General features: G+C 71.4%; 97 protein-coding genes (1 of these 97 running past the window's edge). 45 read left to right on the top strand and 52 right to left on the bottom strand.

The features are described from left to right. The 5 genes from ACYVIP_RS23995 to ACYVIP_RS23975 form a co-directional block, all read left to right on the top strand. Positions 1 to 228, top strand: the end of a protein-coding gene (locus ACYVIP_RS23995) for an AfsR/SARP family transcriptional regulator (RefSeq protein WP_460400042.1). The gene continues 2760 nt to the left of window position 1, outside the view; the window shows 228 of its 2988 coding nt (coding positions 2761-2988); its start codon lies beyond the left edge, outside the window; it ends in the stop codon at positions 226 to 228. 99 nt (positions 229 to 327) lie between these two features. Further along, entirely contained in the window at positions 328 to 969 is a 642-nt protein-coding gene (locus ACYVIP_RS23990; protein ID WP_460400040.1) for a hypothetical protein, read from the top strand. 33 nt (positions 970 to 1002) lie between these two features. Beyond that, positions 1003 to 1848, top strand: a complete 846-nt coding sequence (locus tag ACYVIP_RS23985; RefSeq protein WP_460400038.1) for a TIGR04222 domain-containing membrane protein — start codon at positions 1003 to 1005, stop codon at positions 1846 to 1848. 94 nt (positions 1849 to 1942) lie between these two features. Further along, the gene (locus tag ACYVIP_RS23980) at positions 1943 to 3544 is read left to right on the top strand and encodes a M48 family metallopeptidase (protein ID WP_460400036.1); all 1602 of its coding nucleotides are present in this window, start codon (positions 1943 to 1945) and stop codon (positions 3542 to 3544) included. Then, positions 3435 to 4574 (top strand): hypothetical protein, encoded by a 1140-nt coding sequence (locus ACYVIP_RS23975; protein WP_460400034.1) that lies wholly within the window; start codon positions 3435 to 3437, stop codon positions 4572 to 4574. The genes ACYVIP_RS23980 and ACYVIP_RS23975 overlap by 110 nt, the downstream gene beginning before the upstream one ends. A gap of 7 nt (positions 4575 to 4581) precedes the next feature. On the opposite strand, the gene ACYVIP_RS23970 is transcribed toward ACYVIP_RS23975, so the two are convergent. From ACYVIP_RS23970 to ACYVIP_RS23915, 12 genes are all read right to left on the bottom strand, one after another. Next, positions 4582 to 5583: a ketopantoate reductase family protein gene (locus tag ACYVIP_RS23970; protein WP_460400032.1), complete on the bottom strand. Its 1002-nt coding sequence runs from the start codon at positions 5581 to 5583 to the stop codon at positions 4582 to 4584. Next, positions 5580 to 6296, bottom strand: coding sequence for an alpha/beta hydrolase (locus tag ACYVIP_RS23965; protein WP_460400030.1), 717 nt, complete (start codon positions 6294 to 6296; stop codon positions 5580 to 5582). The genes ACYVIP_RS23970 and ACYVIP_RS23965 overlap by 4 nt, the downstream gene beginning before the upstream one ends. After that, positions 6293 to 7279, bottom strand: a complete 987-nt coding sequence (locus tag ACYVIP_RS23960) for an NHL repeat-containing protein (RefSeq protein WP_460400028.1) — start codon at positions 7277 to 7279, stop codon at positions 6293 to 6295. The genes ACYVIP_RS23965 and ACYVIP_RS23960 overlap by 4 nt, the downstream gene beginning before the upstream one ends. Before the next feature lie 13 nt (positions 7280 to 7292). Beyond that, positions 7293 to 8876, bottom strand: coding sequence for a dipeptide ABC transporter ATP-binding protein (locus ACYVIP_RS23955; protein ID WP_460400026.1), 1584 nt, complete (start codon positions 8874 to 8876; stop codon positions 7293 to 7295). Further along, on the bottom strand, positions 8869 to 9696 hold the full coding sequence (locus ACYVIP_RS23950) for an ABC transporter permease (protein WP_460400024.1): 828 nt from the start codon (positions 9694 to 9696) through the stop codon (positions 8869 to 8871). Before ACYVIP_RS23950 ends, ACYVIP_RS23955 begins: the two co-directional genes overlap by 8 nt. Continuing rightward, the gene (locus ACYVIP_RS23945; RefSeq protein WP_460400022.1) at positions 9693 to 10649 is read right to left on the bottom strand and encodes an ABC transporter permease; all 957 of its coding nucleotides are present in this window, start codon (positions 10647 to 10649) and stop codon (positions 9693 to 9695) included. The genes ACYVIP_RS23950 and ACYVIP_RS23945 overlap by 4 nt, the downstream gene beginning before the upstream one ends. Position 10650: 1 nt before the next feature. Beyond that, the gene (locus tag ACYVIP_RS23940; RefSeq protein WP_460400020.1) at positions 10651 to 12243 is read right to left on the bottom strand and encodes an ABC transporter substrate-binding protein; all 1593 of its coding nucleotides are present in this window, start codon (positions 12241 to 12243) and stop codon (positions 10651 to 10653) included. Between the two features lie 17 nt (positions 12244 to 12260). Next, positions 12261 to 13562: an NtaA/DmoA family FMN-dependent monooxygenase gene (locus tag ACYVIP_RS23935; protein ID WP_460400018.1), complete on the bottom strand. Its 1302-nt coding sequence runs from the start codon at positions 13560 to 13562 to the stop codon at positions 12261 to 12263. Continuing rightward, positions 13559 to 14662 (bottom strand): LLM class flavin-dependent oxidoreductase, encoded by a 1104-nt coding sequence (locus ACYVIP_RS23930; protein WP_460400016.1) that lies wholly within the window; start codon positions 14660 to 14662, stop codon positions 13559 to 13561. The genes ACYVIP_RS23935 and ACYVIP_RS23930 overlap by 4 nt, the downstream gene beginning before the upstream one ends. An 80-nt stretch (positions 14663 to 14742) precedes the next feature. Continuing rightward, on the bottom strand, positions 14743 to 16083 hold the full coding sequence (locus ACYVIP_RS23925; RefSeq protein ID WP_460400014.1) for an FAD-binding oxidoreductase: 1341 nt from the start codon (positions 16081 to 16083) through the stop codon (positions 14743 to 14745). Then, positions 16080 to 16895, bottom strand: a complete 816-nt coding sequence (locus ACYVIP_RS23920; RefSeq protein ID WP_460400012.1) for a sulfurtransferase — start codon at positions 16893 to 16895, stop codon at positions 16080 to 16082. The genes ACYVIP_RS23925 and ACYVIP_RS23920 overlap by 4 nt, the downstream gene beginning before the upstream one ends. A 75-nt stretch (positions 16896 to 16970) precedes the next feature. Next, positions 16971 to 17861 carry a LysR family transcriptional regulator gene (locus tag ACYVIP_RS23915; protein WP_460400010.1) on the bottom strand — a complete coding sequence of 297 codons (891 nt, stop codon included), beginning with the start codon at positions 17859 to 17861 and terminating at the stop codon, positions 16971 to 16973. 157 nt (positions 17862 to 18018) lie between these two features. On the opposite strand from ACYVIP_RS23915, the gene ssuE reads away from it, so the two are divergent. Then, complete coding sequence (ssuE, locus tag ACYVIP_RS23910; protein ID WP_460400008.1) at positions 18019 to 18576, top strand: NADPH-dependent FMN reductase; 558 nt, start codon at positions 18019 to 18021, stop codon at positions 18574 to 18576. A 58-nt stretch (positions 18577 to 18634) separates the two neighbouring features. Here ssuE and ACYVIP_RS23905 read toward each other — a convergent pair whose 3' ends face one another. Beyond that, on the bottom strand, positions 18635 to 19456 hold the full coding sequence (locus ACYVIP_RS23905; protein WP_460400006.1) for a DUF1684 domain-containing protein: 822 nt from the start codon (positions 19454 to 19456) through the stop codon (positions 18635 to 18637). A 78-nt stretch (positions 19457 to 19534) separates the two neighbouring features. Beyond that, complete coding sequence (locus tag ACYVIP_RS23900) at positions 19535 to 19972, bottom strand: MarR family winged helix-turn-helix transcriptional regulator (RefSeq protein ID WP_460400004.1); 438 nt, start codon at positions 19970 to 19972, stop codon at positions 19535 to 19537. Positions 19973 to 20042: 70 nt separating this feature from the next. Between ACYVIP_RS23900 and ACYVIP_RS23895 the strand changes: the two genes are divergently transcribed. After that, a complete protein-coding gene (locus ACYVIP_RS23895; RefSeq protein WP_460400002.1) occupies positions 20043 to 20990 on the top strand; it encodes an NAD-dependent epimerase/dehydratase family protein in 948 nt (315 codons plus the stop codon). Between the two features lie 70 nt (positions 20991 to 21060). Here the strand turns inward: ACYVIP_RS23895 and ACYVIP_RS23890 are convergent, their stop codons facing one another. Both ACYVIP_RS23890 and ACYVIP_RS23885 read right to left on the bottom strand, forming a co-directional pair. Next, on the bottom strand, positions 21061 to 22875 hold the full coding sequence (locus tag ACYVIP_RS23890; protein WP_460400000.1) for a hypothetical protein: 1815 nt from the start codon (positions 22873 to 22875) through the stop codon (positions 21061 to 21063). A gap of 88 nt (positions 22876 to 22963) precedes the next feature. Further along, a complete protein-coding gene (locus ACYVIP_RS23885; RefSeq protein WP_460399998.1) occupies positions 22964 to 23860 on the bottom strand; it encodes a hypothetical protein in 897 nt (298 codons plus the stop codon). Between the two features lie 308 nt (positions 23861 to 24168). Between ACYVIP_RS23885 and ACYVIP_RS23880 the strand changes: the two genes are divergently transcribed. The 3 genes from ACYVIP_RS23880 to ACYVIP_RS23870 all read left to right on the top strand — a co-directional run bounded on the left by ACYVIP_RS23880 (position 24169) and on the right by ACYVIP_RS23870 (position 27131). Further along, entirely contained in the window at positions 24169 to 24690 is a 522-nt protein-coding gene (locus ACYVIP_RS23880; protein ID WP_460399996.1) for an EF-hand domain-containing protein, read from the top strand. Positions 24691 to 24741: 51 nt separating this feature from the next. Then, a complete protein-coding gene (gene rox, locus ACYVIP_RS23875) occupies positions 24742 to 26166 on the top strand; it encodes a rifampin monooxygenase (protein ID WP_460399994.1) in 1425 nt (474 codons plus the stop codon). Positions 26167 to 26249: 83 nt separating this feature from the next. Then, positions 26250 to 27131, top strand: a complete 882-nt coding sequence (locus ACYVIP_RS23870; RefSeq protein WP_460399992.1) for a bile acid:sodium symporter family protein — start codon at positions 26250 to 26252, stop codon at positions 27129 to 27131. 38 nt (positions 27132 to 27169) lie between these two features. Here the strand turns inward: ACYVIP_RS23870 and ACYVIP_RS23865 are convergent, their stop codons facing one another. The 3 genes from ACYVIP_RS23865 to ACYVIP_RS23855 all read right to left on the bottom strand — a co-directional run bounded on the left by ACYVIP_RS23865 (position 27170) and on the right by ACYVIP_RS23855 (position 32476). Next, positions 27170 to 31030, bottom strand: a complete 3861-nt coding sequence (locus ACYVIP_RS23865; RefSeq protein WP_460399989.1) for a S8 family peptidase — start codon at positions 31028 to 31030, stop codon at positions 27170 to 27172. A 133-nt stretch (positions 31031 to 31163) separates the two neighbouring features. After that, entirely contained in the window at positions 31164 to 32141 is a 978-nt protein-coding gene (locus ACYVIP_RS23860) for a hypothetical protein (RefSeq protein ID WP_460399987.1), read from the bottom strand. Continuing rightward, the gene (locus ACYVIP_RS23855; RefSeq protein WP_460399985.1) at positions 32138 to 32476 is read right to left on the bottom strand and encodes a PadR family transcriptional regulator; all 339 of its coding nucleotides are present in this window, start codon (positions 32474 to 32476) and stop codon (positions 32138 to 32140) included. Before ACYVIP_RS23855 ends, ACYVIP_RS23860 begins: the two co-directional genes overlap by 4 nt. A gap of 117 nt (positions 32477 to 32593) precedes the next feature. On the opposite strand from ACYVIP_RS23855, the gene ACYVIP_RS23850 reads away from it, so the two are divergent. Then, positions 32594 to 33466 (top strand): GNAT family N-acetyltransferase, encoded by an 873-nt coding sequence (locus tag ACYVIP_RS23850; RefSeq protein ID WP_460399983.1) that lies wholly within the window; start codon positions 32594 to 32596, stop codon positions 33464 to 33466. 34 nt (positions 33467 to 33500) lie between these two features. Further along, positions 33501 to 34511: an aldo/keto reductase gene (locus tag ACYVIP_RS23845; RefSeq protein WP_460399981.1), complete on the top strand. Its 1011-nt coding sequence runs from the start codon at positions 33501 to 33503 to the stop codon at positions 34509 to 34511. Positions 34512 to 34638: 127 nt separating this feature from the next. Here the strand turns inward: ACYVIP_RS23845 and ACYVIP_RS23840 are convergent, their stop codons facing one another. The 5 genes from ACYVIP_RS23840 to ACYVIP_RS23820 all read right to left on the bottom strand — a co-directional run bounded on the left by ACYVIP_RS23840 (position 34639) and on the right by ACYVIP_RS23820 (position 39872). Then, the gene (locus ACYVIP_RS23840; RefSeq protein WP_460399979.1) at positions 34639 to 35832 is read right to left on the bottom strand and encodes a metal-dependent hydrolase family protein; all 1194 of its coding nucleotides are present in this window, start codon (positions 35830 to 35832) and stop codon (positions 34639 to 34641) included. 80 nt (positions 35833 to 35912) lie between these two features. After that, positions 35913 to 37163 (bottom strand): alpha/beta hydrolase family protein, encoded by a 1251-nt coding sequence (locus ACYVIP_RS23835; RefSeq protein ID WP_460399977.1) that lies wholly within the window; start codon positions 37161 to 37163, stop codon positions 35913 to 35915. Between the two features lie 68 nt (positions 37164 to 37231). Further along, positions 37232 to 37891: a response regulator transcription factor gene (locus ACYVIP_RS23830; RefSeq protein ID WP_460399975.1), complete on the bottom strand. Its 660-nt coding sequence runs from the start codon at positions 37889 to 37891 to the stop codon at positions 37232 to 37234. A 10-nt stretch (positions 37892 to 37901) separates the two neighbouring features. Next, positions 37902 to 39488 carry a sensor histidine kinase gene (locus ACYVIP_RS23825; RefSeq protein WP_460399974.1) on the bottom strand — a complete coding sequence of 529 codons (1587 nt, stop codon included), beginning with the start codon at positions 39486 to 39488 and terminating at the stop codon, positions 37902 to 37904. A gap of 18 nt (positions 39489 to 39506) precedes the next feature. Further along, positions 39507 to 39872, bottom strand: coding sequence for an SgcJ/EcaC family oxidoreductase (locus tag ACYVIP_RS23820; protein ID WP_460399972.1), 366 nt, complete (start codon positions 39870 to 39872; stop codon positions 39507 to 39509). A gap of 90 nt (positions 39873 to 39962) precedes the next feature. Between ACYVIP_RS23820 and ACYVIP_RS23815 the strand changes: the two genes are divergently transcribed. Next, positions 39963 to 40601, top strand: a complete 639-nt coding sequence (locus tag ACYVIP_RS23815; protein ID WP_460399970.1) for a TetR/AcrR family transcriptional regulator — start codon at positions 39963 to 39965, stop codon at positions 40599 to 40601. A 6-nt stretch (positions 40602 to 40607) separates the two neighbouring features. Here ACYVIP_RS23815 and ACYVIP_RS23810 read toward each other — a convergent pair whose 3' ends face one another. Further along, the gene (locus ACYVIP_RS23810; protein WP_460399968.1) at positions 40608 to 41420 is read right to left on the bottom strand and encodes a hypothetical protein; all 813 of its coding nucleotides are present in this window, start codon (positions 41418 to 41420) and stop codon (positions 40608 to 40610) included. A gap of 190 nt (positions 41421 to 41610) precedes the next feature. Between ACYVIP_RS23810 and ACYVIP_RS23805 the strand changes: the two genes are divergently transcribed. From ACYVIP_RS23805 to ACYVIP_RS23785, 5 genes are read left to right on the top strand one after another with little or no spacing between them, the layout of a single operon-like run. After that, on the top strand, positions 41611 to 42576 hold the full coding sequence (locus ACYVIP_RS23805; protein ID WP_460399966.1) for a GlxA family transcriptional regulator: 966 nt from the start codon (positions 41611 to 41613) through the stop codon (positions 42574 to 42576). Then, entirely contained in the window at positions 42576 to 43223 is a 648-nt protein-coding gene (locus tag ACYVIP_RS23800) for an HD domain-containing protein (protein WP_460399964.1), read from the top strand. The genes ACYVIP_RS23805 and ACYVIP_RS23800 overlap by 1 nt, the downstream gene beginning before the upstream one ends. 41 nt (positions 43224 to 43264) lie before the next feature. Then, complete coding sequence (locus tag ACYVIP_RS23795) at positions 43265 to 43747, top strand: hypothetical protein (protein ID WP_460399962.1); 483 nt, start codon at positions 43265 to 43267, stop codon at positions 43745 to 43747. Next, positions 43744 to 44049 carry a DUF3817 domain-containing protein gene (locus ACYVIP_RS23790; RefSeq protein ID WP_460399960.1) on the top strand — a complete coding sequence of 102 codons (306 nt, stop codon included), beginning with the start codon at positions 43744 to 43746 and terminating at the stop codon, positions 44047 to 44049. The genes ACYVIP_RS23795 and ACYVIP_RS23790 overlap by 4 nt, the downstream gene beginning before the upstream one ends. A gap of 47 nt (positions 44050 to 44096) precedes the next feature. Further along, positions 44097 to 44867, top strand: a complete 771-nt coding sequence (locus tag ACYVIP_RS23785; protein WP_460399958.1) for a GNAT family N-acetyltransferase — start codon at positions 44097 to 44099, stop codon at positions 44865 to 44867. 6 nt (positions 44868 to 44873) lie between these two features. Here the strand turns inward: ACYVIP_RS23785 and ACYVIP_RS23780 are convergent, their stop codons facing one another. Beyond that, on the bottom strand, positions 44874 to 45617 hold the full coding sequence (locus ACYVIP_RS23780) for an SDR family NAD(P)-dependent oxidoreductase (protein WP_460399956.1): 744 nt from the start codon (positions 45615 to 45617) through the stop codon (positions 44874 to 44876). A 119-nt stretch (positions 45618 to 45736) separates the two neighbouring features. Next, positions 45737 to 48073, bottom strand: coding sequence for a glycosyl hydrolase (locus ACYVIP_RS23775; RefSeq protein WP_460399954.1), 2337 nt, complete (start codon positions 48071 to 48073; stop codon positions 45737 to 45739). Between the two features lie 224 nt (positions 48074 to 48297). On the opposite strand from ACYVIP_RS23775, the gene ACYVIP_RS23770 reads away from it, so the two are divergent. Together ACYVIP_RS23770 and ACYVIP_RS23765 are read left to right on the top strand one after the other, a co-directional pair. Continuing rightward, the gene (locus ACYVIP_RS23770) at positions 48298 to 49056 is read left to right on the top strand and encodes an ion transporter (RefSeq protein ID WP_460399952.1); all 759 of its coding nucleotides are present in this window, start codon (positions 48298 to 48300) and stop codon (positions 49054 to 49056) included. 215 nt (positions 49057 to 49271) lie between these two features. After that, entirely contained in the window at positions 49272 to 50747 is a 1476-nt protein-coding gene (locus ACYVIP_RS23765; RefSeq protein WP_460399950.1) for a GMC oxidoreductase, read from the top strand. On the opposite strand, the gene ACYVIP_RS23760 is transcribed toward ACYVIP_RS23765, so the two are convergent. Together ACYVIP_RS23760 and ACYVIP_RS23755 are read right to left on the bottom strand one after the other, a co-directional pair. Next, the gene (locus ACYVIP_RS23760; RefSeq protein ID WP_460399948.1) at positions 50728 to 51219 is read right to left on the bottom strand and encodes a carboxymuconolactone decarboxylase family protein; all 492 of its coding nucleotides are present in this window, start codon (positions 51217 to 51219) and stop codon (positions 50728 to 50730) included. The genes ACYVIP_RS23765 and ACYVIP_RS23760 overlap by 20 nt on opposite strands. Continuing rightward, positions 51219 to 52292 (bottom strand): NAD(P)H-dependent amine dehydrogenase family protein, encoded by a 1074-nt coding sequence (locus ACYVIP_RS23755; protein ID WP_460399946.1) that lies wholly within the window; start codon positions 52290 to 52292, stop codon positions 51219 to 51221. Before ACYVIP_RS23755 ends, ACYVIP_RS23760 begins: the two co-directional genes overlap by 1 nt. A gap of 252 nt (positions 52293 to 52544) precedes the next feature. Here ACYVIP_RS23755 and ACYVIP_RS23750 point away from each other — a divergent pair, with 252 nt between their 5' ends. The 3 genes from ACYVIP_RS23750 to ACYVIP_RS23740 all read left to right on the top strand — a co-directional run bounded on the left by ACYVIP_RS23750 (position 52545) and on the right by ACYVIP_RS23740 (position 55107). Beyond that, positions 52545 to 53735, top strand: a complete 1191-nt coding sequence (locus ACYVIP_RS23750; protein WP_460399944.1) for a helix-turn-helix domain-containing protein — start codon at positions 52545 to 52547, stop codon at positions 53733 to 53735. Between the two features lie 249 nt (positions 53736 to 53984). Next, positions 53985 to 54536, top strand: a complete 552-nt coding sequence (locus tag ACYVIP_RS23745) for a GNAT family N-acetyltransferase (protein WP_460399942.1) — start codon at positions 53985 to 53987, stop codon at positions 54534 to 54536. A gap of 16 nt (positions 54537 to 54552) precedes the next feature. Further along, positions 54553 to 55107 carry a sugar O-acetyltransferase gene (locus ACYVIP_RS23740; RefSeq protein ID WP_460399940.1) on the top strand — a complete coding sequence of 185 codons (555 nt, stop codon included), beginning with the start codon at positions 54553 to 54555 and terminating at the stop codon, positions 55105 to 55107. A gap of 9 nt (positions 55108 to 55116) precedes the next feature. Here the strand turns inward: ACYVIP_RS23740 and ACYVIP_RS23735 are convergent, their stop codons facing one another. Together ACYVIP_RS23735 and ACYVIP_RS23730 are read right to left on the bottom strand one after the other, a co-directional pair. After that, positions 55117 to 58086: a CHAT domain-containing protein gene (locus ACYVIP_RS23735; RefSeq protein ID WP_460399938.1), complete on the bottom strand. Its 2970-nt coding sequence runs from the start codon at positions 58084 to 58086 to the stop codon at positions 55117 to 55119. Positions 58087 to 58116: 30 nt separating this feature from the next. After that, a complete protein-coding gene (locus tag ACYVIP_RS23730; RefSeq protein WP_460399937.1) occupies positions 58117 to 58947 on the bottom strand; it encodes an alpha/beta fold hydrolase in 831 nt (276 codons plus the stop codon). Between the two features lie 100 nt (positions 58948 to 59047). Between ACYVIP_RS23730 and ACYVIP_RS23725 the strand changes: the two genes are divergently transcribed. Beyond that, positions 59048 to 59482 (top strand): winged helix-turn-helix transcriptional regulator, encoded by a 435-nt coding sequence (locus ACYVIP_RS23725; protein WP_460399935.1) that lies wholly within the window; start codon positions 59048 to 59050, stop codon positions 59480 to 59482. On the opposite strand, the gene ACYVIP_RS23720 is transcribed toward ACYVIP_RS23725, so the two are convergent. Then, positions 59433 to 60023, bottom strand: coding sequence for a TetR/AcrR family transcriptional regulator (locus tag ACYVIP_RS23720; RefSeq protein WP_460399933.1), 591 nt, complete (start codon positions 60021 to 60023; stop codon positions 59433 to 59435). The two genes, ACYVIP_RS23725 and ACYVIP_RS23720, sit on opposite strands and share 50 nt — an antisense overlap. A gap of 3 nt (positions 60024 to 60026) precedes the next feature. Continuing rightward, a complete protein-coding gene (locus ACYVIP_RS23715) occupies positions 60027 to 60455 on the bottom strand; it encodes a nuclear transport factor 2 family protein (RefSeq protein WP_460399930.1) in 429 nt (142 codons plus the stop codon). A 166-nt stretch (positions 60456 to 60621) separates the two neighbouring features. On the opposite strand from ACYVIP_RS23715, the gene ACYVIP_RS23710 reads away from it, so the two are divergent. Both ACYVIP_RS23710 and ACYVIP_RS23705 read left to right on the top strand, forming a co-directional pair. After that, the gene (locus ACYVIP_RS23710; RefSeq protein ID WP_460399928.1) at positions 60622 to 61266 is read left to right on the top strand and encodes a hypothetical protein; all 645 of its coding nucleotides are present in this window, start codon (positions 60622 to 60624) and stop codon (positions 61264 to 61266) included. A gap of 17 nt (positions 61267 to 61283) precedes the next feature. Beyond that, positions 61284 to 61925 (top strand): peptidoglycan-binding domain-containing protein, encoded by a 642-nt coding sequence (locus ACYVIP_RS23705; protein WP_460399926.1) that lies wholly within the window; start codon positions 61284 to 61286, stop codon positions 61923 to 61925. A gap of 120 nt (positions 61926 to 62045) precedes the next feature. Here ACYVIP_RS23705 and ACYVIP_RS23700 read toward each other — a convergent pair whose 3' ends face one another. Further along, positions 62046 to 62183 carry a hypothetical protein gene (locus ACYVIP_RS23700; RefSeq protein ID WP_460399924.1) on the bottom strand — a complete coding sequence of 46 codons (138 nt, stop codon included), beginning with the start codon at positions 62181 to 62183 and terminating at the stop codon, positions 62046 to 62048. On the opposite strand from ACYVIP_RS23700, the gene ACYVIP_RS23695 reads away from it, so the two are divergent. The 3 genes from ACYVIP_RS23695 (at position 62167) to ACYVIP_RS23685 (ending at position 68208) form a co-directional block, all read left to right on the top strand. Then, positions 62167 to 62757: a lytic polysaccharide monooxygenase auxiliary activity family 9 protein gene (locus ACYVIP_RS23695; RefSeq protein WP_460399922.1), complete on the top strand. Its 591-nt coding sequence runs from the start codon at positions 62167 to 62169 to the stop codon at positions 62755 to 62757. The genes ACYVIP_RS23700 and ACYVIP_RS23695 overlap by 17 nt on opposite strands. A gap of 196 nt (positions 62758 to 62953) precedes the next feature. Next, positions 62954 to 67198, top strand: coding sequence for a S8 family serine peptidase (locus ACYVIP_RS23690; RefSeq protein WP_460399920.1), 4245 nt, complete (start codon positions 62954 to 62956; stop codon positions 67196 to 67198). 62 nt (positions 67199 to 67260) lie between these two features. After that, positions 67261 to 68208, top strand: a complete 948-nt coding sequence (locus ACYVIP_RS23685) for a helix-turn-helix domain-containing protein (protein ID WP_460399918.1) — start codon at positions 67261 to 67263, stop codon at positions 68206 to 68208. Position 68209: 1 nt separating this feature from the next. Here the strand turns inward: ACYVIP_RS23685 and ACYVIP_RS23680 are convergent, their stop codons facing one another. Then, positions 68210 to 72340: a S8 family serine peptidase gene (locus ACYVIP_RS23680; protein WP_460399916.1), complete on the bottom strand. Its 4131-nt coding sequence runs from the start codon at positions 72338 to 72340 to the stop codon at positions 68210 to 68212. Between the two features lie 378 nt (positions 72341 to 72718). Between ACYVIP_RS23680 and ACYVIP_RS23675 the strand changes: the two genes are divergently transcribed. The 5 genes from ACYVIP_RS23675 to ACYVIP_RS23655 all read left to right on the top strand — a co-directional run bounded on the left by ACYVIP_RS23675 (position 72719) and on the right by ACYVIP_RS23655 (position 85407). Next, positions 72719 to 74815, top strand: coding sequence for a sialate O-acetylesterase (locus ACYVIP_RS23675; protein ID WP_460399914.1), 2097 nt, complete (start codon positions 72719 to 72721; stop codon positions 74813 to 74815). Between the two features lie 67 nt (positions 74816 to 74882). Further along, positions 74883 to 75995 carry a hypothetical protein gene (locus ACYVIP_RS23670; protein ID WP_460399912.1) on the top strand — a complete coding sequence of 371 codons (1113 nt, stop codon included), beginning with the start codon at positions 74883 to 74885 and terminating at the stop codon, positions 75993 to 75995. A gap of 112 nt (positions 75996 to 76107) precedes the next feature. Further along, positions 76108 to 79644: a BTAD domain-containing putative transcriptional regulator gene (locus ACYVIP_RS23665; RefSeq protein ID WP_460399910.1), complete on the top strand. Its 3537-nt coding sequence runs from the start codon at positions 76108 to 76110 to the stop codon at positions 79642 to 79644. A 5-nt stretch (positions 79645 to 79649) separates the two neighbouring features. Then, positions 79650 to 83138 (top strand): BTAD domain-containing putative transcriptional regulator, encoded by a 3489-nt coding sequence (locus tag ACYVIP_RS23660; RefSeq protein ID WP_460399908.1) that lies wholly within the window; start codon positions 79650 to 79652, stop codon positions 83136 to 83138. A 25-nt stretch (positions 83139 to 83163) separates the two neighbouring features. Continuing rightward, positions 83164 to 85407, top strand: coding sequence for an ATP-binding protein (locus ACYVIP_RS23655; protein ID WP_460399906.1), 2244 nt, complete (start codon positions 83164 to 83166; stop codon positions 85405 to 85407). Here ACYVIP_RS23655 and ACYVIP_RS23650 read toward each other — a convergent pair. Together ACYVIP_RS23650 and ACYVIP_RS23645 are read right to left on the bottom strand one after the other, a co-directional pair. Further along, entirely contained in the window at positions 85380 to 85913 is a 534-nt protein-coding gene (locus tag ACYVIP_RS23650) for a hypothetical protein (protein ID WP_460399904.1), read from the bottom strand. The genes ACYVIP_RS23655 and ACYVIP_RS23650 overlap by 28 nt on opposite strands. 55 nt (positions 85914 to 85968) lie before the next feature. Beyond that, positions 85969 to 88194: an NB-ARC domain-containing protein gene (locus ACYVIP_RS23645; protein ID WP_460399902.1), complete on the bottom strand. Its 2226-nt coding sequence runs from the start codon at positions 88192 to 88194 to the stop codon at positions 85969 to 85971. A 104-nt stretch (positions 88195 to 88298) separates the two neighbouring features. Between ACYVIP_RS23645 and ACYVIP_RS23640 the strand changes: the two genes are divergently transcribed. Beyond that, the gene (locus ACYVIP_RS23640) at positions 88299 to 88931 is read left to right on the top strand and encodes a response regulator transcription factor (RefSeq protein ID WP_460399900.1); all 633 of its coding nucleotides are present in this window, start codon (positions 88299 to 88301) and stop codon (positions 88929 to 88931) included. On the opposite strand, the gene ACYVIP_RS23635 is transcribed toward ACYVIP_RS23640, so the two are convergent. Next, positions 88871 to 89422: an ESX secretion-associated protein EspG gene (locus ACYVIP_RS23635; protein WP_460399898.1), complete on the bottom strand. Its 552-nt coding sequence runs from the start codon at positions 89420 to 89422 to the stop codon at positions 88871 to 88873. The genes ACYVIP_RS23640 and ACYVIP_RS23635 overlap by 61 nt on opposite strands. 182 nt (positions 89423 to 89604) lie before the next feature. Here ACYVIP_RS23635 and ACYVIP_RS23630 point away from each other — a divergent pair, with 182 nt between their 5' ends. Beyond that, the gene (locus ACYVIP_RS23630) at positions 89605 to 90258 is read left to right on the top strand and encodes a helix-turn-helix transcriptional regulator (RefSeq protein ID WP_460399896.1); all 654 of its coding nucleotides are present in this window, start codon (positions 89605 to 89607) and stop codon (positions 90256 to 90258) included. A 91-nt stretch (positions 90259 to 90349) separates the two neighbouring features. Beyond that, the gene (locus tag ACYVIP_RS23625) at positions 90350 to 90736 is read left to right on the top strand and encodes a cold-shock protein (protein ID WP_460399894.1); all 387 of its coding nucleotides are present in this window, start codon (positions 90350 to 90352) and stop codon (positions 90734 to 90736) included. Positions 90737 to 90745: 9 nt separating this feature from the next. Here ACYVIP_RS23625 and ACYVIP_RS23620 read toward each other — a convergent pair whose 3' ends face one another. From ACYVIP_RS23620 to ACYVIP_RS23610, 3 genes are read right to left on the bottom strand one after another with little or no spacing between them, the layout of a single operon-like run. Continuing rightward, positions 90746 to 91051 (bottom strand): transcriptional regulator, encoded by a 306-nt coding sequence (locus ACYVIP_RS23620; RefSeq protein ID WP_460399892.1) that lies wholly within the window; start codon positions 91049 to 91051, stop codon positions 90746 to 90748. After that, positions 91048 to 91611: a hypothetical protein gene (locus ACYVIP_RS23615; protein WP_460399890.1), complete on the bottom strand. Its 564-nt coding sequence runs from the start codon at positions 91609 to 91611 to the stop codon at positions 91048 to 91050. Before ACYVIP_RS23615 ends, ACYVIP_RS23620 begins: the two co-directional genes overlap by 4 nt. Continuing rightward, positions 91608 to 92510 (bottom strand): hypothetical protein, encoded by a 903-nt coding sequence (locus ACYVIP_RS23610; protein ID WP_460399888.1) that lies wholly within the window; start codon positions 92508 to 92510, stop codon positions 91608 to 91610. The genes ACYVIP_RS23615 and ACYVIP_RS23610 overlap by 4 nt, the downstream gene beginning before the upstream one ends. Positions 92511 to 92664: 154 nt before the next feature. On the opposite strand from ACYVIP_RS23610, the gene ACYVIP_RS23605 reads away from it, so the two are divergent. Then, positions 92665 to 94206, top strand: a complete 1542-nt coding sequence (locus tag ACYVIP_RS23605; RefSeq protein WP_460399886.1) for a glycerophosphodiester phosphodiesterase family protein — start codon at positions 92665 to 92667, stop codon at positions 94204 to 94206. A 41-nt stretch (positions 94207 to 94247) separates the two neighbouring features. On the opposite strand, the gene ACYVIP_RS23600 is transcribed toward ACYVIP_RS23605, so the two are convergent. From ACYVIP_RS23600 to ACYVIP_RS23585, 4 genes are read right to left on the bottom strand one after another with little or no spacing between them, the layout of a single operon-like run. Next, a complete protein-coding gene (locus tag ACYVIP_RS23600) occupies positions 94248 to 95117 on the bottom strand; it encodes a carbohydrate ABC transporter permease (RefSeq protein ID WP_460399884.1) in 870 nt (289 codons plus the stop codon). Further along, positions 95114 to 96082: an ABC transporter permease gene (locus ACYVIP_RS23595; protein ID WP_460399882.1), complete on the bottom strand. Its 969-nt coding sequence runs from the start codon at positions 96080 to 96082 to the stop codon at positions 95114 to 95116. The genes ACYVIP_RS23600 and ACYVIP_RS23595 overlap by 4 nt, the downstream gene beginning before the upstream one ends. A gap of 12 nt (positions 96083 to 96094) precedes the next feature. Then, on the bottom strand, positions 96095 to 97696 hold the full coding sequence (locus ACYVIP_RS23590) for an FAD-dependent oxidoreductase (RefSeq protein ID WP_460399880.1): 1602 nt from the start codon (positions 97694 to 97696) through the stop codon (positions 96095 to 96097). Then, positions 97696 to 98775: a LacI family DNA-binding transcriptional regulator gene (locus tag ACYVIP_RS23585; protein WP_460399878.1), complete on the bottom strand. Its 1080-nt coding sequence runs from the start codon at positions 98773 to 98775 to the stop codon at positions 97696 to 97698. Before ACYVIP_RS23585 ends, ACYVIP_RS23590 begins: the two co-directional genes overlap by 1 nt. Positions 98776 to 98997: 222 nt before the next feature. Between ACYVIP_RS23585 and ACYVIP_RS23580 the strand changes: the two genes are divergently transcribed. The 3 genes from ACYVIP_RS23580 to ACYVIP_RS23570 all read left to right on the top strand — a co-directional run bounded on the left by ACYVIP_RS23580 (position 98998) and on the right by ACYVIP_RS23570 (position 103706). Then, a complete protein-coding gene (locus ACYVIP_RS23580; RefSeq protein WP_460399876.1) occupies positions 98998 to 100614 on the top strand; it encodes an extracellular solute-binding protein in 1617 nt (538 codons plus the stop codon). A 37-nt stretch (positions 100615 to 100651) separates the two neighbouring features. Further along, positions 100652 to 101458, top strand: coding sequence for a glycoside hydrolase family 16 protein (locus ACYVIP_RS23575; RefSeq protein ID WP_460399874.1), 807 nt, complete (start codon positions 100652 to 100654; stop codon positions 101456 to 101458). A gap of 64 nt (positions 101459 to 101522) precedes the next feature. Then, positions 101523 to 103706 (top strand): glycoside hydrolase family 3 N-terminal domain-containing protein, encoded by a 2184-nt coding sequence (locus ACYVIP_RS23570; protein ID WP_460399872.1) that lies wholly within the window; start codon positions 101523 to 101525, stop codon positions 103704 to 103706. Here ACYVIP_RS23570 and ACYVIP_RS23565 read toward each other — a convergent pair. Continuing rightward, on the bottom strand, positions 103693 to 104475 hold the full coding sequence (locus ACYVIP_RS23565) for an SDR family NAD(P)-dependent oxidoreductase (RefSeq protein ID WP_460399870.1): 783 nt from the start codon (positions 104473 to 104475) through the stop codon (positions 103693 to 103695). The genes ACYVIP_RS23570 and ACYVIP_RS23565 overlap by 14 nt on opposite strands. 105 nt (positions 104476 to 104580) lie before the next feature. Here ACYVIP_RS23565 and ACYVIP_RS23560 point away from each other — a divergent pair, with 105 nt between their 5' ends. Then, complete coding sequence (locus tag ACYVIP_RS23560) at positions 104581 to 105156, top strand: TetR/AcrR family transcriptional regulator (protein ID WP_460399868.1); 576 nt, start codon at positions 104581 to 104583, stop codon at positions 105154 to 105156. A gap of 184 nt (positions 105157 to 105340) precedes the next feature. On the opposite strand, the gene ACYVIP_RS23555 is transcribed toward ACYVIP_RS23560, so the two are convergent. From ACYVIP_RS23555 to fxlM, 5 genes are all read right to left on the bottom strand, one after another. After that, positions 105341 to 106324, bottom strand: a complete 984-nt coding sequence (locus ACYVIP_RS23555) for a thiopeptide-type bacteriocin biosynthesis protein (protein ID WP_460399866.1) — start codon at positions 106322 to 106324, stop codon at positions 105341 to 105343. Further along, entirely contained in the window at positions 106306 to 107508 is a 1203-nt protein-coding gene (locus tag ACYVIP_RS23550) for a lanthionine synthetase C family protein (RefSeq protein WP_460399864.1), read from the bottom strand. The genes ACYVIP_RS23555 and ACYVIP_RS23550 overlap by 19 nt, the downstream gene beginning before the upstream one ends. Continuing rightward, positions 107505 to 110579 (bottom strand): lantibiotic dehydratase, encoded by a 3075-nt coding sequence (locus ACYVIP_RS23545; RefSeq protein WP_460399862.1) that lies wholly within the window; start codon positions 110577 to 110579, stop codon positions 107505 to 107507. The genes ACYVIP_RS23550 and ACYVIP_RS23545 overlap by 4 nt, the downstream gene beginning before the upstream one ends. An 80-nt stretch (positions 110580 to 110659) precedes the next feature. Next, a complete protein-coding gene (locus tag ACYVIP_RS23540) occupies positions 110660 to 110830 on the bottom strand; it encodes an FxLD family lanthipeptide (RefSeq protein ID WP_460399860.1) in 171 nt (56 codons plus the stop codon). A gap of 5 nt (positions 110831 to 110835) precedes the next feature. Beyond that, positions 110836 to 112092 carry a methyltransferase, FxLD system gene (gene fxlM / locus ACYVIP_RS23535; RefSeq protein ID WP_460400124.1) on the bottom strand — a complete coding sequence of 419 codons (1257 nt, stop codon included), beginning with the start codon at positions 112090 to 112092 and terminating at the stop codon, positions 110836 to 110838. 319 nt (positions 112093 to 112411) lie between these two features. Here fxlM and ACYVIP_RS23530 point away from each other — a divergent pair, with 319 nt between their 5' ends. Both ACYVIP_RS23530 and ACYVIP_RS23525 read left to right on the top strand, forming a co-directional pair. After that, positions 112412 to 113272 (top strand): helix-turn-helix domain-containing protein, encoded by an 861-nt coding sequence (locus tag ACYVIP_RS23530; RefSeq protein ID WP_460399858.1) that lies wholly within the window; start codon positions 112412 to 112414, stop codon positions 113270 to 113272. Then, the gene (locus ACYVIP_RS23525; protein WP_460399856.1) at positions 113269 to 113472 is read left to right on the top strand and encodes a DUF397 domain-containing protein; all 204 of its coding nucleotides are present in this window, start codon (positions 113269 to 113271) and stop codon (positions 113470 to 113472) included. The genes ACYVIP_RS23530 and ACYVIP_RS23525 overlap by 4 nt, the downstream gene beginning before the upstream one ends. Positions 113473 to 113564: 92 nt before the next feature. Here ACYVIP_RS23525 and ACYVIP_RS23520 read toward each other — a convergent pair whose 3' ends face one another. Continuing rightward, positions 113565 to 114593: an NAD-dependent epimerase/dehydratase family protein gene (locus ACYVIP_RS23520; RefSeq protein ID WP_460399854.1), complete on the bottom strand. Its 1029-nt coding sequence runs from the start codon at positions 114591 to 114593 to the stop codon at positions 113565 to 113567. Positions 114594 to 114678: 85 nt separating this feature from the next. Between ACYVIP_RS23520 and ACYVIP_RS23515 the strand changes: the two genes are divergently transcribed. Then, complete coding sequence (locus tag ACYVIP_RS23515; protein WP_460399852.1) at positions 114679 to 115284, top strand: TetR/AcrR family transcriptional regulator; 606 nt, start codon at positions 114679 to 114681, stop codon at positions 115282 to 115284. The last annotated feature ends 59 nt before the right edge of the window (positions 115285 to 115343 follow it).

Here is a 115343-nt window from a genome sequence, read left to right as displayed (position 1 = left end):
CGGGTGCTCGTCGACCTGCTCGATCCCGCGCTGTACGACCGCGCCGAGTTGCCGGCGGCGATCAGCCAGGGTGAGCAGGCGGTCGAGGTGGCCCGCGGCATCGACTACCCGTACCTGCTGGCCGGTGTGCTGGACAAGCTGGCTCGGCTGCACGCCGCCGATGGCGACGAGGACGCGGCCGATCGCCTGGCGGGCGAGGCGGCCGACGTGCGCGCCAAGATCAGCTGATTCGTCCTTTGTGGTCTCATATTCCGGGTATGTGCCAGGCGTGTACCGGGGTATGCCACGCTGTGTCCAGTACCAGCCATTTCCCTAATGAGGTTGAACGTGCACAAAGGACGAATGATGTTCGCGGCCGGACTGGCCGTCATCGGGCTCGGGCTCTCGGCCTGTGGCGGCGAGGAGGATGGCTCCGCGTCGGCGCCGGACACGCCGTCGACACCGGCCTCGGCCGAGTCCGAGACCGAGTCCAGCGAGGAGAGCACGCCCGCCGGCGACGACGCCGGACAGGCCGATGGCGAGGCCACCGCGCCCGGCACGGAGCTCAAGGTCGGCGACCGGGCGGTGCTGCCGTTCGAGTACACGAGCGAGAAGAAGGGCACCGTCGCCGTGACGGTCACCGCGATCGAGGCGGGCACCGAGGCCGACATGGCCGCCTTCGGCGAGAAGGCCGCGGGGATGACGCCCTACTTCATCAAGATGACGGTGGAGAACGTCGGCGGCACCGACATGTCCTACGCGTCGCTGACCCTGCGCGGTGCGCTCGAGGACGGCTCCAGCACGGGCGTGTCGCTGATCGGGGACATCCCCGGCAAGTGTGACAACGAGGCCGCGCCGGCCGAGTTCACCACGGCGGGTGCGTCCTACGAGACCTGCTCGCTCAGTGCCTCGACCAGCACCCCCGTCACGGGCGCGACGTTCGACGAGGGCGACGAGTACAGCGACGAACCGGTCGTCTGGACCAACTGAGACGGTCCGAGGCGCCGCGGGTGAGGAGTGCGGGTGCAGCCGTGGGGCATCTCCGGTCCGGCGTTCCTGTTGTGCTACGTGCTCGCCGTGCTCATCGGTCTCGGCGTCGCGGACCACGCGCGCCGGTGGAGCAACCGGACCACGCTGACCGAACTGCCATCCACTGTGGACTTCGCGGAAGCGGCCTTCGTCGCCGGCGGCACCGACCGGGTGGTCGACACGGCCGTCGCCCGGCTCGTCCACAGTGAACAGTTCAGGGTGACCCGCAAGGGCGTGCTGTCCGCGCCGGGCGACCCGGTGGCCGACCACCCGATCGACCGCGACGTCCACCAGGCACTCGGCCATCGGTCGATGAAGGTTTACGCGCTGCGCAAGCGAGTCAGGGCGATGCCCGAGGTCCAGGCACTCGCCGCGCGGATCACCGGCGGCCGCCGCGCGCGGTCACCGCGCGCGCGGGCGCTGGCCAAGTACGCCTCGCTGGCCCTGCTGTGCCTGGTGGTCGCGGTCGGTGTGGCCCGGCTGGTGAACGGCTTCGCCAACGGCCTGCCGGTCGGCTTCCTGTTCCTCCTGCTGGTGGTCAGCATGGCGGTCATCCCCGCCTACTACCTCGTGGTCTGGCCGCTGGCCACCGGCAGGCCGGCACGCGGCGACCCGGTGCTGGCGCTGGCCCGCGACCAGCTCGCCGGCGTCGACCTGGTCGCGGTGTCCGGGCTGGCCGCCTACCCGGACGAGGGCCTGCGCGCGACGCTGCGCACGTCGGCCACCCCGCCCAAGCGCAAGGGCGCCCAACAGCACGAGGCCCAGTACAGCTACGGCCCACCGGCGTCCAGTAGCGACGGTGGGAGCGGCGGCGGCTGTGGCGGCGGGAACCCGAACTGAGGTCGTCCTCGCCCACGTATTCCCACTGTGTACCAGCCATGTACCTGGTCCGCCTACGCTTCCTGACGCACGCTGACCGGTGTTCTCCGAACGGGTGACCCCACTGAAACTGTTGTCGCGCACCGTGTCCTGGGTGCTACTGATCAGCATCGTCCCGGTGATGATGCTCCTCGTCATGGCCGGCCTGATCCTGTTCAACGTCTACGCGTTCACCGAGTCCCCCGGCTCCGCGGTGAAGATCGCGATCGGTGTCGTGCCGACCGTGCTTGTCCTTGGCCGCGGACTGTGGGTGCTGGTCAAGAAGATCGACAATCCGGTGCGGGGCGTGCCGGTGCGCGAACACGAGCAGCCGGAGTTGTGGGCGCTGGTCCGCCGGCTCGCCGAGGTCGCGCACACTGCGCCACCGGACGACATCCACCTGATCGCGGACGCGAACGCCATGGTGATGGAGGACACCCGGCTGCTCGGGCTGATCTCCGTCCGGCGGCACATGTTCATCGGCGCGCCGCTGGTCGCCGAGCTCGGCTCGGCCCAGTTCGCGGCGGTGCTCACCCACGAGCTCGCGCACTACAGCAACCGGGACACCCGCTTCGCCGGCATCGCCTACCGCAGCAGGCGTGCCTACGTGCACACACTGACCACAATGAACCGAGACGACTATCTCCAGCGGGCGCTGCACTTCCTGCTGCGGATCTGCGGCTCCGGCGCGCTGCGCGCGTCCACGAAGCTGAGCAGGCGGCAGGAGAGCGCGGCAGACGAGGCGGCGGCCAACGCCGTCGGTTCGGCGGCCACCGTCGCCGCGTTCCGCGAGCTGGCGCCGATCGCCGAGTCGTGGGACGTGTTCCTGAACAACCACCTGGTCATGGGTTGGTCCGCGGGCTACCTGCCGGCCGACGCGTTCAGCGGGTACCGCAGGCTGTGTGCCGCGCTGCACGACGAGCTGGCCGAACTGCGCGCCAACCCGCCGGCCGACGCGAACCCGTACGACACCCACCCGCCGTTGCGTGAGCGGGTCGCGGCCATCGACGCGCTGCGCGCCGTCGGTACGGTGCGGGTCCCGGCCGGGAACGCCCTTGGCCTGCTGCGTAATCCGGTGCCACTGCTGGACGCGGCGCTGCTGGACGGGCTGGTGGCCGAGGCACGCACCAAGCGGCGGGTGGACTGGCCGACGCTGATCCGCATCGGCGGTATCGCGTCGATGACCGAGAACACCGACCAGGTGCTGGCCACCGCCGCCCGGCTGACCGGCCGGCCGCCGTCACTGCGCACGCTGCTCGACGCGCTGGACGCCGGCCGGTTGCCCGAGTTCGGCACGGACCCCACCGACGGCCCACGGGTCCGGTACGAACGCGCCAGACTCATCGTCCACAAAGGTCTGCTGGGTGCGGTCGTCCGGCTGCTCACCGAGGCGGGCGCGATCCACTGGCGGGAGTCGTGGCCGTCGGCGGGCGCCATGCGGCTGGACGAGCGATACCAGGTCTCGCTCCCGGAGCTGATCGACGCGGCGGTGGCCGAACGCCCGAACACCACCGGACTGCGCGCGCTCCTCGACGCGGTAACCCAACCACACGGAAGGCAACAACAACGTGGCACTGCTGATCGGCACGAAGACCCGCGTCCTGATGGCCATGCGCAAGGAAGCCAAGAGCCGCGGCCAGTCGGTGAAGGCCTATATCGAGACGGCCTCCCACGATGAGCTGATCTCGGTGATCCACCAGGTGGATCCCACCGTCAACCCGTCCGAGATCGTGCCGGGGCTACCCGATCTGCCGCCCGTCGACGTAACCAGGTTCGGCCTGCCGCCCAAGCAGCTGCTGAGCACCGACCTGAGCAGGCCGGTCCCGGTGATCGCCGCGGCGGTGGCCGCGGCGCGGGCCGGTGACTGGCGCCCGGCCGCGGATCTGCTCAACCGCAGCTACGGGGACTGGGCGATGCGCATGGCCGCGGTGCACGCGCTCGGCGAGGCCGCCGCGGACGACGGTGCCTGGCTGGCGGCGTGGCGGGCCAACGCCGCCCCCGACGACCGCCACCTCGCGGTCCTGGACGCGCACGGACTCTTCTGGCTGGCCTGGAAACTGCGCGGCAACAAGCCACCGGAGTACACCGAGGCCCAACAGCACGAGGCGTTCTACCAGATGGTGCTGCGGTCCGAGGCCGCGGCCAAGCGGGCGACCGAGCTGGCGCCGCAGGACCCGACTCCGTGGTGCACGCTGGTCATCCTCTCCAGTGCCCGCGGGTACGACAACGCCACGTTCGGCATGATCCTGCGGGAGCTCCAGGCCCGCGACCCGTTGCACCGCACCGGACACGAGTTCGCGCTGATGCATCTGGCCCCCGACGAGCCCGGTCCGTTCGACGCGGCGTTCGCCTTCGCCGAGCGGGCCGCCGCCGCGTCCCCGTCGCTCGGCTTCCTGGTCGTCCAGGCCGCCTACCACTACGAGGACGTCAACGAGAAGATCTGGCAGGATCCCAAGATCCACCACGCGCTCAACGCGCTGCTCGGGTGGCTCGGGACGCCCGCCGGCGGCGGTGGGGTCTACGCGAACAGCGACCGGCGCTGGGCGGCCTATGGTCTGGTGAGCGCCGGCCGAGCCGCCGAGGCGGTGCCGCTGTTCGCGCAGTTGGGCACCGACGCGTCCGGCAGGCCGTGGGAGGACTTCGGGGACAACGCGATGGACGCGTTCGACAGCTTCCGCAGGCGCGCCTGCGCGGCCGTGAACTCCTGACCATCGGTCACTGTGGACGGTCGGCCGCCGGCAGGGTGGCCAGCAGGTCGTCGTCGGTGAGCGAGCGGGCCGGGGTTCGGTCGACGACCGCGCGGGCGATGCGGGCCTGGACCGCCGCGTTGGCGGGGGCGTCGCGGCCGTGCAGGCGGGCCAGCAGGACGATCTCGCCGTTGAGGAACTCCGACTCGACCGACACGCCTCGGGTCAGGCTCTGCCAGGTGGACGCGCCCTGGCGTTCGTGGCCCGGGATCGGGTGTTTGACGAAGCCCGACCGGTCCTGAGTGCTCTCCCTGGCCACGTCCGCGACGCGGATACCGGCCACCGCGAGCACCTCCCTGGCCTCCACGCGCAACAACTCGCCAGCCCGATCGCGTACCGGGCTCGGTGGGTACAGCGCGTCCAGCGCGTTCGGCAGGATGGCCACCAGCTTGCCCGCCTTGAACGGGACGATGTCGGGCACGACCTCCAAGGCCAGGTGTGCCGCGGTGAAGTCGGCCGCCAGGTCGTGCAGGCGGGGGTCGGTGCCCGCCGGGTAGCGACCGGCCCAGAACACGCCCGCGGTCGGCGCCGCCGGGCAGATCACCTCGCCGGGCACCAGGTGGCTGGCCGGGGACCAGGCGACCGCGCCGAACACGGTCGCGAACCGGCGCAACGCGCTGCGTTCGCTGTCGAGTCCGTTCTGGACGGTCAGCACCGGCAGTTCGGTCGCGGCGACGCCGTCGCCGACCGGTTGCCACGCCCACGCCGCCAGCGCCGCGTCCGCGTCCTGGGTCTTGGTCGCCAGCACGAGCACGTCGTCGGGGCGCAGCTTGAGTTCGTCGGGGTCGCCGACGACCGGCAGCCGCACGGTCAGGGTGGTCTCCGGCCGGACGTAGCGCAGACCGGTCTCCCGCAACGCGGCCAGGTGCGCACCGCGGGCGGCGAGCACGACCTCCCGGCCGGCCAGGTGCAGTTGCGCGGCCGTGGTGGCGCCGACCGCGCCGGCACCGATCACCACGTAGCGGGTCACGCCACCTCCACCTGTTCGATGGCCGGCAGGTCAGCGCCAAGCCGCAGGCGTTCCAGGAACCGGACCACGATCGAGGCGGCCGTGCGGTGGGTCTGGTTGTTCAGCGCGTCATGGCCGGTGCCCGCCAGGCTCATCAGGTGACCTCGCGGCAGGCGGGTGAACCAGGAACGCACCTCCTCCACTGTGGACACGGTGTCGGCCGCGCCGTGCACGCCGACCACCGGCACCGGCACCGCCTCCGGGTTCGCCCTGGCCTCCCAGTCCGGCGGCGGTGGGGTCCACAGCGCGCCGCGCCGGAAGCTCGCGTCCTCGGTGAGCCGGGCCCGGTGTGTCGGGCAGGTCGTCCGGACGTCCAGTTCCGCCTCCCAGTCCCTGGTGGCGACCGGCCGCGTGCCGGCGGGGAGTCCACTGAGGACCAGTCCGTCGACGGTGACCGCGCCCTCGGCGACCAGCAGCGCCGCGAACAGCGCGCCGGTGTCCGAGCCGAGGAGCACGTGTGGGCCGGGGGCGTCCTCGGTGAGCAGCTCCTTCACCGCCGCGGTGGCCGCGGCCGGGTCGGGCACCGGGTCGTCGAGCACGCGGACGCGGTAGGCGTCGAAGCTCAACCGCAGACCGAGCCGCTCGTACACGGTGGCGTTCTCGCCGCGGCCGGGCACCACCACGACGGTGGCGCGGGCGGCGAGGTGGGGCGGGTTGTCATAGGCGACGGTCATGCGGGGACTCCGTTGTCGGCTGGCAGGGCACGCAGGACGACGCCGGCCGCGAGGTCGGCGACGTACACGGTGCCATCGGGCGCCAGGGAGATCGAGTGCGGGCCCGCGAACGCCGGCCCGCCGGGGAAGGACGTGCCGTAGTACAGCAGGTTTCCGCTGCCGTCGACGACCCGGACGGCGGCGGGTTCGGCGGCCGGGACCACGCCGCGGCGGGCGGTGTCCTCACCGGCTGCCCGGCCGAGCTCGGTCACCAGGACGCGGCCGTGAGGGTCCTCGACGACGGCGGTCGGCCGACGCGGCTGGGCCCACACGTCGAGGAAGTCGCCGTCGGCGGAGAACACCTGTAGCCGGTCGCCCTCCCGGTCCGCGGCGAGTACTCGGCCGTCGGCCAGCGCGGTCACCGAGTGCACGTTGTTGAACTGGCCGAGCCCGATGCCCGGCTCACCCCACGAGGCGACCAGCCGGTGGTCGGCGGTGAACCGGTGCACCCGCGCGTTGGCGTAGCCGTCGGCGACCAGCACCCCACCATCCAGTGTGGACGCGACCTTGGCCGGCCGGTTGAACGGCGGCGCGCCCCGGCGGACGCTGCGCCACTGGAAGTTGATCTCGAGGTCGTAGTCGGCGCCGCTGGCCGACGGTTGGTGCGCTGACCCGATGACCGCCACCTGCTCGCCGTCCACGGTGAACACCCGGACCACGTGGTGCGGTGAGTCCGCGACGTAGAGCAGCCCGTCGCGGCCGAACGTGAGACCGTGCGGCCGAGGGCTGAGCACGCCCTCGCCGAAGCTCGTCACGTGCGTCCCGGTCTTCGCGTCGAACGCCCGGATGGCGCCCGGCTCGCGGGTCAGCAGGTAGACCAGCCCGTTGTTCCCCGCGGTGGCGTCCGGGGTCTGCGCCCACGGATGGTCCTCGGTCCGCACCGTCCACTCGGGATCGAACCGGAACGGCAGCGGTCGGACCGCGCCCTCGGCCAACACTGACATGGTTCTCCTTCGGTCAGACGGCTGTGGTGAGGCCGCGTCCGGGTATCGCGTCGATGAGCGCGCGGGTGTACGGGTCGGCCGGCTGGGTGAACACCCGCTCGGTCGGCCCGCTCTCCACGACCCGACCGGCGCGCATCACCACCACCTCGTCGCTGATGCCGCGCACCACGCCGAGGTCATGGGAGATGAGCACATAGGCGGTGCCCAGCTCGGCCTGCGACCTGGCGAGCAGCCGCAGGATCTGGGCCTGCACGGTGACATCCAGCGCGGACACCGGTTCGTCGAGCACGACCAGCTTCGGTTCGAGCACCAGCGCGCGAGCGATCGCCACCCGTTGCCGCTGCCCGCCGGACAGCTCGCGCGGTGTGCGGCCGTGCAGCGCGGCGGGCAGCTCCACCTGGTCCAGCGCGCTGGTCACCCTGGCCCGGTCGAACCGGCCGAACGCCCGCAGCGGCTCGGCGACGATCTCCCACAGCCGCAGCTTCGGGTTCAGCGACGCGAACGGGTTCTGGTAGACGATCTGCACATCCTGCCGCCACTGGCGTAACTCCCTGCCACGCAGGGACTCCACCCGCCGGCCGGCCACCGTGATGCTGCCGTCGTCGACATCCGCCAGGCGCAGCAGCGATCTGGCCAATGTGGACTTCCCGGAGCCGGACTGGCCGACGACCCCGAGGGTGCGCCCGACGAACGCCTCGAGGTCCACGCCGTCGAGCGCGCGCACCTCGCCACCGCCGGGCAACGGGAACGTCTTGCGCAGACCGGTCGCCACGAGCACCGGCTCGGCGCGGGGCGTGTCCGGCCGGTCGGCGGGGGCGTTCGCCGGGGAGTCCGCGACCAGATGGCGTACGTACGGGTGGGTGGACGCGCCGAACACGGCGGCCGGGGTACCCTGGTCGACCACCGTGCCGCCGGCGAGCACCGCGACTCGGTGTGCCCGATCGGCCGCGACCCCGAGGTCGTGGGTGACGAGCAGGATCGACACGCCGGTGCGCTCGTTCAACTCGGCGACCCAGTCGAGGATCTCGCGCTGCACGGTGACGTCCAGCGCGCTGGTCGGCTCGTCGGCGACGATCAGGTCCGGCTCGGTGGCGAACGCTGTGGCGATCAGCACGCGCTGGCGCATGCCGCCGGACAGCTCGTGCGGGAACTGTCCCGCCCGCTCCGCTGGCCGGTCGAGGCGGGCCAGGCGCAGCGCGTCGAGTACCCGCTCCCGCAGCGCGTCCCGCCGCAGCGCCGGTTCGCGTGCCCGGATCGCGGCCGCCACCTGGGCGCCGATCCGGCGGGTCGGGTTGAGCGAGACCGTAGGATCCTGTGGCACGTAACCGATCCGCGCGGCCCGCACGGCCCGCAGCCGCCGGGGTGACCCGTGCACGAGCGACCGCCCGTCGAACCGGGCGTCGCCGGCGACGACCCGGCCGGTGCGCGGCAGCAGCCCGAGCACCGCGTGCAGCAGGGTCGTCTTGCCCGCGCCGGACTCCCCCACCAGCGCGACGATCTCGCCGCGGGCCAGGGAAAGGTCGAGGCCATCCAGCACCCGGGTGGTGCGATACTCGACGGTCAGCCCGGTGACGTCGAGGATCGGGGTGTCAGTCATCGTCGCCGCCGATGCTCGTGGAGATCCGGTTGAAGGACACGACAATCACCGCCACGACCAGGCCGGGCAACGTGGTCATCCACCACGCCACCGCCATGAAGTCGCGGCCCTGGGAGACCAGCGCACCCCACTCCGGCGCGGGTGGCTGGGCGCCGAACCCGAGGAAGCTCAGCGCCGAGATCGACAGTACCGCGCTGCCGAACTCCAGCGCGGTCAACGCGAGCACCGGACCGTAGGCGTTGCGCAGCACGTGCCGGTGCAGCACCGTCCACCAGGTGGCACCCGAAGCCCGACCAGCCTCCACATAGGACTGAGTACGTACCCGCAACGTCTCCGCCCGCATCACCCGCGCGAAGCTCGCGATCGACCCGACCCCGACCGCGATGGCGACGTTGACCGTGCCGAACCCGAGCGCGGTGACGATCGCGAGCGACAGCAGCAGGCCGGGGATGGCGAGCAGCACGTCCACGAACCGCATGATCGCGTCGTCGAGCCGGCGTGGTCCGAACCCGGCGGTGAGACCGAGCACCACCCCGCCCGCGAGGCCGACGAGCACCGCGACCAGCGTGGCCCGCAACGTGAGCGAGGCGCCGTGGACGACGCGGGTGTAGATGTCCCGGCCAAGCTCGTCGGTGCCGAACCAGTGCCCTGTGCTCGGCCCCTGCAGCCGGTCGGCGGTCTGCCCGATGATCGGGTCCTGACCGGTGAACAGCTGCGGCACGAACGCCCAGCCGAGCACCAGCAGCACGACCACCCACGCCAACACGAGCCCCGGCCGAACAGAGACCGAGATCGGCCTGCTCAACAATATGGTGCTCATGAGACCCGGTCCCGGGTGAACCTGATCCGGGGATCGAGCCGGGGGTACAACAGGTCCACGAGCAGGCTCACCACGACGAAGATCGTCGCCGCGACCACGACCACCCCCAGCACGACCGGGATGTCCTGTGCCTTCACCGCTTCGTAGGTGATCCGGCCCAGTCCGTCGCGGGAGAACACGGTCTCCACGACCACCGACCCGGCGAGCAGGTTGCCCACGATCATGCCGAGCATGGTCAGCACCGGCAGGCTCGCGTTCTTCGCCGCGTCCCGCAGCAGCACCACTCCCGGATGGGTGCCGCGAGCGCGCGCGATGTCCACATAGGGCTCGCGGAGCACGGTACGCAGGCTGTCGGCGAACAGCTGGGCCATGAACGCCGAGGAGGGCACGGCGAGGGTCACCGCGGGCAGCACGATCCCCTCGGCGGACTTCCCGCTGATCGCCGGCAGCCAGCCGAGCTGGAAGGCGAACACCTGGATCAGCAGCAGCCCCACCCAGAACGACGGCACCGCGACCCCGGCGGACGGGGCCGCCCGCAGCACCGAGGCGAGCACCCGGTTGCGGGTCAGCACCGCCCCGACAGCGAGCGCGAACCCGGCCAGCACGGCGAGCACGAGCGCGAGCCCGGCCAGTGCCGCGGTGCGCACCAGGCCGGCGCCGATCATCGCGAACACCGGCGCGCCCTTCTGGATGGACCGGCCGAGATCGAGCGTCACGACGTCGCCGAGGGTGGACAGGTAGTGGCGCCACGGCGGCTGGTCGAACCCGTACTCGGCGCGGATGGCCGCCACGCTCGCCGCGTCGACGCCAGCCACGTCCTCCCCGCCGCCGAACAGCATGATCTTCACCGGGTCGCCCGGCAGGACGTAGAGCACCAGGAACGCGACGGTCACCGCGGCCCACAGCACCAGCACGCCCTGCCCGAGCCGGACGAGCACCTGACGACCGGTCACCTCAGCCCGCCAGCCAGGCGTCGTAGAGCGGCAGTTGCGCGCCGGCGTCGTACTTCAGCCCGTGCACGGTGTTCGCGGCCGCCTGGGTGACGTGGATCTCCACCTTCGGGATCGTGATCGCGTGCTCCAGGATGTACCTGGTCGCCTGGTCGACGTACTCCTGGCGCCGCTCGGGGTCCGGTGTGGACGCCTGCCTGCGCAGCAGATCCTCCAGCGGGCCGTCGGTCAGCTTGCTCCAGTTTCCCCGGCTGACGGAGAAGAAGTGCCGAAGTGAGTCCGCGTCCGCTCTGGTCAGTCCATAGGGGACGAAGTCGTAGGAGCCGTCCTCCAGCGCCGCGATCATCTCACCCCGGGACACGTTCTTGATCAGCAGCTCGACGCCGATGCGCTTGAGCTGCTGGGCGATCAGCTCGTGCTCGGCGGTCGAGCCGGACTGGCCGTTGACGATGGTCACCGACGCGCGCAGCCCGTCCCGCACCCGGATACCGTCCTGGCCGGGCACCCAGCCCGCGTCGTCGAGCAGCTGCCTTGATCGGTCCTGGTCGGTGCGGATCAGGTCGCCGAAGTCCTTGTACCCCGGGGTGCCCGACTTGAGGACGTGGGTGGCCGGCTTGTCGTCCTCGGTGAACAGCGTGCGGCGGATCTCCTCGCGGTCGATGCCGTAGAAGATCGCCCGGCGCACGGCCTCGTCCTTCAGCACCGGCGAGCTGTTGTTCGTGAGATACACGCTCACCACGCCCGGGTTGACCACCTTCAGCAGCTGGAAACCGCTTGCCTCGAGAGTGGCCTCGTTCTGCGTCGGGATCGAGTTCGCGCCGTTCAGCTCACCGGACTGCACGCTGCCGACCCGCACCCCCGCCTCGGGCACCACCCGGTAGGTGATCCTGTCGAGGTAGGCCTCTCCCTGGTGCTCCCGGGTTTCCGGCGCCCAGTCGTAGCCCTTCCGTTTGGTCAGCACGACCTGCGAGTTCGGCTCGTAGGAGTCGAGGACGAACGGGCCGGTGCCGACCAGCTCGCCGAGGCAGCGGTCCTCGGCCGAGCGCTGGTAGGTCGAGGGCGCGAGGATCGCGAGGTTCACTGTGGACACCGCCTGCAGGAACGACACGTTGCCCTGGTCGAAGGACACCGCGACCTTGTTCGGCGCGAGCACCTCGGTGCCGAGGTAGCCGTCGAGGTAGTTGGTGCCCACGATCGCCTTCGCGCCGAGGTCGCGCACCCCGTCGAACGCGGTCTTGACGGCCGTGGCGTCGAACTTCTCACCGTTGGCGAACGTCACGTCCCCGCGCAGGGTGAAGGTGAACTCCGTCGCGTCCTCGTTGACCGCCCACTCGGTGGCCAGCCACGGCTTCAGCTCGCCGGACACCGGGACGGCGTCGAGCAGCGAGTCGGCGAACTGGCGGCCGACGTCCCGGCTGGACTGCAGGTCGGTCTGGTTCGGGTCGAGGCACACCGGGTCGGACACGTGTGCCCAGATCAGCTCCCCGCCCGGCTGTGGTTCGCCGCCGGCCGACGCGGGGTCGGCGGGGGACGCCGAACACCCCGCGGCCGCCACCACGGCGATGAGCCACAGGGACAGTGTCGGGCGTCGTGTCATCGGTGTGTCCTCTTCCGCTAGGCGAGCAGGTTCGCGCGGTAGGTACCGCCCGAGTAGTCGTTGGTGAACAGTCCCCTGTCCCGCAGCAGCGGCAGCAGCTCCTCGAACACCACCCGGTAGCCACCGAGGTGCTGGGGCGCGATGACGACCCCGTCGAGTGCCTCGCGCAGGAAGCGGTCCTCGATCTCGGCCGCGACCTCCTCGGCCGAGCCGACCGGGCCCCAGTGGCCGCTGCCGGACTTCCCGTTGCGCAGCACCAGTTCCCGCAGCGTGTGCTCGCCGCGCAGCACCAGCCTGCGGTACAGCTCGTAGCGGGAACGCCTGCCCTGCACCGTTTCCGGGTCCGGCAGCTCGTGGGCCGGGATCGGCTGGTCCGGGTCGAGATGCGACAGGTCCTTGCCGCCGAAGCCCGCCGTCTCGAACGCCTTGCGCTTGCGCGCGAAGTCGCTCGTCGCGTCGAACCGGTCCAGCTCGGCGGCCACCTCCCTGGCGCGCTCGGTGCTGGACTCGATGACGCCGTAGAGGCCGGGCAGGATCTTCAGCTCGTCGGGCTTGCGGCCGGCGGCGGCCACCCGTGCCTTGAGGTCGGCGTAGAACTCGCGGCCGTCGTCGAGGTCGGGCTGGGCGGTGAACACGGCGTCGGCGTGCCGGGCGGCGAACGCCTTGCCGTCGGTGGACGACCCGGCCTGGAACAGCACCGGGCGCCCTTGCGGCGACCGGCTGATGTTGAGCGGGCCCTCCACCGCGTGCCGCTCGGTGCGCGCGTCGGTGCGCCGGACGCTTCCCTTGCGGTACTTGACACCGCCCTCCCGGTCGAACACCGGCGCGTCGGCGTCCCAGCTCTCCCACAGCGCGGACACGACCTGGATGTACTCCTCGGCGAACCGGTACCGGTCGTCGTGGGATGGCAGCGGCTCGTCGCCGTAGTTGCGCTCACCCCAGGCCGAGGTCACGATGTTCCACCCGGCGCGGCCGCCGGACAGGTGGTCGAGGGAGGCGAACTGGCGGGCGAGGGTGAACGGCGGCGTGAACGTGGTGGACACGGTCGCGGTCAGTCCGATGTGGCGGGTGCGGGCGGCGAGCGCGGACAGCGCGGTGATCGGCTCCAGGATCGAGCTGGGGTCGGCGACACCGGTGGTGACGCCGTCGGAGAAGAACAGCCCGTGCGCGCCGGCGGCCTCGGCCTGTTCGGCCAGCGAGCCGTAGAGGTCGACGTGCAGCGACTCCTCGATCCGGCTGTCGGGCAGCCGCCACGCCTCCCGGTTGGACCCGACACCGAGCAACTGGACCACCACCACGAGATTCCGCCGGGTACTCATCGGGCACCCGACCCGGTCAGCGCCCTGCGGGTCGCGAGTTCCTGGTGTACCAGGGGAAGCAGGTGGCGGCCGTAGTCGACGGCGTCGTCGTAGTAGTCGTAGCCGCGGATGGAGATGAGACTCACCCCGAGGTCGACGTAGTCGAGCAACGCGGCGGCCACCGTCTCCGGGGTGCCGACCAGCGCGGTGGACGCGCCGCGCGCGCCGGTCGCGGTCGCCACCGGGGTCCACAGTGCACGGTCGTGCCGCTCGCCCTGTTTCGCGATGTCCAGCAGCCGTTGGGAACCGGCGTTCGGCGCGGACTCCCGGGGCGCGGCGCCGCCGTTGGCCGCGTTGCGGTTCAGCGCGGCCAGCGTGCGGTGTGCCTTGTCCCAGGCCAGTTCCTCGGTGCGGTCGATGATCGGCCGGAACGTGGCCCAGATACGGGGCGGCTCGGCGCGGCCGGCGGCGGTCGCCTCGGCGGTGATGGCCGCGATCTGTTCCCGGGTCCGGTCCAGCGGCTCACCCCAGAGTCCGAAGATGTCGCCGTGCGCGCCGCCGACCCGATAGGCCTCCGGCGACGACCCGCCGACGGAGATGGGGATCGTGCCGCGCGTCGGCCGGACCTGGCTGGCGAAGTCCTCGAAGGAGTAGTACTCGCCGGCGTGGTCGATCGGCCCGTCGGCTGTCCACACGCGACGGAGGAGCTGGATGAACTCCGCGGACCGCGCGTACCGCCGCGCCTTGTCGAGCCGGTCGCCCTCGCGGCGCTGCTCGTGGTCGTCGCCGCCGCTGATGATGTGCACCGCCGCCCGGCCGCCGCCGAGCTGGTCGATGGTGGCCAGCGCCTTGGCCGCCCAGGTCGGCTGCACGAGGTTGGGGCGCAGCGCGACGATCGGGGTCAGCCGCTCGGTGGTCGCCGCGACCGCGGCCGCCAGGGTGATCGGGTCGTGCCTGGCCGAGCCGTAGGGCAGCAGCACGTAGTCGAAGCCGTACTCGTCAAGGGTCCGGACGTAGCGGGCGAAGAACGTGCGGTCCAGCGCCTTGTCCGCACCTGGCCGAATCTCGTTGCCGGAATTGACGTAGGCCTGGCTGATGAACTCCACGGAACGCTCGCTCATGCCCCAAAACTATGGTGACGGTATTCGTGGGGTCCAATGATGTTTTCCGATGTCCAACCATCGGGAATCGTCATCGATGACTAGACGGCCTTACCGGGGTTCAGTACGCCGGCGGGGTCGAACACCGCCTTGACCCGCCGCTGTAGGTCCAGCACCGGCTCGCCGAGCTCGGCGGCCAGCCACGGCCGCTTGAGCGTGCCGATCCCGTGCTCGCCGGTGAGCGTGCCGCCGACGGCCATGGCGTGCTCGAAGATCGCCGCGACCGCCTGGTCGACCTGGTCGGGCGGCGCGCTGTCGGCCAGCACGATCGGGTGCAGGTTCCCGTCCCCGACATGCGCGAACACGAAGATCCGCACGCCGGTTCGGCGGCCGATCGCGGCCACCTCGGCGACCGTCTCGGCCAGCCGCGACCGGGGCACGGCGATGTCCTCGATCAGCACCCGGCCGTGCCGTTCGATCGCCGGCAGCGCCGCACGTCGGGTGGCCACCAACCGGTCGGCCACGGCCGGGTCGGTGGTGGTCTCCAGCGCGGTGGCCAGCGGCGCCAGCACCCGTTCGGCCTCGGCCAGCTCGGCCTCCGCGCCGTAGCCGTCGGTCTGCAGCAACAGCAGGACCTCGCCACGGGTGTGCAGGTCAGAGCCCTGCGCCTGGTCGATGGCGACGAGCGTGGCCTGGTCGAGCAGCTCGGCGGTGGACGGCCGCAGCCCGCGTCGCTGCACGGCGCTCACCGCGGCCACCGCGTCCCGCGCGGTGGCGAAGAACGCGCTGGCGGTGGCCGTCGTGACCGGCCGCGGCGAGAGCCGCAGGGTGGCGCCGACGATCACCCCGAGGGTGCCCTCCGAGCCGACGAGCAGCCCGGTGAGGTCGTAGCCGGCGACCCCCTTGAGGGTGCGGCGACCGGTGCTGACCAGCGTGCCGTCGCCGAGCACGGCGTCGACGGCGAGCACGGCGTCGCGGGTCACGCCGTACTTCACACACCGCAGCCCGCCGGCGTTGGTGGCGATGTTGCCGCCGATCGTGGACAGCGCCGCGCTGGCCGGGTCGGGCGCGTAGCGCAGTCCGTGCGCGGCCGCGGCGGCGTCGAGGTCGGCGGTGATCACCCCTGGCTCGACCACCGCGATCGCCTCGTCCTGGTGCAGCGCCACGATCCGGTCGAGGCCGGACACGTCGAGCACGATCGACCCGGCGCCCGCGACCGCGCCACCGGCCACCCCCGACCCCGCGCCCCTCGGCACGACCGGCACGCCGTGTGCGGCGGCGTAGGCGACGGTGTGCCGGACGTCGTCGACGCTCGTGGCGAAGACGACCAGGTCGGGCAGCCCGTCCGGGACGACGCCGGAGCGGTCGACCGACGCCGTGGTCAACTCGGCCGGCTCGGCCGACCACGAGGCCAGCGCCGAGGTCAGCGCCCGGTGGCTCATATCGCGACCGGCCGGTCCGGGTGGCTGGACCACTGGGACCACGAACCGGGGTAGAGCGCGGCGTCGATGCCCGCGATCCGCAGCGCGGCGATCGTGTGCGTGGCGGTGACACCGGAGCCGCAGTACACCGCGACCTGGTCCCCCGGCCGCACGCCGAGCCCGGCGAACCGCCGGCGCAGCGCGTCGGCCGGCAGGAACGTGCCGTTCTCGGACAGGTTCTCGCCGGTGGGCGCGCTGACCGCGCCCGGGATGTGCCCGGCGCGGGGGTCGATCGGCTCGACCTCGCCGCGGTACCGCTCGCCGGCGCGCGCGTCGAGCAGCACGCCGTGCGCCGGCCACGCGGCCGCGGCGTCGATGTCGATGGTCGGCAGTTCGCCCTGGGTGAGGGTCACGGTGCCGGGATCCGGGGTCACCTCACCGGTCTCCAGGGGCAGGCCGGCCGAGATCCACGCGGCGAGTCCGCCGTCGAGCAGCCGCACGTCGGGCAGGCCGGCGGCGCGCAGCAACCACCACGCGCGGGCCGCCGCGAGGTTCCCGCTCACGTCGTAGGCCACGACCGGGTCGCCGTCGTGCACGCCCCACGCCCGGACCGCCGCCTGCAGCGCGGCCGGGTCGGGCAGCGGGTGGCGGCCGTCGCCCGGTTCGGGGTGCGCGGCCAGGGTGGCCTCGAGATCGACGTAGACCGCGCCGGGAATGTGCCCGGCGGCGTGCGCCGGCCGGCCGTCGGGGGTGCCGAGTTGCCAGCGAACGTCCAGCAGGCGGATTTCGTCGATCCGGGCGTTCAGCTCCGGTACGGAAATGGTGACGGTCACGCCGGAATGCTATGCCGGAAATACCGTGACCCACCGTTTCGAATTCCCGATGACCACCCATCGGAAATCGTGATGTCACACCGCGAGCCGGCGCACGTTGTCCGCAGGCCGCGCCCGGTCGGCGAAGAAGTCCCGCAGCGCGCCCAGGGCCGCGGCGACGACATCGTGTTCCAGTCCCCGGCGGGTCGCCAGATGCACGCCGATCTCGCCGAGGTCTGGCAGGTGCGCGCACTCGGTGAGCCAGTCCGGGGACGCGCCCGCGCTGGGCAGCACCGCCACGCCGAGCCCGGCCCGCGCCGCGGCGATCACCCCTTCCAGGCTCGCGGACTCGACGGTCACCTCCACCGGATGACCGAGGTCGCCGAGGCGTTGCAGGGCTCGCCGGCGCATGCCGCACGGCTCCCGGTAGGCCACCACCGGCAGTGGCTGACCCGACGATGGCCACACCATGTCGACCGACGCGTACCAGCGCAACGGCAGTGAGCCGACGAGCTCGCCGTGCGTGTCGCCGGAAAACCCAAGCAGGATCGCGAGATCGACCACCCCCCGGTGCACGAGATCGGTCATCTGGGTCGATCTGTCCAACTGGAACTGCACCGACCAGCCGGGATAGGCCTTGCGCAGCAGGGAAAGCAGGCGCGGCAGCACCTGCTCGGCGGCGGTCTCGGTGGACCCGATGACCACCGACTGCCGCCGTTGGGTGGTGAGCCGGTCGAGTGCCTCGTCGTGTACCGCGATGATCCGGCGCGCCTCGACCAACAGCCGCTCCCCCACCGCGGTGAACCGGGCGTACCGGCCGTCCTTGCGCACCAACTGTTCCCCGAGCCGTTTCTCGAGCAGCCGCACATGCTGGCTGACCGTGGGTTGGCTCAGGTGCAGTGCGCCGGCAGCACGCCCGAACCCGCCGTATTCGGCGATCGCCACGAAAGTGCGCAGCTGCACCAGATCGAGCACGTCGTTGGTCATACGCCCTGCTCACGCCAGTAGGAGAACGGACACCACCAACACTACGTAGCCGGGAAATCGCCGGGCAACGGCCGACGCGGTGGCTCCCACATCGCGGAACCGCTTCCCACGTGTGCCTACGATCGACCCAGACCGCGTGTCACCCGAGGAGGTTCGGTTGTCCTCGATCGTTGTGTTGTCCGGCAGTCCGTCCGTCACGTCCCGTACCGCCGCTCTCGCCGACCATCTCGCCGTCCGGCTGGGCGGGGACGGTCACACCGTCGACTCCGTCCGCGTCCGCGACCTGCCGGCCGAACCGTTGACCACCGCCGACACCGCGCACCCGGCCATCGCGAAGGTCGTGGCCACCATCGCCGGGGCGCACGGTGTCGTGGTGGCCTCGCCGGTGTTCAAGGCCGCCTACAGTGGACTGCTCAAGCTCCTGCTCGACCTGTTGCCCCAGTTCGCGTTGGCGGACAAGGTGGTGCTGCCGGTCGTCACCGGCGGCAGTCGCGCCCACGTGCTCGCCATCGACTACGCACTGCGGCCGGTGCTGTCCTCGCTCGGCTCCGACCACATCGTGCCCGGCTGGTTCGTGCTGGACCAGCACATCGAACGCCTGCCCGGCGGTATCCGCCTCGACCAGGAGACCGCGGCCACGCTCTACCCGCTCGTGGACGGGTTCTCCGCAGCGGTCCGGGCCAGGGCGTCCCGATTACTGGAAGAGGTGTCCTGACGGCTGGGCACGCTCCGCGAGGTGGGCGTGTCCATAATGGACGCCAGGGTGACCTCGGTCACGGCTCGCGCCGCTGTTCGTGGGGCAGGAGTTCGCCCGCGGTGACCGCGAACGGCAGGTGGTTGCCGGCGGGCGGCAGCGGGCAGGTGGCGAAGTCGGTGAACGCGCACGGCAGGTTCTTCGCCCGGTTGAAGTCCAGCAGCACCGTGCCGTCCTCCGCGCGGTCCACCTCCAGTGCCCGGTTCGCGGCGTAGGTGGTGACGCCGCTGGTGGCGTCGGTGAACAGGATGCTCAACCCGTCGCCGCGGCGGCCGTTGAAGGCGGTGAGCGTGTGGGTCACCCCGTCGTGGGCGAACCGCACGACCCCGGGCGAGGTGTAGACGTGGCGGAGGCCCTCGACCACCGCGCCGACGGTCACCGCGCGCGGTGAGTCGAACGCCTCGAACCGCCCCGGCAGCACCCACGCCGGGTCCGGGTCGTAGGCCGGCACGCCCGCGAACGCGGCCAGCGTCGGCGCGCTCGGGTCGTGCACCCGGATGAGGTAGCCGGACCGGCGGGCGACCTCGATCTCCACCTCACCGGTCGCCACCCGGACGCCCGCACCGCTGTTCACCAGCTCGAACCGGTGCACGCCGGTCACCGGTTCGCCGTCGACGGTCAGCGCCGCACCGTCCGGGTCGACGTAGGCCGCGTCCTGGTCCTGCCACCACCTGCCCGGCGCGCCCGGATAGGCCTGTGGCCGGTCGGCCAGCCAGTCGAGCGACACCAGCGCCAGCCAGCCGTACGGGTGGGCCAGTTCCCGCTCCCTGGCCACCTTCCACTGCTGCCACTGGTGCACGAAACGCGTGGAGTCCGCGTACTGCGTCCTGTTCGTGCTCATCGTTCCTCCGCTCCTCACTGCGAGCATGCGGCCACCCTCGGCCGGCGGGCAACGCCGATCGCATCGTGGGACGGGGAATTACGGCTTGTCGTCCGGCTGGGTCACCAGCGTCCGCAACGAGTTCCGCAGGGACCGCACCGCCTGGGGGGTGAGCGGCCCGAGAAACGCGCGCTCGGCGGCGCCGCTGGCCTCGGTGGCCAGCCGGAGGGTGTCCTGTCCGGACTCGGTGAGCTCGACCACGTTGCGGCGCCGGTCCTCGGCGTCCGGGTGGCGGGAGACCAGGCCCTTGGCCTCGAGGGTGTCCAGCATCGCGACCATCGTCGTGCGGTCGATGCCCAGCCGGTGGGCCGCCTGCTGCTGGGAGGTCGGCTGGTGACCGGCGACGGCGAGCAGCACCCCCAGCTCACGCCCGTCGATGCCGTGGGGCGCCAACGCCTCGGTGGTCAGCTCGGCCATCCGCAGCTGGGCGTGCTTGAGCAGGTAGACCAGATTCTCGGTCAGCTCTGTCCTGGACACCCGCCGACTCTATCGCTAACCTGATCGTCAGTAGAACTGACAATCAGTGAACCGACAGATTGGTAGTGCGATGATCTTGGTTACCGGGGGTCTTGGGTTCATCGGCTCGCACACCGTCCGGGCGTTGCTCGACCTCGGCGAGGGTTGTGTGCTGGTCCAGCGCCGCGCGGCCGAGGTGCCGGCCGAGCTCGCCGACGAGCAGGTGGCGGTGGAGCGGGCCGACATCACCGACCTCGACGCGTTGCTCGATGTCGGGACTCGACACAAGATCACCGGCATCGTGCATCTCGCGGGCTCGATGCCGTGGCCGCCCAGTGCCGACCAACCCGTGGAGGACACCCGGCGGGCGTTGGGCGGGCTGCTCAACATCGTGCGGGCGGCACAGACCTGGGGCGTGTCACGCGTCGGCGTGGCGAGCACGATCGGTGTCTACAGTGGCCTGACCGACGATGGCCCGCTGCGCGAGGACCTGCCGTTGCCGATGGCCTCACCCCACCTGATCCCGGCGTTCAAGAAGATCGGCGAGTTGCTCACCGACCATCTCGCTGGCGCGACCGGCATCGAGATCGTCAACTACCGCATCGCCGGCATCTGGGGCCCGCGCGAGCCGCATGGCGCGTTGTTCTTCCCCGCCCCCGAGCTCGTGCACGCCGCGGCCAAGGGGATCACGCCGGACCTGTCGGCGCTCGCCGGTCCCGCGTACGCGGAGGACGCGATCGACCTGTGCTACGTGAAGGACTGCGCCACGGCCATCGCGCTGCTGCAGCTCACCGACCGGCTCAACCACCGCACCTACAACGTCGGCTCCGGTCGCGCGACGTCCAACGCCGAGATCATCGCCGCGCTCCGCGCGGTCGTCCCCGACGCCGAGGTCGACCTGCCGACCGGCGGGACCGGGCACCGGAGCTACCTCGACATCACCCGGCTGCGGCAGGACACCGGCTACCAGCCCGCCTACGACACCGAACGCGCGACCGCCGACTACGTCGCCTGGCTGCGCGCGGGCAACGAACGCTGAGCACGCGGTGCACCCGCACAGCACTGTGGGGCACCGATCACGTCGGTGCCCCACAGTGTGATCGAGATTTCTAGACAGCCAGGCCGGACCACGCGTGGTTCCACGCGGTCGCGACGGCGTGCGCGACGCCACCGTTGCCAGCGTCACCGGAGTCGCCCCCGGTGGTGTGGCTGGCGTTGGCGGCGTGGCCGGAGTCACCGGTCATGCCGGTGTCGCCGGAGTCGCCGGACCCAACCACCACAGTGGACTGGTCACCGTTGTCGTGGTGGCCCTTCCAGTGGTGGCCGTTGCCCTTACCGGAACCGTTGCCGGCACCGGTGACCGCCGTGTTGCCGCCAGTGGCCCCGGAGTCGCCGGAGTCACCGGTGTTGCCCGACACCGCGACGTTGTCGCTGCTGGCGTTGCCGCCAGCACCGGTGTCGCCGCCGTTGCCGGCGGTGGCCGTCGCGGAGGTGTCACCGTCGGCGGTCGCGTCACCGGTCTCGCTGGTGCCGTTGCCGCCCTTGTGGTGCCACCCCTTGCGGTGCTGCTCGGTCATCGCGTCACCCGAGTGCGCGGAGTTGGACCCCGTCGCCATCGCGTGTGCCATGCCGCCGTTGCCAGCATCACCGGAGTTGCCGCCGGTGGTGTGGCTCCAGTTCGCGGCGTCGCCACTGTCGCCAGTGGAGCCGGTGTCACCCGAGTCGCCGGAACCGACCACCGTGCTGGACTCCTGGTCACCGTTGTGGTGGCCGCCCTTGCGGTGGTGGTCCCAGTTGTTCGACTCGCTGCCGAGGTTCAGCACGAACGCGGTGTTGCCACCGGTCGAGCCGCTGTCCCCGGAGTTGCCGGAGTCACCGGACACCGCACCATTGCTGCTGCTGGCGTCGCCGCCAGCACCGGAGTCGCCGCCGTTGCCGGCGGTCGCCGCCGCGGAGGTGTCACCGTCAGCGGTCGCGTCACCGGTCTCGCTGGTGCCGTTGCCACCCTTGTGGTGCCACCCCTTGCGGTGCTGCTCGGTCATCGCGTCACCCGAGTGCGCGGAGTTCGACCCCGTCGCCACCGCGTGCGCCATGCCACCATCACCAGCATCACCGGAGTTACCCCCGGTGGTGTGGCTCCAGTTCGCGGCGTCGCCACTGTCGCCAGTGGACCCGGTGTCACCCGAGTCGCCTGAGGACACCGTGGTGTTGCATTCAGCCAGCACGCACAGCCCGAGGGCCGAGTTCCCACCGGTCGACCCGGAGTTACCCGAGTTACCGGTGTTGCCCGACACCGCACTGTTGTTGCTGTCAGCACTGCCACCAGCACCGGAGGTTCCACCGTTACCGGCGGTCGCGTCCGACGAGGTGTCGCCACCAGCGACCGCGTCACCGGAGTTGGTGTCGTGGTCGCCCCGGGCGCCGTGCCCACCGGTCGTGGCGTCGCCGGAGTGCGCCGAGTTGGCACCCTCCGCGACCCCGTGCGCGTCGCCACCGTTGCCGGCATCACCGGAGTCGCCTCCGTTGGTGTTGCTGACGTTCGTGGCGTCGCCACTGTCCCCTGTGGACCCGGTGTCACCCGAGTCGCCTGAGGACACCGTGGTGTTGCACTCCGCCAACACGCACAGCCCAAGAGCCGAGTTCCCACCGGTCGACCCGGAGTTACCCGAGTTACCCGTGTTGCCCGACACCGCACTGTTGTTGCTGTCGGCACTACCACCAGCACCGGAGCTCCCACCGTTACCGGCGGTCGCGTCCGACGAGGTGTCGCCACCGGAGGTGGCGTCACCGGACAGGGTTGAGCTGACCGAGGTGACCACCCCGTTCAGGCCCAGTGGATCCGAGCCGGTGTCCGCACTCGCCACCGCGCAGCCCAGCAGGACGAACCCGCCGGACATCGCCGCGACGGTGAGTCCGCGTCGCACTATCCTATGCATTGCGTTCCTTCTCTCATCCCTTACAGAAATCGACCGTCGAACCGACGATCGCTACCGCTGTGGTTGACGAGAAGCGCTAGCTGGGACAGGCTGGCCGGTCGTAACCGAACCACGGATGCCCGGCGATCGTGTCGGGCGGACTTCGACCACTGCCGTCGTCGTCCGCCAACGAGGAACCTGGCGATGACACCACCACGTCCCCGCCGTGCGAACCACCGGAGCCACCGACCGAACCACTGCCACCTGGGGCGGCGTTGATCGGAACGACGGGAACTCCCGGCGTGTCAACGGGGTTGGCCGGCCCGAGGTGCCACGTCAGGTCGGCGGCACTCGCGTGCCCACCGTCCCCATGCGACGCTTCGGGTGCGTCCGACCAGCGGATCACCTCGGGTACCACCTTCGGCGAAACGGTCACGGCCCGTATGGGAGCCGGTTCCGGCCGCGGTTGCGCCCTTTCTGGCGACACCGTGCTTTCCGACCCGGTGTCGGTGATCTCCGACACCACGTCCGTCGTACCCGTGGCCTCGGAAATCGGCTCCACCACGGGATCCGCGGCGTTCAACAGCGGCCCGACCACTGGCTCGGTCACCGGAGCGACCGTGTCCAGTACCGGTGTCACGGTGGAGACCACCGGCTGCAGGATCGGCTCGACGATCGGCTTGACCATCGGCTCGACCATGCCGGCAACCGGTTTCACCACCGGCGCGAGCGCCTCGCTGCCGGCGTGTACCACCGGCGACAACCGCTCGAGTACCGGCTCGACCGCGTCGGTCACCGGTGACAACACCTCCGCCACCGAATCGACCACACCCGGCACCGGCCGTTCCCGGTCCGGCCGCTGGTCATCCGCGCTCGCGTTGCCGGCCATGACCAGCGCCAACAACCCGAACCCGAACAGGAAACCCACGCTCGTGCCGACCCGTCGCAACAGGACAGCCAGACCGCTGATGGAACTCTCTGTGTAGACCTTCATCCACTCACCCCCTTCCAGACTCCGGTCTTACCCAGTACCTGTTCTTCGTTCCCGCGGGCGGTGGAGTTGGGTCGCGAACAGATCTTTCTGGGGGACGCCAGGTCAGGACGGTCAAACGGGCTGGATGAAGGTCGGCGCCGTATCCGCCGGACGGTCCAGTGGGCAGCGCGCACTGCACCGAGGTGACGTGTCGCAAGTGGATCGGTTCAGCGCTCTACCGACCGTAGCTCCGGTTTCACCCGCTGGTGCCTGGACATGCCCCGGCTGGCGCATTGCCCTTCTCGCGTTGCTGGACCAGTTTTGCCTGCATGGCAAGCAACTTGCAGCAACGGAAGACCGCCATCGTGTTCACCGCGATGGACGTGAACGGCGACGGTTACCTGGAACGCGCGGACTTCGACGCGCTGGCCGACCGCTGGGTGAGCATTCGGGGCAAGACCAGGGCCGACCGGCTACGCGAGATCATGGTTGGCTGGTGGACGGTGCTGCACGCGGCGTCCGACCAGAACCGCGACGAGAAGGTCACGCTGGGCGAGGTGCTCGCCACCGTTGAGAACCTGGGCACCATGCTGGACCTCGTGGCCGCCACCGCCACCTCGATGTTCGAGGCGGTCGACCAGGACGGCGACGGGCAGGTCTCGGCCGAGGAGTACGGCCGCATGATCCACGCCTGGACCGGTGACGACGCACCGACCGAGGCCGGCTTCGCCCGCCTCGACCTGGACGGCGACGGCGTGCTCTCGAAGGCCGAGTTCATCCGCCACTGGGTGGAGTTCTGGGCGGGCGACGACCAGAACGCCCCCGGCACCTACATGTTCGGCGACCTCTAGCGGCACTGTATATCGCTTGCGGCACACCCCCGGGACGCCAGACTGTGGTGCATGTTCGATGTGATCATCGCCGGGTGTGGGCCGACCGGCGCACTGCTGGCCGCCGAACTGCGGCTGCACGACGTGCGGGTACTGGTCCTGGAGAAGGAGACCGCGCCCGCGTCGTTCGTGCGCATCGTCGGCCTGCACATCCGCAGCATCGAGCTGCTGGCCATGCGCGGCCTGCTCGAACGCGTTCGAGCACACGGAAGACAGCGTCCGGCCGCCGGTTTCTTCGCTGGCATCGCCAAACCCGTGCCGGCGGGCCTGGACTCCGCGCACGCCTACCTGCTCGGCATCCCGCAGCCGGTCATCGTTCGCCTGCTCGAGGAACACGCGATCGAACTGGGTGCGCTGGTCCGGCGCGGCGGCGCGGTGACCGGGTTCACGCAGGACGACGACGCGGTGACCGTCGAGCTGGCCGACGGCGAACGGCTGCGGACGCGTTACCTCGTCGGCTGTGACGGTGCGCGCAGCACGGTGCGCACACTGCTCGGCGTCGGCTTCCCCGGCGAGCCATCGCGCAACGACACGCTGATGGGCGAGCTGGCGGTAAGCGCGCCGCAGGAGGAGATCGCCGCCACGGTGACCAGGATTCGCGAGACCCAGCAACGGTTCTGGCTCCGGCCGGCAGGCGATGGCGTCTACAGCGTCGTGGTCCCCGCCGAGGACGTCCGCGACCACACGGAGCCGCCCACCCTCGAGGAGTTCAGCCAGCGGCTGCGCGCCATCGCCGGAACCGACTTCGGCGTGCACTCCCCGCGCTGGCTGTCCCGCTTCGGCGATGCCACCCGGTTAACCGAGCGATACCGGGTCGGGCGGGTGCTGCTGGCCGGCGACGCGGCCCACATCCACCCGCCCACCGGCGGCCAGGGCCTGAACCTGGGCATCCAGGACGCGATGAACCTCGGCTGGAAACTGGCCGCCCAGATCCGCGGCTGGGCGCCGGAAACCCTGCTGGACACCTACCACACCGAACGTCATCCGGTCGCCGAGGACGTGCTGGACAACACCCGTGCCCAGATGGAGCTGTCGTCCACCGAACCGGGCCCGCGGGCCGTGCGCAGGCTGCTCACCGAGTTGATGGACTTCAACGAGGTGAACCGCCAGCTGATCGAGAAGATCACCGCGATCGACCTCCGCTACGACTTCGGCGCCGGCCCCGACCTGCTCGGCCGCCGCCTGCGCGACCTCGACCTGAAGCAGGGCCGCCTCTACGACCACCTCCATCGGGGCCGGGGCCTGGTGCTCGACCGCACCGAACGGCTGACCGTCCAGCGCTGGTCGGACCGCGTCGACCTGATCGCCGATCCCACCGCGGCGCTGGCGGCCCCGGCCGTCCTGCTCCGCCCCGACGGCCACCTCGCCTGGATCGGCGAGGACCAGCAGGGCCTCGACGACCACCTCGCCCGCTGGTTCGGCACGCCCGCCAACTAGACAACCAGGGCAATGCGCAGGAAGCGGGCATCGGCCCCCTTGGCGGACACTGGGAGCGCACCTGTCACGAAGGGCGACTCGACATGGGACCGATCCTCACCGTGCTGCTGCCGGCCACGCTCGCGGTGGTCATGCTCGGCCTCGGCCTGACGCTGACCACCGCCGACTTCACCCGGGTGCTCACCGCGCCCAAAGCCGTGCTCGTCTCGCTCGGCTGCCAGCTCGTCGTCCTTCCCCTGCTGTGCTTCGGCATGATCGAACTGGTCGGCCTGTCACCGGTGTTCGCGGTCGGCATGATGATCCTGGTCGCCTCGCCCGGTGGGACGACGGCGAACCTGTTCAGCCATCTGGCCCGTGGCGACGTCGCGCTGAACGTCACGCTGACCGCCATCAACTCGGTGGTCGCGGTGGTCACCCTGCCGCTGATCGTCGGCCTGTCGATGGACCACTTCCTCGCCGACGACGCGAACATCGGCCTGCAGCCGGACAAGCTGATCCAGGTGTTCGCCGTGGTGCTGGTGCCGGTCGTGGTCGGGATGTGGCTCAACCGCGCCTATCCCCGGTTCTCCGCCCGGATGCGCGGGCCGGTGAAGAAGATCTCGGTGGTCGTGCTGGTGATCATGTTGGTCGGGACCGTGGTGCAGAACCGGGAGACCATCTTCTCCAATGTGGACACCATCGGCGGGGTCGCGCTCGCGCTGACCGTGCTCAGCTTCACCATCGGCTACTGGGCGCCGAAACTGGCCGGGGTGAGTCGCGAACAGTCGATCGCCTCGGCCATGGAGATCGGCGTGCACAACGCGGTGCTGGCGATGGCCGTGGCCGCGTCGGTGTTCGACAGCCTGGAGATGGTCATCCCGGCGGCGGTGTACGGCACGCTGATGTTCCTCCCGGCCGGGCTCGCCGCCCTGTACTTCGCCCGCAAAGATACCGGCGTGGCGCGAAAAGAGCCGGTCGCGCCGTGAGGTGGCGGGCGCGCCGCCCGCCACCCCACCAACCGTCCCTAGTGGAGCCGGTAGGCCCGCTGCACGGTCTGCTTCACCGTGTTTCCCTTGGTGTCACTCGCTTCCGTGCGGAGCCAGACATAGCCGCTGGTCCACGGATGCCACAGCAGCGCGGTGTACGTGCCGTTGCCAAGCGGGAAGGTGAGCGCGGCCTGCCAGGTCTTGCCCTCGTCGGTCGAGTACCTGACCGACATCCGGTTCACCTTTCCGCCGCCGAGCGACCCGTACGCCGGTGCGGCCGACACCGTGATCTGGTGCGGCACCCCGGCGCGCGCCCGGTTCTCCAGGTCGAGGCCGAGCGCGTACCTGGTCTGCAACAACGGTTCCACCCGGCAGAGCAGCGTCGCCGGGCGGACGCAGTCGGTGTCGTCGACCGATCCGGAGGTGAAGGTCCACTCGTTGTCCACCCTCGGCGACATCGTGCGCACCAGCTTGCTCGGACCCTGCCAGTCGGTCTCCGGCAACACGAAGGTGCTCGTCAGCCGGTAGCCGACCGGCTCGTCCGGCAGGAAGAACGACGGCACCTGGCTGCCGTTGGACGGAATCTCGGTCTCGCCGCCAGGGCCCGTCCGGTACAGCCGGTGGGTCATCGGGTAGGCACCCCAGTCCACCGCTCCATAGTGGCCGGTGGTGGAGTCGGTGAGGTAGGGCGTGGTGTACAGCTCACCCGCGCCGCTGCGCTGGAAACCCGCGTACCCGTCGATGCTCTCCGGTGACGTGGCGGCGATCGGACCGGCGAACCAGTCCTCGACCGGCCCGTGGTAGGCGTGCTCGGTCTCCTGGGTGAAGTTGCCGTCGCCGCCGTCGGCCGCGCGCAGCGAGGTGTCCCGGCTCCACTTCTGGTTCGCCACGACCGGGCCGACGTAGGTCTCGATCTCGGCCGGCGCCTGCAGGTACAGGTAGGGGTTGGTGCTGGACGATCCTCGGTCGCCGGTGCGGTGGCCCCACCACCACTGGAACATAGCCAGTCCGTCGACGTCGGCGTGGAAGCGGCTCCTGCTGCGCTTCAACGACGCCTTGTCCACCTGCCGGGTCACGTCGGCCTGGATGCCCGCGGTGGTCGCGTAGTTCAGCACGTACATGGACTTCGGATTGCGCTGTACCTGAAGGTCCAGCCTGCCCTTGCGGTTGGCCACCGCCCGCAGCCGCTCGCCGTCGGCGTTGGTGACCGACAGCACCGGGATCGGCACATTCGTGCCAGGGCCACGCGAGTAGGGCGCGTCCGTGGCCAGACCACCGGCCAGATCCAGGTACGGCACCACGACGCGGGCGCCGGCGGCCGCGGCGTTGCGGGCGGCCAGCAGCGCGAGCTCGCGGGCCTGGTTGACCCCTCCCCTGCCGATCGCGTCCGGTGTGGACAGTCGGACCAGCGCGGCCTTTCCGTTGACGTCGACCGCGTCGAAGTCCGCCGCGCTCCCCTCCCCCGCGTACACCAACGGCAGCTTGTGTTTGCCGGCCAGGTCGCGGGTGACCAGATAGGGGTCGAACTGCGGGGTCACCGGCACGCCGCCGGCCGCCATGGTCACGAACTCCGTGCCGAGCACATAGTGCTGCTGGTACAGCAACACGCCCCGCTTCGGCGCCGCCACCGGCGTCACGAACACCTCGGCGTCCTCCATCGGGGACAGCACGGTGGAGCTGAAGATGCCGGAGATGTTGTCGCCGTCGCGCGCGTAGATCTCCATCTGCCGGCTGTAGGCGTAGGTCCGTTCCCTGGTCCGCGCGTCCGACGACACGGCCTCGCGGGCGTCCAGCGTGATGGTCAGCTCCTCGGACACCGCGAGGTTCGTCTTCGCCAGCATCGTCATCCGGTGCTTGTCATGGCGGATGTCGGCCAGCGTGTGCAGCACCGAGTAGTCGCCAGCCGGCAGGTCGAACTCCCAGTCCCCCGCCGCCGTCGCCGTGCCCCGGAACAGGGTCGACGGGTCCTGGAACGGGTCGTTGGGGGTGTGCTCGGTGGCCGCGGTGTCCCGCAGCGCGTACAGCGGGGCGGTGGAGAACTCGGGCGTGACCTGGTCGCCGTCGCTGTTGACGACCCGCGCGGTCACCTTCACCGTCGTGGCGTTCGGATACGGCGTGTACCAGCTCACCGGGGTGCGCAGGGCGACACCGGCCGCGGTGGCGGTGAGGACTCCGCCGTAGACGCCGGGCTCCCCGACGGCCGGGTCCACGGTGAGCAGCGCGTCGGCCGTGCCGTTGGCCGGGATGGTCAGCGTGCTGTCGGCGAGGGTGGCCGCGCCGTCCCGGCCGTCCCAGCCGGTGGCGGTGTGGGCGAGGTCGACGGTGACGTCGGTGTCGGTGGCGTTGGTGTAGGTCAACGTGGTCTGCCGGGGGCCGTCCGCCCGCGCCACAGTGCCGATGCTGACCGGAGACGGTCCGCTCACGCCGGTGAGTCCGGCGACGGCCGCCGGCACCTCCAGCCGGCCCGCACCCTGCGCGAACACCGTGCCGCCGACGCCGACCGCGGTGGAGGTGAGCGCGTTCTTCAACTCGGCCGGGGTCGCCGTCGGCCGCGCCTGGCTGAGGATGGCCGCGGCACCGGCGACGTGCGGCGAGGCCATCGAGGTTCCTTGCAGACCAACGTACTTGGCCTCCGGCGGCACCTCGGGGAAGCCGTCGGTGGCCCGCGCCGCGACGATGCCCACCCCCGGCGCGGTGATCTCCGGCTTGACGCCGCCGTCGGCCAGTCGGGGTCCCCGGCTGGAGAAGACGGCCTGCGCGTCGGACTTGTCGACGGCGCCGACGGTCAGCGCGGACCGCGCCGCGGCCGGCGAGCCGATCGCCACGTCACGACCCGCGTTGCCGGCGGCGACCACGAACAACGCGCCGGTCTCCTCGGTGAGCGCGTCGACGGTCGCGGACATGACGTCGGTGCCGTCGGAGGGCAGGTCGCTGCCCAGGCTCATGTTGATCACCGAGGCGCCGCCGCGCGCGGCCCAGGCCATGCCCTCCAGGATCCAGGAGGTCACGCACGCGCCGTACTTGTTGCACACCTTGGCGTTCACCACGTCCGCGCCCGGCGCGACGCCCTTGTTCCTGCCTCCGGACGCGGCGCCGGTGCCGGCGATCGTGGACGCCACGTGCGTGCCGTGGCCGGCGAAGTCGTTGGCGTCCGTCTCATCCGGCACGAAGCTCCTGGACGCCGTGACCTGGTCCTTCAGGTCCGGGTGGGTCGCGTCGACGCCCGAGTCCACGACGGCCACGGTGGCGCCGGTGCCGTCGTGGCCGTTCGCCCACGCCTCGGGGGCCCCGACCTGCGGCACGCTCTCGGCCAGGTTCAGGCGCAACACCCGGTCCAGGTGGATCGAGGCCACGCCCCGGTCCAGGTGGGCGCCCGGGGCGTCGATCCCGTGCCAGAACTGCTCGGTCCTGGTGTGCGGCACCGTCAGCGCGGCGCCGTTGAGCGCGGTGAGCGGGCGGGCCGGGCCGGCGGCCGGCAACGCGGCGGCCCGCACCCCCTCGCGGTAGACCACGATCAGCGGCAGCGCGTCGGTCCGCGCGTTGGTGAGGCCCTGCTCGATGAGTCCGGTGACGTTGAACAGTTCCCGGTCCACCGTGCCGGCCTCGAGGTAGGGGCGGACGTCGGTGGGGATCACGTACCGGGACTCGCCGACCCGTTCGGTGACGAAGTCGGCGGTCATGGCGTCCGGCCTGCCGACCGCCTGGATGGTGATCTCCGGTTCGGCGCCCGCGCGTTCGGTGTAGGTGACCACGTCACCGGTGACCAGGGTGATCTCCCGCGCGGAGGCGGCGGCCAACCCCTCGGCCGGGAATGGGTTCTCGACCGTGGGTGGGGACGGCTGCGCGGCCGCCGTGGTTGCCGTGGCCGTGGGCAGGACGACGAGCGCACTCGCCGCCACAGCGAGTGCTCGCCACCGATGTGCGAGGCGCATTGGCGAAGACCTCCGGGGAGGGGAACGTTGCTGCGCCAATCATGTGGTCCGGGACGGGGACACAGAAGCCCTCGCCGTGGCGTGAACTGGACATTGACCGCTATCCGCCAGACCGGCCGGGCACCCGGCGCGGCAACCCGCCGAGGCCGAGGAGCACCGCGACGGGCACGGTGTAGCAGACCGCCGCCACCACCAGCAGATGCGCGTCCCGTGGCAGCAACAGCGTGAGCACGCTGACCAGGACCGGCACGCAGAGCACCAACGCAGCCCGGCGGCCGGTCCGCGTCCGCCCGCCCGCGGCCGCCACCGCACCGGTGACCAGCACCGCCAGCGCCACGGTCCAGATCATCAGCTCGCCGGCCCCACGCGCCGCGATGACCTGGGTGATCGGGAGGTCCACCAGGCCGTAGGTGTCGAAGGTCTTCATCACCAGCAGCGCGCTGGCCCCGACCGCCATGGCGAGCAGCACGATCCGGGGGCCGTCCACCAGTTCCCAGCCGCGGGCCGGGCCGGGCGACCAGGTCAGCGCGGCGGCGACCACCGCGCCCAGCAGCAGCCAGCCGGCGTCGGCGACCACCGAGTCCCAGTAGACGAGGTACCCGGGCACGGGGGCGAGCAGGAAGCCGGCGGTGGCCAGCCACGCGCCGACCGCGGCGGCGCGGCGCAGCCGCGCCAGGCTCAACACCGCCACCACGATCCAGGTCCCCCACACCAGCGCGTGCGGGATGTCGATGATCACCCTGTCCCACGACCACGGCGAGCCCGACCGCAGGTAGCCGGCCAGCCAGTCCGCCACCGGGACGGCCCCGGCCAGCAGTGCGACCGGACCGAGCAGGCTCACGATCGCGAGCACGTCCCGGTGGTCGATCCCGCCGTCCGCGCCGACCACGCGTCGCAGGTGCAGGCGCAGCGCGCCGCGGAGCAGGTCCGCGGTCTCGGCTCGGCTGGGCCGGGTGCGCTCCCCGGCGCCGGCCAGCAGGACGTCGAGCATCTCCGTGCCGTGGCGCTCCCGGTGGTCGCGCGGGTACCAGGACAGCAGGCGCTGGTAGCGCTTGGCCAACTCCGTCGATTCCGTCACGCTGTTCCTCCCGAGAATCGTGCGCGCAGCCGTCGCTGGGCCGCGCGGGTGTGTGCCCGCAGTTTCGCCACCTCGGCGGCCAGCCGGTCGGCGCCCGGCTCGGTCAGCCGGTAGTAGCGCCGGAGCCGGCCGTCCACGACCTCTTCCCGGTCGACCGCCACCCAGCCGTCGACGCTGAGCCGGTCCAGCGCGGCGTACAGCGTGCCTGCCTGCAGGGTCACCCGGCCTTCGGAGATCTCCTCGACGTCGCGCAGGATGCCGTAGCCGTGCTGGGCGCGCGCGGCCAACGCGGTGAGGATCAGGAAGGTCGGCTCCCGCAACGGAGCGTTTGTCATGATCGTCTTTATATACCGATCAGTTGACTATGGCAAGCTAGCTCCTCGGCGGCTTCGTCGCGCCCCGTGCCTAATTCGGTTGGCCAACCGAATCCAGGCGCTGGATAGTTCGCGGGCATGGCGACGGTGTTGGGCAATCCGGGAATCGACGAGCTGCCATCGGCGGTGCACGCGCTGCGGGACTGGCAGCACGACGGGGCGCCGGCGCAACTGCATCCGGGGGATCTCGGCTGGTTCTGGCGGTTCGGCGCGGCGGCGACGGCCGCGGCGGTGCGGACCTGGAGCCGGGACGGGCGGCTGCTGGCCGTCGGCCTGCTCGACGGACCCGACCTGTTGCGGCTGACGATCGCGCCGGCCGCGCTGCGCGACGAGGAGCTGGCGCGGCGGCTGGTCGAGGACCTGGCCGAGCCCGCGCGCGGCGTGCTGCCGGCCGGCAAGGTCGCCATCGAGGCGCCGAGGGGCGCGCTGGTCAAGGACCTGCTGTTCGAGCACGGCTGGCCGGCCACCGACGAGCCGTGGACGCCGCTGCGCCGTGATCTCTCGACACCGGTGCCGGCTCCCGGCGTGCGGGTCGAGGTGGTCGGGCCGGCGCGGGCGGCGGAGTGCGCGGCCGTGCTGCGGGCCTCGTTCGACGGGTCGACGTTCACCGCCGAGCGCTGGCACGCGATGGCGACCGGACTGCCCTACCCCGACGCCCGATGTCTGGTCGCCTACGACGATCGGGACAACGCGGTGGCGACGGTGACGGTGTGGTCGGCCGGTGCGGGACGGCCCGGGTTGCTCGAGCCGATGGGCGTGCACCGCGACCATCGCCACCGCGGTCACGGCCGGGCGATCACCCTGGCCGCGGCGGCCGCACTCCGGGAGCTCGGCTCGTCGAGCGCGTTCGTGTGCACCCCGAGCGCCAACGTCGGCGCGGTCCGCACCTACCTGTCGGCCGGATTCCAGCCCCTCCCCGAGGTCCGGGACCAGTACCGCGATCACGCTTGACCTGGAGCGCGCTTCGGGTCGCAGACTCGTCGCCATGGAAACCACGACCCTCGGCCAGTTCACCGTCAGTCGCCTGTGCCTCGGCGCGATGCTCATGGGGGCGGAGACCCCCACGCCCGAGGCGCACCGGATCCTGGACCGGTTCCTCGACGCCGGCGGCACCTTCATCGACACCGCGGACACCTACGGCGACGGAACCTCCGAGCGTGTCCTCGCGCCGTGGCTCGCCCGCCACCGCGACGACGTGGTGCTCGCGACCAAGGTCCGGTTCTCGGTGAGCGACCCCGGCGGCCAGGGCCTGTCGCCCGAGCGGATCCGCGCCGCCTGTGACGCCAGCCTGCGCCGGCTCGGCGTGGACACCATCGACCTCTACCAGGTGCACGGCCCGGACCCGGCGGTGCCGATCGAGGACACCCTGGCCGCGCTCGACGAGCTGGTGCGCGCCGGCAAGGTCCGCGCGCTCGGCGCGTCCAACTTCCCGGCGTGGCTGCTGGCCTGGTCGGTGGCCGCGCAGGATCGCGAGGGCTGGGCGCCGTTCGTCAGCCTGCAGCCGCAGTACTCCCTGGTGGAGCGGTCAGCCGAGCTGGAGCTGCTGCCGTTCTGCCGCGCGGCCGGGCTGGGCGTGCTGCCGTGGGGGCCGCTCGGCGCCGGTTTTCTCACCGGCCGCTACCAGCGGGACGCGATGCCCGACGGCCGGATCACCCGTGCCCCCGCCGACCTGGAGGAGGCCGCCCACCGGCGGGCGACCGAGCGCAACTTCCTGGTCCTCGACGAGCTGACCGCGTTCGCCGCCAAGCACGACCGGCCGGTGGCGCAGCTCGCGCTGGCCTGGCTGCTCGCGGTGCCGGGGGTGACCGCCCCGATCGTCGGCCCGCGCACCCTCGACCAGCTGAACGACCTGGTTGGCGCCACCGAGATCGAGCTGGACGACGACGATCACGCCCGGATCGCGGCGCCCGCGCCGCCGCCAGCGGTCGCGCCGCACCGGATGCTGCGCGAGCAGCTCGACCTGGCGGACGTCCCCACGGTCCGCCGGCGCACCTGACGCCTCCCCAGCGCCGGTCCCGCGAGTCCGCAGCGTTGGACTCGCGGGGCGGGAGCGTTGGACTCGCGGGGTTTGTGGGGTGGCGAGTCAGCGACCAGGCGGCTCGCCGGCGGCCCCAGCCAGGTCCTCATGCGCACTCGGCCACCGGCTCCCCGGCCTGGATGACCGTGCGCTCCTCGCCCCACAGCAGCGCCGGGTTCGCGAGCGGGTCGCCGTCGATGACCAGCAGGTCGGCCGCGCAGCCGACGCGCACGCGACCGAGGTCGGGCCGGCCGATCAGGTCGGCGTTCACCGACGTCGCCGAGCGCAGCGCGGTCACCGGGTCGTCCACCTCGACCTGCAGGCGCAGGCCCTGCAGCTGCTCGTTCTGCAGCGCGCCCATCAGGTCGGTGCCGAAGCCGACGCGAACCCCGGCCGCGCGGGCCAGCGCCACGGCCCTCGCGCCGGCCTCGAGCACCTCGATGTTCTTCTTCGCCGAGACCGGCGCCAGCCCGACCTCCGCGCCGCGCCGGTTGAGGGCGTCGTAGGTGGCCAGGGTCGGCACGAGGAACGCGCCGTGCTCGGCCATCAGCGCCGCGGTCGCCTCGTCCATAAGGTTGCCGTGCTCGATCGAGCGCACGCCGTTGCGCACCGAGTGCCGGATGGCCTCCGGCGAGTACGCGTGCGCGGCGACGTAGCTGCCCCGCCGGCCGGCCTCGTCGGTGGCCACCCGGATCTCCTCGGCCGAGTACTGCGGCACGCGGATCGGGTCCGACAGCGACATCACCCCGCCGGAGGCCATCATCTTGATGGCGTGCGCCCCGTGCCGGAACCGCTCGCGGACCGCGACCCGCACCGCGTCCACGCCGTCGACGACCTCGGTCATGTGCGCCTGGCAGCCGCACACGTCCATGTCCACGCCGCGCGGGTCGCCGTGCCCGCCGGTCTGGCTCAGCGCCGCGCCGGTGAACAGGTACCTCGGTGACGGGATGAGGCCCTCGTCGATCGCCTTGGCCAGTCCGGCGTCGCCGCCCGCGACGTCGCGCACGGTGGTGAACCCCCGGCGCAGCGCGGCGCCGAGCCTGCGGGCGCCGACCAGCGTGACGTAGCTCAGCGGCCGGCCCTCGATGGCGAGCATGTCCAGGGAGATGCCGTAGGCGTGGAAGTGCGCGTCGATCAGTCCGGGAAGGACGGTGCCGCCACGGGCGTCGATCACCCGCTCGGCCGCGAAACTCCCGCCGATGTCGACGATCCGGCCGTCCTCGACGTGCACCGGCCCGTCGACCAGCTCGGCGGACTCACCGTCGAACACCGCCGCGTTGATCACCGACAGGCTGCTCATGCGCACACTCTCCTTTTCGGACCGGGTACCCCCGAACCTAGCCGTCTCCGTGATCGCACCTCAGGAGAACGTGACGCAACTCAGCCACAAGTACGTGCCCGGTCAACACAGTGAGGCGCGGGGACCAGGTGGGCGTCGGGGTGGGCCGGGGAGTCGGCGTCGAACAGTGTGGTCTGCTGTCCGCGCAGGTGCAGGCCGAAGAACGCGGCGAGGTAGGCCCGCTGCGCGGCCAGGCTCCGCCCCGGGTCCACGGTGCCGATCGCGGCGGCCAGCCGGTCGGCGGGCAACGGGTGCCGGCGGTCGATCTGGGGCAGCAGCACCTGGGGGTCGGCGAAGCTCATGTGCTCGGCGGCCGGCAGGTAGACGTCGCGCTGCCAGCCGGTGGAGTTGGCCCAGAACGCGGCCCAGTCCGGCGCGTGCCGGTGGTTGTGCGGGTGGGCGTCCTCGCCGCTGGTCCCGCCGCCCATGAGCAGGAACGGCCGGTCGACGCCGAGGGTCGCCGCCTGGCCGTAGTCGGGGTCCATGCTGCCGTCGAGGTTGGCGCCGGCGTCGATCCGGTCGTCGGTCAGCATGGTCTCGGCGGTGGTGAACCCGCCCATGGAGTGGCCGAACATGCCGATCCGCGACAGGTCGAGGGTGTCCCCGAGCCCGGTCGGCAGGGGCCGGTGCGCGTTGTCGGGGTTGCCGCCATCGGCGAGCACGCGGAGCTGGTCGAGCACGAAGCTGGTGTCCCGCACCCGTTCCCGCATCATCAGTGCCCGGTCGACGCCGCCGGCCGGCAGCTCCACCCGGTCGGGGAACTCCACCGGCCCGGCGTAGGTGTGGTCGACGGTGACCACGACGAAGCCGCGGCTGACCAGGTCCTCGACCAGCGTGGTGCCCAACGCCCTGGACTGGCCGCCGCCCGGGGAGTAGACCACCACCGGGCGCCGGCCGGGCAGCGCGACCGCGCCTGCCTTCGCGTGGGTCCTGGTGCCGGCGAAGTCGGCGACGCCGGGGTCGAGCCCGACCGCCCCGGAGGTCTGGTCGAGGTGGGCCGCCGCCCCCGGGGAGAGGTGGTGGGTCGGTTGCGACGGCGTGGGCCGGGCGGGATACCACAGCGACACCATCAGCTCACGCGGCCGGCCCGGTGGGGACGCCCAGGGATCGGTGCGGTCGTGGTCGATGAGGTGCAGGTCGGTCGTGCCAACCGGATGGTGGCCGGTCGGCCGGGGCAGGCTGAGCGGGACGAGGTCCTCGGTCGGGCTCGCGCCCGCGGTACCGATCAGGCCGGTCACCGCCAGCAGTCCCGCGCACAGCGCCGCCACGACGCGCCAGTTCTTCGTTGTCATGCGACCAGGGTCGCGATCGCGGCGGCGCCGGACATCTGTCGAAGGCCGCCGACCGGACCAGCCGAAAGTCATAGACCGCGCTCGACCAGACCGGCCTCGTAGGCGATGATCGCCGCCCGCACCCGGTTGGGCACCTGCAGGCGGCGCAGGATCGCGGAGACGAACACCTTCACCGTGCCCTCGACCACGTGCAGCCGGCTGGCGATCTCCGCGTTGGGCAACCCGTTGCCGACCAGCGCCAGCACCTCCCGCTCGCGCGGGGTGAGGCGGTCGACCAGCTCGCGGGCGCGCACCGCGCCGGACACGCCGCCGGTGTCCAGCCGCTGGATCGCCCACCGCGCGATCTTGGGCGACAGGTACGCCGCGCCGTCGGCGACGGCCCGGATGCCGGCGAACAGCTCCCGTGGATCGCCGGACTTGAGCAGGAAGCCGCTGGCGCCGCCGTCGAACGCGCGCGCGATGTGCTCGTCCTCGGAGAACGTGGTCAACATGAGCACGCCGGTGGCCGGCATGGTGCGGTGGATCTCGGCCGCCGCCGACAACCCGTCCAGCCTGGGCATCATGATGTCGAGCAGCACGACGTCGGGCCGGTGGGCGCGCACCAGCGCCACCGCCTCGTGCCCGTCGACGGCCTCGGCGACCACGGCGACCTCCTGGTCGGCGTCGAGCACCGCCCGGATGCCGGCTCTGGTCAGCGGCTCGTCGTCGGCCAGCACCACACGGATCACCACAGGTCCCTCACTCCGAGTCGGTGGAGATCGCGCTGCGCGGGACGGCCGCCTTGACCACCAGCCGGTCGGCGACGAAGCACAGCCGGAAGAACAGCTGGTCGTCGGTCTGCGCGCGCGACCAGTAGTGCTGGCAGTCCGCGCCGGCCGGCGGCGCGGGGAGCATACGTTCCGGATCGCCCAGGATCTGGAACGGGGGCAGCCGAGGGTCGACCTCGACGCGGGTCGCGCCAAGCGGGATCCGCTCGAACACCGCCGGGTCGAGCGTGTTGTTCGCGCCGACCATGGCGTAGAGCGCCAAGCCGAGCACGGCGACCACGGTGGCGGCCAGCACCGGCACCCGGACCGCGCCGGCGAGGTGGCGCCGGGCCGCGCCGCGTTCCCGGGCGCCGGTCGAGTCCGCTGGCGGCTCGGCGGGCGGTTCGGCGGGAGGTTCGGCGTACGGGAGGGCCGCGACCAGGGCGTATCCGTCGGCTCGTGGGCCCGCGGTCAGCGTGCCGCCGAGCAGCCGGACGCGCTCGGCCAGGCCCACCAGCCCGTAGCCGCCCCCGGCGCTGTCGGCCGGTGCGGTCGCCGGGCCGTTCAGGACGGTCACCGTCGTGCTCGCCGGCCCGTGGGCGAGCCGGACGGTGACCGGCGCACCGGGCGCGTGCCTGGCCGCGTTGGTCAGGCCCTCCTGGACCACCCGGTGTGCCGCCCGCTCCACCGCTGCCGGCAGCTCCCCCGCCGCCGGGGTCCACTCGACGTCCATGCCGGCGTCGGCGGCGCGCTCGATCAGCCCGGCGAGGTCGACCCGCTCGTCCGCCCCCGGCTCACCGTCTGGCCGCAGCATGCCGATGATCTCCCGCAGCCGCTCGGTCGCCGTCGCCACACCGGCCCGCAGCTCACCGGCCGCGGCCCGCTGGCGCTCCGGCAGGTCCGAGGACACCTCGAGCGCGGCGGCGCGCAGCGCGATGAGTCCCCACTCGTGGCCGAGGGAGTCGTGCATGTCCCGCGCGATCCTGGCCCGCTCCCGCAGCCGCGCCTGGTCGATCTCCAGTCGCCGCTGGCGTTCCAGCAGCGCGGCCCGCTCCCAGCCGGCGGCGGCCAGCTCGGCCCGCTGCCGCCGGTAGCAGCCGGCCAGCCACGGCACCAGGACCCCGACCAGCAGGATCAGCACCAGGAGGAACCAGTCGTAGAGCCCGAACAGCAGCCCGAAGCCGCCGCGCGCCGAACTGTCCGCCAGCAGGCTGACCGGCAGCCCGGCCAGCAGCACCGCGCCCAGCGCGACCAGCACCGGGCCGGTGTCGGCCAGCCGCCGCCCGGTGCGGAACCCGAACACCGCGGCCGCGAGGAAGGGCCACCCCCAGGCCGGGTTGGTGACCGTCGGCGCCAGCACCAGCGCGGGCACCACCGCGCAGGCGACCAGCACACACAGCGTGCCGACCGGGAACCGGTCGAAGAACACCACCGCCGCGGTCAGCACCAGACCGCCGCCGGCCAGCTCCAGCCAGCGGACGACAGTCTCGGCGGCCTCGGAGGTCGCTGCCTCCAGCACGAGCGGGACCGCCAGCGCCAGCCACAGCGCGACCGCCGGCCGCGCGACTACACCCAGCACCCGGCGAGGCTAGCCCGCTCAGCGGCTGACCACCGGGGTGGTCTGGGCCAGCGCGATCCGCCAGGTGCCGTCGTCCCTGACCACCGCGAAGGTCAGCATGCCGGTGCGGCCGTCGTTGACGTGCTTGATCTGGTGGACCAGCGCGACGTCCTGGCGCAGGAACGTGATGTCGACCAGTTCGCTCCTGGTCAGCACGTCCTTGGCCGGGGTGCGCAGGGCCGTGGCCATGACCTCCTCGACCTGCGCCCGGCCGCGTAGCCGGATGCCGGTGAAGTTGACCAGCGCCACCTCGTCGGTCAACAGCCCGGCGAAGCCGGCCGCGTCGGTCTGCAGTTGCTCGGCGTCGCGCACGACCTGCTCGATCGCCTCGATATCGGGGTTCATCCCGGGCCTCCTTCGGTTCGCGGAGCGATTCGCTCCGGTTCGACGTTATGCCCGGAGCGGATCGCTCCGCAACTGGTATGGTCCGTGGCGATGACCACACGCACCGACCGCGCGGAACGCAACGACCGCGCGTTGCTCCAGGCCGCCCGCGACGTGCTGGCCGAGGACGGCGCGCACGCGTCGGTCGCCGCCATCGCCGCCAGGGCGGGGGTCGGCATCGGCAGCCTCTACCGCCGGTACCGGACGAAGGAGGAGCTGTTCCAGCGGCTCAGCGAGCTGTCGCTGGACCACTGGAACGAGCTGGCCGAACAGGGCCTGGCCGACCCCGATCCGTGGCGGGGGCTGGCGGCCTTCGTCACCGGGTGCGTCGAGTTCGGCCAGGGTTCGCTGGCGCCCATCGCCGGCGCCATCGAGGTGACGCGGGCGATGAACGCCAAGGCCGTTCGCGGCGACGAGTTGCTCGACGCGCTGGTGGCGCGAGCGCACGAGGCCGGCGTGCTGCGCCCGGATGTGGGCGGGGTCGACATCGCCATGCTGATCGAGCAGCTCGGCCGGTCCCCGCTGGTCGATCAGCTGCGCAAACAGGGCAGGGACGACCTGCTGCCGGCGGCCACCGAGGCCCGCCGCCGGCTGATCGCGATCGCGCTCGACGGGCTGGCGCCGGGACCGGGCCCGTTGCCCGGGTCGCCGCCGGGCGCCGAGCTGTTCACCGGCCGCTGGTCGAGATAGCGCGCGTCAGCGGCCGTACCGGCTCTTGAGGTGGCGCCACCAGTCCCGGAACATCCACGCGTCGAACTCGGTGATCGACGGGGAACTGCCGGCCTTCATGATAAAATTGGACACCCCGCTCGGCGTCCAGTCGTAGAAATCGTCAAGGCCGAACGTGTGCCCGATCTCGTGCAGCAGAATGGTCACGTCGGAACTGCCGAGGCTGTTGACGAAATACTCGCTGCCCATCCGCTGGCCCCAGTCACCGCCTGCGCCACCGCCCATCCCGGCGGTCAGCCACAACGACTGGTCATAGTGCCTGGCCACCCCGCCGGGGCAGTTGCGGTAAACACCGTCACGGACGAAGAACCGGCCGCACGGTTCGGCGCACTGCGGGGCGTTCTCCCGGATGTCGCCGACGTAGATGTCCACCGAGTTGTCCGACCACTGCAACTGCGCGCGGTCGCGCACCGCCCAGCCGACGACCTTGATCGGCACCTGCGCGTACGGCCAGTTGTTGTGCCCCACCATCAGGTCGATCCACTTCTGGTACTGCTCGGCGAGCTTGGCGTGGATGCGATCGCGCAGCGCGGCCGACACCGAGGCCGACGAATCCCAGCGAACGCAGAAGTTCAGGTAGCCGCCGTTGACGAAAACCTGGTCCCAGCCGTAGTTGCGGAACCCGTACAGGTCGCCGTAGGTGCTTTCCTGGTGCGACCACACCTGGTTGAGCGGGGTCACCAGGTTCGACGGCGGACTCCAGGTCGACGGGTTCGCCTCGGCGGCCGCGGGCTGGGCCAGCGCGCCCGCGGTGACCACGCTCAGGAGCACCGCCAGCATGTTTCTCGTCCAGGATCGCGACACTGCGATCCCCTCCTTCCGGATTTCAGTGGCCGCCCCTCACCAGCACTGTGACACCCGAAAACCTTTTCGACAACGAGACGATTCCGTCGGATTCCGTCCACAGGAGGTCCGGATCCATGGGTTGGATGTCCTTGAGGACCACGGGTTTCCTGACAAGACTTCCGGTGTGACTGAGGTTGACCGACGCGATGTCGTCGTCGTGGTGTGCTCGGGAGTGGTGCTGCTCGATCTCGCGGGGCCGGTCCAGGTACTGAACACCGTTGGCGGGTACCGGATACGCCTCGCGTCCCTGGACGGTCGTTCGGTGCGCTCGGACACCGGGGTGCTGCTGGGTGTCGACTGTGCACTGTCCGATGTGGCCGACCGGGTGGACACCGTGATCGTCCCCGGGCCACCGCCGGAGCTGCTCGAGGGACTGCCGCCCGCGCTGGTCGCCGAGGTCCGCCGGCTCGGCGGAGCCGCGCGCCGGGTCACCTCGGTGTGCACCGGTGCGTTCCTGCTCGCCGAGGCCGGGCTGCTGGCCGGCAGGCGGGCCACGACGCACTGGCACATGTGCGCCGAGCTGGCCGACCGGTTCCCCGACGTGACGGTGTGCCCGGACGCCATCTACGTGCGCGACGACCAGGTGGTCACCTCGGCGGGCGTGAGCGCCGGTATCGACCTGGCGCTCGCCCTGGTCGAGGAGGACCACGGCCCGGACGCCGCCAGGACCGTCGCCAGGCAGCTGGTCGTGTTCCTGCGGCGCCCCGGCGGCCAGTCCCAGTTCAGCGTGTGGGGCGAGGTGCCCCCGCCGCGCAGCTCCGCGTTGCGCGCCGTGCTCGACACGGTCGTGACCGAGCCGGCCGCCGACCACACGTTGGCCGGGATGGCGGCCCGCGCGGTGGTCAGCGAACGCCACCTGACCCGGTTGTTCCAGCGCGAACTCGGGATCACCCCCGGCCAGTACGTCACCCGGGTGCGCGTCGAGGCGGCGCGCACGCTGCTCGAGTCCTGCGACGCCGGTGTGGACGCCGTGGCGCGCCGCAGCGGCTTCGGCTCCGACGAGTCCATGCGCCGGGTGTTCCTCCAGGTACTCGGCATCACCCCGACCGCCTACCGGCAACGGTTCGCCCAGTCAGTACAGGAGATCTGATGTCCGACCCTGACCTGTCCCTGCCGACCACCGAGCTGGCCCAGCGGGCGCACGCGCTGGTAACCGAGGCACAGCAACCGTTCCTGCGCAACCACAGCGTGCGCGGCTTCCTGTTCGCGCGCGCGGCCGCCACCCACGAGGACTACGACGCCGAGTTGGTGTTCCTCATCTGCGTGCTGCACGACATGGGGCTGACCGAGCAGGGCAACACCGACCAGCGGTTCGAGGTCGCCGGCGCCGACCTGGCCGCCCGGTTCCTGGAAGAGCACGGCGTGACCGACCGCCGGGTGGACACCGTGTGGGAGGCGATCGCGCTGCACACCTCCCCGCAGCTGCACGAGTCGCCGGTGTTCCAACGCCGCCGCCCCATCGAGATCGGCATCGCGCAGACCGGCATCGGCATCGACATCGGCGGCCCCGACGACCCCGACCAGCTCCCCGGCGGCTTCGCCGAGCGCGTGCACACCCACTATCCGCGCCTTGGCGGCAGCCGCGCCCTCACCGAGGCCATCGTCGAGCAGGCGCTCACCAACCCGCTCAAGGCTCCGCCGACGACCCTCCCCGGCGAGATCGTCCACCAGCGCCACCCCTCGGTGCCCTACCTGACCTGGAACATGATCCTCGACGCCAACGCGTGGGGCGACTGACCGCACGTTTTTCGCTCACATACCAGAAGGTTGACAGAGCTATGGAACACCTCATGCTGTCCGTGCACGTGCTGGCGGCCATCGTGTTCGTCGGCGGGTCGGCAGCCGCGACGAGCCTGTTTCCCCGGTACGCGCCCGTTGCCGCCGCCGCCGTCGCCGTTGCCGTTCCCGCCGGAGCGGGCCCGGCGGCGGAGTCGGGGGAACGCAACCGTGGGGTGGCCGTCGCCCTGCACCGCATCACCAGGGGCTATGGCATCGCTGGCATCGCCGTCCCGGTCGCGGGGATCGTCCTGGCCGCCGCACAGGGCAGGCTGGGCGAGATCTGGGTCATCGTCTCCATGATCCTCACCGCGGCCGCGGGAGCGCTGCTGGTGCTGCGGATCACGCCGGGCCAGCACGCCGCGCTCACCGACCCGGACGACGGCAAGCGGCTGCGCGGGCTGTCCATGTTCGCCGGCATCTACAACCTGCTGTGGGCGGTCGTCGTCGTGCTGATGATCGTGCGCCCCGGCTACGCGCCGTGAGCGTGCTGTCGGTGCGCGTGCTGCGGGTCGCGGCCGGCGTCGAGACGGCCACCCTGGTGGTACTGCTGGCCAATCTGCTCACCACGCACACGGAGGCCGTCACGACGGTCGGCGGTCCGCTGCACGGCACCACCTATCTCGCGGTCATCGCGCTGACCGCGCTGGCGCCGGCCGGCACCCGCTGGCGCGCCGCCGTGCCGGGAGTCGGTGGGCTGCTCGCGCTCCGGCGGCTCCGCGACCAGGATTTGCGAAAACGCGAAACGGGCGAAGAATCCTCGGTACAGGCAGACACCACGACATAGATCCATGGAGCTGGGCAGTGCGGGTTCTGGACGACTCGATCGAATCGATGGCACAACTGTCCCTGGTGTGGCACACGATGGTGTGCGACCGGGACCCGCACGCCGATGTCCGGGACCTACCGGGCATCACCGTCCGGTGGTCCGACTGCGATTTCGCGTTCTGGAACTGTGTCACCCTGACCGATATCGGTGCCGACGCCGCGCTGCTCGCCCACCGCCTGCGAGACACCGCGGACATCATGCGGTCGAAGAAGCATGCCGGCTTCCTGTGGGTCTTCGAGGATCTGCTGACCGAGGACGGGCGCACGGCGCTGCCCCCGGCGGCCGAGGCCGCCGGTCTCACACCCGCCTTCACCGGCACCGGCATGGCCGCGGACCTGCTCCCGGCCACGGCCCCGACACACCCCGACCTGACGTTCGTCCGGGTGCGCACCGACGACCAACTCCAGGACTACGCCGACCTCAACGCGCGCGCCTACGGCTTCACCCAGGAGGCGGTCCGCGACGGACTGGCCGGCTCCCCACTGTGGAAGCACCGGGTGCACGCCTACCTCGGCCTCCGCGACGAGGTCCCGGTGACCTGCGCCGGCGTCGTGGAGGCGGCCGACCGGCTGTTCGTCATCCTCGTCGCCACCGACCCACGCTGGCAGCGGCGTGGCTACGGCGAGGCGGTCACCCGCACCGCGCTGCACGAGGCCGCCAGGGCGACCGGACTGACCCGCGCCACGCTGCACGCCACCGATGCGGGCGCACCGGTGTACGCCCGCATCGGTTTCGCACCGAACTCGCCGATCCACTTCTTCGGCCTGCGCGACTGACTCGGGTCAGATGTTGAACCCGCCGTCGACCGCGACCATCGCGCCGGTCAGATAGGCGCCCTCGGCACTCGCCAGATGCGCCACCGTCGCCGCGACCTCGGCCGCCGTGCCGTAGCGCCCCAGGGCGGTGATCCCGGCGGCCGTCGACGCGAACGCGCTGTCGGCCGGATTCAGGTCGGTGTCGATCGGGCCTGGATTGACCTGGTTGACGGTGATTCCCCGCGCCCCCAACTCCCTGGCGAACCCCTTGGTCAGCCCGATCAGCGCGGACTTGCTCATGGCGTACAGGGAGAATCCGGGAAACACCACCCGCTCGGCCACGTTGCTGCCGATGTTGATGATGCGCCCGCCCGCCACCATGTGCCTGGCCGCGGCCCGCGACGCGACGAACGGCGCCCGCACGTTGACCGCCACCGTCTCCGCGAACTGCGCCAACCCCAGCTCGGCGACCGGTCCGACGTGATACACCCCGGCGTTGTTGACCAGGATGTCCAGTCGCCCGAACTGGGCGGCCACCTGGTCCACCACCGCGCCGACGGCGTCCTGGTCGGCGCTGTCGGCCTGGACGGCCAGCGCCCGCCGGCCCATCGACCTGATCTTCTCCGCCACCGCCTCTGCTGGCTCGGCTCCTCGCTGGTAGGTCAGCGCCACGTCGGCGCCGTCCTCGGCCAACCGAACCGCCACCGCCGCACCGATTCCCCGACTCCCGCCGGTGACCAGCGCGACCTTGTTGTGCACAACATTGTTCATGCCGTCCACAGTGTCCGGTTGCCCGCCCGCGCGCTGGCGGAAATCAGTCCTCTCGTTGCCCGGCAGGACATCCCCGTGGTGATCGGCGTGCCGGTGCCGATCACCACGGGGAGCCGGGGTCACCGGGTGGTCGGCCAGGTGTGTGCGCCGGTGGTGGCGGTCTTGCCCGGCGGCACGGTCAGCGTGGTGCCGTCGGAGAACCGGACGCTCAGGTCCTGGTCACCGGTGTTGGCCGCGACATACGTCCGCGCACCGTCCTTTGTGAACACCGCGTGCAGCGGATGGTCCGCGGTCACCCCGGTGTCGACCTGGCCAAGCGCGCTGAGGTTGCGCAGCCAGTGGAACGTGTGTGCCCGGCTTTCGCCCTCCTCCACGGTATAACCCGAGTTGGCCCGGAACGCCGCCAGCGCGGCGTCCGCGTCGGACAGTGCCTGGAACGACCAGATGATGTCGGCCCACGAACGCGGCACCGCGCTGCCCGAGTTGCGCACGATCTCGGCGACGTTGCGGTCGACGTAGTCCGGGTCGTGGCCCAGGTAGAGCGAACCACCCGTGATCGGCAGCATGTTGATGCCGTGGATCTTCTCCGGGTCGGCGGTGAACCAGGTGGCGTAGGCGCCGCCGTCGCCCCAGACCATGCCGACGGTCGAGTGCTCGAAGCCCTCGGGGAAGGCCCGGTCGGACCAGTAGTTGTGGATGGCACTGGCCTGGGTGGTGTAGATGTACAGGCCGGCGTCGCGCACCGCGGTGTCCCCGGTGGCCTGGCCCCACTGGATGAGCGCGTTGGCGAAGTTCATGCCCTCCGACGAGGACTCCTGGTTGTTGCCGGCGAAGAACGCGCCGTGCCCGGCCGCCCAGTCGTGCCCGGCGAAGATGTCGAAGTCGCGCAGGAACGGGAACTTCGTGTCGCCGCGGTCGTAGTTGTTCGCGTCCCGGATCAGCAGGTCGACCATGCCGCCGTACTGGTCGTCGGCCGCCCAGGCCGGGTCGAACTTGGCCAGGGTCGCGGCGGCGGCGATGTAGTAGCCGTAGTGGAAGTGGTGGTCGTTGAGATCGGTGTCCGAGCCGTAGGAGGCCGGGTAGCCGATCAGCGTGCCCCAGTTCTGGTCGTAGTAGAAGACCCGCTCGGCCTTCCCCTCCGCCGCGGTGAACCAGTCGGTGAGCCGACCGCGGATGGCGTCCAGCATGGTGTCCCGGACGTCGGTGCGGCCGACCTGGTCGGCGATCTCGGCCAACCTCGCCGCGCGGCCGAGCGCCTTGCCCGTCCAGTAGGTGTCGTTGCCGAACCCGGCCAGCGGGTCACCGGCGGCGGCCTCGTCCAGGTAGCCGTTGAGCGTGGCCAGATCGTCGCCGGTCATGCCGACCGCGGGCACCTCGGGCAGCACACCGTTGTACTTCGTGTCCGTGGTGAACGAGTCCGTGCCGACGAGAACGTTCATCGGGCCGCGCGGCGACAGGTAGGTCTGCGCGATCGGGTCGCCGCCGGCGAGGTTCTGCGACTGGTGGGGATACAGCGCGACGACGGTGCCGGTCTCGGCGCCGTCGAGGGCCTCGGTGGTGAACCGGTAGGTGGCGCGCACGACGCTGGCCGACTCGTCGTAGTCCCAGGAGACCGCGGTGCCGGTGATGTGCGCGTGGGCGTACTGGCCGTAGGCGTCGGCCAGTTCTGTCCGCTCGGCGTCGGTGCTGGCCGAGGTGGTGGGCAGCACGGCGACGGAGAAGAAGTCCGCGCCGCCGAGGTTCGACGAGATCGCGCTGCCGGACACCGTCCACTGCGCGCCGGACGGGGCGTAGGCGACGTAGTCGTGTCCGTCGACGGTGAAGCCGACCCGGCTGCCGGTCTGGTCCCACACGGTCGGCGCGGCGGTGAAGCTCAGCTGCGCGTCGCCGCCGGTCGCCCTGGCGTAGACGAACGGCGAGCCGTGGCCGATGGTGGTGCGCAGGGTGCGGGTGCCGTCGGACCAGTAGGGGCTGACCGTCCAGTCGGTCCAGCCGTCGACCTGGGACTCGGCGGCGTTCAGGCCGGCGACGCCGAGGGTGAAGTCGGCGCCGTACTGGAAGTGGTACTCCCCCACCGTCGTCGGCGTGCCGGTGATGGTGGGCGTGGTGGCGTAGTCGACGCCGAGCCCGCCGGCGACCGTGTCGAAGGAGAACGGGTGGGCCATCAGGTTGTCGGAGAACGCGCACTCGGTGCGCTTGTAGACCAGTGAGGACCACCAGTCGTTGGTCGGCACCGGGCCGGGCGGGGCGTTGTCGGTCAGGTGCTTGCGCGGGTTGGTGGCGAGGTCGCCGCACGCGGTCGGCAGCGCGGCGCCCGGGGGCAACGTGGTCGTGTAACTGCCTGCCCCGACCGGTTCGGCACCGGCGGGTGCCGTCACGAGCAGGGGAAGCGCGGTGCCCACGATCGCCGCGGCTGCCAACACGGCGATCGTGCGCGGTCCAGAGCGGTTGCGCATGTGGCTCTCCTTTGAGCAGGGTGCAGGGCCACGGGCCGCGTGAGCAGGAAGAAATGGCGAGGCCCATGGAAGCGCTCTCACACTGTCTAGCAGCCCGGTCAGTCGAGGGTCAACCGTCCGAAATGCCTGCCTTGGCTCGCCGACCCCGGTTTTGCGCTGATCGCGCGATCGGGCATGTTCTGGTCGAGGATGAGCGCTGTCGACACTCGCCGGAGGTGCCTCGCGTGACGTACCCACAGGTGCGCGGCCAACAGATCCCGCGCCGGATCCACCAGGTGCTCTTCATCGACTGGCTGATGTTGCTGCTCGCGGTCGTGTCGGTCGGCCTGCTCGCCTGGGTGTGGCTGGCCGATCCACCCGAGGAGACGCAGAACCTGCTGTTCACCATCGACGTCGCCATCTGCGCGGTGTTCCTCGTCGAATTCGTCTGGCGCTGGCGCAAAGGCGGGTGGGGCTGGAAGTTCCTCGGCCGCAACTGGTTCGAGATCGTCGGCATGATCCCGGTGTCCCATCCGGCGCTGCGGGCGTTCCGGCTGATCCGGATTGTCGTCCTGGTGGCCAGGGTCGGCCGCGCGGTGGACCGGACCCTCGGCGACGCGGTGACCCAGCGGCTGGTGAACCGCTTCCTCGGCACGGTGATCGACGTGCTGAAGAAGCCGGTCACCGTGGCGGTGCTCGACGAGGTGGTCGCCGTGCTGCAGACCGGGCACTACGCGCAGAACATCTCCCGGGCGCTGGCCGAGAACCGGACCGAGCTGCGCGGCATGGTGCTCGACAAGATCCGGGCCGATCCGACCGCCGGCCGGTTGCGCAGGCTGCCGTTCCACGACGAGATCGTCGGCACGGTCACCGACACCACGATCCGGGTCGTGCTGGAGATGCTCGCCGACCCGCGCACCGACAAGATGATCAACGACACCCTGCGGGAGAACATCAACCAGATTCGCACGGCCGTCCACGACGACGAGCCACAGCGGACCTGACTTCGCGCGCCGAGCCTGGACTTGACCTTCCTCACTACGTATAACAGGTTCTATTGTCCCTGCGTAACGAGGAGCCGCACATGGGCGTGCATGGCCTTCCCAACAGGCAATCGACCACCATCAGACGTCGCTCACTAATTGCTGGAACTGGTTCTATTCTTGGCCTGGCGGCGCTGGGCGGACGGGCAGTCGCGGACATCGGCAACGGCGCGCGCGTGCCGGCGCTGGTGATCGGCAGCGGTTACGGCGGCTCGGTGGCCGCGCTGCGGCTCGCGCAGGCCGGTGTGGACGTCGACCTGGTCGAGATGGGGCTGTCCTGGGACACCCCGGGCACCGACGGCAAGATCTTCGCCAACACGACGACCCCGGACTACCGCTCGTACTGGTTGCGCACCAGGACAAAGCAGCCGGTCTCCAACTTCCTCGGCTTCCCGCTGGACAAGGATGTCACGCCCTACACCGGGATCCTGGACGCCGAGGAGTTCGCCGGCATCACCGTCTACCAGGGCCGGGGGGTCGGCGGCGGCTCACTGGTCAACGGGGGCATGGCGGTCACGCCGCGCCGGGAGAACTTCGCGGCCATCCTGCCGACCGTCGACGCGAACGAGATGTACGGCGTGTACTACCCGAGGGCCAACACGGAGCTCGGCGTGAACAACGTCGACCAGTCGTGGTGGGAGTCGGTCGACTGCTACCAGTACGCCCGCGTCGGCCGCAAACACGCGCAACGGTCCAACCTCCCGTTCACGCTCGTGCCCAACGTCTACGACATGAACTACATGAAGCAGGAGGCCGCCGGGACGGTGCCCAAGTCAGCGGTGGCCGGGGAGTTGTTGTACGGCAACAACTACGGCAAGAAGTCGCTGCCCAAGACCTACCTCGCCAAGGCGAAGGCGACCGGCCGGGTGCGGGTCTCGCCGCTGCACCGGGTGACCTCGGTGCGCCCGGCGAGCACCGGCTACACGGTCGACATGGAGGTGCTCGGCACGAACGGCACGGTCACCACGACCAAGTCGGTCACTGCGGACCGGGTGTTCTTCGCCGCGGGCAGCGTCGGCACCAGCAAGCTGCTCACCAAGCTGAAGGCGACCGGCGCGCTGCCCGCGCTCAACAACGAGATCGGCGCCGGCTGGGGCGACAACGGCAACGTGATGTGTGGGCGGGCCAACCATCTCTGGGACCCGACCGGCGCGGTCCAGACCTCGATCCCGACCGCCGGCATCGACAACTGGGTCGCGGGCGGCGCGTTCGCCGAGGTGGCACCGCTGCCGACCGGCATCGAGACCTGGGCCTCGTTCTACCTGTCCATCACCCGCAACGCCAACCGGGCGCGGTTCAGCTGGAACCCGGCGGCGAACCGGGTCGAGCTGAACTGGCAGACGGCGTGGAAGCAGCCGTCGATCGACATGGCGAAGTCCATCTTCGACAAGATCAACGCCAAGGAGGGCACGATCTACCGGACGGACCTGTTCGGCGCGTACAAGATCTGGGGCGATCACCTCACCTACCACCCGCTCGGGGGCGCGGTGCTGGACAGGGCGACCGACAACCACGGCCGGCTGCGCGGCTACCCCGGACTGTACGTTGTGGACGGTGCGCTGATTCCCGGCAACACCAGCGTGAACCCGTTCGTCACCATCACCGCGCTCGCCGAGCGCAACATCGAGCGGATCATCGAGGACGACCTGTGACCGGTAGCACGCAGGCGGTGTCCAGGCCGAGAACGCGGTTGAGCCGGCCGAAGGCCAGCCACGAGCCGATGCTCATGGTCAGCTCCACGATCTCGGCCTGGCTGTAGCCGGCGGCCAGCCTGGCCCAGAAGTCGTCGTCCAGGTTGTGGTGGTCGGTGGTGTACCGCTCGGCGTACTCGGCGGCCAGCCTGGTGCGGTCGTCGAAGGCGTCGGCGGTGCGCCACTGGGCCACCGCGTCGAAGAAGGCGTCGTCGACGGTCTCGCCGTCCCGTTCGGTGCGCCAGTCCTGGCAGAACAGGCAGCCGTTGAGCTGGGCGACGCGCAGCCGCGCGGCCTCGAACTCCCGCAGCCCCAAGGAGGTGTGCTGGTACACGGCGAGCGAGAGCTGGGCGGCGGCCGGGCCGATGCCGGGCACCAGTTCGCCCCACACATAGCCGATCGGGTCCTTGCCGTCCGGGATGTCGATGCGCATCACGTTGTCCTGTCGGTGAGTCGGCCGGGGCGCAGCGGGACGTCGAGTGCGTCGTAGAGGCCGGGTGGCGCGTCCGCGAGCCAGTCGATGGCGTTGACGAGCCGGTTCACGCCGGTCGCGGTGCCGCCGGCGGACCGGTTCACGCCCTCGTCGGTGGCCTCGACGGTGACCTCGATCCGTGGCCTGCCCTCGACGATGACCCGGTGGGCACCCGCGCCGCTGGGTGGCTGTGGCCAGTCCGGCGCGCAGGAGGGGTGGATCCGGGTGACGTGCTCGATGACGATGCGCGGCTCGCCGTCGACGATGCCGCGTACCTCGAACCGCACCGCGCCCTGGGTGCCGGCCGCGAACTCGCCCATGGTCGTCGTCCGCACGGTTGTCTCAAGTGGACGGCGGGCCATGGTCTCGTCGAGCTTGTCGACCTCGACGCCGAGCGCGCGGGCGATCATCCTGACCTGCCCGCCCCAGACCATGCTGGGCACCGAGGGCAGCAGCATCGGCGCCGGGTAGTCCATGGGCTGCCCCATGCCGACGAGGTAGCGCACGGAGTCGGGTTGGTCGTAGGTGGAGTAGTCGAAGATCTCCTGACAGCGCAGCACATCGACGCGGGTGCCGAGGCCCGACAGCAGGACCGGCAGCACGTCGTTGCCCCACCCGGGATCCACGCCGGAGGCGAACAGCGAGCCACCGCCCTGGAGGACGGCGTCCTCGATCGGGTCGAGCAGTGCCGAAGGAGCGTTCCGGTAGTCGTACAACGGATACAGCGACGGAGTGACCACGACGGCACCCGCGCGGACCGCCTTCGCGAGGTCGGCCAGCGCCTCGTCGCCGCGGATGTCGCCGGAGGCGGCGTACACCACGGCGCGCGGGCGGGCGGCGAGCACGGCGTCGACGTCGTCGGTCGCGATGACGCCAAGGTCGTGACCGAGGTCGCCGAGTTCCCCGGCGTCCCGGCCGACCTTGTGCTCATCGTGCACCAGCACGGCGGTGAGCGTGAGCCCCGGATGGGCCGCCACCGCACGAATCGCGGCACGACCGACGTTGCCCGTTCCCCAGACAACAGTGGCAAGCATGCGCCGAGGCTAACTGAAACACGTTCTAGTTGACAACGATGTCCCGCGAGCGGCTGGACCTTCGCCATGGTAGTTACTACTCGTTCCACAATGAGGGCTGCGGCCAGCGGCGCAAGATCGGGTAGGAACCTGGCAGATGCACGTGCAGGCGACACTCGGAGGTAGCCTGAACCTGTACCTCTTCGCCGAGGGAATGCCCCGGTCGACGGACCGGGGGTGCGAAGGGGCCAACCGGCGAAGAAGGTGTGATCCATGGACGTTGACCGCGCCCACATCGGCCACCGCATCCGAGAGATCCGTGTCTGGCGCAACATGAGCGTCACCGCCACGGCTCAGCTGGCCGGCATCTCCCAGTCCTACCTATCCATGATCGAGCGCGGACACCGGCCGGTGACGAAGCGGGCCGTGCTGGAATCACTCGCATTCGCGCTCCGCGTGCCGACGAGCGAGTTCGACACCCTTTCCGACGGGGATCCGGTGTCGCGCGCCTCGACGCTCGCGGCGGTCGAGTCCGTGCTGACCGAGTGGTGGCCCGGCGAGATCCCGGACGACTACGCCGCGCGGCCGTGGGCTCAGGTCGAGGCCGACCTGGAGCGATTGGTCGGCGATCTCCGGCCACGCGCCGACTTCGCGGCCCAAGCCGAGCTACTGCCAGGACTGCTGCACGATCTCCTGATCCACGCCGGCACCGACGAGCACCGCACGGCCGCGCTCGTCGGACAGATCGGCGCCTATCACGCGGCAGGCAACGTCGCGTCCTGGCTTGGTGCGCGGCCCCTTGGGCTGATCGCGGCCGACCGGATCCAGGCCGTCGCTGAAACCCTCGGTGACCCCGCATGGCTGGGTGTCGCCGCTTGGACTCGCGCGCACTTCCTCTCCTCGGCCAGCCGGCCCCGGCAGTACCAGCTCGCGGTGGCGTCAACCGACGTGCCCGGTGCGCGGCTGGAGTCCCGGGGAATGGGGCACCTGACCGCGGCATTGGCGGCGTCCGCGCAGGGCGATGGTGCGACGGCCGATGATCACCTGGCCGAGGCGGGCCTGGTCGCCGACCAGCTCGACACCGAGGTCAGCGACTGGGGCCAGTTCACGATGAACTTCGGGCGCGCGAACGTCGGCACCTGGAAGCTGGCGATCGGCGTCGAACTCGGCCGCGCCGGCCACGCCGCCGAACACGGCCGACAGGTCCAGTGGCGAGCGCTGCCGCAGTCCCGGCAAGGCGCGTACTGGGCGGACCTCGGTCGGGCGTTGGCGCAGGACCGGCGGACCCGAGACCAGGCGGTCAGGGCGCTGCTGACTGCCGAGCAGATCGCACCGCAGCAGGTCCACGCGTCGATGTTCGTCAAGGACGTGATCACCGATCTGATGGCCACGGCGCTCCGCGAGGCGGTCAGCGGGGATCTGCGGCGGCTGGCACTCCGTGCAGGAATTGCCCCTACCGGGTGACCATCACAGGTTTGTGATGAGGTGCGTGCGGACGGTTCTTAACCTCGGGTCGTGTCGTTGGTCGAGGTGGAGGGGCGTCCAAAATGGTGCGTCGAGGGCAATGGGACCTGAGTAGGTCTGGGCCTTGTGCGCGGCGGCTGTGATGACCACCGTCGAGTATGCTCCCTATTCGGAGGGACTTGCCGAGGCAATGACCACGCAAGGCAAACTCGATGAAGCTGTACTGATCGAAACGCTGGGATAACGTTCGTGCTCACCAACCTGACATTAACAGTGCATACCGGAGATACCAGCTCGCTCGATCCGGTGATGCACATGTACTCCGAAATATATGCCGAACCTCCATATCACGAGGATTCGGACGACGTCGAGCAGTTCGCTCAGCACTGGGTATCCTGGACCGGGACAGCAGGGTTCACACTTGCCCTGGCGCAGGTCGACGACTTGTTTGTTGGATTCAGCTTCGGCGTGCCGCTGAGCCCTGACACCGGCTGGTGGAGCGGCCTGCGCGATCCGGTTGAGGACGAACTGACCAACGAGTACCCAGGACGCACGTTTGCCATCATTGAACTAGCGGTGCTTGCGCCCTATCGACGCCGGGGCATCGGCGAATCTCTGCACAACAAGCTGCTGGAGCGACGGACAGAAGAACGAGTCACGTTGCTTTCCCGTGCCGACGCCGCGCCAGCACGCTCCGCCTATTCAGCGTGGGGCTATCAGGATGTCGGCCGAGTTCAACCTGGAAAAGACGCGCCCGTGTATGTTGCCATGATCCGCAGACTCCCGCTTGCGGCAAGCTAGTACAAAGGACAGCGACGTGGGTGACGAGAAGGATCGAATGCTGCGCGGTGAGTGGTACCGCGACGAGCCCGACCTGGCCGAGGATCGACGGCGCTGCGGGCGCCTGCTCGACCAGTTCAACGCGACCGAGGCCGACGGCCACGGCGAGCGCCGCCGGATCCTGGAGACGCTGCTCGGCAAGTTCGGCCCCGGCGCGTCGGTCCTGCCGCGTTTCCAGTGCACCTACGGCTCGCTGATCAGCATCGGCGCCAACAGCTTCGTCAACTACGACGCCATCTTCATGGACGACGCCCAGATCACGCTCGGCGACGACGTCCGGATCGGCCCGAGGGCGCAGCTGCTCACCGCGCTCCATCCGATGGAGGACCACGAGCTCCGGCGCGCCGGGTGGGAGCGGCCGGTGCCGATCACGATCGGCGACAACGTCTGGCTCGCCGGCGGCGTGCTCGTCTGTCCGGGCGTGACCATCGGCGAGAACACGGTGATCGGCGCGGGCAGCGTGGTCATCCACGACGTCCCCGACCACGTGTTCGCCGCCGGCAACCCGGCCCGGGTCATCCGGCAGCTCTGAGATGACCGGTCAGGCTCCGGTGTGGGTGTGGGCGGCCCACACTGTTGGCAGATCGGGATAGCGGTCGCGCAGCAGCCTGGTCACCTGGTGCAGCACGGCGGCGCTGCGGTCGGTTCGTGGTGCCCGCCCGCCGTTATCGGTCAGGCGCCGGTAGAACTCGATGGCGAACTCGGCCGCGATCCGGTCGTCGATGGCCCACAGGGTGCCGACCACGTGCCGATAGCCCGCCAGCTGGAACGCCCCGGTGATGTGCAGGGACTCGTCGACCAGGCGCAGCGCGGTCACGCTGGTGGAACAGGCCGAGAGGTACGCCAGGCCCGCCGACACCCGCAGCGCGCCGATCTCGGTGACGGTCAACGGCGCGGTGGCGTGGTCGGCGAGGATCAGCTGGCTGCGCGCCGGATCGGCCCAGTCGGCGCGGCCGTGGCAGGCGAAGTGCGCGATGTGGTGGTGGGGCAACGCGGCCAGGACCGTGTCGTGGGTCGGATTGGCCAGCAGGTTGGCCGCCGGGAGGAGTGCGCTGATCGCGGTGGCCTCCTCGGCCACTCCGGGCAGCGCGGCGCCGGGAAGGTCGGGCACCGGGACGATCACGGCGGTGGGTGCGGTGATCGTGTCGGTCTCGCTGGTGCGGGCGGCCGCGGTCGGGGTGTAGGAGGAGATGACCCGGTCCAGGGCCGTGCGTGGCTCGGTCGCGTGGTGGTGTCCGGCGGCGTGCAGCGGCAGGAACGCCATCGCCCCGACGGGACACCACCAGACCCGGGGCCACGGCCCGTCCGCCGGCGGGGGCGCGGTGTGGCCGAGGTGGCTGAGCACGGGTTCGACCACGATGTCCCACAACCAGGCCAGGATCGCACGGACCTCCTGTTGGGCGGTACGCGCCGACGGGGGCGCCAGGTCCCGGGTGACGGCGCTGCGGCACGCGGACAGCAGGCGGTTCGCGTGCTCGGTGACGGCGCGCTCGCTCAGCCCGGCCAGCCCGACGACGTGCACCGGGTCGTCGGGGTCGGCGGTGAGGATGAGGGCGTCGCCTCGGGTGGGGTTGGCGGTCACGTACACGATGGGTCCGTCGTGCGCGTGCCGGGCCAGGCGCGCGATGCGCGGTGTCCGCAGGAAGTCGGCGAAGTCCGGCAGCCGGCGAACCTCCGCCAGCGCCCGCACCCAGTCCTGGTGTGCGGCGCGGCGGCTGGCCGCCAGGTGCGGGAACCCGACCGTGTCGGGCGTGGTGTGCACCCGGTCCAGGTCGACGAGTCGGGTACGCGCCTGGTCGAGCCGGGTGGCCAGGTCGGGATGGCGGTCGCGCAGCCGGTCGTGGTCGCCGCCGCGCAGCCCGACGGCGTCGGCGGAGAGGATGCCGCCGGTGCGCTCCAGCAGTTCCACCGCCCGCGCGGGTCGGCCGGCGGCCAGCGCGGCGGCCGCGGCGTCGGCGGCGAGGCTGCCCAGCCGGCCGAGTTGGTGTTCCCGGTCCGTGCGCGCCAGGCTGTCGGGGGCGAGGATCTCCAGCAGGTCGATGGCCTGCTCGATGGCCGGCAACCCCTCGTCCTGGCCGGCCAACCGCGCGAGCCGCTGGTAGGCCTGGAGGCGCAGGAACGTCATGCCGGACGTGGTGTCGCCCGCCTGCCGGTAGCAGTCGCGTGCCTCGGCCAACGCGCTCGGCGTTCCGGTGCGCTCGTGCAGGGTCTGTAGCGCGACGCCGAGGTCGTACAGGCAGGTGGTGCGTTCCGGATGTTCGTCGGGGGTGGCCGCGACGGCCTCCCGGCCGGCCAGTGCCGCCTCGTGCAACAGGTCCAGCTCGTCGGTGAACTCGAACAGGGTGCGCAGCATGAGCCCCAGGTTGTGCAGGTAGCCGGCGCGTTGCGCGTGGTCGTCGGGAGTGGCGGCCACCGCGTCGCGCTCGAACCGCACGGCCTCGCGCAGCACGTCGGCCCGGTTCGTGTTCTCGGCGAGCATGCCGAGTGTGCCGGCGAGGCCGTTGAGCAACGAGGCGTGCCGGGGATGGTCGCGCGGGACCGCGGCCACCGCGGCGTACCCGACCTGTACCGCCTCGCCAAGCACCGTGGCCTGGTCGGTGCGTCCGTACAGCGCCACCAGCGTGCCCGCGAGATTGTGCAGGTACATGGCGTGGTCCGGGTGCTCGTCGGGGGCGGCGGCCACCGCGTCCCTGCTGATCTCCACCGCCTCGCGCAGCACGGTCAACTCCCCGGCGCTCTGGTACAGGACCTGGAGCGTGGCCCCCAGGTTGCTGAGGAACGCGGCCCGCAGCGGGTGGTTGGCCGTGGCGGCCGCCACCGCGTCGCGGCCGGCCTGCGCCGCCTCCCGCAGGATCGCCCGCTCCCCCGTGCGCATGGCCAGCAGGCGGAGCACGCCGCCGAGGTTGTCCAGGTATCTGGCGCGTCGCTTGTGCCGGCGTGGGGTGAGCGCCACCGCCTCGCGGCCGGCGCTGACCGCCTCCCGCAGCACGGTGAGCGCGTCCTCGCGTTCGGACAGCATGCTGAGCGCGGCCACCAGGTTGTTCAGGTCGTTGGCCCGGTCGGGGTGGTCGGTGGTGGTGGTGGCGATGGTGGCCCGCAACCGGTCGACCGCCTGGGTGAGCTGGGCCAGCTGCCCGGTGTGCAGGTAGGAGCTGAGCAGGTCGATGCCCTGGCCGCGCGCCGCGTCCGCGGGATCGGTCGGCGGGCCGTCGGTGAGCACGTGGTGGAGGAACGCGGGGACGGACTCGGGGCTGACGTGGAACACCGGTCGCAGGTAACGGATGGCCGCGGCCGCGTCGTCCTCGTCCAGTCCTTCCGGGACGACGTCCCAGCGGGCGCAGTGATAGAGGCCGAGGGCGTGGGCGGCGGTCAGGTCGGTGGTCGGGTCCGACGCGGCGGCCAGCCGTTCGGCGGCGGCGCCGGCCTCGTCGTCGAGGATCTGTTCGGGATCGGTGCGGCAGCGGGCGAGATGGTGGTACAGCGCGGCCAGCGCCGCGTCGCGTTCCAGCATGCCAGCCCCCCGAGATCCGCCGTCCGGAGATTACCCACCCGCGAGGAACGACCGCAGGATCGGTGCCAACACGTCCGGGCGGTCCAGGGGGATGATGTGGCCGCAGTCCTCGATGAGGTGGCTGCGGAGATCGTCGGCGACGGGGCGCAGTTGGTTGGCCAGCGTGTCCCCGACGGGGTGGGCACCGACCGCCATCGTGGGCATCCGCAACCGGGCGGTCGCGGTGGCCTCGGCGAGTTGCCGCGCGGTGGTCGGCATGGCGCGGTAGTACTCGAACGCGCAGCGCAGGGCCTCCCGGCCGGTGTAGGCGGCCACGAAGTGCTCCCGGATCTCCGCTGGCACCCCGCGACCGCGGGTGCCGATGCCGAGGAACCAGTCGACGTACTCCGCCTCGTGCCCGACCAGGACGGTCTCGGCGAGGTCGGGCACGGCGTGGAACCCGAACCACCACGGCGGTCCGGCCGCGAGGAAGTCCTCGGCGCCCGGCAGGCCGCCGAGCAGCGACTCCATCACCACGAGCCGGGTCACCCGGTCCGGCCGGCGCATGGCCAGCAGGAAGGCGGGGGGCGTGCCCGCGTCGATGCCGACCACCGCGGCGGTCGGCACGCCGAGCGCGTCGAGCAGCCCGTCGGCGTCGGCGGCCAGCGTGGCGGCGTCGTAGCCGTCGGCCGCGCGGGTGGTCGCGCCGAGGCCGCGCAGGTCCGGGGCGATGACCTGGTGGTGGCCGGCCAGGTGCGGGATGACCGTCGACCAGAGCCGCCAGGTGTGCGGAAACCCGTGCAGCAGCAGGACAGCGGGTCCGGTGCCGGTGACCGCCACGGTGATCTCGATGCCGTTGGCCGTGACCCGTCGCTCGTGCACAGCGGCCCTCCTCGTCGGTTACCATTGGTTACCAGGGCACTGTAGGTAACAGCGGTGGCGTGGCCAAGACCGCACTTTCCGGACAGGTGGTGAGCTCGAGGTGACCTCGTCGACGGCACGCACGCCGAAGGGCAGGCGTGGCGACGTGTTCGATCCCGGCTGCTCGACCCGCAGGCTGCTCGACCGGGTCGGGACGAAGTGGACCTCGCTGGTGGTCAAGGTGCTGGCCGAGGCCGACCCACCCGAGGTGCGGTTCGCCGAGCTCCGACGCCGGATACCGGGTGTCTCGCAGAAGATGCTGTCGGTGACCCTGCGGAGCCTCACGCAGGACGGCCTGGTCGCCCGGCGCGTCGAGCCTACCGTGCCGCCCAAGGTGCACTACCGGCTCACACCGCTCGGCCGGTCACTCGAGGTCCCCCTCGCCGCCCTGCGCGTCTGGGCCGAGGAACACATGCCGACCATCGACCGGGCCAACGCGGCATACGTCAACGAGGCGGCCGCAGCCCGTCGCACAGGACCGTCGCGAGGCGACTGACCGGACCGGCCTCGCCCCGATGGCGGCGCGCCGCCAGGCAGCCCGCCAGCAGCGCGCGGACGTCGGCGAGGTCGACGTCGTCCCGGACCGCGCCCGCCCGCTGCGCGCGGGCGAGCAACCCGCCGAACACCGCACCGAACGCGTGCCGCACGTCGGTGGCGGTGGCGGTGGCGGTGTCGACGCTGATGTCCCCCGCCGCCTCCAGCGCCTCGCACAGCGCTTTGTTGACCGACGTCTGCTCGATCACCGTGGCGAAGAAGTCGTAGAAGGCGGCCCCCGGGTCGTCGCGGTCGAGCAGCCCGCGCGCGTCCGCGATCACGTGGTCGATCTGGTCCGCGACGACCGCCGCGAACAGCGCTTCCTTGCTGGGGAAGTGCCGGTACACGGTGCCCGCGCCGACGCCGGCGCGCCGGGCGATCTCGGTGAGCGCGACGAGGACGCCCTGCTCGGCGAACGCCGCGCGGGCCGCGGCCAACACCTTCGCCCGGTTGCGGCGGGCATCCGCGCGCAACGGCGGCGGGACCTCGGCGGCCGGCGCCATCGGCTACCTCCTCGCGGTGGCCGGCTGATCGAGCGGGGGCCGGTTCAGCGAGTTGCCGTAGTCCCGGGAGTGCACGATCTCACCGTTCCGCACGGTGACCACCATGACGTAGCTCAGCACGAACGTCGTGCCGTTCGCGATCACCTCGCCGTGCAGATCGTACTCGGCGATGATCACGTCCGGATCCGTTGTCTGGTGCAGCCGCACCGACGTGGCCGAGGTGAACCGCAGCAGCGTGCCGATCCGCCGGAACCGTGCCCGGTGTGCCGCGCGTCCCCGCGTCGTGGTCGGCATTCCCGGTGGCACGAACGGCATCTCGATCGTGGCGTCCTCGGCGTACAGATCCGCGAGGTCGTCCCACGCGTTCGTCTCCGAACACCGCAGGAACCGCCGGAAAACCTCGATCGCGCCGCTGTCGTGCTTGTCTGCCATGACCTACCTCCTGTCGAGAGTGCGACTACAGTCTAAACGGAATCCCGAACCCGGTTAGTGTCCGGCGGCGCGTATTCCTGCCCGATCGGCCGCCTTCTCGGTCCTCCTGGCAGCCGGCCTCGCCGGGCTAGCGTGACGCGCATCGGGCGACGAACGGAGTTGGGATATGGATGCCGCCGTCACCGCGGCGATCTCCGCCGTGCACCTCGACGACGACGCCACCGCGCAGCGGTGGTTCGAGCACGTGTGCGCCACCCACCACGCGGAACCGGCGGACTGGTCGGCGTTCCGTGCCCGGCTCGCCGACGAGGCGCCGGGCGCCGGGGTCGACAGCCGGCTGGTCGAGCGGTTCGTCGAGTACCTGTCCACCAACGACAGCGCGCCGATGGACACCATCGGGCGGATGGCCGAGCTCGCCACCGAACTGCCCGCCCACCATCGCCAGCTCACCGCCGAGGCCGAGCCGGGCGAGACTGGCGGCTACGACGAGGCGGCCTGGCACCGGTTCCTGCCAGAGCACGCGGCCCGCTGGGACGGCACGGACGCGTCGTGGGACCAGTTCCACGCGTGGTTCGCCTACGAGGCCGAGCAACAGGGGCTCGCCGCCCCCGCGAACGGGTTCCTCACCTACGTGGTGGGCACGGCCGACAAGGTGGCCGCCTTCGCCGAGTACGGCGTGACCATCGCGACGGGCGGCGCCGCGCAGGACGGCCAGTCGCCGGACGTGCGGTCCTATCCGGAGGTCAGGCACGGGGACAGCGGCGAGTGGGTGGACTACCTGGACGGGATGCTCGCCCGGCACGGGTTCTGACGCGGGAGGCGAAACACATGGGCGAGTTCGACGATCAGCTGCTGGCTCGGTTGCGAGCCTTCCAACAGCATCACGGCCTGTCCGGCGACGGCGTCGCGGGCAGCCAGACCTGGACGCTGCTCGCCGGCGAACCGGGCACGCCGAGCACGCCGGGCGCGCCGGCCGTGGAGGTCGACGAACGCGGCCAGGACCAGGACGGTGCCGGCGAGGCCGAGGAGCTGCAGGCCGGCCGCCGGCGCCCGAGGTCGCAGGCCGAGGCACGCGCGCTGGTGGACGCCCACGTGCACCCGAGGGACTGCTTCATCGAGTACAAGAACAACCGCGACGGGTGGGGGCCGATCACCGGCACCGGCTGCGCGCACTGGGTGGCCCACCAACGCGGCGGGCCGACCGGGAACAGCAACGTCTGCCAGCGGGGCTTCAAGTACCGGGTCACCGACGTGCTCGGGACGCTGACCCAGGTGTCGGCGAACCTGTCCGGGGCGCGGATCGGGGACGTCTGGTCCGCCCCCGCCGGCCAGTCGCACATCGGCATCGTGCGCGAGGTCCACCGGGACGCCACGACGAACGCGGTGACGTCGGTGGAGGTGGAGAACGACAGCTCGGCCAGCGGGGGCGTGGTGCGGCAGGACAAGGACACCGGCTCGATCCACCGCTGACGTCGACGGCCGCCGGACCCGCGAAAACGGGTGAGATCATTTCCTGGCGTGTGCGGAATAGTCCACAACATGGGCTTCACATTTCGTTGAAGTCCACGTCGGCCCCGTATAGGCTGGCATTTAGTGGGAGCGCTCCCAGTCGATCATGATCAGCCGGAGAATGGAGGCCTCGCCCATGCGCAAACCCGTCACCTCAAGGCGTGCCGCGAGATCGCGCATCCTGACCGTAGTCATCGCCGCGATGGCCTGCTTGTTCATCTGGACGCCGACGGCGTCGGCCCACGGCACCATCATCGGTCCGCCCACCCGCGCCTACCAGTGCTGGGACGACTGGGGCAGCGACCACATGAACCCGAACCTGCCGACGCTGGACCCCATGTGCTCCCAGGCCTTCCAGGCCAACCCGGACACCATGTGGAACTGGATGAGCGCGCTGCGGGACGGGCTCAACGGCAACTTCCAGGGCTCGACTCCCGACGGGCAGTTGTGCAGCAACGCGCTGTCGCGCAACAACTCCCTCAACCGCGCCGGGCAGTGGAAGACCACCAACGTCAGCAACAACTTCACCATGCACCTGTACGACCAGGCCAACCACGGCACTGATTTCTTCCGGGTCTACGTGAGCAAGAACGGGTTCAACCCAGCCACCCAGACCCTCGGTTGGGGCAACCTCGACTTCATCACCCAGACCGGCAGTTACCCGCAGGACAACAACGTCACGTTCAACGTCCAGACCTCCGGCTACACCGGGCACCACGTCATCTTCACGATCTGGCAGGCCGCACACCTCGACCAGACCTACATGTGGTGCAGCGACGTAATCTTCAACTGACCTCCCCCGAAAGCCCTGAATGCCTCATTGAGGACGCCGAACGTCCTCAATGAGGCATTCAGGGCTTTGTGGCGATCGTGACCACTTGCGGCCACTGTCCCCATCTGGGCGTCCCGCCGCGCCCCGCCGGCTCGTGCCGGCCATTACGTTCCTGGCAGTCCGGGCCGTCCGGCACCGATCGCCAGCGAGGTCAGCCATGCGCCACCCGTCAGTCGTTCGCCGTCGGCAGATCCGCGCACACGCGGCGACCGGCCTGCTCGCCGTCCTCGCGCTGCTCACGCCCGCGCTCACCGCCTCGACCACCGAACCGGCGCCGGCGCTCCGCGCGGCCGTCGTCGATCCCGGCCTACGCACCGAACTGGCCGCGACCGCGCCCGGTGACGAGCTCGACTACCTGCTCCAGCTCCGAGCCACTCCGGACCTCACCGGACTCGACCACGACGCGGTCGTCGCCGCGCTCAGGGAGACCGCCGAGCACAGCCAGGCCGCGGTGACCGAGGAACTCCGCGACCGCGGCGGCGACGTGCTGAACACCTTCTGGATCGGCAACCTCGTCCTCGTCCGGTCCACCGGCGACGTGCTCACTGCGCTCACCAACTCGCCCTCGGTCTCCCGGGCCATGGCCGTCGAGGAGCTGACCGTTCCGCGACCGGCCACAGCGGACGCTGCCGACGACATCACCTGGGGCATCGACAAGATCGGCGCCGACCAGGTCTGGGACGACCTCGACGTCACCGGGACCGGGGTGCGCGTGGCCGTGCTGGACACCGGGGTCAACGCCCGGCATCCCGAACTGGCCACCCGCCTGGCCACCGACGTGCCCGGCGACCCCTACCACCCCGGCGGCTGGATGGAATGGGACGCGAACGGCCTCCCGCTGCGCACGCTGCCCACCGACACCAACGGGCACGGCACCCACGTCTCCGGGACCGTGCTCGGCGGCGCCGCCGGCGGCACGCACATCGGCGTCGCCCCCGGCGCCACGCTCATGAGCGGCCGGGTGCTGCCGAGCGGCTCGGGCACCACACCGCAGATCATCGCCGGCATGCAGTGGGCGCTGGCGCCCTACGACCACGCGGGCGACCCGGCGGGCGCGCCGGCGCGGGTGGTCAACATGTCGTTCAGTCCCGCCAGCGGCGGGGTCATCGACGCGATGGTCACGCCCATCAGGAACATGGTCGCCGCGGGCGTGCTGCCGGTCGCCGCGGCGGGCAACTGCGGCGACGGCTGCCACGGCAGTCCCGGTGACATCCCGGAGGCGCTCACGGTCGGCGCCACGGACGTCGCCGACGACGTCGCCGCCTTCTCCAGCGGCGCCACCGTGACCAGGGCGGAGTTCCACCAGCCGCCGGCCGACTGGCCGGCGTCCTGGACCGTGCCCGACGTGTCCGCGCCCGGCGTCGACGTCTACTCCGCCAGCTCCAACGGTTTCGGCGGCATCGTCTACGCGCGCAACAACGGCACGTCCATGGCCGCCCCGCACGTGGCGGGCGTCGCCGCGCTGATGCTGGCCGCGGACCCCACGCTGACCGTCGAGCGGATCACCGAGACGCTGCGCGCGACCTCGTCGTTCGACGACCGCCACGGGACCGCGCGGCCCAACACCCGCTACGGCCACGGCCGGGTGGACGCCGCCCAGGCCGTTGCCCAGGTCGCCCTGCGCACCGGGATCGCCGGCACGGTCGTCGACGCCACCACCAGGGCGCCGGTGCCCGACGTGGTCGTCAGCGTGCCCGGCACCCGCGCCACCCAGCGCACCACGGCCGACGGCCGCTTCGACTTCCGCCTGCCCCCCGGCGGCTACTCGCTGACGGCGGTCTGGGACGGCCGGCCGGTCACCACCGTCACCGGCATCGCGGTGACCGACACCGTCCGGCAGGCGACCATCGCGCTGAGCGGGGTGGCCGGCCGGGTGACCGACGCGCGGACCGGGAAACCCGTCGCCGGCACCGAGATCACCGCCGGCACGGTCACTGCCACCACCTCGGCCGACGGCGGCTACCGGCTGTACCTGTCCCCCGGCGGCTATCCGCTCACCGCCGGCAGGTTCGGCTACGCCGAGGTCACCGCTCCCACGACCGTCACCGCCGGGCGGGTCACCGGCAGGAACATCGCCCTGTCCCCGCTGGCGACCGGCGTGGTCACGGGCGTGGTCTCCTACGCCGCGAGCGGGACCGGCGTCCCCGGGGTCACCGTCGCCCTCGCCGACGGGCCACGCGCCGCGGTCACCGACGCCGCCGGCCGCTACACGATCCGCGACGTCCCCACCGGCGCGCACCAGGTGCTGGCCCGGCCGACGTTGTTCGCCGAACCCGCGCCGGTCGCGGTGACCACCACCGCCGGCCGCGCGAGCACCGTGGACTTCGCGCTGGCCTGTGGCGGCGAGTGCTCCGGGCTGTGGGTGGCCCGCGAGCACGGCCCGGTCGCCGCCGGCCAGAACTTCGCCGACGCCTCGGTGATCAGCCCCGACGGCCGCCTGCTGTATGTCGCGGGCACCAGTTCCGGCGAGGGCACCCAGGTCGACTACCTCACCGTCGCCTACGACACCACGACCGGCCGCGCGCTGTGGCGGGCCCGCTACGACGGCCCGGCACACGGCCAGGACGGCGCCAACGACATCGCGCTCAGCCAGGACGGCGCCCGCGTGTACGTCACCGGGCTGAGTGTCGGCCGCGGCGTGGGAGCCGACGGCGGTGACTACGCCACGCTCGCCTACGACGCCACGACCGGCGCCCAGCTGTGGGTCGCGCGCTACAACGGCCCCGGCGACGACTTCGACAACGCGCGGGCGGTCGCGGTCAGCCCCGACGGCGCCACGGTGCTCGTCACCGGCCAGGTGCGGCTGCGCACGGGCACCACCGCGCACACCGACTACGGGACGGTCGCCTACGACGCCACCACCGGCGCCCAGCGCTGGGTCGCGCACTACGACGGGCCGGCCGGCGGCTTCGACTCGGCCAACGACCTGGCCGTCAGCCCGCGCGGCGACCTGGCGTTCGTCACCGGCCACAGCCCGGGGGACACCGGCTGGGACTACGCGACCGTCGCCTACGCCGTCGCCACCGGTGAGCCGGTCTGGTCCGCGCGCTACGACGGGCCGGCCGGCGGACTCGACGACGCCGCCGCGCTGGCCGTCAGCCACGACGGCGACCGGCTCTACGTCACCGGCACGGCCGCCGGCGCCCGGTCCCTGCCCGACTACGCGACCGTCGCCTACGACACCCGCGACGGCGGGCAACTCTGGGCGGCCACCTACGACGGCTCGGGCGGCACGCGCGACCAGGCGTCCTCGGTCGCGGTGAGCCCCGACGGCGAGGACGTGTACGTGACCGGCCGGAGCCTGGCCGCGGCGACCGGCGACTCGGCGGACTACGCCACCGTCCGGTACTCCTCGGCCACCGGACAGCCAGCGTGGGTCGCCAGGTACGCCGGCCCGGCCGGCGGCGCCGACGCCGCCACGGCGGTCGCCGTGAGTGCCGACCAGGTGCTCGTCACCGGCACCAGCGCGGGCGCTGGCGGGACCGACTTCGCCACCGTGGCCTACGCGCCCGCCGACGGCACGCCGCGCTGGACCGCGCGCTACGACGGCCCCGCCGGTGACGACGACACCGCGGCCGCGGTCACGCTCAGCCGGGACGGCACGCGGGTGTTCGTCACCGGCGGCAGCGACCTCGGCCTCGGCGACGACCCGCTGGTCGCGCCGTCGGACTTCGCGACCATCGCCTACGACGCGGCCGGCAACGGCGCCACACCGGTGTTCGTCGGCCACGGCGTGCGGGTGGCGCCGGTCGTCCCGGCCGACGGCGCCGTGCGGGTGACCGCCGAGGTCACCAACGTCGGCCTCGGCCGCGGCTCGTACGCGGCGACACTGGTGCTCGACGGCGTCGCCGCCGCGACCACCGACGTCACCGCCGGCCCCGGCGAGCGCACCACGGTCACCTGGCGGCTGGCGGGGATCCCCGCCGGCGAGCACGAGCTCCGGTTCGGGTCCGCGAGCGCGGCGGTCGTGGCGGTCGGCTGCGACCGCACGCTGACCGGGGCGCACCGCGGGCACCTCACCGTCACGTCCGGGACCACCTGTCTGGCCGAGGGCGCCCGGGTCACCGGCGGTGTCACGGTCACCGCGGGCGCGGGGCTGCTGGCCACCGGCGCGTCGGTCACCGGACCGGTGACCGCCACCCGCGCGGCGGTGCTCGCCATGGCCGACACACACGTGTCCGGGCCGGTCACGGTCACCGGAGTCCACGGCGCACTGTCGATCGTGGACAGTCGCACCGGGCCGCTCACCGTGGTGCACAACAACTCCGACCGGTCGGCGACGGTCTCGGGCAACGACGTCCGTGGTCTGCTGACCTGCCTCGGCAACACCCCCGCGCCCGTCGACCTCGGCCGCCCCAACACGGCGACCGGATGGGCCATCGGCCAGTGCTCGACCAGCTAGCCGGTAGTGATGGTCGCCACGCGGACACCAACTGGTCACCCGCGCGCCATTAGCGTCCGACCGTGCTGCAGGGTCTTGGGCTGTCCGAGGTCGAGGAGACCGTCTACCGCGCTGTGCTGCGCCAGCGGCCGAGTTCACTGGCCGAGCTCGCCCGCACGCTCGGGCTCAGCCGGCACCAGGTCGCCAAGACCGTCCAGCGCCTGCGCGCGGCCGGCCTCGTCCAGGCAGGCACCGCTGGCCTGCCACCGACCGCGATCGACCCCGAGATCGCCATACCGGCGTTGCTGCGCCGCCGGCACGAGCAGTTGGAGGACGTCGCCGCCCACGTGCCGGCGCTGGCCGCCGAGCACCGGCTCGCGGTGTTCGGCAACGCGCATCACCGGTCGGTCGAGGTCGTCGTCGGCCGCGACGAGATCCGCCACCGGATGGCCGCGCTCGCCGCGACCGCCACCGAGTTCCGCATCTTCGACTGCCCGCCCTACGCCCACGACGCCTCGGGCGAGGTCGACGGCGAGCTGCCGCTGCTCGAACGCGGCGTGCTCATCCGGGTGGTCTACGACGCCGCGGCGTTGCGGGACCCGGCGCGGCTGGCCAACGTCCGCGCCCTGGCCGCCCACGGCGAGCAGGCCCGCGTCCTGCCAGAGCTCCCGCTCAAGCTGACGATCTTCGACGAGCACACCGCGGTCGTGCCGCTGACCCGCACGGAGGTCGCCGAGTCGGTCGCGCTGGTGCACGAGTCCGGTCTGCTCGACGCGCTCGTCGCGCTCTTCGAGACGCTGTGGTCCTCGGCGCCGAGCCTGGACCGGCCACCGGACGCGCCGCCGATCCCGCCCGCCGAGGCCGAACTGCTCACGCTGCTGGCCATGGGCGTCAAGGACGGCGCGGTGGCCCGCCAGCTCGGCGTCAGCATCCGCACCGCCCGGCGACGCATCTCCGGTGTGCTGGACCGGCTCGGCGCCACCAGCCGCTTCCAGGCCGGCCGGGAGGCCGAGCGCCGCGGCTGGCTGTGAGTCACCTCGGCAGCGTGCTCCGGTGCACGCTGCCGCCGGAGGTCCCCGCGTAGAGGTGCCGCCGGTCGGGGTCCAGCGCCAGGCTGGTCACGTTCGGGTTGCCCAGGCCCGCGCTCATCGACCGCCAGGAGGCGCCGTTGTCGTCGCTGCGCAGCACGCCTCGGCCGGACTCGACGACACCGAACTCGTCGTAGAACGAGCCGGCCGACGCGAACACCCGCCTGCCCCGGCCCGGCTCGTACACCAGGTCGGTGATCCACATGTCCAGTCCGGGAGTGCGCGCCGGCACGAGGGTGTCGCCGCCGTCGGTGCTGGTGTGCAGGGTGCGGCCGCCGACGGTCAGGTGCCCGCGCCGGTCCGGGTCGGCCGCGATGGCCGTCACCGGCACGTCGGCCAGCCGCTGGAAGGTCACGCCACCGTCGTCGGATCGGTACAGGCCTTCGTGGTCACCGGCCCAGAGGCGGTCCGGATCGGTCGGATCGCCTGCCAGCGCCCGGAAAACCCGGCCCTGGTCGAGCTTGCGCCAGGTCTGGCCGCCGTCCTGGCTGACCACCAGGCCCGCGCCGGTCAGGCTGGCGTAGCCGGCGTAGACGCGGTCGGGGTCGGCCGGGTGGACCAGCAGCGAGCTGGGGAACTCCGTCGGCTGGGCGACCCGCGTCCAGGTGGCTCCGCCGTCGGCGCTGCGCCGGATGCTGAACGTGAGCGTCGGGTCCTTGCTGACCTTGTAGACCACGGCCGGGTCCGTCGGCGACACCGCCAGGTACTCCGCCGCCACGCCGACCAGGCCCTCGCCGCCGCCGGACTGCCACACCAGATCCCGGCCGGTCAGTGGCGCGCGGAAGGTGTCGCGGTAGGTGCCGGCCACCAGCGTCGGCCCGGCGGCGCCTGCGGTGAGCGCGAGGTCGTAGACCTGCATGGCCGGGATGCCCGTCCGCTGGTACTCCCCCGGTCCGTCGGCGCGGTAGACGCCCGCGCCCGACGAGGCCACGTACAGCTCACCGTGCGCCGGCCAGGTGCCGATGTCGGTCTCGACCGACGGCGGCATCGGATCGCCCCACTGTTCCCAGGTGGCGCCCCGGTCGTGGCCGACCAAGACGCCGCGGCCGCTGACGCCGTACAGCGTGTCGTCGACCAGCTCCAGCGCCTGGAAGCCGCTGCCGGTGGCCTGCAACGCCAGCTGGAAGGTGGCCCCGCCGTCGTGGGAGGCGTACACCCAGGGGCTGGGGTAGGCGGTGACGAAGACGCTGTCGCGGTCGCCGGTGACCCGCCCGGCCCAGCCGAGCACGCCCGGCTGGAAGAGGACCCGTGGAGCGGGCGCGGGCCCGAGCACGTCCCGGATGACGACCAGGCCGCTGTTGGTGGCGGCGTAGAGGTCCTGGCCGATCCAGTCCAGGTCGCGGACGTTCGCGCCGACGCCGGGCAGCTCGTCCCAGGTGGCGCCGTCGTCGCGGGTGAGGCGCACCAGCCCGCCGCCGCTGACCACCAGTGCCCGGCCGTCGGGGGCCAGTGCCAGCTCGTCGATGTGGGTGTCCCAGCCCGGCAGCACGCGCCACGACGTGCCGCCGTCGGTGGTGTGCGCGATCCGGCCGGCGTAGCTGGGGTCGGCCGCGCCGCCGTTCATCGCGATGTACATGGCGTCCCGGCCGCGCGGGTCGACCTCGACGTCCGCGGCGCTGCCGCCGGACATCGGCATGGTGTGCCGCTCGCGCCAGGTGGCCATCCGGTCGTCGGTGACGAAGATGGCCGGCGAGCCGACCGGTACGACGGCCGCGCGTCGCCGATCCTGGCCCAACGCCAGGAAACCGGCCTCGGCGTCCGGCCCGACCGGCTGCCAGCCGCCCTCGCGCACCGGCGCGGCCACCTCGAACGCCGCGGCGCCGGTCAGCCGGCCCGCGCCGTAGGTGGCGGTCGCGGTGCCGGTGACGGTGGCCGCGCACCGGCCGGCGTCGGCGACCGTCATCACCGCCCGCCAGGAGTTGGTGCCGAACGGGGTCAGCTCTGGCCGCTGGCGGCGGAGGCCGGGACAGCTGACCTCCAGCGCGGGCGCCGCCGACAGGGGCGCCGGGCTGCGCACGAACAGCGTGGTGCGCGCGTCGGTGGGCACCGGGTCGGGGGTGACGTGGACCGTCAGGTGGCGTACCGGGAGCAGGAACGGCACCCGGCCGTGGCCGTCGAGGTCCACCCAGCCGGTGATGTCGGTGTCGGCGGTGGTGTCGCGTGTGGACAGTGTGACGGTGACGGTGGTCGGCGCACCGGGGGTCAGGGTGACGTTGGCCGGGTGGACGGCGACCGTGCCGGCGCCCTCCTCGACGTGCGCGGAGAGCCGGAGCCGCGTGGTGCGCGCGCCGAGGTTCTCCAGGGTCAGGCGGGCGGTGTCCTTTTTCCCGGCAGCGCGTGGATCCGCCAGCCCGAAGGACACTGTGGACGGAGTGGCCAGCACGTCGGCCGAGGCGGCGCGGGCGACGTCCAGGCGGCCCGCGCCCTGCGCGAGCGGACCGGCGCCGGACAGCGGGATGGCGGTGCCGGTCAGCGCGGCGCCCAGCCGTGCTGGCGTCCAGTCCGGGTGCCGCTGCACCAGCAGCGCGGCCGCGCCCGCCACGTGCGGAGCGGCCATGCTGGTGCCGCTGGATCGCCCGTACCGCCCGCCGGGCAGGGTCGACAGGATCTCCACGCCGGGCGCGACGAGGTCCGGTTTGGCGGTGAACCGGGCCGTCGGCCCGCGCGAGCTGAAGTCGGCCATCAGGTCGGTGCCGTCGCTGCCGGCGATCTCCACCGTGGCGCCCCGGTGTGCCCGCAGGGTGCTCGCGCTGGCGCCGGGAATCCGCAGCACCATCAGGGATTCCAGCCGGCCGTCGGCGGTGGTGCCGACCGGGAACTCGTCTGCCTCGGCCCGCGGTCGCGCCGAAGTCGTTGGTGGGCGCCAGAAATCGGGGAGGTAGAGCAGCGCCGCGGCCGCCCCGCGCGTCTCCGCCTCGGCGGCGAGCCCGAACTCGTCACCGTTGTCCCGCACCAGCACCACCTTGCCGGTGACGTCCACGCCCGCGTAGTCGGCCGGCCGGCCATCGCCGACATCCACCACCTCGGCCAGCAACGGCGTGGCGGGCGGGGCCGCGGACACCTCGACCCGCACGGCCCGCAGGTCCTGCTCGGCGGGCGCGACCATCCTTGCCCGGGGAACCCAGATCCCGCTGGCGCTGGCGCCGACGGCCAGCGCGCCGTCGGCCGCGGCCGGTGATCCCACCGATCCCGCGCCGGGACCGGCGTTGCCGGCCGAGACCGCGACCACGACGCCGGCCTCGACGGCGGTGCGGACGGCCGCGGACAGCGGATCGGTGCCGTCGCCGGGGCCGCTGAGGCTGAGGTTGACGACGTCCGCGCGATGCGGATTGTCCGGCGCGACAGCGGAGTCCAGGCCGGCGATGATGTCGGACAGTCGGCCGCTGCCGCCGCGGTTCATCACCTTGTAGGCGGTCAACGTCGCGCCCGGCGCCACGCCGCGAACCGCGCCGTCGGCGGCCACGATGCCCGCGACGTGGGTGCCGTGGCCGTTGTCGTCCATCGGATCGGCGTCGCCGTTCACCAGGTCGTGGCCGGCGACCACCCGGTGGCCGGCGCCGAACCCGCCGCCAAGATCAGGATGCGTGTAGTCGATGCCGCTGTCGATGATGGCGACGGTGGTGCCGGTCCCGGTGACCGCGCGGCCCGCGTCGTCGGTGGTGTCCCACACCCGTGGCGCGCCGACCAGCGGCACGCTCCGCTCGAGGGTCAGCGTGTAGGACGTGTCCTGGTGCACGGCGCGGACCCCGGCCAGGCCCGCCAGCCGCTTGGCCTGGCCGGCCGGCAGGTCGACCACCAGCCCGGCGTAGGCCGCGGCCAGGCGGTGCACCACCGACAGCTCGAGTTTGGCGGCGGCGGCCTGGCCGAGCACCGCGTCCTGGGTTCGGCGCAACGCGGCGGCGGTGTCGCGGGCGCGCTCCCCGCCCGCGCCCGCCTCGGCGAGCGCGGGCGGCGCGGTCAGCTCCACGATCACCCGGGTGCTGGCCGTGGCCGGCTCCGCCGCGGTGGTCGGCGCGACGAGCGCCGCGACGAACACGAGCGTGACGATCAGACTCGTTCGGACAGAACGGGACATCTCGGCTCCTGCGCGGTGAAATCGGTCGCCCACGCCAGGTTTGGGGGCGGAGATGACACGAGACTACGACGCGCACCGGCCGGTCGCGGTGACCGAAGTCGGTCAATGGCAGGAAGTGGTCAGCACGCGCGCGCCAACAGTCCACTGCGGACAGTGCGGTCACTACCAGGCGCGGCGCGGGTTCGGTACCGCCGGATACATCACCTGAATGACCGGCATCTGTCCGAACGGGCCGCTGTCGACCAGGCCCATGTTGCTAATATTCCTAATATTTGGCGTTTATGACCGTGGGCGTTGTCCAGCCGCAAAGCGATCACTTAACCTGAGCCTGCTGATTCATCTGATGTCTATCACATCGCTGTGAGGGAGACAGGCAACATGACGCGGAGATCCCGTTCGGGTGTGGCGGTCATGGCCGCGCTACTGCTGCTGTCCGCCCCGGCCGTCGCGCACGGCACGCCAACGACCGACGGCCCGGTGGCCGCCGACACCGCGTGTGCCGCGCAGGTGCCCGACACCGCCGGCTACGTCCCGGTGCTCGGCGTCGACCTGCCGACCAACGCCAACTGGCTCAACCAGGACGTGCCCTACACCTTCGACCGGACCGCCGAGCTGACCTCGGGCTTCGACCGGGTGGGCTACTGCCTGGAACTCGACGGCCCCGACGGTCCGCAGTGGGTGTGGACCTCGATGGAGCCGTTCACCACCGACCCGAGCCGGCTCGGGGTGCCGACGAAGCCCGGTCAGGTCACCCGCCAGCGCGTGGACGACCTCGACGTCCGCACCAACGTCGCCGGCGTCACCACCGGGCAGGGGCAGACCGGCTACCTGGAGCTGTGGCCCAACCAGTACTCCACCGGCGCGAGCGCCCAGGTCGCGAACGCGTCCGCGCAGACCTACGACGCCGACGACAACCCGACGGCGAGCACGCTTGGCCACGGTTCGTTCCAGCTCCACCAGATCGGCGCCACCCGCCCCTCCGAACTCCAGCCCAAGACCGTCTTCGCGCTCAGCAACTTCACCACCGCCGGCACCAAGCCGATCGGCCTCGGCATCGGCACCAACACCGCCGGCCATCCCGACTGGACCTTCGCGGACAACGCGGGCACCTACACCACACGGGCACTCACGGTCTACGCCCGGCCGGCGCTCGTCACGCTGACCACCGCGCCGCAGGACCGCCAGCTGTACCCGAGGGACGCCAACGGCGGGGCGACGGTCCCGATCGCCGGACAGGTGACCGACTCGCGGGTGCGCACCATGCGCCTGGAGGTCACCAGCAACGGCGCCAAGCGCCATCACACGGTCCGGGTGCGCGACGGGGAGTTCCGCTTCGCGCCACGCATCACCGCCGGCCTGCGCTCCTACGACCTTCGCCTGTGGACGGTCGGCGCGGTCGAACGGCAGGTCGCGCACTGGAGTGAGCTGGTGTCCGGCGACGTCTACGTCGTGCAGGGCCAGTCGAACGCCCAGGCCGCCCGCTACGTCGGCGACTCCGCCGGCGAGGAATCGCCGTACCTGCGCAGTTTCGGATCGCCCACTTTCAACCCGGCACTGTCCGGTGCGGACCGGGTCTGGCACCACGCCGCCGGTGACGTCTCCTACGAGTCCGGTTCGGTCGGTCAGTGGGCCATCCGGATGGGCCGCAAACTCGTTGACACCTATCGGATCCCGGTCGCGCTGATCAACGGGGCGCGGGGCGGGCAGGCCATCGCGTACTTCCAGCGCGACGACGCCGATCCCGACCTGATCACCACCAACTACGGCAGGCTCCGCCAGCGGCTCACCGCAGCCGGCGTCATCGGCGACGTCCGCGGCGTGCTCTTCTACCAGGGCGAGAGCGACAGCGACAACGTCGGCGTGCACGTCTCCGGATACACCGCGCTGCTCGCCGACTGGCGTACCGACCTCGGCGCGAAGATCCGCGGCGGCAGCGAGTACTACACCTTCCAGGTGCGCACCTCGCCCTGCCGCAACGGCACGAACATCGCCCTGCGCGACGCGCAGCGCCGGCTGGCCGACACGCACGACGTGACGGTGTTGTCGACCAACGGACTGTCCGGCCACGACGGCTGCCACTTCGCCTACGCCGACGGCTACCGCGAGCTCGGCGACCGCACCTTCGCCGTGCTGGCCCGCGACTTCCACCGCGGCCCGGCGGCCGGGGTGGCGCCGCCGAACCCGCGATCCGCGGCGTTCACCAACGCCGACCACACCGAGATCACCGTGCGGCTGCGCACCGGCGACCCGCTGACCGTCGACCCCGGTGTCGAGGCGGACTTCCGCGTCGAGGGCACCACCGCGCTCGTGTCCTCGGTGGCGTACCGACCGGGCGGCAAGCTGGTGCTCACGCTGTCCGCACCGGCCACCGGCGCGACCGGCCTCACCTATCTCGGCCACATGGGCAGTGGCCCGTGGATCACCACCACCATCGGCACCGGCCTGCTCTCCTTCACCGGCATCGCCATCGCCTAGCGGGTTCGGGAGGGGTCCCGCCGCCGGACACGTAGCGTGCAGGTGAGCTGTTCCGGAGGTGGTGGCGATGTCGATCCGCGGGTTCGTGCTGGGTATGGCCGTGGTGGTGATCACCGCCACGGCCGGCTGCGCGGGCGCGGACCCCGCGCCGGCCGAGGACGCGCCACCGCCGTCGGCCGGCGTGTACGCGTACGGCACCGTCACGTTCGGCGAGTCCGCACTGGACACCGAGAGCGAGCTGCTCGTCATGGACGGCACGAAGAAGATCGGCAGCAGCGGCCCGCTCCTGCTCGGCGACCGCCCGGTGTTCACCACCGACGGCGCCTACGTGTACACCCTGCCGTCGTTCCTCGACGAGATCATCGTCATCTCCGTGGCCGACGGGGAGAAGACCTCCGTGCCGTGCACGGGATGCGGCGACCGCCGGACCGAGTGTCGGTGCCAGGTCGTCGCGCCCGTCGGCGGCAGCCGGCTCGCCTGGCTGGAAGGCGCGGACAACCACCTGGTGCGGGTGGACCTGGCGGCCGAGTCGCCGACCCCACAGCCGACGGACATCACCGTGCCCACCGAGAACGGCTTCCTGGACGAGAAGCTGATGCCGAACCTGATCGCCGGCACCGACGGTGCCGCGCTCGCCTCCTACCCCGGCAAACTGCCAGGCGACGACCTGCTGCCGGCCTACCTGGTGCCGCTGGAGGGCACGCCCCGCCGGCTGGACACCGGCCGGCCGGACTCCATCGACGAGGCCATCTTCAGCTCCGACGGCACCCGGATCGCGGTGACCGGCAACCAGGAGTACGCCTGCTCGACGGTGACCGTCGTCGATGTCGCCTCCGGCAAGGGCGCGACCGCCCCGGTGAGCGCCAAGCCGGGGACCACCTGCGAGCAGAAGGACGTGTACGTCGAAAGCCTGTGGTGGGACCTGGACGGCACGCTGAACGTGGTGTTCGAGGTCGACCGGGAGAACTCCACGGCCGACAACAGCCAGCGCCGGCTGACGGACGGCGCCTGGGTCGACGCCGGCACCGGTCAGGACAACGAGGTGCGCCAGCTGAGCGCCGGCACCGCGACCATCCAGGGCCAGGCGCCCGCGACCCTCTACCTCGAGACCGACGACGACCGCACCGAGATCGACACCGACGTCCGCTACCTGACCGTGGCACCGAAGTCCCAGCCGTAGTCCCAGCTCGTCGACGAGCGAACACGTTTTCACGCAAAGTCGACGCGCGTACACTCAGCGCATGCATGCGTTCGCCATGACCTGGTCCAGCCGCGCGAACGAACGCGGCTGAATGGCGGTCGGCACCAGCGGCTCGTCCATGGACTCGACACAGGTCCAGCTGCTGGGCCCGGTACGTGCGTGGCGCGGCGACGCGGAGCTCAACCTCGGCAGCGCGCGCCGGCGCGCGGTGTTCGCCATCCTTGCCCTGCAGGCGAACGAGGCGGTCTCCCGCGCCGAACTGGTCGACGGGCTCTGGGGCGAGCAACCGCCGGCCAAGGCCGTCGGCATCCTGCACACCTACATCTCCGACCTGCGTCGCGCACTCGACCCGGCACGCGACAAGCGGACCGACGCCACCGTGCTCACCCGGATCCAGTCCAGCTACTCGTTGCGGCTGCCCATCGACCAGCTCGACGAGCGGCGGTTCGCGAGCCACCACGACCAGGCACGACGACACTGGGCACGAGGCGACCTCGCCGCCGCGCTGGACGCGCTGGACACCGCGCTCGCCCTGTGGCACGGCGAGGCCCTGCACGGGGTGTTCGGGCCCTTCGCCGAACTGCAGCGGGCCCGGTTGGCCGAAAGCCGGATCACCGCCGTGGAACGCCGCGGCGCGCTGCTGCTGATCCGCGGCGACCACGAGCGGGTCCGCGCCGAGCTGGCCGCGCTCGTCACCGCCGCCCCGCTCCGGGAGACCGCGCGCGGGCTGCTCATGGTGGCCATGCACCAGGCCGGCCGCCGCGACGACGCGCTCGCGCTGTTCGCGGACACCGAACGGATGCTGGACAGCGAGCTGGGGCTCGAGCCGGGGCCGGCGCTGCGCCGGATCCGCCAGGAGGTCGCCGCCGGGCGGGTGGTGCCGGCCGACGCCATCGGCGCCGGCATCTGGACACCCCGGGCGGCACCCGAACATCCGCGCCCGTTGCCCGTGGCCAGCCGCCCGGCGCCGCCCCCGCTGCTGGTCGGCAGGGATGACCAGCTCACCTGGCTGCGGTCCTTCCTTCCCGGCCTGCTGGCCGGCCACGGTGACTGTGTCGGCCTCGAGGGCGCCCCGGGCATCGGCAAGACGGCCGTGGTCGCCGCCGCGTTCGCCGAGCCGGCCAAGGCCTACGACGTCGTCTGGTGCCCGAGCGACGAGCTGCGCGAACAGGACGTGAGCCGGTCGCTGCCCAGGACCGGCACGCTCGTCGAACAGCTGTGCGCGCGGCGGCCGCTGGTGTTCGTCGTCGACGATCTGCAGGCGGCCGACGACACCGGACTGCTGGTATGGCACGGTCTATGTCGGCTGACACAACAACTGCCGTTGCTGCTGATCGGGGTGTTCCGAACGCTGCCGAGCCGACCTGAGCTGGTGCGCCTGCGTCGAGCGGTCGGCGCGGCGGGTGGGCGGATCAGCACGGTCGAACCGCTGACCGCCGGCGACATCGCCGCGCTCGCGGCGCACCGGCTCGGCGAGACCGCCGGCCCCCGGCTGCGGACGCTGCTCGCCGCGGCGGCGGGCAATCCGTCGACCGCCACCGAGTTGCTGGCCGCGGTCACCGACGCCGGCGCGGTGCGCGTCGCGGCGGGCGTCGCCGACGTCGGCCAGGAGCACCACGAAGCGCTCGACGAGGTGGCGACCAGTCTGGTCCGCCAACGGTTCGCGCTGCTCGCGCCGGACACCAGGAAGATGCTCCGGCTGGCCGCGCTGCTTGGCCGGCGGTTCGATCTCGGTGACCTCGCCGCCGTGCTGCACACCTCACCGGCCGATCTCATCGCGGCCGTCGACGAGGCCATCGGGGCCGGCATGCTCGACGACCGGGAGGAGCGCCTCGCCTTCCGCAGCGCCCTGCTGCATCGGGCACAGCTGGCCGACCGACCGCCGGCGACCCTGGCCGCACAGCACCGCCACGCGGCCAAAGCCCTTGCCCAGGCCGGAATGCCGGTCGAGCGGGTCGCGGCGCAGCTGCTCGCCGCGGCACCGGTCGACGCGTGGACCGCGCAGTGGCTGGTGCACAACATCGACGCCGTGGCCGCGCGGGAACCGGCGACCGCCCGCGCGCTGCTCGACCGTGCGACGGCCGGCAGCTCCCCGGACGACACGCACCACGACACGCTGGCGCTACACCGGGTGCGGCTGGCGTTCCGGCTCGGCGACCACCCGGCGGACGAGGCATCGGCCCTGCTCGCCACGACGTCGGACCCCGAGCACGCCGCCGAGCTGCGGTGGATCCTCGCCCAGCTGGACTACCGCGCCGGGGACGCCGGCAAGGCCGTGGCCGACCTGCGCGCCGCGGCGGCCGACGACGCCCTGCCGGCGTCCTGGCGGGCGCGGTACGAGACGCTGCGCGCACGGTTCGAGCGCGCCGGCTTCGACGATCTCGACGCGGCCGAACAGCTCGCCGGCACCGCGCTGCGGCACGCGGTCCGCGCGACGGATCCGGTGGCCACGGCCGAGGCTCACACCGAGCTCTGGCACATCGCGACCGTCCGGCGCGACCACGCGACCGCGCTCACCCACGCGGACACCGCGCTCGCGGTGATCGGCACCGGCTCCGACCTCGCCGGCTGGCAGCTCGACCTGTTGGACCACCGCGCGTTCTCCCTGCAGAACCTGGATCGGCTCGACGAGGCGAGTGGCGCCCTGGACCGGATGCGGACGGTCGGCGCTCGCCGGCACCCGCCGAGCAGCCGGCCGCACGTCGCCACCGCCATACACGACTACTGGCTCGGCCGCTGGGACGAGGCGCTCGCCCAGCTCGCCCTCGTGCCACCCGGCGACCAGCGCGCGCACGCCGCCGGAGTGGCCGCGCTGATCGCCGGCCACCGCGGCGAAACCGACCAGCTGCGGGCACACCTGCGGGCCTGTCCGGCCGGCACCACCGGGGACGACTTCCTGCTGATGGCGCGCGCGATCGAGGCCGGCGTCGAGGCCGGGACCGCTGCGGCGCTGGCCGCCATGGATCCGCTGCTGGACCCGAGTCATGGCCGAACGACCCTCCGCCACCCGTGGTTGCCCCAGCTGCTGCGGCTCGCGCTGGAGGCCGGGGACCGCGACCGGGTCGCCTCGGCCATGCGGGTCGGCGAGACCGAGGCCGCGCGGGAGGTGGCGCCGGCACGCGCGCGGGCGGCGCTGCGCTGGTGCCGGGCGCTGGCCGACCGGGACCCGGAGGGCCTGCTCGGCCTCGCGCGGCACTTCGGCGCGGTCGGCAGACCCGTCGAGCTGGCCGCGGTGCTCGTGGACGCGGCGGTGGCCTTCGCCGCACGCCGGGAGCCAGGCCAGGCCCGGCACGCGTTCCGGGAAGCGCTGCCGGTGCTGACCGAGCTGCGCGCCGCCGGGGACATCACGCGGGCCGAGGCCCGGCTGCGGGCGCTGGGCGTCGACGAGGTCGATGTGCCGGCCGAGCAGCCGACGGTCGCCGGGTGGCGGTCGCTGTCCGCGCTGGAGTCCCGGATCGCGCGGCTGGTCGCGGCCGCGACGCCGAATCCCGAGATCGCCGAGGAGCTCGCGCTGTCCCGCCGGGACGTCCAGTTGCACCTGTCGCGGATCATGCGCAAGCTCGGCCTGGCGTCACGCGCCGACCTCGCCGACCGGATCGGCCAGGCCGGGCGTCGAGGAGCGGAGTGAACGCCGTGCCGGATGACGCCCTTCTGGTCGAGCTCCTCGGCCCGGTCCGGGCCTGGCTGGGCACCACGGAGCTCCGGCTGGGGCCGACCCGCCAGCGCGCCCTGTTCGCGGTGCTCGCGGTGCGGCACAACCACGTGGTGGCCAGGACCGAGCTGATCCGGGCGGTGTGGGGCGACCAGGCGCCGCACACCGCGGAAGGCAGCGTCTACACCTACCTGTCCGGCCTGCGCCGGGTGCTCGAGCCGGGCCGCTCCAGCCGCGCCGCGAGCGCGCTGCTGCCATCGGAGTCCGCCGGCTACCGGCTCAGGCTGGCGCCGGAGTCCCTCGACGCGGTGGTGTTCGAGCGGTTGTCCGGCCAGGCGCGCGCGGCACTGGCCGGCGGAGATCCCCTGGCCGCCGCCGAGCTCGCCGACCAGGGGCTGGCCAGGTGGCACGGGGAACCGCTGACCGGGTTGCCCGGCCCGTTCGCCGCCACCCACCGGCAGCGGCTCACCGACCTGCGGCTCGCGATGCTGGCGACGCGGGCCGAGGCGGGGCTGGCCACCGGCCGGCACGCGGAGCTGGTCGCCGAGCTGACCACGCTGGTCGCGCGGAACCCGCTGCACGAAGGGCTGCGCGGCCTGCTGATGATCGCGCTGTACCGCTGTGGCCGGCAGGCCGACGCCCTCGACCAGTTCCGCGAGGCGCGGCTCGCGCTCGACCAGGAGGTCGGCGGCCGGCCGGACGCGCGACTGGCCGAGATCCACCAGCAGATCCTGGCCAACGACCCGGCGCTCGCCCAGCCGGAGCCGCCATCGGAATCGGGTCGGCCGACCGGCCGGCAACGGGCGCTGCGCCCGCGCCGGCGCGCGAGCGCGTTCGTCGGCCGGGACACGGAAGCGGCCAGGCTGCGGGCCGCGTTGACCGCGCTCGGCGACGGCCGGGGCGGTCTGGTCTGGGTCGACGGCGAGCCGGGTATCGGCAAGTCGGAGCTGCTCACCACCGGACTCGCCGGCCTGGACACCGCGGACGTCCAGGTCGCCTGGGCGACGGGTGACGAGCAGGCACGACGCTTTCCGTTGCGCGTCCTCCACCAGAGCCTCGGTGTGCGGGCGGACGCCACCGACCCCCGGCGGTCGCGGCTGGCCGAGCTCGCCGGCGGCACGTCGACCCGCGACGATCTGCTTGGCACCGGCGGCAACCCGCTCGCGGTCGCCGACGCGACGGCGGCGTTGGTGCGGGACCTGTGCGCGGACGGGCCGCTCGTGCTGGTCGTGGACGACATGCAGTGGGTGGACGAGACCAGCATGCACGTGTGGGACCTGCTCGCCAGGCAGACCGACCGGCTGCCGCTGCTGCTGGTCGCCGCCTGCCGGCCGCTGCCGACCACACCGGCGCTGGATCTCATGCGGGACACCGTGGTCCGCGCGGGCGGCACGCTGCTGGCGCTGTCCCCACTGTCCGAACCGGACGTCGACCGGTTGCTGCGGGAGCTGATCAACGCGATCCCCGGACCCGGCCTGGCGGGACTGGCCGCGCAGGCGGCCGGAAACCCGCTCTACATCGAGGAGTTGGTGGAGTCGCTGGTCCGGGACCGGGCGGTGCGGGTGGCCGCCGGGCGCGCCGACGCCGGCCGGGGCGCGGCGATCTCGCTCGGCTCCGCACTGGCCCACCGGCTGGGGTTCCTCTCGCCGGACGCGATCGACGTGCTGCGGCGCGCCTCGCTGCTCGGCACGGAGTTCCGGATCGACGAACTGTCCACTGTGCTCGTCCGGCCGCCGGCGGACGTGCTCGCCGCGGTCGACGAGGCGACCACGGCGGGGGTGCTGGTCGCCAACGGCGATCGGATGGCGTTCCGCCATCAGCTGATCAGACAGGCGCTCTACGAGGGCATGGCGCCCGCGCTGCGCACCGCGTTGCACCGGCAGGCGGCCGAGCGGCTCGATCGCGCGGCCGCGTCGGTCGAGATCATCGCCGGCCACCTGGCCAACCACCTCGCCGCCGCGTCGACCACAGTGGACTCCTGGACGATCGGCTGGGTGCACGACCACGGCGAGCAGGTCGCCGCAAGGGCCCCGGACATCGGCCGCGAGCTGCTGCGCCGGGCGGTGCCGGCCGGCGACCCGGCCGACCCCAGGCGCACCCCGCTGACCGCCAGCCTGGCCAGGGTCCGCTACTGGCTCGGCGAGTCGCCGGAGGAGGAGGTCCGCGCGGTACTGGCCGCCACCACGGATCCGGACCTCACCGGTGAGATGCACTGGATCCTGGCCTGTGTCCACTACCGGCGCGGCCTGGACAGCCAGGCGGTCGAGCTGCTGCGCGCCGCGGTGGACACCTCGGGCGTGTCGGACATCTGGCGGGCGCGCTGTCTCGCGTTGTTGGCCGCCCGCGAACGCGCGCTTGGCGATCCCGCGGTCGCCGAGGCGACCGCGTGGCGGGCGATCGACGAGGCCGACCGCGTCGGCGACGCCTTCGCCAAGGCCTACGCGCTGGAGAACCTGTGGCTGTTCCGGTCCATCAGCCGCGACCACGGCGAGGCCCTCCAGCTCGTCGACCGCGCGCTGTCCACAGTGGACCAGGCGCCCGCGGGTGTCGGCGCGACCCTGGTCCATCTGCGACTGAGTCTGTTGGACAACAGGGTCTTCAGCCTGCAGAACCTGGACCGGCTGGCCGAAGCCGACGAGACCCTCCGCGCGGCCGACGAGGTCATGCGGCACCGGCAGCTGCCGACCGACCAGTGGGTGTCCCCCGCCATCAACCACTACTGGGCCGGCCGGTGGGACGAGGCCATCGCGCGGCTGTCGGTCGCCGCGCGGACGCGGGAGCTCGACCTGGCGTTCCACGGGCTGCGGGAAAGCGGCCCGATGATGCTGCTGCTCTACGGCGTCTCCGCACTGATCGCGGTGTGCCGGGGCGACCAGGCGCTGGCGGGCGCGCACCTCGCGGCCGCGGACGACCTGCCGATGTTCACCACCGCCGACCGGGAGAGCTGTGACTTCCTGCTCGCGGCCGAGGCGCTGGTGGCCGAACAGGACGGTCGGCCGGAGGTCGCGCTCATCGCGTTGCGCCCCATCATCGACGAGCGGTACTCACCGATGATGTTGCGCCATCAGTGGTTGCCCGACGTCGTGCGGATCGCCATGGCCGTCGGCGACACCGAGACCGCGCGTCGCGCGCTGGGCATGTGTGCCGCCGAAGCGGAACGGGAGACGGTGCCCGCACGGGCCGCCGCCGCGTTCACCCGCTGCCGAGGGCTGCTGAACGAGGTGCCGGCGGACCTGCTCGCGGCGGCCGGCCACTACGAGCGGGTCGCCAGACCGGTCGAACTGGCCAAGACGCTGGAGGACGCGGCGGTGGTGCTGGCGCGGACCGGTCAGCACGCGGCGGCCCGCGAGGCGTACGCGACGGCGGTCGGGCACTATCGCGAACTCGGTGCCAGCTGGCTGATCCGCCGCGCCGACGCCCGGCTCACCGCGGCCGGGGTCACCGCACCGTCGACGCACCGGGCGGGCTGACGCGGCGCCCCGGTTTAATGGTCGAGTGGATCACGAAGGCTCGGTGTCGGCGTTCGGTGGGCAACTGCTGCGACACCGGCGTGCCGCGGGCCTGACCCAGGAAGGGCTGGCCGAGGCGTCCGGAGTCAGCGTGCGTGCCCTGCGGGATCTGGAGCGGGGCCGGGCGCACGCGGCCCAGCGGCGCACCGCGGAGATCATCGCCGACGCCCTCCGGCTCACCGGCCAGGACCGGCGGGAGTTCCTGGACGCCGCCCGGCAGGGACGTCGCCGGGTCTCGCGCTCGCCGGCATTGACGGCGCTGTCGGAGCTGTCGATCGACGTGCCGGTCCTGATCGGGCGAGACCAGGAACTGGCCCAGCTGCGGGAGATCGCCGTGGCGGGCGCGACGGTCGTGATCGTCGGTCATCCCGGTGTCGGCAAGACGGCGTTGGCCGTGTTCGCGGCGAACCGGATGCGCCAGGAGTTCCCGGACGGCTGCTTCGCGGTCAACCTGCGCGGGATGGACAACCAGCCGATGGCCAGCCGGGCGGTGCTGCACCGGTTGCTCAGGGAGCTCGGCGTGCCGGGACGCGACATCCCGCCGACCGACGCCGAACAGGCCAACCTGTACCGGACGGTCATGGCCGGCAAGCGGGTGTTGGTGTTGCTGGACAACGCCTCGGACGAGGCTCAGGTCCGCCCGTTGCTGCCGGGCGCCCCGGGATGTCTGACCCTGGTCACCTGCCGCCGCACCCTCGCCGGGCTGGCGGCCGCCCGCTGGCTGTGGCTGGAACCGTTCGCGGACAACGCCGCGATCGAGCTGCTGACCACGATCGTCGGGCCGGCACGGGTGTCGGCCGAGCTGGACGCGGCCACCGAGCTGGTCACGTTGTGCGGTCAGCTGCCGCTCGCCGTGCGGATCGCGGGCGACCGGCTGGCGGCCCAGCCTGGGTGGTCGCTGTCCCACCAGGTTGGCCAGATGCGCGACGAGCGTGGCCGGCTCAGTTCGCTCGCCTCGGGTGACGTGCAGGTGCGTTCGGTGTTCGAGTTGTCCTACCTGCGCCTGCCGGCGACCGCGCGGGAGGTGCTCCGGCGGTTGGCGGCTGTGCCGGGCGGCGACTTCGACAGCGAGCTCGCGGCCGTCGCCAGTGGAGTGTCCGAACAGGAGGCCCGCCACCACCTCGACGAGCTGGCCGATGCCAGTCTGCTCCAGGTCGCGCCGGCCGACGGCCGCTTCCACTTCCACGACCTGATCCGGCTGTTCGTGCACGAACGCTGGGAAGCGGAAGCGCCGCCGGCCGTGCGCGACCGCGTGCTCGACGGTGTTCTCGACCATCTACTCGGCACGGCCGCCGAGGCCGCCGCGATGTACTTCCCGGAACAGACCGGAACCGGCGCGTTCCCCTCGCTGGCCGACGCCGGCGAGTGGCTGGCCCAGGAGGAGTCGAACTGGCTGACCGCCCAGCGCGCCGCGGTCGACCGCGGGCTCCATCGACAGGTGCTGCGCCTGGCCGAGGCCATGCACTGGTACTCCGACACCCACTGGGCGGAGTTGTCCTGGGACGAGGTGTTCCGGCACGGCCTGCACTCGGCGCGCGCGCTCGGCGACCAGACGGCCGAGGCCACGATGCTGAACTTCCTTGGCTGGGCGGAAACCTGGTGCCTCGGCGATGGCGAGCGCGGGCTCGCCACCCACCGGCAGGCGTTGGCGATCGCCGTCGACGCCGGTGTCCGCCGCGAACAGGCCTGGGCCCACGGCTACATCGGCACCAGGCTGCAGAGCGCCGGACACCTGGAGGAAGCCCTGGAGCACGTGCTGGCGGCCTCCACACTGTCCGTGGAGTTCGAGTTCTGGACGATGCAGGTGACCGTGCGCAACCGGCTCGGACGGCTGCTGCTGGCCCTCGGCCGCCATGACGAGGCGCTGGCCGTGCAACAGGCGCTGGTGGCGGAGATGACTCAGCGCCAGGACCAGGACGACGAGGCCTCGACGCGGCGCCACGTCATGGCGGTGATCAAGACGTTCCTGAGTGACTGCCTGCGCGCGGTGGAACAGTGGCGGCCGGCCGCCGAGATCGCGGGCGAAGCCCGCAGGGTACTCGTCGAGGTCGGTGCGAAGGGCTATGCGGCAAGCGCATACCTGAGTGAGGGAACCGCCAGGCTGGCGCTCGGCGAGCACGACCGGGCCCGCGACTGTCTACAACGGGCACTCGCGCTCTTCGACGAACTGGGCATGCGGGACAACCATGCCGCGGCGCTCGCTCAACTGGCCCGGCTGCCCGTCAGGTAGTCGACCAGCGCGCCGACGCCCGCCAGGCTGGTCCGGCCCGCCGACCCCGGCAGCTCCCGTTGCCCTCGGTCGAACTGGCGCAACAGCTCCCCCTGCAGCGCCGGGGGCAGGTGCCCGCCGCCGGCGCTCACCGACCGCACGGACCGCACCAGCCGCGAGCCGTCGAGTCCCCGCCTCGGCAACACCGCCGCGACCCCACACTCGACCGCGGCCAGCAGGTTCATGCCGCGGAAACCGTCGGTCACCACCACACACCTCGGCCTGTCCGCTGTGGACTCGTGCCAGGCCGCCCGGATCCAGGACAGCGCCACGTCGCCGACTGCCCGCTCGACGAGCACGATGACCGTGGCCAGCGCGCGGTCATCGCCACCGAGCACCCGCACCTGGGGCTCGTCGGCCAGTAGGCCGACCACGCTCAGCCGGTCGACCGGGTCCGACGAGTGCACCACCACCTCGACGACCTCGACCGGCGGCGGACACGTGGGGCGACGCTGCTCCAGGTTCATTCGCCAAGCATCCGCGCCGCGACTTCATACTTACTTCATTCGCCCGGCCGGCCGCTCAACCGGCGACCGACCCGAGTTCGGCGAGGACCCGTTCCCGGTCGGCCTGGTAGTGCGGCCCGACGAAGAAGCCGAGCGCGAACTCCAGGCAGTCCCGCGCCCGCGCGTGCCGGCCGGCCGAGCGCCACGCCACCCCTTCGAGCAACGCGGACCGGGCTTCCCGATAGGCGGCGCCGAGCAGCGCGAACGTCAGCCGTGCCTCGACATGGGACTCGGCGGCCGGTCGCCACTGTCCAAGACCGGCAAGACAGCCGCCGATCTCGTCCAGCACCATCGCGCGCAGCCAGCGCCGCACCGGGATCGGCTGGTCGCCACGACCGTCCAGTTCGGCCAACACACCGCGGAACACACTCAGTGCCGCCGCGAGGTCACAGGTCGCCCGCAGCGCGATCCCCCGCACGTTGCGCATCGACAGCCGCAGCGCGGAGAACCCGAGCTCCGCCGCCAGTTCGTCGGCCTGGCGGCCGTGCGCGAGCCCCTGCTCGACCTTGCCCAGCCGCATCAGCGCGAGGCTCAGGGCGCCGTGCGCCACCGCCAGTTCCCGCCGATCGCCGACCCGCCGCGCGATCGCCAGCGCCTCGCTGTGCCGCGCCCGCGCGGCCTCGACGTCGCCGAGACACATGTAGTGCGCCCACCCGAGTTGGTTGAGCAGGGTGGCTTCGTCGACGGCGTCGCCCAACGCGCGGGCCGCCGCGAGGCCAAGCCGATAGATCTCGTCCCACGGTTGTTCGGGGATCCGGTTGTCGGACAACCAGTGCATCGCGTGCGCCAGGTCCACGACCTCCCGGTGCCAGCCCAGCGCCGCGGCCACCCGCTGGGCGGCCGTCCAGTTGGGCTTCTCGCGCACCAGCCAGTCCTCGGCCGCCGACCGGGACGGGAACAGGCCCTGCTCATCGGCCGGCGCGTCGGTCAGGAACAGCCGGGCCGCGGCGGTGGCCCGCTCGAGCAGGTGCGTGAGCACGGCGTCGCGGCACTGCCGGCCGGTCTCCGGTGTCTCCTCGGCGGCCAGGCGTTCGCCGGCGAAGATGCGAAGGAGATCGTTGAACTGGAACCGCCCCGACACCGGTGTTGGCGCCAGCAGGCTCGCGTCCGCCAACTCCTCCAGGTGAACCGCGACCCCCGAGAGCGGGTCCCCGATGGCGACCGCGGCCAGCTCCGCACCGAACTCGGTACCGGGGATCACCGTCAACCGCCGGAACACGATCCTGGCCGCCGGGGACAACCTGCGGTAGGAAACCTCGAACGACGGCCGTAACGCCAGGTCTCCTGCGGACAGTGACGCCAACCGCGCGCGCTCGTCGCGCAGTTGCTCGGCCATGTACGCGAGCCGCCAGTGCGGCCGGGTCGCCAGCCGGTTGCCCACGATCCGCACCGCCAACGGCAGCTGCCCGCACAGCTCGATCAGTTCCGCGGCCGCCGCGGGCTCGGCGGCCACCCGGTCCGCGCCGACGATCCCCACCAGCAGTCCCCGCGCGTCCGGCTCACCCAACGGCTCCAACCACACCCGGTGCACCGCGTCGAGGCCGGCCAGCGCCTGCCTGCAGGTGATCAACGTCAGGCCGGCCGGGCCGGTCGCGAGCAACGGCCGGACCTGCGCCTCGTCGGTCGCGTCGTCCAGCAGCACCAGCATCCGTTTCGGCGCCACCAGCGCCTTGAGCAGGTTCGCCTGCTCGTCCTTGGCCGCCGGGATCCGCCCGGCGGGCACACCCAACGCACGCAGCAGCCGGTCCACCGCGACCCCGGCCGCCACCGGCTCCCCGTCCGCCCCGCGCAGCTCGACCGCGAGCGCGCCGTCCGGAAACCGCTCCGCCGACGCGTGCGCCGCGGACACCGCCAACGCGGTCTTGCCGACTCCCGGCGGCCCGACGACGACAACGGTCCCCTCGGCCTCCGACCGCAACCACGCCAACTCCCCCGCCCGCCCCCGCATGTCGACCACCGCGGCCGGCAACGCACACAACGCCGCCGGGTCCGCTGGCGACGATCGGCGCCGCCCCTGTTTCGCCACCGCCAGGAACAGGTCCCGCTCGCCGCCGGCGAGGCCGAGCGCGTCGGCAAGCACCTCGGCCGACCGGTGTTGGGCGGACTGCGCCCGACCGTGCTCCAACTCCCGCAACGCCCGCACACTCATCCCCGACGCCCGTGCCAGCGCCCCCTGCGACAGTCCGGCCGACCGCCGGTACCGCAACAACAGACTCCCGAACGACGACAACCGCACCACCACCTGACCTCGTGCCACACGATACGTAACCGGCAGTTTCTCGCTCACCGAAGCCTGCCGCTGGCAAAGCGTTGCCGTGTCTCGGTCCGGTGCGGTTCGCTGATCACATGTCGCCGACAACCTGCTGGCCAGACGCGCATCCCGCCACCCAGTACCAGACTCGCCGGGATGCCGTCCCGGTCTCGGTGTCGGTGTCGACAACGGACTTCCTCGCCCACGCCGGCCTGCTCGCCCAGCTGCGCACGGCACCGGACATCGACCTGGTGGACGACCCCGCCGACGCCGAGGTCGTCGTCACGACCGCCGGGGCCTGGTCGCCGGATCAGCCGCCAGCGTCGGCTCGGGTCGTGCTCGTCACCGACGACCCACGACACCCGTCGGTGGTGGCGGCCATCGAGCACGGCCGCGTCGCGCGGGTGTTGTCCCGCGGCGAGGCGACGACCTCGGGACTACTGGTGGCCATCATGGCCGCGCACGATGACCTCGCTGGTCCTGGTGTCCGATTCGGACAGCACGAGCAGCCCACCGCCCCTGGCGACCCGGCCGCGAACCGGCTGTCGCGACGGGAGGTCACGATCCTGCGGATGTTGGCCGACGGCCTGGACACCGCGGCGATCGCGCCGCATCTTGGCTACTCGGAACGCACCGTGAAGAACATCCTGCACAACCTGCTCGTCCGTCAGGGCCTGCGCAACCGCGCGCACGCCGTCGCGTACGGACTGCGCAACGGCCTGATCTGACCGAGCCTCCTGTCCACAATGGACAAAAGACCCGTGGCGCACGACCGCGACTCCTGGCCGAGAACCAGGTACGAGCCGCTGGCCGGGCGGTCGGTTGGCAACAGACCGACGATCGCGGTCCCCAGCTCGGCCGGCTCGATCCCGGTCAGCCACAGCTCTCCGCCGGCCAGCGTGGCGAGCACGCCCGCGCGGCCGTCGGTCGCCACGAGCGCCCGCACCGGATAACCGATGTCCCCCGCGAAATCCACCGCCACCAGGAACCCGCTGAGCAGACCGAGCATCGTCGTCAGGCCGTCATCGACCCGGCGATCGCGATCCACCAGCCCGCGGTCGAACAGCTCCCGGTAGATCTCCTCGGCCAGCAGGGCCCGCTCGCGGGCGTCCCGCCCGGTGCGCGGCACGGTGAGGCTGGCCGGCATCCGGCCAAGACACAGGTCCGCCCAGAGGACATCGAACTCGTAGGTGGACACCACATAGTCTGGGAGCCGCATCCCTCGATGCAAACACGGCCACCCGCCAGAAACCTATGCGACTTGACCTATCGGCCACCCAATGCTGCCCCGCCACCCCGAACAACGGCGACCACCGGGTGCGACCGGCAGAAGTAGGCGGTACAAGAAGCTTCCCCCCGCTCAGGCTGGTGTTCGCCGCCGGAGCGCGGTTCCCTGGAGACATGACCGCCACTGTCACCGCCATCGCGCCGAGGAACCGCGTCGCCGACCCGCGACGGTACCGCCCCAGCCGGGTGGCCGTGCTGGCCGTCGACCCGCTCACCCATGCCGGCCTGCGCAGCGAACTCCAGGACAAGCCCGGCATCGAGCTCGTCGAGGACCTGACCGAGACCGATGTGGTCGTCGCGGTCGGCGAGTCCGTCCTGCGGGACCTGACACCGGTGCCGAACCGGCGGCTGGTGCTGATCGCGAGCGAGCCCCGGCTGGCCGACCTGTGGAACGCGGTCGAACGCGGCCTCGCGGTGCTGGTGCCGCGCACGGAGGCGACGACCCCGCGGCTGCTGGCGGCCATCGCGGACGCCCGTCGCGGCCGGGGCGACATCCCGCCCGAGTACCTCGGCAGCCTGCTCCAGGGGTTGTCCCGGCTGCAACGCGACGTCCTCGCCCCTCGGCAGCTCACCTTCACCGGCCTGTCCTGCCGCGAGGCCGACGTGCTCCGGCACATCGCCGACGGACTGGACACCGGCCAGATCGCCAAAACGCTGTCCTATTCCGAACGCACGGTGAAGAACACCCTGCAGGGATTGCTGACCCGCCTCGGGCTGCGCAACCGGACACACGCCATCGCCTATGCCATTCGCCTCGGGCTGATCTGAGCCGAACAACCAGGACCTGACAGGATGGCGAAGGCCCTAGTGCGCCTGGGAGAGGTGGTTGGTGAAATTGGCGTCGATATTGACCGGCAAAGTGATCCGATTCGACGAGGTCCGCGGTTACGGTTTCGTCGCCCCGGACACCGGGAGCGATGATGTCTTCCTGCATGTGAACGACCTGAGTTTCGACAAACGGCTGCTCGTGCCCGGCACCAGGGTGCAGTTCGTCGCCGAGGAGGGTGAGCGCGGGTTGAAGGCCTCCCGGGTCCAGATGCTCGACCAGCCGGCCGCGCACCCGCGAGTCCCCGACGAGCAGGGCGGGGACGACGAGATGTGCGACATCCTGTCGAACGCGGAGCTGACCGCCGAGCTGACCGAGGTACTGCTCACGTCGGTGCCCACGCTCACCGCCGAGCAGGTGCTGAAAGTCCGGCAGTGTGTGTTGGTGCTCGCCCACGAGCACGGGTGGGCGGAGGGCTGACCTCCCCGCTCACCCGTCGTGCCGGGCCACCAGCGCGCGCAACGCGCTGATCTCCGCGGCCAGCGCGGCGCGGCCGGTCTGGGTGATGCTGACCCAGGTCCGGGGGCGCTTGCCGTCGTAGCCCTTCTCCATGTCCAGCAGGCCGGCGTCGACCAGGACCGTGAGGTGCCGGGAGAGGTTGCCACCGGTCAGCTCCAGCGCGTCCTTGAGGTAGCCGAACTCGACCCGCTTCGACTCGGCCGCCACGGTGAGGATGCCCAGCCGATGCCGCTGGTGCACGACGTCGTCGATGCCGTTGGTCGGGTGGTCACTCATCGGCGGTTCCCGATCACCGCGAGCGCCCCGCCGACGAGCAGCACCACGCCGGGTGCCAGCACACTGAAGAACGCCACCTGCTGCGAATCCCATCCGTCGACGCCGTAGATCGCGGTGATGTCCCACTGGTGGATCGGGTGGTTCGCCGGAACACTGACCAGCAGGAACACCAACGATATCGCGAGCAGCAGCGCGCTGCGCTCCCGCCACGCCAGCACCACCAGCGCGACGCCGATCGCCACGAACGCCGCGTAACCGCCGATCAGGTAGACCCCGATCGCGCCGAACGCGACCGTCGCGAGGAACGTGCCAACGTACCAGCCAACCAGTTCCGGGTACCGGATGAAGGAGCCCGACATCGGGAAGAACTGCGGGAACGGCCCCTGGTCGACGAGGATCCCCCGTGCCAGCTCCTCCCGCGACCAGTGCCGGGACACGTACACCAAGGGCGACAACAGGATCAGCACGCCGAACAGGATCAACGGAAAGGCGTAGGCCCGCCGGTCGGCGCGGGTACGCGCGCGCAACGTGGCCAGTTCGCCAAGCAGGTCGGCGCTCATCGGGTTGCCTTCTTCCACTGTGCGAGCGCGCCGCCCACGAGCAGGATCACCGCGGGCAGCAGGAGTTGTTGCAGCGCATAGGTTCGCGTGTCGGCGGCCAACCAGCCGACGGCCTGGTAGGCGCCCGACAGGTCGGCGTTGATCAGCGGGGTGTTGATCTGCGCCGTCACGGGCACGATGGCCAGCGCGAACAGCACACTGACCACGCCCAGCCGAACGCTGCGCTCCAGCGCGGCCAGCACCAACAGCCCGCCCGCGATGACGAGCAGGGCCGAGAAGCCCTTGTTGGTGTAGACCGCGATCGACGAGAACGTCACCGAGGCGCACAGGGCGGCGGCGAACACCCGCAGCGGGCCGCGTAGCAGCCACAACGCGAGCGCGGTCAGCGCCAGCGACCCGAACATCAGCGACAGGTTGACCTGCCACGCCCCGAACAGCGACAGCGCGTACCGCGTGAACGTGAACGTGCCGAGGAAGAACCCGACGAACCCGCTGATCACAGCCGCCACCAGGCCGCGGGTGTCGGTCTCGACACCGACCCGGTGCCCGCGCAGGCGGTACCACCAGATCGTGGCGGCGAACCCGCCGACCAGCACGAGCAGCCAGTACCAGGCGACAAGCGTCGGGTACGCCGGATCGGGGCCCGCGGTGGTGCGGAAGATCTGGACGAGAGGGTTGTCGCCGGCCACCTTCGGGTCGTACATGTCGGCCGTGTCGCCCAGGTCGACCGCCGGGAAGTACAGCACGGGCGCGACGAGGATCAGCGCGCCGAACAGCAGTAGTGGCATGGCGTGCGCCTGCCGGTCCACGCGCACGCGGGCCCGCAGGCTCCGCATGTCGGCGAGCAGCCCGGTCCCCTCGTCCCGACCCCCAGCCGGGACGAGTCGCGACTCGTTCATCTCAAACCCCCAGACTTGATTGCGATACACATAGATTTGCATTGCAAACATGAAGGTGTCAAGCGTTCACCGCGGGTTCGGCTGGGTGGCGCGGTCCCGTTCCCCCGACCTGGGACGATCCAGCCACCACGAACCCTGAGGAGAGAGCTGATCCATGAGAACCCGAACCCGCGGCCTCGGTGTGCTCCTGTGTGCGAGCGCGCTGGCCGGGCTGGTCGTCAGCACGCCAGCGGCCGCCACCCCGGACCGGCACCCCGGCTTCCTCGACAACGGGGTGACCGCCCACCGGGGCTTCGCCAGCGCCTTCCCGGAGAACACGATGCCGGCGTTCACCGAGTCGTTGCGACTGGGTGTCGACTGGATCGAGCTGGACATCTTCACCTCGGCCGACGGGAAGATCGTCGTGTCGCACGACGCCACCACGGGCCGGTTCGCCGACCGTGACCTGCGCATCGCCGACAGCACCTACGCCGAGCTGAGCACGCTGGACGTCGCCCACGGGTTCCGGCAGGCCAACGGGCTGACCGAGCGGGAGGTGCCCCGCGCCCGGATGCCGCTGCTGTCCGACGCGCTGAAGCTCATCCGCAAACAGGACCGCACCCGGCTGTCGATCCAGCCCAAGGACGGCTCGACGCCCGCCGCCGTCGCCATGGTCCAGGACCTGCGCGCCCAGCGGTGGGTGGGCTTCAACGACGGCAACCTCGCCAAGATGAGCCAGGTCAAGCAGCTCGACCCGGGCATCCACGTCTTCTGGGACCTGCCGGCCGCCGGTGACCTCGACGCCGAACTGGCCACCGCCCGTGACCGTGGCTTCGAGTCGCTCGTGGTGAACCAGGCGCGCGTCAGCCCGGAGGTGATCGCCACGATCGAGGCGGCCGGGTTCGAGTCGGGCGCGTGGACGGTCAACGACACCGAGGTGATGCGCCGCTTCATCGACTGGGGCATCGACCGTCTCTACACCGACAGCGCCGACCAGGCACTGCTGCTCTTCGGCGAGGACCGGCGCCGGGGGCTTGGCCGGGGCCTGCTCGGGCACTGGTCGTTCGACGACCGCAAGGGCGGCTTCGCCGACGACGACGGCTCACCCAACCCGCTGCGCGACGGCCGGCTGCGGGGCGCGGCGGAGTTCACCGCACGCGGCGGCCAGCTCAAGGGCGCGGTCGCGCTGGGCGGCGACGGCGACCACGTCGACGTCCCCTTCCAGGTGTTGCCCGACCAGGCACCCGCCTACACCGTGTCGTCCTGGTTCCGCGCCGACCGCGTCGGCCAGGGCCGGCAGACCATCCTGGAGACCACGGGCTCGTGGGCCATCTCGGTCGAGCTGACCGATGTGGACGGACACCTGAAGTACTCCGTGGAGACCGACGGCACGTCGGTGATCGCGGAGTCCGACCGCACCCCGGCGGCCAGGAAATGGCACCACGTGGCCGTCACCTTCGACGCGGCCACCGGGGTCTCCCGGCTGCTGCTCGACGGCGCGGAGGTGCGCTCGTTCGTCGACGCCAAGGAGACCGCCAGCGGCGCGCTCGCCGACACCACCGGGCTGCGCCTTGGCACCTATCGCGACGCCGACGGCCGGTTCCTCACCGGCCGCCTGGACGACGTCGCCGTCTGGAACCGGGTACTGAGCCGGTCGGAGTTGGCGACCCTGTGGGACGGCGGGGACGGCACCGCCGTGCCCGGCCGGGAGCACTGAGGCGGCCCGCTGGTGGTGCGCGGACCGCGCACCACCAGCGGTCAGCCCTTGACCGCGCCGATCATGATGCCCTTCGCGAAGTGCTTCTGCAGGAACGGGTACACCAGCAGGATCGGCAGGATGCTGACCACCAGCATGGCCATCTGTAGTGACTGCTGGGGCGGCACCTGGCTCGCGTCGCCGGTGCCGATCGTGGCGTTGTCGACCACGTAGGTGCGCAGCACGAGCGACAGCGGATACTTGGTGTTGTCGGTGATGTAGAGCAGCGCGGAGAAGAAGTTGTTCCAGTACGCCACGGCGTAGAACAGCCCGATCACCGCCACCACCGCCTTGGACAAGGGCAGCACGATCCGGAAGAGCACGGTGAACTCGCTCGCGCCGTCGATCTTGGCCGCGTCCAACAGTTCCTGGGGCAGCTCGAGGAAGAACGCCCGCATGACGATCACGTTGAAGCCGTTGACCAACGCCGACAGGATCAGCGCCCAGTAACTGTCCAGCAGCCCCAACTGTTTGACCGTCAGGTACATGGGAATGATGCCCGGCGAGAACAGCACGGAGAACAGCACGACCATCAGGATCGGCCGGCTGCCGTAGCTGCCAGGCCGGGACAGCCCGTAGGCCAGCAACACGGTGCACGCCAGGGACAACGCCGCGCCGACGAGGGTGACGCCGACGGAGACCAGCAGCGCCCTGGTGACCACCCCGCCCTCGAAGATCGCGGTGTAGGCGTGGAAACTGGGCCGCTCCGGCCACAGCACGTACCCGCCGGCCTCGGCGATCTGCCGCTCGTCGGCCAGGCTGGTCGAGACCACCGCGAGGAACGGCAACACCACCACCAGACAGCACACCGTCAGGATCAGGCCCTTGGCGGCCCGGGTCATCGGCCGGGCCGGGGTCAGCGCGGCGGTCATCGCTGGTACACCCCCCGCTCACCGAACAGGTGGGCCACCTTGTTCGCGGCCAACACCAGCGCCACGCCGACGATGCCCTTGACCAACCCGGCCGCGGCCGACGCGCCCCACGCGCCGGCGCCGACCGCGTTGTTGAACACGTAGGTGTCCAGCACCTCCGAGGCGTTGGGCCCGACCGCGTTCTGCTGCAACAGGATCTGCTCGAACCCGACGCTCAGCACGTCCCCGAGCCGGAGGATCAGCAACAGCGCGACCACCGACTTGATGCCGGGCAAGGTCACGTGCCACAGCTGACGCATCCGGGACGCGCCGTCGACCGCGGCCGCCTCGTAGAGCGCCGGGTCGATCCGGGACATCGCGGCCAGGAACAGGATCGTGCCCCAGCCGGTGTCCTTCCAGATCACCTGGGCGACCACGAGTTCCTTGAACAGCTCCGGGTTCCCGATGAGGTTGAAGCTGCCGAGGTCGTGCTCGGTGAGGAAGGAGTTGAGCAGGCCGGTGTTGCCGAGCATGTGCTGGAAGATCGCGACGATGATCACCCAGGACAGGAAGTGCGGCAGGTACAGAATGGACTGCACCGTGCGCTTCACCCGCTCGGAGACCAACGAGTTGAGCAACAACGCCAACGCGATCGGGATGGGGAACACGAACAACAACTGCAGCAGCGAGATGATCAGCGTGTTGGTCAGCGCGTTGACGAAGGCCGGGTCACCGTTGACGATGATCTGGAAGTTGTCCAGCCCCACCCACGGCGCCTCGGTGATGCCGACGTAGGGCTGGTAGTCCTTGAACGCGATGACGTTGCCCAGCAGCGGCGCGTAGTGGAACACCAGCAGCCACAACAGTCCCGGCAACGCGCACGCGAGCAACAACCAGTCCCCGCGCAGCCGCCGCCCACGGCTGACCCGGCGGGCGGGCCGCCGGGGGGCGCGCTCGGCCGAGGGCGATCTGCTCAGCACGGCCATCTCGTCTCCCGGTCAGTTGTACTTCATCTGGGTGCGGACCTCGACCGGCCAGCTGAGCTCGACCCCGAGCTTGGTCAACGTGTTCTGGTAGGCGTCGAGCCGGGCGGGGTCCGCACGCACCTGACGCGGCACGGCCGCGGTGTCCAGGCAGTGCGCGGCCAGCGCGCCGGCGGCCTCGCCGATGTTCCACTCCACCGGGTGCAGCCGGTAGCAGCCGTTGGAGATGTGGGTGGTGCCGATGTTCTTGTTGGCGGGCAACAGGTTCTCCATCCGGACCGGCAGCAGCGCGCCGAGCGGGACCTGGAACGGCCAGCTCGCAACGTCGACGTACTGCCGAGGCCCGGCCGGGCCGCCGGTGGAGGGGTGCAGGTCGATGCGGTAGCTGCCGATGCCGACGCTGTCCCGGAACTCCTCGGCGCCGAGCTGCGAGCCGCGGGCCTCCACCCCGACATGCAGTTCGGACACGGTGAACTCGGCCCGGATGCGGCGCGACTCCCGGATATAGGGGTACTTCGCGAGCCCGTCGGCGGTGTCGGTGACGTCGGGGCGCAGCCGCAGTCCGGGGTGGCCGGTGCCGCCGAGGTGGTTGGGCGCCTCGGTCTGCATCCAGTACAGGAACGACAGGCTGAGCTGGCGGGCGCCATCGAGGTGCCGGTCACGCTCGGCGTCGTCGACGCCGAGCAGGGGCCCGAGCCAGTAGTCGATCTGCTGCCAGTTCACCAGCGTGATGTCGCCGCCGGTGTACTCGTCGGTGAAGAACGGCCGGTGCAGGATCCGGCGGAACCGCCACAGGTCGAAGTCCTGGTCGGGCTCGAACACCCGCTTCGAGTACGGCTGGAGCGTCTCCGGGGCGACCTGCCGCCAGCTCAGCAGCGGCGCGGGCCAGAAGTCCGGCGCGTAGGAGCGCCAGAAGTCGTAGGTCGCCGGGCGGTCGATGGTGTGGTCCTCCCCCGGCCGGTGGTCCAGGGCGAAGCAGAAGGTGAACGACTGCTGGTCGCCCGGCTGGGCCGGGCCGTCGACCGCGTGCGGCTCCCCGGTGTCCGCACGGCTCTCCGACCCGATGACGTGCTCGACCCCGGCCAGCTCGAGCAGCTCGCCCATCTCGGTGGCGTCCAGCACGTACCGCGCGGACACGGTCACCTCGTGGCCGCCGCCGGTGTCGAGCAGCCGCACCGCGTGGACCCGGTCACCGTCCACTTCGGCGGCCACCGGCCGGTGTCGCAACAGGACACGGAGCTGCCCGCTGGAGCGGTAGGGGGCGAGCAGCTCGTCGATCGCGGCGACGGCGACCCTCGGCTCGTGACACAGGCGGCTGACGTGTCCCTTGCCGGGGTTGAGGTTCGGGGTCGCCGAGGCCTGCTCGGTCAGCGGGTACGCGCGGCGGTAGTACGCGCGGATGGTGTCGCGCAGCTTCCGGTAGGTCGCCGTGCAGCCGAACTGCTCGATCCAGGGGTGCTCGTCGGGGGGCACCGCCTGGGTGGTCAGCTGCCCGCCGAGCCAGTCGGTCTCCTCGGTGAGGACGACGTCGCGGCCAAGCCGCACCGCGGCCAGCGCGGCGGCCACGCCGCCGAGACCGCCGCCGACGACCAGGATGTCGCAGTTCTGCTCGTGCATCAGGCTCCTTGTTGGCTGGTCAGGGTGGCGCCGGCGTGGAAGCCGCAGTCGATGACGACCCGGCGGGGGGTGCGGTCGGTGGGGTTGTCCAGCACGTCGGCCAGCAGCTGCACCGCGGCGGCGCCCATCTCCCGGCCCGGCGTGGTGATGGTGGTGATGTCCCACCGGGCGGCGCCGGTGGCCAGGTCGACGTACTCGTACTCACTGAGCGCGGCCACCGACAGGTCCGCCGGCACCGACAGGCCCAGCGTCGCGGCCGCGGCGCACACGTCGCCCGCCCGCTCGCGGTCGTCGGTGACCAGGCAGGTGTAGCCCTGCTCGATCAGCCCGGGCACGACCGCGGCGATGGACTCCGCGCGCGGCGGCACGAACACCTCCGTGGTCTCGACCCGGTCGCCCAGTAGTTCCCGCGCGGCCGCGAAACCCGCGTCGCGGTCGAGGATCGACTCGTGGTTGGACCCACCGCGCAGCCGGGCGATCCGCCGGTGTCCCAGCCCGCTGATCCGCTCGACGAGCTGGCGGGTGGCAGTGCTGTAGTCGGCCGCGGCGTAGGAGACCTCGGCGCCTGGCAGGTCCCGGCGGCCGATGAACACCGCCGGATAGCCGTCCCGGACCAGGGCCGCCAGCTCGTCGCGGTCCTCTGACTGTCCGATGAGGACCGAGCCGTCGGCGACCTGCAGCGAGTTGGTGCCGTTCTTGTAGATCGACCGGCGCCGGTCGTCGGTGTGCGACCCGGTGAACAGCAGCAGATGGCAGTCCAGCGCCTCCACCGCCTCCTCGACGCCGACCAGGAACGGGTGGTAGTAGCTCATCGCCTGCATCGGGAACAGCGCCTCGTAGGTGAACACGCCGACGATCCCGTTGCGACCGCCTGCCAGACTCCTCGCGGCCACGTTCGGCACGTAGCCGAGCTGGCGGATCGCGTCCTCGACCCGGGCGGCCGTGCGGTCGCTGACCCGGACCCCGTTCGCGCCGCCGCGCCCGTTGACGACCGAGGAGACGACGGCGGGCGACACGCTCGCCAGCCGCGCGACATCGGCCTGGGTCGGCCGCTTCTTCGGCCGTTCGGACGCCTTCACCGTGGTTACCCCAATTGATATAGCGCATTATCTGTTGACGACTGGAGAGTAGCCAGACCGGTGTCGATAGGTCAACAACAGGTCGCCAGCCAGCTGGTTTACCTGGTATTGACAGTGGATTTACCTCGATCTAGAGTCCAGCACCACTGTGATGATGCGCATCATCAACTCAATGCAAACCGCCTGAGAACGGAAGTCCTCGCCGTGACCCAGCACAGAGCTGTGAGCCGTCGCGCCTTGTTGCGCGGCATGGGCGCGATGACCCTCGCGGCCGCATCGACGTCGTTCATCTCGGCCTGCGGCGGCGGTGGCGGCACCGTCAACAGCGCCGAGGCCAACGCCGGCGTGCGGCTGCCGACCCACGTCCCCTACACCGGAGTGACCCCCGACCTGCCGGCCGGCCCGGACCTGCTGCCCGGCTTCTACCGCTACCCGGAGAACCTGGTCACCGCGATCACCAGCAAGCCGGGAGAAGGCGCCGGCCGGGTCGCCATCCTGGTCGACACGTTCACCCCGGTGCCGCCGCCGCTGGCCGACAACGCCTACTGGCAGGCGCTCAACGACCAGATCGGCGCGGAGCTGGCCTTCAACATCGTGCCGGACAGCGACTACAGCACCAAGGTGACCACGACGATCGCCGGCGGCGACCTCCCCGACATGGTGATGCTGCCGTCCTGGACCCCGGACCTGCCCGGCGTGCTGCGCGCCAAGTTCGCCGACCTGACGCCGTTCCTGTCCGGCGACGCGGTCAAGGACTACCCGTTCCTCGCGAACATCCCGGAGTTCTCCTGGCAGCCGATGGTCGCCAACGGCGGCATCTACGGGCTGCCCACCCCGAGGGCGAGCATCGGCGAGATCATGTTCGTCCGCGACGACCTGGTCGCCCAACGGTCGCTCAACCCGAAACCGGCCGACCACAAGGAGTTCATCGAGCTCTGTACCGGACTGACCGACGAGCGGGCCGGACGCTGGGCGCTTGGCGACACCGGTCTCGGCGGGGGCGGCGCGATGCTGTTCCTGTTGGAGATGTTCGGCGCGCCCAACGGCTGGACGGAGAAGGACGGCACGTTCACCAACGCCGTCGAGACCGAGGAGTACCCGGAGGCGCTCGCCGCGCTCGTCGACATGGTCCAAAAAGGACTGTTCCACCCGGACGTGTTCAGCGCGACCTTCCAGCAGGGCCGGGACTGGTTCGGCACCGGCAAGATCGCCATGAAGGTCGACGGCTACGCGGCGTGGGACATCCTGCTCAGCACCTATCAGGGCATCGAGGTCGGCGGCCTGCTCGCGCCGGCGCACGACGGCAGCGGTGATGGCCGGCACTTCACCGGCAACGGCAGCTTCGCGGTCACCGCGATCAAGAAGGGCGACGAGGCCAGGGTCAAGCAGATGCTGGCCATCGCGAACTGGATGGCGGCGCCGATCGGCACCACCGAGCACCTGTTCCGCAAGTTCGGCGTCGACGGCGTCGACCACACCATGAGCGCGGGCATCCCCTCGCTGACCGGCGCCGGCGACACCAACGTCAAGATCCCCATGCAGTACCTGGTCGACCAGGCGCCGATCCTCGGCCCCGGCGACCGCGCCGTGGTCGACAAGCAGTACGCGTTCCATCGCGAGGTCGCGCCCCGGCTGGTGCGGGACCCCACCGTCGGCCTGTACTCGCCGACCAACGCCAGCAAGGGCTCGGTGCTGTCCAAGGCACTGAACAACGCCCGCAGCGAGATCGTGCGCGGCAACCAGCCGGTGTCCGGCTGGGCCGAGGTCGTGCGCCAGTGGCGGCAGAGCGGCGGCGACCAGGTCCGCGGCGAGTTCGAGAAGGCACACACCCAGCGGTAGTGACCGGGCTCCATCCATCCAACGAAGGAGAACAGTGATGGGCAAACGAATGCGGCGGCTGCTCGTGGTGGCCGGCCTGCTGACCGCGGCGGCCTTACCGGTGACCGCGGGTACCTCCACCGCCGACCAGGTCGCCTACGACTGGGAGTACGTGTGGGGCGACACCTTCGACGGCAGCCTCAACCACCAGCGGTGGGGCGTCATCGAAGGGCTGCTGTCCCCCGGCTCCGACCAAGCCTACACCTCCGCCGCGGTCACCACCGCCAGCAGCAACCTGGTGCTGACCACCGAGAAGAAGCAGTACGGCAGCAAGGCGTACACCTCGGGCATGGTGTGGACCAAGGGCCGGTTCTCGTTCACTTACGGCAAGATCGAGATACGGGCCAAGATGCCGGTCATGGGCAAGGGCATCTGGCCCGCGCTCTGGCTGCAGGGTGACGTCACCGGCAACTGGCCGGGACCGGGCGGCAACGAGATCGACTTCGCCGAGCTGTGGAACACGCCCAGGGAGGTGCACCACGCCCTGCACTACGCCGACACCCCCAACGGCCCCGACCTCGGCGCCAGCCAGGGCTGCACGTACGAGAGCGCGGTCGACCTGTCGGCCGGCTACCACACCTACGGCCTCATCTGGGAGCCTGGACCGAAGCTGACCTACTACGTCGACGGGCAGCAGACCTGCCAGTTCACGCCGACCGGCGCCTACTTCGACAAGCCGATGCACATCATCATGAACACCGCGATCGGCGCGTCGTGGATCGGGCACCCGGACGCCAGTGTGCCGTTCCCGCAGCAGTTCCGGATCGACTACGTGCGGGTGTACCAGGACGCGAGCCTCGGCTGACCCGACGCCGGTGGCGCGCGCCCGCGCGTCACCGGCACCCCCGCCCGTGGAGAGGAACCACCGCATGAGCAGCGCCCAGGACGCCGAGCCCCGGATCAAGGACCTGCTCGGCCGGATGACCCCGGCCGAGAAGCTCGGCCAGCTCCAGCAGCTGGCCTGGGGCTGGAACACCGGGCCCGGCGGACCGGGCACCGAGACCGTCGAGGCCGCGGCGCGCGCCGGCCGGGTCGGCTCGGTGCTCAACATCAGCGACGCGGCGGCGGGCAACACGCTGCAGCGCGTCGCCGTCGAGGAATCCCGGCTGGGCATCCCGCTGCTGTACGGGCTCGACGTCATCCACGGGTACTGGACGACCTTCCCCATCCCGCTCGCGCAGGCCGCCGCGTTCGACCCGGCGGTCACCGAGACCGACGGCGCCGTGTCCGCCCGCGAGGCCAGGTCCAACGGCGTGCACTGGGCGTTCTCGCCGATGATGGACGTGACCACCGAGCCGCGCTGGGGCCGGATCGCCGAGAGCCACGGCGAGGACCCGTACCTGACCGCGCGGTACGCCGCCGCGAAGGTGCGCGGCTACCAGGGCGACGACTTACGGTCCCCGGACCGGGTCGCCGCCTGCGCCAAGCACTTCGTCGCCTACGGCGGAGCCGAGGGCGGCCGGGACTACAACACCGTCGACGTGTCCGAGCAGCGCCTGCGCAACCGCTACCTGCCGCCGTTCCTGGCCGCCGTGGACGCGGGCGCGGCCACCGTCATGGCGGCGTTCAACACGGTCAGCGGGGTGCCGGCGCACGGCAACGCGCACACGCTGACCGACATCCTCAAGACGCAGTGGGGCTTCGACGGGGTCGTGGTCAGCGACTGGGCGGGCGTCGAGGAGCTGGTCGTGCACGGTTTCGCCGCCGACCACGCCGACGCCGGCAGGCTCGCGCTGACCGCCGGGGTGGACATGGAGATGGCCAGCACCACGCTGGTCGAACACGGGCTGGAGTTGTTGGCCATCGGCCTGATCAGCGAGGAGCGACTGGACGACGCGGTGACCCGCGTGCTGCGGCTGAAGTTCCGGTTGGGCCTGTTCGACCGGCCGTACGTGGACGAGCGGGCCGCGATCGGCGAGCCGACCCCGGCGGCGCTGGCGGCGGCCCGCGACGTGGCGGCCAGGTGCATGGTGCTGCTGCGCAACGAGCCCGCGGTGCTCCCCCTCGACCCGGCGGTGGCCTCGGTCGCCGTGGTCGGCCCGTTCGCCGACTCGACCGACCTGCTCGGCACCTGGGTGCTCGGCGAGACCCAGCGACGCTTTCCCGCGCGCACCGTCCGCGCGGCCATCGGCACCGCGCTGCCGCACGCGCGGATCAGCCACGCCGAAGGGGTCCCCGCCGAGGGCCGGGACACCAGCGGCATCCCGGCGGCGGTCGCGGCCGCGCGCGCCGCCGACGTGGTGGTTGTCGTGGTCGGCGAGCCGTCGGCGATCAGCGGCGAGGCGTCCACCCGGGCCGACCTGCGCCTACCCGGCGCGCAGGAGGAGCTCATCGCGGCCGTCGCCGCCACGGGCACGCCGTACGCGGTGGTCCTGGTCGGCGGCCGGCCGCTGACCGGGGCGTGGCTGGACTCGGCGCCGGCCGTGCTGCTGGCCTGGCACCCGGGGATCGAGGCGGGCAGCGCGATCGCCGACGTGCTGACCGGCGCGGTGAACCCCGGCGGCAAGCTGCCGGTGACCTTCCCGCGCACGGTCGGGCAGGTGCCCATCTACCACAACCGGGAGAACACCGGCCGCCCCCACGATCCCGCGCGGCCGGACAACCCGTTCGTCACCGGCTACCTCGACCTCGCCGACGGCCCCCGGTTCCCGTTCGGCCACGGCCTCGGCTACACCACCTTCGACCTCGCCGAGCCGGTGCTGAGCCAGGACCGCGTCGCCGCCGGAGCGCTGCGCGACGGCGCCACGGTCGAGGTCACCGTGGCGGTGCGCAACACCGGGGACCGCGCCGGCGACGAGGTCGTCCAGCTCTACGTGCACGACCGGGTCGCGAGCATCGTGCAACCGGTGCGCAGGCTGCGTGGCTTCCGCCGGGTCCAGCTCGACGCGGGTGCCGACACGGTCGTGCGCTTCACCCTCGACGTCGAGGACCTCGGTTTCTGGACCGGCGACCCCGGCGGCCGGTTCGCCGTCGAGCCGGGCGCGGTCGACATCCACACCGGCGCCAGCTCGGCGACGACCGCCATGGGCACGCTGACCATCACACCGTCTTGATGGCGCCGCCGTCGACGAGGTACTCGTTGCCGGTCATGCTGGCGGCCTGCGGCGAGGCCAGGTAGGCGACCAGGGACGCGACCTGCTCCGGCTCCACGAGCTGGCCGGAGCGGATGCCGGACGCGGTCGCCAGGCCGGCGATCAGGTCGGCGTGCGGCACGCCCTGCGCGGCGGCGACCGCGCCGCCGAAACCGTCCGGGTCGGTCCACAGCGGGGTACGGGTCGGTCCCGGGGTGACGGTGACGACGCGGACGCCCTGGTCGCCGTACTCCTCGGCGAGTGCCTTGCCGAAGGCGTTGAGCGCGGCCTTGGCGGTGGTGTAGGGAACCGGGCCGGTGTGCGGCATTCGCGCGCCGACCGACGACACGTTGACGATCAGCCCGTTGCGGCGGACCACGCTGGGGACCGCGGCGCGGCAGGCGCGCACGGTGGAGAAGAAGTTCAGGTCGAACACCTTCCGCCAGATGTCGTCGTCGTAGTCGAAGAAGGCGCGCAGGTCGCTCGCGTCCCCGCCGCCGACGTTGTTGACCAGGATGTCGAGGTCGCCGTGCTGGTCGAGCACGGTCTCCACCAGCTCGCCCGGCCCGGCCGCGGTCGCCAGATCGGCGGTGATGACGTGCGCGCCGCTGTCGGCGAGCTCCTTCGACACCGTGCGGGCGGCGCCGACCACGGTCACCCCTTCGGCGATCAGCGTGCGCACGATGGCCAGCCCGATCCCCCGGCTGGCGCCGGTGACGAGGGCGGTCTTTCCCGTCAACCGCAGATCCATGACGACCTCCTGTTGCTGCGTCTCCCTGGTTGCAGCAAACATACGACTTGCGTCATGAGTGTCGCAAGTTGGGTCATGGTTGCGTCCGTTGCGTAGCCTTACAGCGTGACCACGCAGCGACGACCCATGCGCGCGGACACCGAGCTGACCGTGCGCACCATCCTGGAAGCCGCCGAGCGGGTCCTGCGCGCCAATCCGGCCGCCACCATTGAGCAGGTCGCCGAGGCCGCCGGCGTCGCCCGCACCACCGTCCACCGGCGCTTCGCCACCCGCGACGCCCTGCTCGACGCGTTGGCCGCCTGGGCGACCGCACAGTTCCACGCCGCCATCGACGCCGCCAGGCCCGAGTCCACGCCACCGTTGATCGCCATGTACCAGGTGACCGCCAACGTGCTGAAGGTCAAGCTCAGCTGGAAGTTCGCCATGAGCCAGACCGCCGCCACCGACCCGGTCACGGCCCGCCTGCATGCGGGCGTGCTGACCAGATGCGAGGACCTGCTCCGCCGGGCACAGGACATCGGCCTGATCCGCGCCGAGGTCGACGTGGTGTGGGCCCGCCGCGTCTATCACGCCCTCTTCGACATGGCCAGCGAGGACGACAACACCGACGTGGACGCCGTGGCCACCGCGATCGTGCACACCCTGCTACACGGAATCGGCACCGACGCCGCCCAGCTCTGACCGCGCGGGACGCGCCGGGTTCGGCACGATCCCCCGCTCGATGAGGCTGTTCGCGGTGTCGTGATTATCGGTATCGCCACCGTCATCGCCGCAGCAGTAGCCATCTTCACCTGGCTGAAGTGGACGCCTTGGCGCTAGACACCGAGCTGTTGCCGGCGGGCTAGATGGTTGCTGGTTTGCCGCTCTACTCAGGGAGCGTCCCTAATATCGCGGCACCTGCCGCGGCGGCGAGGATGCTCTGGGTTCGGACGTGCAGCCCGAGGCGATTCCAGTGAAAGATCACCAGGTAGCTGATGATTTCGCGGAGTCCTCGCCGCAGGGTGCCCTCGCGTGCGGCGACGCCGAGTGCGTGGCCGCCTTGGCGGAACCCATCGATCCAACTGGCCGAGGAAGCGAGTGGGCGGGCCTCGCCGAGTAGCGGGCCGCCGGGCGTGGTGTCAATGAGCAGCAGTTCCTTGACTTCGGCGGCCAGCGCGGTGATCTTGTCGGCCGGCACGTCGGTCAGGTGCGGGCGCTCCTGGTTGACGCGGTCCCAGACGTCGCCTTGCTCGTACCACTCCAGGTTGGCGGCGCGCATGAGCGTGGCGCACAGCAGCAGGGAGAGTTCCCGGCGACCTAGCGCGGGTTGATCGCTGCCGAGCATGGCAAGAATGGCGTTGCTGTCAACGCAGAACAGGTCGTGGGCTATCTCCACGCCATGCACGCCACCGAACGCGGCGGTCTCCGCTTCGTAGATACCGGACCACCACCTGCTGATCTGATCATAGGTGGTGAGTTGATCGAGTTCGGCAGAGAGGTCTGCGTCGATCGCACGTCCAGCCCGACCCGGTCGCAGCCGAAGTCGCCAACAAGGCGACTTCCGCATGAACCACCACGCGGTGACTGCGCCGCTGGCTTCGGCGCGTCGCAGGAGTGGCGCCAGGTGTTCGGCGGCGGCCCGCTCGGCTCCGTCCCAGTCGGAGAACTGGATGTAGACCTGCCACCAGTCCGACTCGGTCTGACCGTTGAGTGCGTGTCGGCCGGCCTGCTGGTAGACCTCGACGGCGTCGGCCAGCTCTGAGGCTTGCATGCCTGCGGTCTGGGCAGCGTCGGTCAGCGGCGTGCCGGTGATGACGTTCACGACGGCGGTTTCGATGATCTCGACGGTCCTTATGTGATCAGCAGGCATGCGTCCCATCCCGAGATCGGTGCGGAGTTGTGCGCGGCGGTGCGTGTTGCGAGGGCGAGTCCGGCGATGCCGGCGAGGAGGCCGGGAGCGTCCTGGGCTTCGGCAGCGTGGCTGGTGAGCGATTCGGCCAGGTGCGGCAGGTGGTGGCCGATCTCGGGGGTTAGCGCGTCCTGAGCCGCTCGCCAGACGGTCTGGTACAGCCCGGCCCAGCCGTGGCACAGACCGATGTCGGTGATGCCGGCGAGTTGGTCGGCGTCGGACAGGCACGCCACGATTGCGCGCTCGGCCGAGCGCTGCCGTGTCGTGTCGCCGGTGGCGATAGCGGCGATCTGCTGGGCGCGGGCGATGCCGGGTGTTCCGTAGCACCAGCTCGGCCGGAACGGGCCGCGTTGCCGTGACGTTCCGGTAGCCAACTCATCTCGGGTGATCCACTCCGGCCACCAGGAGCCACGTTCGTCGTCATGCCGCCAGTGGTCCAGGTAGGCGCAGATCGCCGCGATCGCCTCGCGGTGTCCCTCTACGGTTACGCCGGACCGTAGGGCGGTGCCGAGGAAAGCCAGTACGCCCGAGATGCCGTGTGCCACGCCGTGGTTGGCGTGACCGCCGGGTGTGGGCAGAGTCATGTCCGGATCGCGAGTGACCCACCAACCGGGAAGGCCGTCAACGCGCGGCGCGGTGAGATGGACGAGGTAGTCGAGAATGCGACCGACCGCGTCGGTTCCAGGCGCGCACCGGAGCAGGAGCTGTCCGATTCCGGTCAGGCCGGAGACCAGGTCGTACTCGACGATCGTCGTTGCTTCGCCGCGCCGAGCACGCGCCGTGGCCGCGTCGACCCGTCGATGTGCCAACGCGGCGACGTGGGAGTCCACGGTGGACAGCGCGTGGTGGTAGCGGTGGGCGTGGTCCGCTTCGGCAGCGTGCAGGATGAACGAGATGGCCGGCGCGCCGAGGTAGAGACCAGTGTCGTCGGCCGCACTGATCCCTCGGGCGGTCGCCGTGCTCACCCATGCGTGCGCCGTGCTCCACGGTCCTACGCCCGCGAGAGCACGCTCGATGTGCACGAGGGCGATCCCGGCAGCGCCCAGGGCGAGAGACTGTTCTCGCCCGGTGTTGTCATCGGTGCCGCGATTGGGTGTCGTCAGCGCCCCGGCGAGCGTCTCCGCGACTTGGGCAGCATCGTTCATGGCCGCGAGCTGGCCTGCCCGCTGAGGGCGAGCCGGCGTTGAGCAACGGCACGGGCAAGGCGGTTGGTGACCTTCTCCACGCCCGCATCGACACTGACGGCCCGAAGGTGGTGCTCGTGCAGGAGCGTGCGCAGCACCAACCGGCCATCACGGTCCCGGAGAAATCTGTCGCGGTACGCGGCGAGTGCTGCGCGGCGCTGGTCCCACACGCGCGTCACGATCTGACCATCATGGCGCTTCTGAAGACCAACCAGGCCGTCGGCATCGACCAGCCCCAGCGTCGCCACGCTGAGATCCGGGTCCACCTTGCCCTGCTCTTGCGGGAGCAGATCGAGCAACCCGCGTAACCCGGCCTCCTGGCTCGCGAACAACGAGGCGGCCAGGTCTGCCAGGGACGCCGCAGCGATCGCCTGGGTAGGCGTCCCACTGCGGGTTGCCCACCAGAGTTGGGCGATGGCTGCTGCCGAGTCCGTGGCCAACATCTGTTCGGCGGCGTCCTGCGCTTCAGTGCCGTGGCCGAACACACCCAGCGGCGGTCGATGTGCGGCGAAACCGAGGTCAGCGAGCAACCCCGTCGAGCGGAGATGTGCCGCCCACTCCGAGAGCCGAACAACAATGGTCCCGAAGTCCTCCGCCGTCCTGAGTCGCAGGCACAACACCACGTGCTGGTCACTGTCAGGACGGGCAGGGTCGTGATGGCGCCAGAACCACCACCGCACCACAGGAACGTCCGCGTCGCTGAACAGTCGCGGCAGCTCGTTGAGGATGTCGTCGAAGCGCAGCGGATGGCCGTGAAGGTGAGCGCGCACCAGGGGCGAGGTCCCTGGGAGTAGGGCGTCCGTTCGGGCAACGGTACGCAGCGGCGCATTCCACGGGCGGAGTTGCGTCGTGGTGCTCGGGACGGCGGTGAGCGGGATGACCAGTTCGCAGGTTCGGCCGCCTGCCCATGCTCGCCCATCGTCCGGGCCGGATTCACGTAGCTCGACCATTCCGGTGCGGTCGCGCTGCATGCGGGTACGTAACAGCGTCCGGTCCCGACGATCGCCCAGGTTGATCGGCAAGCGGAGGTCGCTCTCGCACAACACGACGTTCGAAGGAACGCTCCACCGTTCGCACCACGTACTCAGTGCGTCGTCCCACAGGGGTGTGGCAGCCGGCCCAGAGGGGAGGTCGGTGCTCTTGACGAGCCACCTGGCTGCGGACAACACAACGCGGCCGTAACGGATGCGCGGGTGGAACGGCAGATCGTGGGCGGCTCCGAACCCGATCGGTCCAAATGCGCCACACCGCGCGGACGCCACCTCGGCGAGAAACCGCACCAGCGGCGGGGTTTGCGTGGTGGTTTCGAGCGCGTGCAGGCTGTGCGGTTGGACCAGTTCCCCGGTCGAGATCCGCACCAGGGACATCCTCGTCGTGTCAGCGGTGACCGCGAGATCGTCCAGCGGGATGACGGTCTCGTCGTCACTTTGGTGCTCCCCCAAGGGGATCACGAAAGGCAGCAGTCGAGGCGCGCGAGTGATGTTCTCGTTGTGCTCACGGCGGGGTGGAAACGACAGTTGCGCGGCAATGGTGTTCTCATCAGCCGGTGTGTACGTCGCGGCCAGGCGTCGCTGGTCCTCGTCGGGCAGCAGATAGGCAAACCGTCCGGCCATGCTGTTGGCATGCATGGGCGCTCCGGTAAGCCAGAGTTGGAACTGGCCGTGCTCCAACGCGTCGACAGAGGCGGCGAAGAGCTGAAAGGCCAGCTCGACGCGTGGAGGCGGAACCAGCTTCGTATGGTCGCCGGCCCTCAGGTCGCCGATGGTCCGCTCGGTCAAGGTGACCTCGGTACGGCCCTCGATGATCGCTTCCTGGATCAGCGCCTGCAAGGTGACATCGCGTTCTGTCAACAGGTGCGCGGTGCGTGGCCGGGCCGCGCCGAGGAACCCGGCGGGATACCCGAGGCCGGAATCGGCGACCACGTCGCGCATGGCGACCACCGCGCCGACGCCGTACCGGTCGAGGAACCGGGTGTGAAAGTCCTTCCAGGCCGGGTCTCCGAACGGAAACGGCGTGAGCCGCAACAACGCCGACGCGGCGACCTCCGCCTCGTGTAAGACCGCCTCGGGAATCGTGACCCTGCCGGCGACCGCCAGGTCCACAGCCAGCACCCGGCCGGGTGCGTCCCGCACTGTGCGCATCCGGTCCGCAACGTTCTCCAGGACCAAGGAGTAGTCCGAGGGGAACGCCCAGGTTCTGAGCGAGCACAGCTCCTCGTGGATCGCGCCGAGCTGGTGGACTACGTCCGCGAGGTCGGGCAGATCGTCGGCACCGACGGCGTCCAGCTCGGCGACGAGATGCGCCAGCGGATCGAAAGCCGTCATCGGGGCCCGCAGGCTGGTGATCAAGGCGCGGCTGGCGACCAGATCGGCAAGGAGGCGTCGAACCTTGTCCGGTCCGGCGTCAGGGAACCGCTGCCCGACGCGTTCGGCCAGATCGGCGACGAGAACCGGCTTGGCCGCCCCTGCCAAGGCGACTGCCACCGCGTTGGTGTGCCGAACAGATGCGTCCAACGCCGCACCACGATGCGGTTGGCGTTCGTCGGGCCGTGCTGGGACCACGAACCGGTCACCGCGTAGGAATCCGGCGTCGTTGAGGACAATGGGCAGGCGTAGCAGCAGCTCGGGGTGCCGTTCAAGGCTGTCGATGATCTCGCCCAACCATCGCGCGTCCGCGCGCGCCACCACCTTGTGTTCCTCGCTGAGTTGCGCGGACGGCGGCGAGCCCGCGGACGCGGCGGCCACCCCGGCGAACAGACCGAACGGGGTGGCGCGCCGCTGCCAGCGTCGTAGGTAGGAGAAGGTGGTGATCAGCACGCGCCGTAGCTGACTGACGTCGACCCGGTCGCCGGCGACGATGGCGTCGACGTGGTGGGACAACGCCGTGCTGGCAACTCTCAACGCCGTCCGGATCTCGGTGCGTCGCCAGAGGTGTTCCAGCCACGTTCGGCCCTCGTCGAGGGCGCCTTCGGTGTCGAGGTCGAGTGTGTCGGGCAGTTCCAAGTCGCCCGGGTCGGTGCTGGCGCGTGCCATCACCACACCCGTGTGTCGGAACAGCATCCGCCTCGTACCCACCGCCCGCCTCCCGTCCTACCGGCTTCTGTCGCTCAGTGTCAGAGCGGTTCGGTGACGTTGCTCGTGCAGGCGCTTCCGCAGGTCGATCCCCCGCAGTTGTCGTCGGTGGCGCACGACAATTTGGCGAGCGGAAGGCTGTCCTCGATCACCCGCACATCGAGTGCGAACTCGTCGACCTCGACAGCGGGTTGGGTGAGGGCCAGGATCATGCTGATCACTCTCCTTGTGGTTCCTCCTGGTTGCCCTGGCCGGTCGCGACGGTGGTCGCCGGTGGCCAGGAGATCGTGACGCGGTGGTGCCGCTTGTCGATGACCAAACCCTCAGGAAGTTGGTCGTCGGGCGTGCTGTGGGGCCAAATGCGAAAGGTCGGGCCAGGGCCGTGGCGTTGCTCGCGATCCCAGACACGCACCTGCTCGGCCATCGTTTCGGCGACCTCGGCGGCGTGCGGGCCGAACGCGTGCGCACCGAACTCGGAGCTGCCGGGTTCCACCCTGCGCGTGGTCAGGTAGGCGAGCGAGTCGCCCACAATCACCGCTGAGTCGAACCACATATGGTCGTCGTCGACCAGAACGGATCGCTCGTCGGCGTCCGCGTGCAGCTTGCCGAAACCGGGGAACACCGTGGCCAGCCAGAGTTGTAGCGTCTCGAACGACTCCATGCCGCCGATCGTCACGCCGGACCACGCCTCGGCGCGTTCGGTGCCGAGAACACCCTCCAGAACGGGCACCTGGTCACCGGGGCAGCCGTCGTCGAACCGCACCTCGGCTCTGGTACCGCGCAACGGCACCGACTGCGCCACGTTCGCGCCCGCGCCCTGCATGGGAACAAAGCCGCAGATCGTGGCCGATCGGCTCACCAGATGATCGCCCTCGCGCTCAAGCTCCAGCGAGCGCGTCAATCCGCGCATCCGCAACGGGACCACCAGCCGCCCGCCCAGGGAGAGCTGGTCTATCCACGCCGGGGGAATGTCCCACGCACCGACCGTGACGATGATCCGGTCATACGGGGCGTCCTCGGCGAAACCGTGCTCAGCGTCGGCGAGAACGACATTCACCCGGTCGAAGCCGGCCGCGTCCAGGAGCCGTCGCGCCCGTGCGGTCACGTCCGAGTCGATGTCGACCGTGGTGACCCGGCCCCCCGGGTCTGCCAGCCAGCTCATCATGGCGGCGTTCACGCCACCGGACCCGATTTCCAGTGCTGACATTCCCGGACGGATGTCCGCCTGCTCCAGCATGGTGCTCTGCAACTGCGGTGACGAAACCGTACTGACCGGCCGGCCCTCGTCGTCCCGCTTCACGTGCACCGCGTCGCGCGGTTTGTAGGCGGCCTCCAGCGACGCCTCCGGGGTGAACAGATGCCGGGGTACCGCCCGGAACACCTCGGCGACCCGGTTGCTTCGAACCGCCCCCATCTCACGCAGCTCACCGATCATCGCTTCTCGCAACTCGGCGGCCTGCGAACCATCAACCATCGTCATACTACGAACAGTAGCCACATGACTACACCTCTCAATCGAGAGTCTCGGGGTCCGGTCACTGCGTTGTCCATGCGCTTGTCACGTTCACCGGCGGGCGGTTGTCGAGGTCGACGACGACCCGCGTGACGGCCACTTGCCTACCAGTGACCGGGAGCCCCGTATGCCCTACTCCTAAAATGGACTTCTATTTTTCTCCACTGATCAGGACAATACGTTATGGACTTCTAATTTGGAAGCGATCCGATCGGATGAACGAGATTGCAACTATCGATGTAGATGTCCAATATGGACGCGACCGAACGAGGAGGCAGACGTGGCGTCACCGACCCTGCAACGGCGGCGGCTCGGGATCGCCCTCAAGCGCGCCCGCGACCAGGCCACCAAGACCCAGGATGAGGCCGCCGAGGTGATCGAGGCGGCGTCCAGCAAGATCAGCCGGATCGAGAACGGCGAGTCAGGGCTGAAGATCACGGACCTGAACGCACTGATCGACTTCTACGGCATCGGTGGCGACGAGGCGGTTCGACTCCGCGACCTCGCCCGGTCGGGCCGCAAGCGAGGTCGGTGGAGCGCCTATCGGAACGTCACGCCTAACTGGTTTCGTGACTATCTCGACCTGGAGGACGACGCCACGGGTATTCGCTGGTACCAGCCCGAGGTCATTCCCGGCGTGCTCCAGACCGAGGCGTACATCCGCGCTGTTTACGCCGCTCAGCGCTCGTCAGACGACGAGTTGAAGCGGCTCGTTCAGGCGCGGATCGACCGCCAGGACGTGCTCAAGCGGGACGACGCCGAGCGGTTCTTCATCCTCAGCGAGTCCGCCATCCGCCGAATCGTCGGAGGGCGGGCGCTGATGGCTGACCAGCTCAAACACGTCGCCGAACTGGCTGAACTCGGCACCATCGACGTACAGGTGCTCCCGTTCGACGCCCAGACCTTCAGCCTGGCGGCCTTCGCCTTCATCATGCTGCGGTTCGAGCACGACGCCAGCACAGACGTGATCTACCTGGAGGACTACACCGACTCCGTCCTGCTCGACCAACCGGAGGACGTCCGCGCATACAATGCGCTGTGGAACCGCATGTCGGCGGCAGCCCTCGGCCCCGCCGAGTCACAGGACCGGCTGCGGGAACTTGCCGCCGAGTACCTCTCAGCCGAAATGAGCAAGACATGATCACCCCGGACCTCTCCAGCATGGTGTGGCGGAAGAGCAGCTACAGCACTGAGAACGGGGGCGCGTGCGTTGAGGTGGGGACGCTACCGACTGGCGCCGCGGTACGGGACTCGAAAAACCCGAACGGTGGCATGCTCCTGCTTACCAGCACTGCCTGGGGTCAACTACATACCACTGCGGAGCGGGTCCACCAACACTGAGGGCTGAGAAAGCACACGCGACGACGGGGCAGCTTCGGCCGCCCCGTTCTCACGTCTCGGGCCGGTCGCGGATACGATCGTGCACACCCTGGCTACGCCGGATCAGCACCGACGCCGCCCAGCTCTGACCGCGCGGGACGCGCCGGGTTCGGCACGATCCCCCGCTCGACGAGGCTGTTCGCGGTGTCGATGATGGTGTCGCGCACCGGCCGCATGGTCCAGCCCAGCTCGGCGCGGGCCTTGTCCGAGGTGACCTGTTCCCGCAGCCCCAACAGCCCCAGCGCCACCCGGACCGACGGGTCGAACAGGGCCACGAGCCGCAGCAGCGGCGTCGGCAGGTAACCCGTCGGCACGCGGTAGCCGCGCGGCGCGAACTCCGCCGCCAGCACGGCAGCGATCTCCCGCATCCACAGGTGGTCGCCGGCCAGGATGTACCGGTTGCCCGGCGCGACCGGCGACTCCATGGCGAGCCGGTGCCCGGCCGCCACGTCCCGCACGTCCACCAGTGAGAAGCCCATCTTCGGCGACCCCGGCACGTCCCGCGTCAGCAGCCGGCGCACCAACTCCACCGACGTGCTCATGCCCGGCCCGGCCAGCGGGCCGAGCACCGTCCCGGGGTTCACCGCGACCAGCTCCAGCCCTGACTCGCGCGCGAAGTCCCACGCCGCCCGCTCGGCCAGGGTCTTGCTCCTCGCGTACGCCGGGCTGCGGTCCGCGTCGGACCAGTCGGCCTCGGTGCGCACGCGCTGGTCGTGGTGCCCGCTCACGATCGCGGCGACCGACGAGGTCAGCACGACCCGCCGCACGCCGGCGTCCGCCGCCGCCCGCAGCACCCGCAGCGTCCCGTCGACCGCCGGCCGCACCAGCTCGTCGGCCGACTTCGGCACCTCGGCGGGGAACGGCGAGGCCACGTGCAGCACGTAGTCGCAGCCCGCCACCGCCTCCGCCCAGCCGGCGTCGGCCGCCAGGTCGGCCATGACCACATCGTCCAGCCCGTCGTCCAGCCCGTCGACCGGCCGGCGCGCGGTCCCCCGTACCGCGTAGCCGTGCGCGGTCAGGTCGGCGATCACCTGCCGCGCGATGAACCCGGTCGCGCCCGTCACCAACACCCGCTCAGTCATGGCGATCCCCTATCTGTACACCGTTCAGATTATCTAAGCACTGTATATATGAGGGGTATGGCTCAGGCAACCTAGGCTTCGTCGCATGACCAGGACGAACTACCACCACGGCGCGCTGCGGGAGGCCCTGCTGACGGCGACCATCGAGCTGATCGAGTCCGATGGCATCGGCGCGGTGAGCCTGCGGCGGGTGGCCAGGGCCGCCGGGGTGAGTCCTGGCGCGCCGTACCACCACTTCGCCGACCGCGCGGCGCTGCTGGCCGCGCTGTCCGACGAGGGCTACCGGCGCCTGGCGATCGCGCTACGGGACGCCAGGGGCGCGGCGGCGACCCTGGACCGGGCGCTGGCCGCGATCGTCGAGGAGTACGTGCTGTTCGCGAGCCGGCACCCGGCCTACTTCCAGGTGATGTTCCGCCCGGAGCTGAAGACCTCCCACAAGAGCCAGCAGGACGCGGAGTTCGGCACGGACGCGTTCGCGGTCCTGGAGGGCACCGTGGACGAGTGCATCACCGCCGGGGTGCTCAAGCCGGTCGACCGGGACGTGCTGACCCTCATGCTGTGGAGCCTGGTCCACGGGCTGGCGTCCCTGTGGCTGGACGGCCAGTTGGCCGACCGCACCGACGACCCGGAAGCACTCACCCGCCAGGTCGCCAACCTGGTCGCCGCGTACATGACCCACCCAGAGCCCTGAATGCCTCATTCAGGACGCTCAACCTGGATCCACCGAAGATCTTGGTGTGTTGATCGTGT

This window comes from Actinophytocola sediminis, from assembly GCF_054779715.1.
The sequence above is the reverse complement of the archived record's forward strand: the minus strand, read 5'-3'. Positions and strand labels throughout refer to the sequence as shown.

Bases quoted from the DNA above. Each gene is read 5' to 3' on its own strand.
- ACYVIP_RS23965 (WP_460400030.1), bottom strand. From the start codon at position 6,296: ATGACCGTCGCCTATGACAACCCGCCCCACCTCGCCGCCCGCGCCACC.
- ACYVIP_RS23960 (WP_460400028.1), bottom strand. From the start codon at position 7,279: ATGTCAGTGTTGGCCGAGGGCGCGGTCCGACCGCTGCCGTTCCGGTTC.
- ACYVIP_RS23955 (WP_460400026.1), bottom strand. From the start codon at position 8,876: ATGACTGACACCCCGATCCTCGACGTCACCGGGCTGACCGTCGAGTAT.
- ACYVIP_RS23950 (WP_460400024.1), bottom strand. From the start codon at position 9,696: ATGAGCACCATATTGTTGAGCAGGCCGATCTCGGTCTCTGTTCGGCCG.
- ACYVIP_RS23940 (WP_460400020.1), bottom strand. From the start codon at position 12,243: ATGACACGACGCCCGACACTGTCCCTGTGGCTCATCGCCGTGGTGGCG.
- ACYVIP_RS23935 (WP_460400018.1), bottom strand. From the start codon at position 13,562: ATGAGTACCCGGCGGAATCTCGTGGTGGTGGTCCAGTTGCTCGGTGTC.
- ACYVIP_RS23930 (WP_460400016.1), bottom strand. From the start codon at position 14,662: ATGAGCGAGCGTTCCGTGGAGTTCATCAGCCAGGCCTACGTCAATTCC.
- ACYVIP_RS23925 (WP_460400014.1), bottom strand. From the start codon at position 16,083: ATGAGCCACCGGGCGCTGACCTCGGCGCTGGCCTCGTGGTCGGCCGAG.
- ACYVIP_RS23915 (WP_460400010.1), bottom strand. From the start codon at position 17,861: ATGACCAACGACGTGCTCGATCTGGTGCAGCTGCGCACTTTCGTGGCG.
- ACYVIP_RS23905 (WP_460400006.1), bottom strand. From the start codon at position 19,456: ATGAGCACGAACAGGACGCAGTACGCGGACTCCACGCGTTTCGTGCAC.
- ACYVIP_RS23895 (WP_460400002.1), top strand. From the start codon at position 20,043: ATGATCTTGGTTACCGGGGGTCTTGGGTTCATCGGCTCGCACACCGTC.
- ACYVIP_RS23885 (WP_460399998.1), bottom strand. From the start codon at position 23,860: ATGAAGGTCTACACAGAGAGTTCCATCAGCGGTCTGGCTGTCCTGTTG.
- ACYVIP_RS23880 (WP_460399996.1), top strand. From the start codon at position 24,169: ATGGCAAGCAACTTGCAGCAACGGAAGACCGCCATCGTGTTCACCGCG.
- rox (WP_460399994.1), top strand. From the start codon at position 24,742: ATGTTCGATGTGATCATCGCCGGGTGTGGGCCGACCGGCGCACTGCTG.
- ACYVIP_RS23870 (WP_460399992.1), top strand. From the start codon at position 26,250: ATGGGACCGATCCTCACCGTGCTGCTGCCGGCCACGCTCGCGGTGGTC.
- ACYVIP_RS23855 (WP_460399985.1), bottom strand. From the start codon at position 32,476: ATGACAAACGCTCCGTTGCGGGAGCCGACCTTCCTGATCCTCACCGCG.
- ACYVIP_RS23850 (WP_460399983.1), top strand. From the start codon at position 32,594: ATGGCGACGGTGTTGGGCAATCCGGGAATCGACGAGCTGCCATCGGCG.
- ACYVIP_RS23845 (WP_460399981.1), top strand. From the start codon at position 33,501: ATGGAAACCACGACCCTCGGCCAGTTCACCGTCAGTCGCCTGTGCCTC.
- ACYVIP_RS23840 (WP_460399979.1), bottom strand. From the start codon at position 35,832: ATGAGCAGCCTGTCGGTGATCAACGCGGCGGTGTTCGACGGTGAGTCC.
- ACYVIP_RS23835 (WP_460399977.1), bottom strand. From the start codon at position 37,163: ATGACAACGAAGAACTGGCGCGTCGTGGCGGCGCTGTGCGCGGGACTG.
- ACYVIP_RS23820 (WP_460399972.1), bottom strand. From the start codon at position 39,872: ATGAACCCCGATATCGAGGCGATCGAGCAGGTCGTGCGCGACGCCGAG.
- ACYVIP_RS23815 (WP_460399970.1), top strand. From the start codon at position 39,963: ATGACCACACGCACCGACCGCGCGGAACGCAACGACCGCGCGTTGCTC.
- ACYVIP_RS23810 (WP_460399968.1), bottom strand. From the start codon at position 41,420: ATGCTGGCGGTGCTCCTGAGCGTGGTCACCGCGGGCGCGCTGGCCCAG.
- ACYVIP_RS23800 (WP_460399964.1), top strand. From the start codon at position 42,576: ATGTCCGACCCTGACCTGTCCCTGCCGACCACCGAGCTGGCCCAGCGG.
- ACYVIP_RS23795 (WP_460399962.1), top strand. From the start codon at position 43,265: ATGGAACACCTCATGCTGTCCGTGCACGTGCTGGCGGCCATCGTGTTC.
- ACYVIP_RS23785 (WP_460399958.1), top strand. From the start codon at position 44,097: ATGGCACAACTGTCCCTGGTGTGGCACACGATGGTGTGCGACCGGGAC.
- ACYVIP_RS23780 (WP_460399956.1), bottom strand. From the start codon at position 45,617: ATGAACAATGTTGTGCACAACAAGGTCGCGCTGGTCACCGGCGGGAGT.
- ACYVIP_RS23775 (WP_460399954.1), bottom strand. From the start codon at position 48,073: ATGCGCAACCGCTCTGGACCGCGCACGATCGCCGTGTTGGCAGCCGCG.
- ACYVIP_RS23760 (WP_460399948.1), bottom strand. From the start codon at position 51,219: ATGCGCATCGACATCCCGGACGGCAAGGACCCGATCGGCTATGTGTGG.
- ACYVIP_RS23755 (WP_460399946.1), bottom strand. From the start codon at position 52,292: ATGCTTGCCACTGTTGTCTGGGGAACGGGCAACGTCGGTCGTGCCGCG.
- ACYVIP_RS23750 (WP_460399944.1), top strand. From the start codon at position 52,545: ATGGACGTTGACCGCGCCCACATCGGCCACCGCATCCGAGAGATCCGT.
- ACYVIP_RS23735 (WP_460399938.1), bottom strand. From the start codon at position 58,086: ATGCTGGAACGCGACGCGGCGCTGGCCGCGCTGTACCACCATCTCGCC.
- ACYVIP_RS23720 (WP_460399933.1), bottom strand. From the start codon at position 60,023: ATGGCGCCGGCCGCCGAGGTCCCGCCGCCGTTGCGCGCGGATGCCCGC.
- ACYVIP_RS23715 (WP_460399930.1), bottom strand. From the start codon at position 60,455: ATGGCAGACAAGCACGACAGCGGCGCGATCGAGGTTTTCCGGCGGTTC.
- ACYVIP_RS23710 (WP_460399928.1), top strand. From the start codon at position 60,622: ATGGATGCCGCCGTCACCGCGGCGATCTCCGCCGTGCACCTCGACGAC.
- ACYVIP_RS23705 (WP_460399926.1), top strand. From the start codon at position 61,284: ATGGGCGAGTTCGACGATCAGCTGCTGGCTCGGTTGCGAGCCTTCCAA.
- ACYVIP_RS23695 (WP_460399922.1), top strand. From the start codon at position 62,167: ATGGCCTGCTTGTTCATCTGGACGCCGACGGCGTCGGCCCACGGCACC.
- ACYVIP_RS23700 (WP_460399924.1), bottom strand. From the start codon at position 62,183: ATGAACAAGCAGGCCATCGCGGCGATGACTACGGTCAGGATGCGCGAT.
- ACYVIP_RS23690 (WP_460399920.1), top strand. From the start codon at position 62,954: ATGCGCCACCCGTCAGTCGTTCGCCGTCGGCAGATCCGCGCACACGCG.
- ACYVIP_RS23680 (WP_460399916.1), bottom strand. From the start codon at position 72,340: ATGTCCCGTTCTGTCCGAACGAGTCTGATCGTCACGCTCGTGTTCGTC.
- ACYVIP_RS23675 (WP_460399914.1), top strand. From the start codon at position 72,719: ATGACGCGGAGATCCCGTTCGGGTGTGGCGGTCATGGCCGCGCTACTG.
- ACYVIP_RS23670 (WP_460399912.1), top strand. From the start codon at position 74,883: ATGTCGATCCGCGGGTTCGTGCTGGGTATGGCCGTGGTGGTGATCACC.
- ACYVIP_RS23665 (WP_460399910.1), top strand. From the start codon at position 76,108: ATGGCGGTCGGCACCAGCGGCTCGTCCATGGACTCGACACAGGTCCAG.
- ACYVIP_RS23650 (WP_460399904.1), bottom strand. From the start codon at position 85,913: ATGAACCTGGAGCAGCGTCGCCCCACGTGTCCGCCGCCGGTCGAGGTC.
- ACYVIP_RS23640 (WP_460399900.1), top strand. From the start codon at position 88,299: ATGTCGCCGACAACCTGCTGGCCAGACGCGCATCCCGCCACCCAGTAC.
- ACYVIP_RS23635 (WP_460399898.1), bottom strand. From the start codon at position 89,422: ATGCGGCTCCCAGACTATGTGGTGTCCACCTACGAGTTCGATGTCCTC.
- ACYVIP_RS23630 (WP_460399896.1), top strand. From the start codon at position 89,605: ATGACCGCCACTGTCACCGCCATCGCGCCGAGGAACCGCGTCGCCGAC.
- ACYVIP_RS23620 (WP_460399892.1), bottom strand. From the start codon at position 91,051: ATGAGTGACCACCCGACCAACGGCATCGACGACGTCGTGCACCAGCGG.
- ACYVIP_RS23615 (WP_460399890.1), bottom strand. From the start codon at position 91,611: ATGAGCGCCGACCTGCTTGGCGAACTGGCCACGTTGCGCGCGCGTACC.
- ACYVIP_RS23610 (WP_460399888.1), bottom strand. From the start codon at position 92,510: ATGAACGAGTCGCGACTCGTCCCGGCTGGGGGTCGGGACGAGGGGACC.
- ACYVIP_RS23605 (WP_460399886.1), top strand. From the start codon at position 92,665: ATGAGAACCCGAACCCGCGGCCTCGGTGTGCTCCTGTGTGCGAGCGCG.
- ACYVIP_RS23600 (WP_460399884.1), bottom strand. From the start codon at position 95,117: ATGACCGCCGCGCTGACCCCGGCCCGGCCGATGACCCGGGCCGCCAAG.
- ACYVIP_RS23595 (WP_460399882.1), bottom strand. From the start codon at position 96,082: ATGGCCGTGCTGAGCAGATCGCCCTCGGCCGAGCGCGCCCCCCGGCGG.
- ACYVIP_RS23590 (WP_460399880.1), bottom strand. From the start codon at position 97,696: ATGCACGAGCAGAACTGCGACATCCTGGTCGTCGGCGGCGGTCTCGGC.
- ACYVIP_RS23575 (WP_460399874.1), top strand. From the start codon at position 100,652: ATGGGCAAACGAATGCGGCGGCTGCTCGTGGTGGCCGGCCTGCTGACC.
- ACYVIP_RS23570 (WP_460399872.1), top strand. From the start codon at position 101,523: ATGAGCAGCGCCCAGGACGCCGAGCCCCGGATCAAGGACCTGCTCGGC.
- ACYVIP_RS23565 (WP_460399870.1), bottom strand. From the start codon at position 104,475: ATGGATCTGCGGTTGACGGGAAAGACCGCCCTCGTCACCGGCGCCAGC.
- ACYVIP_RS23555 (WP_460399866.1), bottom strand. From the start codon at position 106,324: ATGCCTGCTGATCACATAAGGACCGTCGAGATCATCGAAACCGCCGTC.
- ACYVIP_RS23550 (WP_460399864.1), bottom strand. From the start codon at position 107,508: ATGAACGATGCTGCCCAAGTCGCGGAGACGCTCGCCGGGGCGCTGACG.
- ACYVIP_RS23545 (WP_460399862.1), bottom strand. From the start codon at position 110,579: ATGGCACGCGCCAGCACCGACCCGGGCGACTTGGAACTGCCCGACACA.
- ACYVIP_RS23540 (WP_460399860.1), bottom strand. From the start codon at position 110,830: ATGATCCTGGCCCTCACCCAACCCGCTGTCGAGGTCGACGAGTTCGCA.
- fxlM (WP_460400124.1), bottom strand. From the start codon at position 112,092: ATGGTTGATGGTTCGCAGGCCGCCGAGTTGCGAGAAGCGATGATCGGT.
- ACYVIP_RS23525 (WP_460399856.1), top strand. From the start codon at position 113,269: ATGATCACCCCGGACCTCTCCAGCATGGTGTGGCGGAAGAGCAGCTAC.
- ACYVIP_RS23520 (WP_460399854.1), bottom strand. From the start codon at position 114,593: ATGACTGAGCGGGTGTTGGTGACGGGCGCGACCGGGTTCATCGCGCGG.
- ACYVIP_RS23515 (WP_460399852.1), top strand. From the start codon at position 114,679: ATGACCAGGACGAACTACCACCACGGCGCGCTGCGGGAGGCCCTGCTG.